Origin of the sequence: Pseudomonas chlororaphis subsp. piscium (genome assembly GCF_003850345.1) — a bacterium.
Lineage (GTDB): Bacteria > Pseudomonadota > Gammaproteobacteria > Pseudomonadales > Pseudomonadaceae > Aquipseudomonas > Aquipseudomonas piscium.
Genome location: NZ_CP027707.1, coordinates 6,340,250 through 6,455,311, shown reverse-complemented (window position 1 = coordinate 6,455,311; position 115,062 = coordinate 6,340,250). Strand labels below are relative to the sequence as shown.

Annotated in this window: 96 protein-coding genes, 7 tRNA genes and 3 rRNA genes (2 of these 106 only partly in view); 56 read left to right on the top strand and 50 right to left on the bottom strand. The window is 61.0% G+C overall.

Annotated features, from left to right (window positions below; genetic code table 11):
- From C4K38_RS29395 to C4K38_RS29380, 4 genes are all read right to left on the bottom strand, one after another.
- Positions 1–866, bottom strand: the 5' portion of a protein-coding gene (locus C4K38_RS29395; RefSeq protein WP_053281188.1) for a FecR domain-containing protein. The gene continues 121 nt to the left of window position 1, outside the view; the window shows 866 of its 987 coding nt (coding positions 1–866); its start codon is at positions 864–866; its stop codon lies beyond the left edge, outside the window.
- Positions 863–1,381 (bottom strand): RNA polymerase sigma factor, encoded by a 519-nt coding sequence (locus C4K38_RS29390; RefSeq protein WP_053281187.1) that lies wholly within the window; start codon positions 1,379–1,381, stop codon positions 863–865. The genes C4K38_RS29395 and C4K38_RS29390 overlap by 4 nt, the downstream gene beginning before the upstream one ends.
- Positions 1,382–1,636: 255 nt before the next feature.
- Entirely contained in the window at positions 1,637–2,344 is a 708-nt protein-coding gene (locus tag C4K38_RS29385) for a 3'-5' exonuclease (RefSeq protein ID WP_053281186.1), read from the bottom strand.
- Positions 2,341–4,281 carry a putative nucleotidyltransferase substrate binding domain-containing protein gene (locus C4K38_RS29380; protein WP_025807306.1) on the bottom strand — a complete coding sequence of 647 codons (1,941 nt, stop codon included), beginning with the start codon at positions 4,279–4,281 and terminating at the stop codon, positions 2,341–2,343. The genes C4K38_RS29385 and C4K38_RS29380 overlap by 4 nt, the downstream gene beginning before the upstream one ends.
- 253 nt (positions 4,282–4,534) lie before the next feature.
- Here C4K38_RS29380 and C4K38_RS29375 point away from each other — a divergent pair, with 253 nt between their 5' ends.
- Positions 4,535–4,981 carry a response regulator gene (locus C4K38_RS29375; RefSeq protein WP_053281185.1) on the top strand — a complete coding sequence of 149 codons (447 nt, stop codon included), beginning with the start codon at positions 4,535–4,537 and terminating at the stop codon, positions 4,979–4,981.
- An 83-nt stretch (positions 4,982–5,064) separates the two neighbouring features.
- Here C4K38_RS29375 and C4K38_RS29370 read toward each other — a convergent pair whose 3' ends face one another.
- Positions 5,065–7,242, bottom strand: a complete 2,178-nt coding sequence (locus C4K38_RS29370; protein ID WP_053281184.1) for a malate synthase G — start codon at positions 7,240–7,242, stop codon at positions 5,065–5,067.
- A gap of 495 nt (positions 7,243–7,737) precedes the next feature.
- Here C4K38_RS29370 and C4K38_RS29365 point away from each other — a divergent pair, with 495 nt between their 5' ends.
- Entirely contained in the window at positions 7,738–8,256 is a 519-nt protein-coding gene (locus C4K38_RS29365; RefSeq protein WP_007926052.1) for a glycine cleavage system transcriptional repressor, read from the top strand.
- A 225-nt stretch (positions 8,257–8,481) separates the two neighbouring features.
- On the opposite strand, the gene rarD is transcribed toward C4K38_RS29365, so the two are convergent.
- From rarD to C4K38_RS29340, 5 genes are all read right to left on the bottom strand, one after another.
- Positions 8,482–9,369, bottom strand: coding sequence for an EamA family transporter RarD (gene rarD / locus C4K38_RS29360; RefSeq protein WP_053281183.1), 888 nt, complete (start codon positions 9,367–9,369; stop codon positions 8,482–8,484).
- A gap of 223 nt (positions 9,370–9,592) precedes the next feature.
- Positions 9,593–10,567, bottom strand: coding sequence for a serine/threonine protein kinase (locus C4K38_RS29355; protein WP_053281182.1), 975 nt, complete (start codon positions 10,565–10,567; stop codon positions 9,593–9,595).
- A 149-nt stretch (positions 10,568–10,716) separates the two neighbouring features.
- A complete protein-coding gene (locus tag C4K38_RS29350) occupies positions 10,717–12,618 on the bottom strand; it encodes a PhoX family protein (protein WP_053281181.1) in 1,902 nt (633 codons plus the stop codon).
- A gap of 150 nt (positions 12,619–12,768) precedes the next feature.
- Complete coding sequence (locus tag C4K38_RS29345) at positions 12,769–13,533, bottom strand: TOBE domain-containing protein (protein WP_053281180.1); 765 nt, start codon at positions 13,531–13,533, stop codon at positions 12,769–12,771.
- A gap of 64 nt (positions 13,534–13,597) precedes the next feature.
- A complete protein-coding gene (locus tag C4K38_RS29340; RefSeq protein WP_053281179.1) occupies positions 13,598–14,338 on the bottom strand; it encodes a ComFC family protein in 741 nt (246 codons plus the stop codon).
- A gap of 91 nt (positions 14,339–14,429) precedes the next feature.
- Here C4K38_RS29340 and bioB point away from each other — a divergent pair, with 91 nt between their 5' ends.
- The 10 genes from bioB to C4K38_RS29290 all read left to right on the top strand — a co-directional run bounded on the left by bioB (position 14,430) and on the right by C4K38_RS29290 (position 26,895).
- Complete coding sequence (bioB, locus tag C4K38_RS29335) at positions 14,430–15,485, top strand: biotin synthase BioB (protein ID WP_007926062.1); 1,056 nt, start codon at positions 14,430–14,432, stop codon at positions 15,483–15,485.
- A gap of 134 nt (positions 15,486–15,619) precedes the next feature.
- On the top strand, positions 15,620–16,798 hold the full coding sequence (gene bioF, locus C4K38_RS29330; RefSeq protein ID WP_053281178.1) for an 8-amino-7-oxononanoate synthase: 1,179 nt from the start codon (positions 15,620–15,622) through the stop codon (positions 16,796–16,798).
- On the top strand, positions 16,791–17,522 hold the full coding sequence (locus tag C4K38_RS29325; RefSeq protein ID WP_053281177.1) for an alpha/beta fold hydrolase: 732 nt from the start codon (positions 16,791–16,793) through the stop codon (positions 17,520–17,522). Before bioF ends, C4K38_RS29325 begins: the two co-directional genes overlap by 8 nt.
- A complete protein-coding gene (gene bioC, locus C4K38_RS29320; protein ID WP_053281176.1) occupies positions 17,515–18,327 on the top strand; it encodes a malonyl-ACP O-methyltransferase BioC in 813 nt (270 codons plus the stop codon). Before C4K38_RS29325 ends, bioC begins: the two co-directional genes overlap by 8 nt.
- The gene (bioD, locus tag C4K38_RS29315) at positions 18,324–19,004 is read left to right on the top strand and encodes a dethiobiotin synthase (RefSeq protein ID WP_053281175.1); all 681 of its coding nucleotides are present in this window, start codon (positions 18,324–18,326) and stop codon (positions 19,002–19,004) included. Before bioC ends, bioD begins: the two co-directional genes overlap by 4 nt.
- Before the next feature lie 107 nt (positions 19,005–19,111).
- On the top strand, positions 19,112–19,408 hold the full coding sequence (locus C4K38_RS29310) for a hypothetical protein (protein WP_009051193.1): 297 nt from the start codon (positions 19,112–19,114) through the stop codon (positions 19,406–19,408).
- Between the two features lie 302 nt (positions 19,409–19,710).
- Positions 19,711–21,516, top strand: coding sequence for a phenylacyl-CoA dehydrogenase (locus C4K38_RS29305; RefSeq protein ID WP_025807319.1), 1,806 nt, complete (start codon positions 19,711–19,713; stop codon positions 21,514–21,516).
- A gap of 219 nt (positions 21,517–21,735) precedes the next feature.
- Positions 21,736–23,028 (top strand): GGDEF domain-containing protein, encoded by a 1,293-nt coding sequence (locus C4K38_RS29300; protein ID WP_053281174.1) that lies wholly within the window; start codon positions 21,736–21,738, stop codon positions 23,026–23,028.
- 90 nt (positions 23,029–23,118) lie between these two features.
- Positions 23,119–24,915 (top strand): acyl-CoA dehydrogenase C-terminal domain-containing protein, encoded by a 1,797-nt coding sequence (locus C4K38_RS29295; protein ID WP_053281173.1) that lies wholly within the window; start codon positions 23,119–23,121, stop codon positions 24,913–24,915.
- Positions 24,916–25,116: 201 nt separating this feature from the next.
- Entirely contained in the window at positions 25,117–26,895 is a 1,779-nt protein-coding gene (locus tag C4K38_RS29290; protein ID WP_053281172.1) for an acyl-CoA dehydrogenase C-terminal domain-containing protein, read from the top strand.
- A 236-nt stretch (positions 26,896–27,131) separates the two neighbouring features.
- Here C4K38_RS29290 and C4K38_RS29285 read toward each other — a convergent pair whose 3' ends face one another.
- Positions 27,132–28,061, bottom strand: a complete 930-nt coding sequence (locus tag C4K38_RS29285; protein ID WP_053281171.1) for a LysR family transcriptional regulator — start codon at positions 28,059–28,061, stop codon at positions 27,132–27,134.
- 102 nt (positions 28,062–28,163) lie between these two features.
- On the opposite strand from C4K38_RS29285, the gene C4K38_RS29280 reads away from it, so the two are divergent.
- The 5 genes from C4K38_RS29280 to C4K38_RS29260 all read left to right on the top strand — a co-directional run bounded on the left by C4K38_RS29280 (position 28,164) and on the right by C4K38_RS29260 (position 31,379).
- Positions 28,164–28,862 (top strand): MOSC domain-containing protein, encoded by a 699-nt coding sequence (locus tag C4K38_RS29280; protein WP_053281170.1) that lies wholly within the window; start codon positions 28,164–28,166, stop codon positions 28,860–28,862.
- Positions 28,859–30,142: an aspartate aminotransferase family protein gene (locus tag C4K38_RS29275; RefSeq protein WP_053281169.1), complete on the top strand. Its 1,284-nt coding sequence runs from the start codon at positions 28,859–28,861 to the stop codon at positions 30,140–30,142. Before C4K38_RS29280 ends, C4K38_RS29275 begins: the two co-directional genes overlap by 4 nt.
- Before the next feature lie 276 nt (positions 30,143–30,418).
- Positions 30,419–30,790: a type II toxin-antitoxin system RelE/ParE family toxin gene (locus C4K38_RS29270; protein WP_053281168.1), complete on the top strand. Its 372-nt coding sequence runs from the start codon at positions 30,419–30,421 to the stop codon at positions 30,788–30,790.
- Complete coding sequence (locus tag C4K38_RS29265; RefSeq protein ID WP_007926083.1) at positions 30,768–31,088, top strand: helix-turn-helix domain-containing protein; 321 nt, start codon at positions 30,768–30,770, stop codon at positions 31,086–31,088. Before C4K38_RS29270 ends, C4K38_RS29265 begins: the two co-directional genes overlap by 23 nt.
- A gap of 132 nt (positions 31,089–31,220) precedes the next feature.
- Positions 31,221–31,379, top strand: a complete 159-nt coding sequence (locus tag C4K38_RS29260; protein WP_003228885.1) for a YqaE/Pmp3 family membrane protein — start codon at positions 31,221–31,223, stop codon at positions 31,377–31,379.
- Between the two features lie 51 nt (positions 31,380–31,430).
- On the opposite strand, the gene C4K38_RS29255 is transcribed toward C4K38_RS29260, so the two are convergent.
- The 10 genes from C4K38_RS29255 to C4K38_RS29210 form a co-directional block, all read right to left on the bottom strand.
- The gene (locus C4K38_RS29255) at positions 31,431–33,272 is read right to left on the bottom strand and encodes a S9 family peptidase (RefSeq protein ID WP_053281167.1); all 1,842 of its coding nucleotides are present in this window, start codon (positions 33,270–33,272) and stop codon (positions 31,431–31,433) included.
- Positions 33,238–34,410, bottom strand: a complete 1,173-nt coding sequence (gene pqqE / locus C4K38_RS29250; RefSeq protein WP_023969150.1) for a pyrroloquinoline quinone biosynthesis protein PqqE — start codon at positions 34,408–34,410, stop codon at positions 33,238–33,240. The genes C4K38_RS29255 and pqqE overlap by 35 nt, the downstream gene beginning before the upstream one ends.
- Positions 34,382–34,657, bottom strand: coding sequence for a pyrroloquinoline quinone biosynthesis peptide chaperone PqqD (gene pqqD / locus C4K38_RS29245; protein ID WP_025807331.1), 276 nt, complete (start codon positions 34,655–34,657; stop codon positions 34,382–34,384). The genes pqqE and pqqD overlap by 29 nt, the downstream gene beginning before the upstream one ends.
- Positions 34,654–35,406, bottom strand: a complete 753-nt coding sequence (gene pqqC / locus C4K38_RS29240) for a pyrroloquinoline-quinone synthase PqqC (RefSeq protein WP_053281166.1) — start codon at positions 35,404–35,406, stop codon at positions 34,654–34,656. Before pqqC ends, pqqD begins: the two co-directional genes overlap by 4 nt.
- A gap of 122 nt (positions 35,407–35,528) precedes the next feature.
- Positions 35,529–36,440: a pyrroloquinoline quinone biosynthesis protein PqqB gene (pqqB, locus tag C4K38_RS29235; protein WP_053281165.1), complete on the bottom strand. Its 912-nt coding sequence runs from the start codon at positions 36,438–36,440 to the stop codon at positions 35,529–35,531.
- Between the two features lie 71 nt (positions 36,441–36,511).
- On the bottom strand, positions 36,512–36,586 hold the full coding sequence (pqqA, locus tag C4K38_RS29230; protein ID WP_009045898.1) for a pyrroloquinoline quinone precursor peptide PqqA: 75 nt from the start codon (positions 36,584–36,586) through the stop codon (positions 36,512–36,514).
- A 156-nt stretch (positions 36,587–36,742) separates the two neighbouring features.
- Positions 36,743–39,208, bottom strand: a complete 2,466-nt coding sequence (pqqF, locus tag C4K38_RS29225; protein ID WP_053281164.1) for a pyrroloquinoline quinone biosynthesis protein PqqF — start codon at positions 39,206–39,208, stop codon at positions 36,743–36,745.
- 48 nt (positions 39,209–39,256) lie between these two features.
- Positions 39,257–40,051, bottom strand: coding sequence for a carbon-nitrogen hydrolase family protein (locus tag C4K38_RS29220; protein ID WP_053281163.1), 795 nt, complete (start codon positions 40,049–40,051; stop codon positions 39,257–39,259).
- Positions 40,052–40,158: 107 nt separating this feature from the next.
- Positions 40,159–41,856 carry a flavin monoamine oxidase family protein gene (locus tag C4K38_RS29215; RefSeq protein ID WP_053281162.1) on the bottom strand — a complete coding sequence of 566 codons (1,698 nt, stop codon included), beginning with the start codon at positions 41,854–41,856 and terminating at the stop codon, positions 40,159–40,161.
- A gap of 182 nt (positions 41,857–42,038) precedes the next feature.
- Entirely contained in the window at positions 42,039–42,500 is a 462-nt protein-coding gene (locus tag C4K38_RS29210) for an Lrp/AsnC family transcriptional regulator (protein WP_053281161.1), read from the bottom strand.
- A gap of 214 nt (positions 42,501–42,714) precedes the next feature.
- On the opposite strand from C4K38_RS29210, the gene C4K38_RS29205 reads away from it, so the two are divergent.
- Complete coding sequence (locus C4K38_RS29205; RefSeq protein ID WP_053281160.1) at positions 42,715–45,069, top strand: glucose/quinate/shikimate family membrane-bound PQQ-dependent dehydrogenase; 2,355 nt, start codon at positions 42,715–42,717, stop codon at positions 45,067–45,069.
- Between the two features lie 87 nt (positions 45,070–45,156).
- Here the strand turns inward: C4K38_RS29205 and C4K38_RS29200 are convergent, their stop codons facing one another.
- The 6 genes from C4K38_RS29200 to rpsU form a co-directional block, all read right to left on the bottom strand.
- Positions 45,157–45,960 (bottom strand): WaaZ-like lipopolysaccharide core biosynthesis protein, encoded by an 804-nt coding sequence (locus C4K38_RS29200; protein WP_053281159.1) that lies wholly within the window; start codon positions 45,958–45,960, stop codon positions 45,157–45,159.
- A 271-nt stretch (positions 45,961–46,231) separates the two neighbouring features.
- A tRNA-Ile gene (locus tag C4K38_RS29195) sits at positions 46,232–46,308 on the bottom strand.
- A gap of 15 nt (positions 46,309–46,323) precedes the next feature.
- Positions 46,324–50,067 carry a bifunctional diguanylate cyclase/phosphodiesterase gene (locus C4K38_RS29190; RefSeq protein WP_053281158.1) on the bottom strand — a complete coding sequence of 1,248 codons (3,744 nt, stop codon included), beginning with the start codon at positions 50,065–50,067 and terminating at the stop codon, positions 46,324–46,326.
- Positions 50,068–50,191: 124 nt separating this feature from the next.
- The gene (rpoD, locus tag C4K38_RS29185) at positions 50,192–52,039 is read right to left on the bottom strand and encodes an RNA polymerase sigma factor RpoD (protein WP_007926106.1); all 1,848 of its coding nucleotides are present in this window, start codon (positions 52,037–52,039) and stop codon (positions 50,192–50,194) included.
- Between the two features lie 67 nt (positions 52,040–52,106).
- Entirely contained in the window at positions 52,107–54,071 is a 1,965-nt protein-coding gene (gene dnaG / locus C4K38_RS29180) for a DNA primase (protein ID WP_053281157.1), read from the bottom strand.
- 469 nt (positions 54,072–54,540) lie between these two features.
- Positions 54,541–54,756 carry a 30S ribosomal protein S21 gene (gene rpsU, locus C4K38_RS29175; protein ID WP_002551877.1) on the bottom strand — a complete coding sequence of 72 codons (216 nt, stop codon included), beginning with the start codon at positions 54,754–54,756 and terminating at the stop codon, positions 54,541–54,543.
- Positions 54,757–54,956: 200 nt separating this feature from the next.
- Here rpsU and tsaD point away from each other — a divergent pair, with 200 nt between their 5' ends.
- The gene (gene tsaD, locus C4K38_RS29170; RefSeq protein ID WP_009045890.1) at positions 54,957–55,982 is read left to right on the top strand and encodes a tRNA (adenosine(37)-N6)-threonylcarbamoyltransferase complex transferase subunit TsaD; all 1,026 of its coding nucleotides are present in this window, start codon (positions 54,957–54,959) and stop codon (positions 55,980–55,982) included.
- 41 nt (positions 55,983–56,023) lie between these two features.
- Here the strand turns inward: tsaD and plsY are convergent, their stop codons facing one another.
- A complete protein-coding gene (gene plsY / locus C4K38_RS29165; protein WP_009051169.1) occupies positions 56,024–56,593 on the bottom strand; it encodes a glycerol-3-phosphate 1-O-acyltransferase PlsY in 570 nt (189 codons plus the stop codon).
- 74 nt (positions 56,594–56,667) lie between these two features.
- Between plsY and folB the strand changes: the two genes are divergently transcribed.
- Together folB and folK are read left to right on the top strand one after the other, a co-directional pair.
- Positions 56,668–57,021, top strand: a complete 354-nt coding sequence (folB, locus tag C4K38_RS29160) for a dihydroneopterin aldolase (protein ID WP_007926118.1) — start codon at positions 56,668–56,670, stop codon at positions 57,019–57,021.
- A complete protein-coding gene (folK, locus tag C4K38_RS29155) occupies positions 57,012–57,530 on the top strand; it encodes a 2-amino-4-hydroxy-6-hydroxymethyldihydropteridine diphosphokinase (protein ID WP_053281156.1) in 519 nt (172 codons plus the stop codon). Before folB ends, folK begins: the two co-directional genes overlap by 10 nt.
- Before the next feature lie 82 nt (positions 57,531–57,612).
- Here folK and C4K38_RS29150 read toward each other — a convergent pair whose 3' ends face one another.
- The 11 genes from C4K38_RS29150 to C4K38_RS29100 form a co-directional block, all read right to left on the bottom strand.
- The gene (locus C4K38_RS29150) at positions 57,613–58,842 is read right to left on the bottom strand and encodes a multifunctional CCA addition/repair protein (protein ID WP_053281155.1); all 1,230 of its coding nucleotides are present in this window, start codon (positions 58,840–58,842) and stop codon (positions 57,613–57,615) included.
- A 64-nt stretch (positions 58,843–58,906) separates the two neighbouring features.
- Positions 58,907–60,469, bottom strand: a complete 1,563-nt coding sequence (locus C4K38_RS29145; RefSeq protein ID WP_053281154.1) for a SpoVR family protein — start codon at positions 60,467–60,469, stop codon at positions 58,907–58,909.
- Positions 60,466–61,737, bottom strand: a complete 1,272-nt coding sequence (locus tag C4K38_RS29140; RefSeq protein WP_025807356.1) for a YeaH/YhbH family protein — start codon at positions 61,735–61,737, stop codon at positions 60,466–60,468. Before C4K38_RS29140 ends, C4K38_RS29145 begins: the two co-directional genes overlap by 4 nt.
- Before the next feature lie 188 nt (positions 61,738–61,925).
- Complete coding sequence (locus C4K38_RS29135) at positions 61,926–63,848, bottom strand: PrkA family serine protein kinase (RefSeq protein ID WP_025807357.1); 1,923 nt, start codon at positions 63,846–63,848, stop codon at positions 61,926–61,928.
- Between the two features lie 294 nt (positions 63,849–64,142).
- Complete coding sequence (glpE, locus tag C4K38_RS29130) at positions 64,143–64,472, bottom strand: thiosulfate sulfurtransferase GlpE (protein ID WP_009045885.1); 330 nt, start codon at positions 64,470–64,472, stop codon at positions 64,143–64,145.
- Between the two features lie 32 nt (positions 64,473–64,504).
- Complete coding sequence (locus C4K38_RS29125; RefSeq protein WP_053281153.1) at positions 64,505–65,386, bottom strand: symmetrical bis(5'-nucleosyl)-tetraphosphatase; 882 nt, start codon at positions 65,384–65,386, stop codon at positions 64,505–64,507.
- The gene (gene apaG / locus C4K38_RS29120; protein WP_025807359.1) at positions 65,386–65,766 is read right to left on the bottom strand and encodes a Co2+/Mg2+ efflux facilitator ApaG/CorD; all 381 of its coding nucleotides are present in this window, start codon (positions 65,764–65,766) and stop codon (positions 65,386–65,388) included. The genes C4K38_RS29125 and apaG overlap by 1 nt, the downstream gene beginning before the upstream one ends.
- A gap of 122 nt (positions 65,767–65,888) precedes the next feature.
- Positions 65,889–66,707: a 16S rRNA (adenine(1518)-N(6)/adenine(1519)-N(6))-dimethyltransferase RsmA gene (gene rsmA, locus C4K38_RS29115; protein ID WP_053281152.1), complete on the bottom strand. Its 819-nt coding sequence runs from the start codon at positions 66,705–66,707 to the stop codon at positions 65,889–65,891.
- Positions 66,704–67,693 (bottom strand): 4-hydroxythreonine-4-phosphate dehydrogenase PdxA, encoded by a 990-nt coding sequence (gene pdxA / locus C4K38_RS29110; protein ID WP_053281151.1) that lies wholly within the window; start codon positions 67,691–67,693, stop codon positions 66,704–66,706. The genes rsmA and pdxA overlap by 4 nt, the downstream gene beginning before the upstream one ends.
- Positions 67,690–69,006 (bottom strand): peptidylprolyl isomerase SurA, encoded by a 1,317-nt coding sequence (gene surA, locus C4K38_RS29105; RefSeq protein WP_155772905.1) that lies wholly within the window; start codon positions 69,004–69,006, stop codon positions 67,690–67,692. Before surA ends, pdxA begins: the two co-directional genes overlap by 4 nt.
- Complete coding sequence (locus tag C4K38_RS29100) at positions 68,987–71,788, bottom strand: LPS-assembly protein LptD (protein WP_053281149.1); 2,802 nt, start codon at positions 71,786–71,788, stop codon at positions 68,987–68,989. The genes surA and C4K38_RS29100 overlap by 20 nt, the downstream gene beginning before the upstream one ends.
- A gap of 130 nt (positions 71,789–71,918) precedes the next feature.
- Here C4K38_RS29100 and C4K38_RS29095 point away from each other — a divergent pair, with 130 nt between their 5' ends.
- From C4K38_RS29095 to C4K38_RS29085, 3 genes are read left to right on the top strand one after another with little or no spacing between them, the layout of a single operon-like run.
- A complete protein-coding gene (locus tag C4K38_RS29095; RefSeq protein WP_053281148.1) occupies positions 71,919–72,944 on the top strand; it encodes an aminoglycoside phosphotransferase family protein in 1,026 nt (341 codons plus the stop codon).
- Entirely contained in the window at positions 72,941–73,615 is a 675-nt protein-coding gene (murU, locus tag C4K38_RS29090; RefSeq protein ID WP_053281147.1) for an N-acetylmuramate alpha-1-phosphate uridylyltransferase MurU, read from the top strand. The genes C4K38_RS29095 and murU overlap by 4 nt, the downstream gene beginning before the upstream one ends.
- Before the next feature lie 2 nt (positions 73,616–73,617).
- Positions 73,618–74,385: a TerB family tellurite resistance protein gene (locus tag C4K38_RS29085; protein ID WP_053281146.1), complete on the top strand. Its 768-nt coding sequence runs from the start codon at positions 73,618–73,620 to the stop codon at positions 74,383–74,385.
- A gap of 68 nt (positions 74,386–74,453) precedes the next feature.
- Here C4K38_RS29085 and C4K38_RS29080 read toward each other — a convergent pair whose 3' ends face one another.
- A complete protein-coding gene (locus C4K38_RS29080; protein ID WP_053281145.1) occupies positions 74,454–75,452 on the bottom strand; it encodes an alpha/beta hydrolase family protein in 999 nt (332 codons plus the stop codon).
- 74 nt (positions 75,453–75,526) lie between these two features.
- Between C4K38_RS29080 and C4K38_RS29075 the strand changes: the two genes are divergently transcribed.
- The 10 genes from C4K38_RS29075 (at position 75,527) to trpE (ending at position 87,727) form a co-directional block, all read left to right on the top strand.
- Positions 75,527–77,920, top strand: coding sequence for a PAS domain-containing sensor histidine kinase (locus tag C4K38_RS29075; RefSeq protein ID WP_053281144.1), 2,394 nt, complete (start codon positions 75,527–75,529; stop codon positions 77,918–77,920).
- A gap of 58 nt (positions 77,921–77,978) precedes the next feature.
- Positions 77,979–78,608 carry a response regulator gene (locus tag C4K38_RS29070; protein ID WP_025807370.1) on the top strand — a complete coding sequence of 210 codons (630 nt, stop codon included), beginning with the start codon at positions 77,979–77,981 and terminating at the stop codon, positions 78,606–78,608.
- A gap of 349 nt (positions 78,609–78,957) precedes the next feature.
- Positions 78,958–80,082 (top strand): ABC transporter ATP-binding protein, encoded by a 1,125-nt coding sequence (locus C4K38_RS29065; protein ID WP_009051151.1) that lies wholly within the window; start codon positions 78,958–78,960, stop codon positions 80,080–80,082.
- 44 nt (positions 80,083–80,126) lie between these two features.
- Positions 80,127–81,170, top strand: a complete 1,044-nt coding sequence (locus C4K38_RS29060; protein ID WP_053281143.1) for an ABC transporter substrate-binding protein — start codon at positions 80,127–80,129, stop codon at positions 81,168–81,170.
- Between the two features lie 68 nt (positions 81,171–81,238).
- Positions 81,239–82,486, top strand: a complete 1,248-nt coding sequence (locus tag C4K38_RS29055; protein ID WP_053281142.1) for an ABC transporter permease — start codon at positions 81,239–81,241, stop codon at positions 82,484–82,486.
- Between the two features lie 13 nt (positions 82,487–82,499).
- On the top strand, positions 82,500–83,324 hold the full coding sequence (locus C4K38_RS29050) for an ABC transporter permease (RefSeq protein ID WP_053281141.1): 825 nt from the start codon (positions 82,500–82,502) through the stop codon (positions 83,322–83,324).
- 132 nt (positions 83,325–83,456) lie between these two features.
- Positions 83,457–84,605: an iron-containing alcohol dehydrogenase gene (locus tag C4K38_RS29045; protein ID WP_053281140.1), complete on the top strand. Its 1,149-nt coding sequence runs from the start codon at positions 83,457–83,459 to the stop codon at positions 84,603–84,605.
- 80 nt (positions 84,606–84,685) lie between these two features.
- A complete protein-coding gene (gene rpe / locus C4K38_RS29040) occupies positions 84,686–85,360 on the top strand; it encodes a ribulose-phosphate 3-epimerase (RefSeq protein WP_025807374.1) in 675 nt (224 codons plus the stop codon).
- A complete protein-coding gene (locus tag C4K38_RS29035) occupies positions 85,357–86,175 on the top strand; it encodes a phosphoglycolate phosphatase (protein ID WP_053281139.1) in 819 nt (272 codons plus the stop codon). Before rpe ends, C4K38_RS29035 begins: the two co-directional genes overlap by 4 nt.
- 70 nt (positions 86,176–86,245) lie before the next feature.
- Entirely contained in the window at positions 86,246–87,727 is a 1,482-nt protein-coding gene (trpE, locus tag C4K38_RS29030; protein WP_053281138.1) for an anthranilate synthase component I, read from the top strand.
- A 65-nt stretch (positions 87,728–87,792) separates the two neighbouring features.
- On the opposite strand, the gene estP is transcribed toward trpE, so the two are convergent.
- Positions 87,793–89,703: an esterase EstP gene (estP, locus tag C4K38_RS29025; protein ID WP_053279596.1), complete on the bottom strand. Its 1,911-nt coding sequence runs from the start codon at positions 89,701–89,703 to the stop codon at positions 87,793–87,795.
- Positions 89,704–90,111: 408 nt separating this feature from the next.
- Between estP and C4K38_RS29020 the strand changes: the two genes are divergently transcribed.
- The 4 genes from C4K38_RS29020 to C4K38_RS29005 all read left to right on the top strand — a co-directional run bounded on the left by C4K38_RS29020 (position 90,112) and on the right by C4K38_RS29005 (position 93,366).
- Positions 90,112–90,705 (top strand): aminodeoxychorismate/anthranilate synthase component II, encoded by a 594-nt coding sequence (locus C4K38_RS29020; RefSeq protein WP_053279597.1) that lies wholly within the window; start codon positions 90,112–90,114, stop codon positions 90,703–90,705.
- Positions 90,706–90,714: 9 nt separating this feature from the next.
- Positions 90,715–91,764 carry an anthranilate phosphoribosyltransferase gene (gene trpD, locus C4K38_RS29015; protein ID WP_009051142.1) on the top strand — a complete coding sequence of 350 codons (1,050 nt, stop codon included), beginning with the start codon at positions 90,715–90,717 and terminating at the stop codon, positions 91,762–91,764.
- A complete protein-coding gene (gene trpC / locus C4K38_RS29010) occupies positions 91,761–92,597 on the top strand; it encodes an indole-3-glycerol phosphate synthase TrpC (protein ID WP_053279598.1) in 837 nt (278 codons plus the stop codon). Before trpD ends, trpC begins: the two co-directional genes overlap by 4 nt.
- A gap of 67 nt (positions 92,598–92,664) precedes the next feature.
- Positions 92,665–93,366 (top strand): lipoate--protein ligase family protein, encoded by a 702-nt coding sequence (locus C4K38_RS29005; protein WP_053279599.1) that lies wholly within the window; start codon positions 92,665–92,667, stop codon positions 93,364–93,366.
- Here C4K38_RS29005 and crp read toward each other — a convergent pair.
- Entirely contained in the window at positions 93,363–94,007 is a 645-nt protein-coding gene (gene crp / locus C4K38_RS29000; protein ID WP_009051139.1) for a cAMP-activated global transcriptional regulator CRP, read from the bottom strand. The genes C4K38_RS29005 and crp overlap by 4 nt on opposite strands.
- Before the next feature lie 235 nt (positions 94,008–94,242).
- Between crp and C4K38_RS28995 the strand changes: the two genes are divergently transcribed.
- Complete coding sequence (locus C4K38_RS28995; RefSeq protein ID WP_053279600.1) at positions 94,243–94,665, top strand: OsmC family protein; 423 nt, start codon at positions 94,243–94,245, stop codon at positions 94,663–94,665.
- Positions 94,666–94,747: 82 nt separating this feature from the next.
- On the opposite strand, the gene coq7 is transcribed toward C4K38_RS28995, so the two are convergent.
- From coq7 to hemJ, 6 genes are all read right to left on the bottom strand, one after another.
- A complete protein-coding gene (coq7, locus tag C4K38_RS28990; protein WP_053279601.1) occupies positions 94,748–95,395 on the bottom strand; it encodes a 2-polyprenyl-3-methyl-6-methoxy-1,4-benzoquinone monooxygenase in 648 nt (215 codons plus the stop codon).
- Between the two features lie 125 nt (positions 95,396–95,520).
- Positions 95,521–95,859, bottom strand: coding sequence for a histidine triad nucleotide-binding protein (locus C4K38_RS28985; RefSeq protein ID WP_007930180.1), 339 nt, complete (start codon positions 95,857–95,859; stop codon positions 95,521–95,523).
- A gap of 79 nt (positions 95,860–95,938) precedes the next feature.
- The gene (locus tag C4K38_RS28980) at positions 95,939–96,727 is read right to left on the bottom strand and encodes an SDR family NAD(P)-dependent oxidoreductase (protein WP_025804011.1); all 789 of its coding nucleotides are present in this window, start codon (positions 96,725–96,727) and stop codon (positions 95,939–95,941) included.
- A gap of 130 nt (positions 96,728–96,857) precedes the next feature.
- Positions 96,858–97,682: a DUF805 domain-containing protein gene (locus C4K38_RS28975; RefSeq protein ID WP_053279602.1), complete on the bottom strand. Its 825-nt coding sequence runs from the start codon at positions 97,680–97,682 to the stop codon at positions 96,858–96,860.
- Positions 97,683–97,774: 92 nt separating this feature from the next.
- Positions 97,775–98,743, bottom strand: a complete 969-nt coding sequence (locus C4K38_RS28970; protein WP_053279603.1) for an NAD(P)H-dependent flavin oxidoreductase — start codon at positions 98,741–98,743, stop codon at positions 97,775–97,777.
- 34 nt (positions 98,744–98,777) lie between these two features.
- Positions 98,778–99,209: a protoporphyrinogen oxidase HemJ gene (gene hemJ, locus C4K38_RS28965; RefSeq protein WP_007930191.1), complete on the bottom strand. Its 432-nt coding sequence runs from the start codon at positions 99,207–99,209 to the stop codon at positions 98,778–98,780.
- A 133-nt stretch (positions 99,210–99,342) separates the two neighbouring features.
- Between hemJ and argC the strand changes: the two genes are divergently transcribed.
- Positions 99,343–100,377, top strand: coding sequence for an N-acetyl-gamma-glutamyl-phosphate reductase (gene argC, locus C4K38_RS28960; RefSeq protein ID WP_053279604.1), 1,035 nt, complete (start codon positions 99,343–99,345; stop codon positions 100,375–100,377).
- Positions 100,378–100,544: 167 nt separating this feature from the next.
- Positions 100,545–100,895, top strand: a complete 351-nt coding sequence (erpA, locus tag C4K38_RS28955) for an iron-sulfur cluster insertion protein ErpA (RefSeq protein ID WP_007906865.1) — start codon at positions 100,545–100,547, stop codon at positions 100,893–100,895.
- 67 nt (positions 100,896–100,962) lie between these two features.
- Here the strand turns inward: erpA and C4K38_RS28950 are convergent, their stop codons facing one another.
- Together C4K38_RS28950 and C4K38_RS28945 are read right to left on the bottom strand one after the other, a co-directional pair.
- Positions 100,963–102,054: an anhydro-N-acetylmuramic acid kinase gene (locus C4K38_RS28950; RefSeq protein ID WP_053279605.1), complete on the bottom strand. Its 1,092-nt coding sequence runs from the start codon at positions 102,052–102,054 to the stop codon at positions 100,963–100,965.
- A gap of 2 nt (positions 102,055–102,056) precedes the next feature.
- Complete coding sequence (locus tag C4K38_RS28945; RefSeq protein WP_053279606.1) at positions 102,057–103,487, bottom strand: peptidoglycan DD-metalloendopeptidase family protein; 1,431 nt, start codon at positions 103,485–103,487, stop codon at positions 102,057–102,059.
- A 210-nt stretch (positions 103,488–103,697) separates the two neighbouring features.
- Between C4K38_RS28945 and tyrS the strand changes: the two genes are divergently transcribed.
- From tyrS to secE, 15 genes are all read left to right on the top strand, one after another.
- Complete coding sequence (tyrS, locus tag C4K38_RS28940; protein ID WP_053279607.1) at positions 103,698–104,897, top strand: tyrosine--tRNA ligase; 1,200 nt, start codon at positions 103,698–103,700, stop codon at positions 104,895–104,897.
- A 551-nt stretch (positions 104,898–105,448) separates the two neighbouring features.
- Positions 105,449–106,985: ribosomal RNA gene (locus C4K38_RS28930) — 16S ribosomal RNA — on the top strand.
- A 65-nt stretch (positions 106,986–107,050) separates the two neighbouring features.
- A tRNA-Ile gene (locus tag C4K38_RS28925) sits at positions 107,051–107,127 on the top strand.
- Positions 107,128–107,153: 26 nt separating this feature from the next.
- Positions 107,154–107,229 (top strand) — tRNA-Ala (locus tag C4K38_RS28920).
- A 240-nt stretch (positions 107,230–107,469) separates the two neighbouring features.
- Positions 107,470–110,361 (top strand): 23S ribosomal RNA (locus tag C4K38_RS28915).
- Between the two features lie 136 nt (positions 110,362–110,497).
- Positions 110,498–110,613: ribosomal RNA gene (gene rrf / locus C4K38_RS28910) — 5S ribosomal RNA — on the top strand.
- The 16S, 23S and 5S rRNA genes sit together here with 2 tRNA genes alongside, the layout of an rRNA operon.
- Before the next feature lie 165 nt (positions 110,614–110,778).
- Positions 110,779–111,738 (top strand): bifunctional biotin--[acetyl-CoA-carboxylase] ligase/biotin operon repressor BirA, encoded by a 960-nt coding sequence (birA, locus tag C4K38_RS28905; protein ID WP_053281136.1) that lies wholly within the window; start codon positions 110,779–110,781, stop codon positions 111,736–111,738.
- Complete coding sequence (locus C4K38_RS28900; RefSeq protein ID WP_053281135.1) at positions 111,728–112,477, top strand: pantothenate kinase; 750 nt, start codon at positions 111,728–111,730, stop codon at positions 112,475–112,477. The genes birA and C4K38_RS28900 overlap by 11 nt, the downstream gene beginning before the upstream one ends.
- A gap of 7 nt (positions 112,478–112,484) precedes the next feature.
- Positions 112,485–112,925 (top strand): hypothetical protein, encoded by a 441-nt coding sequence (locus tag C4K38_RS28895; protein ID WP_053281134.1) that lies wholly within the window; start codon positions 112,485–112,487, stop codon positions 112,923–112,925.
- A 142-nt stretch (positions 112,926–113,067) separates the two neighbouring features.
- A tRNA-Tyr gene (locus C4K38_RS28890) sits at positions 113,068–113,152 on the top strand.
- A gap of 25 nt (positions 113,153–113,177) precedes the next feature.
- Positions 113,178–113,251 (top strand) — tRNA-Gly (locus C4K38_RS28885).
- Between the two features lie 26 nt (positions 113,252–113,277).
- Positions 113,278–113,353: transfer RNA gene (locus C4K38_RS28880), tRNA-Thr, on the top strand.
- Between the two features lie 84 nt (positions 113,354–113,437).
- Positions 113,438–114,631, top strand: coding sequence for an elongation factor Tu (gene tuf / locus C4K38_RS28875; RefSeq protein ID WP_007924207.1), 1,194 nt, complete (start codon positions 113,438–113,440; stop codon positions 114,629–114,631).
- A 54-nt stretch (positions 114,632–114,685) separates the two neighbouring features.
- Positions 114,686–114,761: transfer RNA gene (locus C4K38_RS28870), tRNA-Trp, on the top strand.
- A 45-nt stretch (positions 114,762–114,806) separates the two neighbouring features.
- Positions 114,807–115,062 carry the 5' portion of a preprotein translocase subunit SecE gene (gene secE, locus C4K38_RS28865; protein ID WP_009045851.1) on the top strand. It continues 113 nt past the right edge of the window, so the window shows 256 of its 369 coding nt (coding positions 1–256); it begins with the start codon at positions 114,807–114,809; the stop codon falls past the right edge of the window.

Below are 115,062 nucleotides of genomic sequence, written 5' to 3'. Positions count from 1 at the left end.
GGGAAGCTGCCGGTGATACGCAGGTCGGCTACGTCGTCGGCCACCCCCAGATGGCCACGGCGATAGCGCCCCAGCTCGCTGACCAGGTCCGCCAGGCGCGCGTTGTCCACCACCAGCATGCCGCGGGTCCAGGCGTCGGCGCCGGGGTTCAGGGCCAGTAGCGGGCCGAGGCCGTCGCGGCGCATCAGCACCTGTTGGCCCTCCTTGAGGATCTGTTCGTCCTGGCCGGACTCCGGCCGCGCGGCCACGGCCGATTGCAGCACGCTCAAGCGCGTGCCCTGTTCCTCGCGCTTGACCAGGAAGCGCGTGCCCAGCGCGCGCATATGGCCTTCGCGGGTCTCGACGATAAAGGGCCGGGCGTCGTTGTGGCCGGTCTCGACCAGGATCTCGCCTTCCCGCAACACGATGCGCCGCTGTTTTTCGTCGAAGCGCACATCCACGGCGCTGTGGGTATTGAGGTTGATCAGCGTGCCGTCGGCCAGGCGCAGGGTGCGCTGTTCGCCGGTGGCGGTGCGCTGGTCGGCGAGCCAGTAATCCAGTTGGCCGTAACGTTCGCCGGCGAACAGGGCCAGGCCGAGCAGCAGGACGACGCTGGCCAGCCCGCTGCCGAGCTTGCGCACGCGGCGGCGGAGGCTGTCCCGCGATTGCAGCAGGGCGCTGCGGGCCGGGCCGCTGGCGACACTGAAACGCTGGTCGAGCATGCCCAACTGGCGCCAGGCGCGGGCGTGTTCTTCATCGGCGGCGTGCCATTTGGCGAATTCTTCGCGCGCCATCGGGTTGCCCTCGCCGGAGTCCAGCGACAGCTGCCAGGCAATTGCCGCGTCCAGTACCCGGGCGGACACCGGTTTGGCGTTGAGCGGGCTCATACCGGCTCACCGTACAGGGCGACGTAGCACTGGCGAATACCCTGGGCCAGGTACTGCCTGACCCGCGGCACGGACACGCCGAGGCGTTCGGCGATTTCCGCGTGGCCGAGGCCGTCGAGGCGGTTATAGAGGAAGGCGGCGCGGGCCTTGCTCGACAGCTTGCCCAGCAGGCGGTCGATGGCCTTGAGGTCTTCAAGGATCAACTGCTGTTCTTCCGGGGAGGGTTGTTCTTCCTCCGGGACCAGCATCAGCTCGGTGAGGTAGGCCTGTTCCAGCGCGGCGCGGCGGAAGTAGTCGAACAGCAGGCCCTTGGCGATGGCCACCAGGAACGCCCGCGGCTCGCGCGGGGCTTTCAGTTCGTCGCGGCCCAGCAGGCGGACGAAGGTGTCCTGGCTCAGGTCCTCGGCCCGTTGCGGGCAGGCCACGTTGCGTCGCAGCCAGGCCAGCAGCCAGCCGCGATGGTCGCGATACAACGCGCCAACGAGGTCACTGTGAGGGCTTTGGGCTGACGACACCTGGGTATCCCAATCGAGAAGTTGAAACTAACGAGAATTATTCGCGATTGTGGCAGGGCGCAAAGAGCCGCGCAATGGGCGCTGGTCGGCCGGGTGTAGCCAATGTTTGCGGGGGAATACGGGAAACCCGGGCTGTAGCCGCTGCCGCAGATCCGGCAACGCGGTCGGTCAGGCAAGTCGCGTTATGCGGATTACGACTGCTGCGCAGTCGATCGCAGGCTGCGCCAGCGGCTACAAGGGGGTTCGTTTTCCGGGTCAGAAGGAGTGCGTCTGTTGCCGGCGCTTCCATTGGCTGAGCCGCTGTTGCAGGTTCAGCGGGCTGTGGATCTGCTGCTGGCGGGCGCGGCTGAACAGGATCAGCGCCAGTTCGGCGGTGGCCAAGGCGTCGGCGGCGGCATGGTGGCGTTCGCCGGCCTGCAGCTTGAAGTAACCCATCCAGTCATCCAGCCCGGCTTCGCGGATATGCGCCTGGGGGCAGAGCAGCGGGGCCATCTCGGCAACGTCGAGGAAGGGATGCTGCAGGCGATAACCCAGGCTGTCCTTCAGGGCCCGGCCGAGCATGTGCTGGTCGAACGGCGCATGGAAGGCCAGCAGAGGGCTGTCGCCGACGAACTCCATGAAATCCAGCAAGGCCTCCACCGGGTCGCTGCCCGCGGCGATCGCACTCGGGCCGAGGCCGTGAATCAGCACGCTGGGGCTGAGCTTGTGGTCGGTACGCTGCAAGGTGCGTTCGAACTGCTGGCCGAAGTCGATGGCGCCGTCTTCGATCATCACCGCGCCAATGGACAACACCTGATCTCGGTTGAGGTTGAGCCCGGTGGTTTCCAGGTCCAGCACCACCCAGCGCTGTTCGCGCAGGCTGCATTCGCCCAACGGCGGGGCGACAGGCAGGCGCTCGCGGCGTTGTTGCTGCTCGGCGTTGAGCGCCGCGTTGGCCGGGCGCAACCAGGCGAACAGGCTCATAGCTGGTACCTCAGCGCCAGGCTGCTTTGCAGGCGCTGGGCCTGGCGCAGCGACTCGCGCAGGATCCGTCGGTCCAGGTGGTTGAGGCTGTCCGGGTCGACGCGGTTGGAGTAGGGCAGGTTCTGCCGGGTCTGCAATTGGTGCTGTTGCATGCGGGTCTGCTGGATGAAGTGATAGGCCTCTTCATACGCGGCGCCGTCGAGGGTTTCGATGACTTCCTTGGCCACTAGCTGACGCAGGCGCTCCAGGGTGTTGTTGGCGTCGATACCATTGGCCAGGGCCAGCAGGCGGGCACCGTCGACGAAGGGGGTGAGGCCCTGGACCTTGAGGTCGAGGGTGGCTTTTTCGCCATTTTTCCTGGCCAGGACGAACTCGCGGAAACGCCCCACCGGCGGGCGCTGGCGCAGCGCGTTTTCGGCCATCATGCGCTGGAACAGGCGGTTGTCGCCGACTTGGTCGAGGATGCCACGGCGCAGTTGGGCACAGCCTTGCTCGTCGCCCCAGACCACCCGCAGATCGAAATAGATGCTCGAACCCAGCAGGTTCTCAGGCGTTGCCTCCCGGATGAAGGCAGCGAAGCGCCGTGCCCATTCGGCGCGGGACAGGCACAGCTCGGGGTTGCCGGCCATGATGTTGCCCTTGCACAGGGTGAAGCCGCACAGCGCCAGGCTCTGGTTGATCTGTTGCGCCAGGGGCAGCAGCTTGCCGCGGATCTGTGCCGCATGGGCCGCGTCGCGCGCTTCGAACAGGATGCCGTTGTCCTGGTCGGTGTGCAGGGTCTGTTCGCGCCGGCCTTCGCTGCCGAAACACAGCCAGCTGAACGGCACGCCCGGGTCGCCCTTGTCGGCCAGGGTCAGTTCGATGACCCGGCACACAGTGTGGTCGTTGAGCAGGGTGATGATGTGGGTGATCTGGGTCGAGGACGCTCCATGGGCCAGCATGCGCTCCACCAGTTGGCCGATCTCGCCACGGATCGCCACCAGGTTGTCGATGCGTGGTGCGTTGCGGATGGTCCGCGCCAGGTGCACCAGGTCGACCCGTTGCAGGGAAAACAGGTCGCGCTCGGAAACCACGCCGCACAGGCGCTGCTCCTTTACCAGGCAGACGTGGGCGATGTGCCGCTCGGTCATGGCGATGGCGGCATCGAATGCGCTGTGGTCCGGCGACAGGGCGAACGGCGCCTGGGTCATGTGCCGTTCGATACCCTGGTTGAAGTCGCTGGTGCCGTCGGCCACCACTTGGCGCAGGTCGCGCAGGGTGAAGATGCCGAGCGGTGCCTTGTGTTCATCCACCACCACTATGCTGCCGACCTGCTGCTCGTGCATCAGGCTCACGGCTTCGCGCAGCGGGGTGGACGGGCTGCAGGTTACCGGATGGCGCATCGCCAGTTCGCCCAGCCGGGTGTTGAGAGAGTATTGGGTGCCGAGGGTTTCCACGGCTTTTTGCTGGACCTGCTGGTTGACCTGGTCCAGCAGGCTGCTGACGCCGCGCAGGGCGAAATCGCGAAACACCGCGCAGAGAGCGAACAGCTTGATGAAGGCCGGCTTGTTCAGTTGCAGGCAGAAGGTGTCCTCGGCCGCCAGGTGTTCGGTGCGGGTGGCGCGCTCACCCAGCAGCGCGGCGAGGGGGAAACACTCGCCGGCGGTGATCTCGAAAGTGGTTTCGGTGCCGCCCTTGAGGGCGTGCTGGCGCTCGCCGACCACCCGGCCCTGCTTGACGATATAGAAGTGTTCGACGGGGCCGTCGGCGGGTTTGATGATGCTCTCGCCGGGGCCGTAGAAACGCAGTTGGCATTGCTCGACCAGGTACGCCAGGTGAGCGTTTTCCATCTGATTGAAAGGGGGGAACCGCTGGAGAAACTGCATCGTGCCGTGGATGTTCTGCAACACCGCGGTTTTCCCTGCCTGGGTGAAGGCATCCGCTTTACTCATAACCATTACCGCAGTCTTTTTGGATTTGTTGTGGTCGGGTCTTGGGTCATGGTCGGTCCCACGCTGCCAGGTGCCCATTGGACGTAAGTCTAGGTAGCGGGTCTGCACCTGTTAATTCGCTTCAAGCAGGTGTCAAAACCGTGAAAAAAGTACTTATCCGACCTCTTGGAAAAAAATCCGACGAAGTGCACATTGGAGGCCTGCTTAGCGATGTCTGACCACTGTGCTAGGGGATCGATTTGAATATGTAGAGAACGCCATGTCCGACCACGATATTTTGAGTGATGCCGAGCGCGAGGCGCTGAACGCCGTGATGCTCGAGCCCGATCTGCCGCCCCAGCGCGTGTTGATCGCCGATGATGACAAGGATGCCCGTGAGTTGCTGTCGGAGATTCTCGGACTCGATGGTATTCGCTGCATGACCGCAGCCAGTGGCAAGGCCGCACTTGAATTGTTGAACTCGAACAAATCGATCGGACTGCTGATCACCGATCTGCGCATGGCCCCCTGCAACGGCCTGGACCTGATACGCCGGGTGCGCGAATCGGAGCGGGCGGCGCTGCCGATCATTATCATTTCCGGGGATGCCGATGTGCGTGACGCCATCGCGGCCATGCACCTGAGCGTGGTGGACTTCCTGCTCAAGCCGATCGACACCGGCAAGCTGCTGGCGCTGGTCAAGCATGAGCTGGGCGTGGTGCGCTAGCGTGAGCCATGAGGTTTCCGGCCCCCACAAAAAAGCCCTGATCTTGCGACCAGGGCTTTTTCTTTTACTGCGTTAACGCAGGATCACAGGCCGTTGCGGGCCTTGAACTCGCGACGACGACGGTGCAGTACCGGCTCGGTGTAGCCATTTGGCTGCTTGGTGCCTTCGATCACCAGTTCGACCGCCGCCTGGAAGGCGATGTTGCTGTCGAAGTTCGGTGCCAGCGGACGGTACAGGGTGTCGCCGGCGTTCTGCCGGTCCACCACGGGCGCCATGCGCTTGAGGCTTTCCATGACCTGGGCTTCGGTGACGACGCCATGGCGCAGCCAGTTGGCGATGTGCTGGCTGGAAATGCGCAGGGTGGCGCGGTCTTCCATCAGGCCGACATCGTTGATGTCCGGCACCTTGGAACAGCCGACGCCCTGGTCGATCCAGCGCACCACGTAACCGAGAATGCCCTGGGCGTTGTTGTCCAGTTCGTTCTTGATCTCTTCGGCCGACCAGTTGGTGTTGCTGGCCAATGGGATGGTCAGGATGTCGTCCACCGAGGCGCGGGCACGCTTGGCCAGCTCGGCCTGGCGGGCGAACACATCGACCTTGTGGTAGTGCAGGGCATGCAGTGCCGCGGCGGTAGGCGAGGGTACCCAAGCGGTGTTGGCGCCGGCCAGCGGATGGGCGATTTTCTGTTCGAGCATGGCGGCCATCAGGTCCGGCATGGCCCACATGCCTTTACCTATCTGCGCGCGGCCTTGCAGGCCGGTGCTCAGGCCGATATCGACGTTCCAGTTCTCGTAGGCGCCGATCCACTTGGCGGCCTTCATCTCGGCCTTGCGCACCACGGCGCCGGCTTCCATGGAGGTGTGGATCTCGTCGCCGGTACGGTCGAGGAAGCCGGTGTTGATGAACACCACGCGCTCGCTGGCGGCCTTGATGCAGGCCTTGAGGTTGACCGTGGTGCGGCGTTCCTCGTCCATGATCCCGACTTTCAGGGTGTTGCGTGGCAGTTCCAGCACGTCTTCGATGCGCCCGAACAGCTCGTTGGTGAACGCGGCTTCTTCCGGACCGTGCATCTTCGGTTTCACGATGTACACCGAGCCGGTACGGCTGTTGGTGCGCGAGGTGTTGCCGTTGAGGTTGTGGATCGCCGCCAGGCTGGTGACCAGGCCGTCGAGGATGCCTTCCGGCACTTCGTTGCCTTGACTGTCGAGGATCGCGTCGATGGTCATCAGGTGGCCGACGTTGCGCACGAACAGCAGCGAGCGACCGTGCAGCTTCACGCTGCCGCCGTTGGGCGCGGTGTATTCGCGGTCGGCGTTCATGGTGCGGGTGAAGCTCTGGCCGCCCTTGGCCACTTCTTCGGCCAGGTCGCCCTTCATCAGGCCGAGCCAGTTGCGGTAGATCACCACCTTGTCGTCGGCGTCGACGGCGGCGACCGAGTCTTCGCAGTCCATGATGGTGGTCAGGGCCGCTTCCATCAGCACGTCTTTGACGCCGGCGGCGTCGGTCTGGCCGACCGGGCTGCTGGCGTCGATCTGGATCTCGAAATGCAGGCCGTTGTGTTTCAGCAGGACCGTGGTCGGGGCCGTGGCATCGCCGTGGTAGCCGATCAGTTGGGCGTCGTCGCGCAGGCCGCTGTTGCTGCCACCCTTGAGGGCGACCACCAGCTTGCCGTCGACGATCTTGTAGCCGGTGGAGTCGACATGGGAGCCGGCGGCCAATGGCGCGGCTTCGTCGAGGAAGGCGCGGGCGAAGGCGATGACCTTGTCGCCGCGCACCTTGTTGTAGCCTTTGCCTTTTTCCGCGCCGTCGGCTTCGCTGATGGCGTCGGTGCCATACAGCGCGTCGTACAGCGAGCCCCAGCGGGCGTTGGAGGCGTTGAGGGCGAAGCGGGCATTCATCACCGGGACCACCAGCTGCGGGCCGGCCGTGCGGGCGATCTCGTCATCGACGTTTTGCGTCGTGGCCTGGAAGTCCGCCGCTTCTGGCAGCAGATAACCGATGTCTTGCAGGAAGGCTTTGTAGGCCACGGCGTCGTGGGCTTGTCCGGCACGGGCTTGGTGCCAGGCATCGATACGCGCCTGGAAATCGTCGCGTTTGGCGAGTAGGGCTTTGTTCTTCGGTGCCAGGTCGTGGATGACCTTGTCGGCGCCGGCCCAGAACTTGTCGGCGGTGAGGCCGGTACCGGGAATGGCTTCGTTGTTCACGAAGTCGAACAGGACTTTGGCGACCTGCAGGCCACCGACTTGAACGTGTTCAGTCATTGCTTGCCTCACTCTGCTCAGCTATTTCGCTTTTCAGCTCTTCAAATTAACAATGAAGCCTCTGGCCATTTAAACCACAAACCCCTCTACCAGTACATGCCATCGCTGGCGGCTGGGATGGTTCCAATCAACGGCTTGAAGCCTTGCTGACAGGGCTTTCAGGGTTGCGACTGCGCCTTGGCAGACATCGATCCAACGTTATGTAGTGCGCGCTGCGGCATACTACATGATGAATTGCGGTTGTGAAAATTAGACTAAATACGTCGTTCCGCGACCCAAGTTCGCTGAACGGTCACGCTGGGGAACAGGATGTTCTCAAAAAACTATTGAATTGTTCCATATAAATCTAAGGAGTTGTACACGATTTATATTCCGACAGCCGGAGCGCGGCGTTTTCCTGCTTTGCGCTTTGCCTGTGGGCGCAAGGGAAGCGGCAGGATGAGCCTTGCCTATACTTGATTTTCTATAACAAAAGTCCTGACAGAGGGTTGCGCCATGGACCACCTCGTACTCACCGTATTCGCCCCGGACAAACCCGGACAGGTCGAGCGCATCGCCCAATGCATCGCCGCGCACGGCGGTAACTGGCTGGAGAGCCGCATGTCGCGCATGGCGGGCCAGTTCGCCGGCATCCTACGGGTCGGCGTGCCGGCGGAAGCCTACGACGAGCTGGTGGACGCCCTGCAAGGCTTGGCGGCCCAGGGCATTCGAGTGCTGATCGCCGAAAGCGGTATCGAACAATCCTGCACCTGGAAGCCGATCGCCATGGAGCTGGTGGGCAATGACCGGCCGGGCATCGTGCGCGACATCACCCGCCTGTTGAGCGAGCAGGGGGTGAACCTGGAGCGACTGGTGACCGAAGTGCGCCCGGCGCCTATGAGCAGCGAGCCGCTGTTCCACGCCGAAGCGATCCTGGCGGTGCCGCTGACCTTGTCCCTCGATGTCTTGCAGTCGCGCCTGGAAACCCTGGCGGATGATTTGATGGTGGAGTTGGTGCTGCGCAGCGAGGTGTGAACCTGAAAGGGCGGGTTATCCAGTTTTAGCGTGCATGCGCCTGTGGATAACCTGTAGAGACCCGCCGCCAGCCCAGGCCAGCCAAGGCTTTGCGGAATCTGATCAAAAAACCAGCAGTTTCAAGGGCTTGTGCACAAACGGCGGGGATCACGCTGTGGATAACCTTGGGAAGGATAGATGCAGGCCACGCCAACCGTGGCCTGTAGAGGTTTGTACGTTTATTGATCAGCTGCGTTTGCGCAGGCTCAACCAGGCATCCACGCTGTACACCGCCAGGCCGGCCCAGATAAACATGAACGCCACCAATGTGCTCGACGACAGGTGCTCGCCGAACAGCAGTACCGCCTGCAGCAGCACCAGGGTTGGCGCCAGGTACTGCAAGAAGCCCAGGGTGGTGTAGGGCAGGTGACGGGCGGCGGCGTTGAAGCACACCAGGGGGATCAATGTGACGGGGCCGGCCGCCACCAGCCACCAGGCCTCGGAACTGGTCCAGAAGGCCGCCTGGGCACTGGTGGCGGTAGGGTTGAACAAGAGCCAGGCGAGGGCAATCGGCACCAGCATCCAGGTTTCCACCACCAGTCCCGGCAGCGCCTTGACTGGCGCTTGCTTGCGGATCAGCCCATAGAAACCGAAGGTCAGTGCCAGCACCAGCGAGACCCAGGGCAGGCTGCCGACCTGCCACACCTGCTGCGCCACGCCGACCGCCGCTAGGCCCACTGCCAGCCACTGCATGCGTCGCAGCCGCTCACCGAGGATCAGCATGCCCAGCAGCACGTTCACCAGCGGGTTGATGTAGTAACCCAGGCTGGCTTCGAGCATGCGTCCGTTGTTCACCGACCAGACATAGGTCAGCCAGTTGGCCGCGATCAGGGTGCCGCTCAGGGCCAGGATCGCCAGGCGCCTGGGGTTGTCCCGCAGCTCGCGCCACCAGCCGGGATGCTTCCAGACCATCAGCAGCAGCGCGCCGAACAGCGCGGACCAGAGCACCCGGTGGATGATGATTTCCACGGCGGGCACATTGGCGATGGCTTTGAAGTAGAGCGGGAACAGGCCCCAGATGATGTAGGCGCTCAGGCCCAGGATGTACCCGCGACGCGGGTTGGCGGCTTGCATGCAGAATCCTTGCTTAGGCAGCTAACTAAAGGCAGTGATTGTAAGGAGGTTTATCAGGCTGTGTCTTTGTCGGTGTAATCCCGGTAACCCGCTGTTGTGATCGATCCGGCTTCTGTAGGAGCGAGGCTTGCCCGCGATCAAGACACCGCGGTGCATCAGACTCATCGCGGCGAGGCTATCGTGGGCAAGCCTCGCTCCTACAGACCCGATGAAGGCTGGGGGGTCAGAACAGCTTCAAGGGTTCTTCGTTGAGCGCCGCAAGTTGCTCGCGCAACGCCAGCACCTGGTCGCCCCAATAACGCTCGCTGCCGAACCAGGGGAAGCTGCGCGGGAAGGCCGGGTCGTCCCAGCGCCGGGCCAGCCAGGCGCTGTAGTGCATCAGGCGCAGGGCGCGCAGCGGTTCGATCAGCGCCAGTTCGCGCGGGTCGAAGTCGTGGAACTCGCTGTAGCCATCCATCAGCTCCGACAGCTGCCCCAGGCATTCCTGGCGATTGCCGGCGAGCATCATCCACAGATCCTGTACCGCCGGGCCCATGCGGCAGTCGTCGAGGTCGACGATATGGAACACCTCGTCGCGGCACATCATATTGCCGGGATGGCAGTCGCCATGCATGCGGATGTTCTGGTGCGGAGTGGCCTGGTAGACCTCTTCCACCCGCTTGAGCAGGTCGCGGGCCACCGACTCATAGGCCGGCAGCAGGCTCTTGGGCACGAAGTCGCCTTCCAGCAGGGTGGCCAGCGAATCGTGGCCGAAGTTCTTCACCCCCAGCGCTTCGCGATGCTCGAACGGGCGGGTGGCGCCGACCGCATGCAGGCGGCCGAGCAATTGCCCCAGGCGATACAGCTGGTCGAGGTTGCCGGGTTCCGGCGCCCGGCCGCCACGGCGCGGGAACAGGGTGAAGCGGAAGCCTTGATGCTCGAACAGGCTTTCGCCCTGGTGAATCAGCGGCGCCACCACCGGCACTTCGCATTCGGCCAGTTCGAAGGTGAAGCGGTGCTCCTCGAGAATCGCCTCGTTGGTCCAGCGCTGCGGGCGGTAGAACTTGGCGATCAGCGGCTCGCCGTCTTCGATGCCGACCTGGTAGACACGGTTTTCGTAACTGTTGAGTGCCAGAACGCGGGCGTCGCTGAGAAAACCGATGCTTTCGACGGCATCGAGGACTAGATCAGGGGTAAGGGTTTCGAACGGGTGAGACATGCTGACTCCTGCGCGCAGCAGGCTGCTGCGTCCGGCCAAGCATGGTAGCGCACGAAGGATGACAGGTGGTGACTGTGAGGTCGCTATCGCGGGCAAGCCTCGCTCCTACAAATCCGTGTAGGGGCGAGGCCTGCTTGCGAAGCAGTGGATCAGGCGCCGACGATGCCGCCATCTTCCCGGGTGATCACCATCACCGAGGAACGCGGCTTACCGTTGGGCAGGTGCTCGGGGAAGGTCGAACCGCCGTTCTCGCCCGGATGCTGGATGCCCACGAACAGGCTTCGCTGATCCGGCGAGAAGCTAATGCCGGTGACCTCGCAGCCTACCGGCCCGACCATGAAGCGGCGGATTTCACCGGTATCCGGGTCGGCGCAGAGCATCTGGTTGTTGCCCATGCCGGCAAAGTCGCCAGCGTTGCTGGAGTCGCCGTCGGTGAGGATCCACAACCGGCCAGACTTGTCGAAGCCCAGGCCGTCGGGGCTGTTGAACATGTTCTGCGGGGTGATGTTCGACGAGCCGCCTTTCGGCTGGCCGGCATGCACGGCCGGGTTGCCGGCGACCACGAACAGGTCCCAGGTGAAGTCCATCGAGCCGTGGTCGCCACGAGCGGTCTGCCAGCGCAGGATCTGCCCGTAGACGTTTTTCTCCCGCGGGTTCGGGCCGCCCACTGGCTGGCCGTCTTCACCGCGTTTGGAGTTGTTGGTCAGGGTGCAGTAGACCTGGCCGTCTTTCGGGCTGACCACGATCCATTCCGGACGGTCCATGCGCGTGGCCTTGACCACGCTGGCCGCCAGGCGGGCGTGGATCAGCACTTCGGCCTGGTCGGCGAAACCGCTGCTGGCGTCGATGCCGTTCTTGCCATGGCTCAGCTCGACCCATTTGCCCTTGCCTTTCGGGTGGTCCGGGTTGCCGTCGCCATTGTCGAAGATCGCCACGTACAGGGTGCCGTGGTCCAGCAGGTCACGGTTGGCCTTGGGGTTGCGGTGGTTGATGCGGTCGCGGCTGACGAACTTGTAGATGAACTCGCCACGCTCGTCGTCGCCCATGTAGACCACGGCGCGTCCGTCGCGGGCTTCGGCCAGGGCGGCGTTCTCATGCTTGAAGCGGCCCAGGGCGGTGCGCTTGATCGGTTTGGATTGCGGGTCGAACGGGTCGATCTCCACGACCCAGCCGTGCCGGTTGAGCTCGTTGGGGTTTTTCGCCAGGTCGAAGCGTGGGTCGAACTGATGCCAGTTGATGTCGCGGCTGCTCGCCGAAGCGCCATAGCGTTTCTGCGCGGCATCGAAGGTCTGCTGGGCGTTGCTGCTGCCGAAGCAGTCGGTGAAGTTCTCTTCACAGGTCAGGTAGGTGCCCCATGGCGTCTTGCCGTTGGCGCAGTTCTGGAAGGTGCCGAGGACTTTCCTGCCGCTCTTGTCGGCGCTGGTTTTCATCAGCGCGTGGCCGGCGGCCGGGCCGCTCAGGCGAATCGGCGCGTTGCCGTGGATGCGTCGGTTGTAGCGCGAGCCCTGGACGAACTGCCATTGGCCGCTGCGGCGCTGCACTTCGATCACCGACACGCCTTCGCTGGCCAGGGCCTTGCGCACGTCTTCCGCCGACTGCGGCATGCCGCCGTGGGGGTAGAGGTAGCGGTAGTTGGTGTATTCGTTGTTGATCGCCATCAGCGCGCGATTCTTGTCGTCCGGGAAGGCGAACAGGCTCATGCCATCGTTGTTGTCACCGAACTGGACTTCCTGGGCCGCGGCGGTGCCATTGCCGCTCGGGTCGAAGGCCGGACCGTTTTTCTGCAGGGGCTGGCCCCAGCTGATCAGGACCGAGGACTTGTAGCCCGGTGGCAGGGTGATGGTGTCGCTGGTGGCGGCGGCAATGCCTTCAAAGCCCAGCAGCTTGCTGGAACCGGCGCTGACGCTGGCGGCCAGCACGCTGCGGCTCAGCAGGTTGCCACCGAGGAACATGGCCGCGCCGCACAGGGCACCGGCGCTGATGAAACCACGGCGGCTGAGGCCGACCATCTTTTCGAGGTCGGTAGGTTGGTCTTCTTCTAGTAGGCTCATCACAGGCTTCCTGCAGGGTTTTGCAGCCACCTTAGTCAGCGTCGATGACGAACGTATTGCAGTGCCGAGAAGCTTTAAACCGTGCGATCTGGTCGCAGCCTCGCGTTGCTCGGCAGCGGCTACAGGGCGCTCCGGATCATTCAGGTCTGTTTACAGCGGCGTACCGAGCAGCACATTGGATGGCGAGAACTGCACCCGCACCGGCTTGCCGGCGCTCAAGCCAAGGTTTCGCAGTTGCAGCGGTTCGGCCAGGGCGCAGAGGGTCTGGCCGCTGGGCAGGACGATTCTGATTTCGCTGGGGCCGTCTTCGGCGTCGAGGATCGCTTCCAGGGTGCCTTGCAGGCAATTGTGTCCGGGTGTTGCGGGCTGACCGATAGCCAGCAGTTCCAGCCAACCGGCCTTGATCAAGGCCACCACTCCGGTGCCGGGTTCCAGTTCCAGATGCAGGGTGCTGTCATGGGTGATCTGCGCCTGGATCACCAGGTCTTCCGCGAGCGCCAGGCGCACCAGGTCGTTGCGCCCTTGGGCTTCGACGGCCTGCACCGTGCCGTGCAGCTGGTTGCGGGCGCTGGTCCGGAGCATCAGGCGTCCCAGCAGATCGAGATCGGCGGCGTCTTCGGCGGCTTCCAGCACCTGGGCCTGCAACGCCTGCAAGCGCTGGTAGAGACGCAGCACCCGCTCGCCTTCGGCGGAGAGCCTGGCGCCACCGCCGCCTTTGCCGCCGACACTGCGTTCGACCAGGGGTTTCTGCGCCAGGTTGTTCAGCTCGTCGATAGCGTCCCAGGCGGCCTTGTAGCTCAGGCCGGCGCTTTTCGCTGCGCGGGTGATCGAGCCCTGTTCGGCGATGTGCTGCAGCAGGGCAATGCGCTGCGGGCGACGGACGATGTGCTGGGTCAACAAGGTGGGCAAGGACATGGCTGAACGCTTTGAACGCTGGGAATGGAAAGGGAGTTTGCGGCTTGAGGGGCGAGAGTCAAGTTCAGTCGGGCTCGCCGGGTTTTGGCGTGCGTGCCAGGCAATAGACATCGACCCGCCGCGCCCCGGCCGTGAGCAACAGCCGCGCCAGGGCGTGGGCGGTCGCGCCGGTGGTGAGCACGTCGTCCACCAGCGCTAGGTGCCGGCCACGGACCGCCGCCCCGGGCATCAGGGCGAAGGCGTGGCGCAGGTTGCGTTGCCGCGCCCTGGCATCCAGGCCTTGTTGCGATGGTGTGTCCTGGGTGCGCTGCAACGAGGTTTCATCGCAGGGGATCTGCAGGATCTCGCCCAGCCAGCGCGCGAGCATCGCCGCCTGGTTATAGCCGCGCTGACGCAGGCGCTTGCGGGCCAGGGGCACCGGCAGCAAGGCGTCGGGTCGCATCAGGTCCTCGCTAAAGCGATGTTGCAGCGATTGCGCGAGAAGTTCGGCCAAAAGACGACCAAAGGGCCATTTGCCGTTGTGCTTGAAACGGCTGACCAGGCTGTCGACCGGAAAGCCATAACGCCAGGGCGCCACCACCTGGGCGAAGGCGGGTGGCTGCTTGAGGCACTGGCCGCAGGTCAAGCCGGCCGCGGGCAAGGGCAGGGCGCAGACCTGGCAGTGCTCGCCGAGCCACGGCAGTTCGGTTTCACAGGCGGTGCAAATGGCTTGGGGCGTGTCGGTTAGCTCGTCGCAGAGCAAACAGATCTGTTTGTTTTTTAACCAGATGTAAACCGGTCCTTGGTAATGTGGTTGACACTGCATGGCGCTTCCTTAAATATGCCCAACATCCGTGTCGCGGCTGTGGGTATTCCCTTCCCGCAGTCGCTTGCCAAGCATAATCAAGGAATCGCCCATGAGCGCCAGCACCACCGCCAATCTGCGTCATGACTGGACTTTGGCTGAAGTCAAAGCCCTCTTCGTCCAGCCGTTCAATGACTTGCTGTTCCAGGCGCAGACGGTGCACCGCGCGCATTTCGACGCCAACCGCGTCCAGGTTTCCACCCTGTTGTCGATCAAGACCGGCGCCTGCCCGGAAGATTGCAAATATTGTCCGCAGTCCGGTCACTACAACACCGGCCTGGAAAAAGAAAAACTGATGGAAGTGCAGAAGGTCCTCGAAGAGGCCGCGCGCGCCAAGGCCATAGGTTCGACCCGTTTCTGCATGGGCGCGGCCTGGAAACACCCGTCGGCCAAAGACATGCCGTACGTGCTGGAAATGGTCAAAGGCGTGAAGGCCATGGGCCTGGAAACCTGCATGACCCTCGGTCGCCTGGACCAGGACCAGACCGAAGCGCTGGCCAAGGCCGGCCTGGACTACTACAACCACAACCTCGATACCTCGCCGGAGTTCTACGGCAGCATCATCACCACCCGCACCTACAGCGAGCGCCTGCAGACCCTGGCCTACGTGCGCGATGCCGGGATGAAGATCTGCTCCGGCGGCATCCTCGGCATGGGCGAGTCCCTCGATGACCGCGCCGGCCTGCTGATTCAACTGGCCAATCTGCCGGAGCACCCGGAATCGGTGCCGATCAACATGCTGGTGAAAGTGGCCGGCACGCCGCTGGAAAACTCCGAGGATGTCGATCCGTTCGACTTCATCCGCATGCTCGCCGTGGCTCGTATCCTGATGCCGAAATCCCATGTGCGCCTGTCCGCCGGCCGCGAAGCGATGAACGAGCAGATGCAGGCCCTGGCGTTCTTCGCCGGCGCCAACTCGATCTTCTACGGCGAGAAGTTGCTGACCACCGCCAACCCGCAGGCTGACAAGGACATGCAACTGTTCGCGCGTCTGGGCATCCAGCCGGAAGCCCGCGAAGAGCACGCCGACGAGGTGCACCAGGCCGCCATCGAGCAGGCGCTGGTGGAGCAGAAGAGCAGCGAGCAGTTCTATAACGCCGCCGTCTGATCTGCTGCCTCTGTAGGAGCGAGGCTTGCCCGCGAATGGTTCACCGCGTGAGCCAGGGACACAGAGGTGTCTGGATCGCGGGCAAGCCTCGCTCCTACAAGGATGATGTTTCTTTTCTTGCCTGCGAGGCCTGCATGTCTTTCGATCTCCGCGCGCGTCTCGCTGCCCGTCGTGCCGAAAATCTCTATCGTCAGCGCCCACTGCTGGAAAGCCCGCAAGGGCCGCAAGTGGTGGTCGACGGCCAGCCGTTGCTGGCGTTCTGCAACAACGATTACCTGGGGTTGGCCAATCATCCGCAAGTGATCGAAGCGTGGCGCGCCGGCGCGTCCCGCTGGGGTGTGGGCGGTGGCGCTTCACACCTGGTGATTGGCCACAGCACGCCTCACCACCAGTTGGAAGAAGCCCTGGCTGAGTTCACCGGTCGCCCGCGGGCATTGCTGTTCACCACCGGTTACATGGCCAATCTCGGCGCGGTCACCGCGCTGGTGGGGCAGGGCGACACAGCGCTGGAAGACCGCCTCAACCACGCTTCGTTGCTGGATGCCGGCCTGCTCTCCGGCGCGCGCTTCAACCGTTACCTGCACAACGATGCCGAGAGCCTGGCCAAGCGCCTGGAGAAAGCCACCGGCAATACCCTGGTGGTCACCGATGGCGTGTTCAGCATGGACGGCGACCTGGCCGACCTGCCGGCGCTGGCTCGTGAAACCCGGGCCAAGGGTGCCTGGCTGATGGTCGACGACGCCCATGGGTTCGGGCCGCTGGGGGCCAACGGCGGAGGGATAGTCGAGCACTTCGGCTTGAGCCAGGAAGATGTGCCGGTCTTGGTGGGCACCCTCGGCAAGGCGTTCGGCACCGCCGGCGCCTTTGTCGCCGGCAGCGAGGAACTGATCGAAAGCCTGATCCAGTTCGCCCGTCCTTATATCTACACCACCAGCCAGCCGCCGGCCCTGGCCTGCGCCACCCTGAAAAGCCTGGAGTTGCTGCGCAGCGAGCACTGGCGGCGTGAGCACCTGAACACGCTGATCCGCCAGTTCCGCCTGGGCGCCGAGCAGATCGGGCTGACCCTGATGGACAGCTTCACGCCGATTCAGCCGATCCTGATCGGCGACAGCGCGCGGGCGATTCGCCTGTCACAGATGCTGCGCGAGCGCGGCCTGATGGTCACCGCGATTCGTCCGCCTACCGTGCCCGCGGGGAGCGCCCGCCTGCGGGTGACCCTGTCCGCCGCCCACAGTGAGGCTCAGGTCCAGCTATTGTTGAATGCACTGGCGGATTGTTTTAGCGAACTGGGACCGGAGCCAAGCCATGCGTGATCGACTGATTCTGCTGCCCGGTTGGGGTCTCGGTGTATCGCCGCTGGAACCCTTGGCGGCGGCACTGCAGGGGCTGGACGAACACCTGAGGGTCGAGATCGAGCCGTTGCCGGAGCTGGAGTCCAGCGACCTGAATGAGTGGCTCGACGAACTGGATGCCAGTGTGCCGGACAACGCCTGGCTCGGTGGCTGGTCACTGGGCGGCATGCTGGCTTCCGAGCTGGCGGCGCGTCGTGGCGAGCGCTGTTGCGGTCTGCTGACGTTGGCCAGCAATCCCAGTTTCGTGGCTCATGCCGAATGGGCGAGCGCGATGCCGGGGGAGACCTTCGACGGGTTTCTGGCCGGCTGTAACGCCGACCCGCGCACCACCCTCAAGCGCTTCAGCCTGTTGTGCGCCCAGGGCGCTGAAGATCCACGCGGTCTGTCGCGCCTGCTGTCTGGCGGCGCGCCGCATACCTCGGGCGCGGTGTTGATGGCCGGCCTGGAGCTGTTGGCGCAGTTGGACACTCGCCATGCTCTGCAGGCGTTTCGTGGGCCGCAGTTGCATCTGTTCGCCGGGCTCGACGGTCTAGTGCCGGCCGAAGCCGCGGGGGAGTTGCTGGCGTTGTTGCCCGATGTCGAAATTGGTCTGATTGAACAGGCCAGCCACGCGTTTCTTCTGGAGGATCCCCACGGTGTGGCGGGGGCGATCCAGGCTTTTTTGCATGAGTCCGGTGATGACTGATCTGTCCCTTCCCAAATTGCCCGGCAGCTTGCCCGACAAGCGCCAGGTAGCGGCTTCCTTTTCCCGCGCGGCATCCAGTTACGACAGCGTGGCGCAACTGCAGCGCGACGTTGGTAACGAGTTGCTGAGCCGCCTGCCGCAAGATCGCGAGCCTGGTCGCTGGCTGGACATGGGCTGCGGCACCGGTTATTTCAGCCGCCTGCTGGGTGAGCGCTTCCAGGCCAGCGAAGGGTTGGCGCTGGACATCGCCGAAGGCATGCTCGAGCACGCCCGGCCGCTGGGCGGGGCGCAGCATTTCATTGCTGGCGATGCCGAGCGTTTGCCGTTGCAGGGGCAGAGTTGCGAGCTGATCTTTTCCAGCCTGGCGGTGCAGTGGTGCGCGGACTTCCGTTCGGTCCTCAGCGAGGCGCATCGAGTGCTGAAGCCGGGCGGCGTGCTGGCCTTTGCCAGCCTGTGCGTCGGTACTCTGTACGAATTGCGCGACAGTTGGCGTCAGGTCGACGGCATGGTGCATGTCAACCGCTTCCGTGAGTTCAGCACTTATCAACAGCTGTGCGCGGCGAGCGGTTTGCATGTACTCAGCCTGGAGACCCGTCCTCATGTGCTGCACTACCCAGATGTGCGCAGCCTGACCCATGAGTTGAAAGCGCTGGGGGCACACAACCTCAACCCTGGACGGCCCGGCGGGTTGACAGGGCGGGCGCGGATCAAGGGCCTGATCGACGCTTATGAACAGTTTCGTCAAGCGCAGGGACTGCCCGCGACGTACCAGGTGGTCTACGCCGTATTGGAGAAGCCGCTATGAGCCAAGCCTATTTCGTTACCGGAACAGACACTGATGTTGGCAAGACCACCATTGCCGCTGGCTTGCTGCATGCCGCGCGCCTTTCGGGGCTGAGCACGGCGGCCGGGAAACCGGTGGCTTCGGGCTGCGAGCTGACCCCCAAGGGGCTGCGTAACGCCGATGCCTTGGCCCTGTTGGCCGAATGCTCGTTGCCGCTGACCTACGACGAAGTCAATCCACTGGCCTTTGAACCGGCGATCGCTCCCCATCTGGCGGCCCGCGAGGCTGGCGTGGCGTTGACCGTGCAAACCTTGCTGGCGCCCATGCGCCAGGTGCTGGCCAAGGGCGCGGATTTCACCCTGATCGAAGGGGCCGGCGGCTGGCGTGTGCCGCTGGCCGACCAGGACAACCTGTCCGACCTGGCCATGGCCCTGGATCTGCCGGTGATCCTGGTGGTGGGCGTGCGTCTGGGCTGTATCAACCATGCCCTGCTGACAGCCGAGGCGATTGCCCAGGACGGTTTGCAACTGGCGGGCTGGGTGGCGAATATCATCGAGCCGAAGACCTCGCGGCTCGAGGAGAACCTCGCCACGCTGGCGGAGCGTTTGCCCGCACCTTGTCTGGGGCGGGTCCCGAGATTGAAGACGGTCAGCGCCGAAGCGGTGGCCGAGCATCTGCAACTGGACCTACTTGACTAGATTTTGCCTATGATAAGGCACTGTGCCATTGGTGTTTTTGACGGGTCTTTTTCTGGCGCGTCTGGTTCAATAGCCACTGTTCATTCCTTGCAGGGTCGAGTTCTCCCATGGAAATTTCCGGGAATACCGCTTTCTACGCCGGCCTGAGTACCGTGCAGACCGGGCAGAACCGTGTCGATCAGGCTGCCAGCCAGATCGCCAGCACGACCATCGAACGTTCTGTCACCAGCCAGTCCTCCGAAGTCCAGGTCGAGCGCTTGCGATCCGTCGACCGTAGCCAGCAATCGGACCTGGCCAGCAACATGGTCGAGATGTCCATGGGCAAGATCCAGGCGGAGCTGGGTGTGAAAGTCGCCAAGGCCGCCGATGAAGTGCTCGGTACGCTGATCGACACCTACGCTTGACCCTCCTTCGGTAGCCCTGCCCGTTTTTGCGGGCAGGGTGACCCGCGCAAAAATCTCCTGTACAGCCTCATCTTCCGTCTTGCTGGCCTGCCAGCTCCTACACTCAATTTAGCTTCTGAATATTTCACGGCATTCGCTGTGGGCCTTTGCGTGCAAGGCTTGCAGAGGAGCGATGACGAACGGTGTTTGCGTGGTGCTTGACAAGGTTTGGGCGTAAACGTATGTTTCAAACAACTGTTTGACCGCCACAATAAATCAACGCGGTCGTTCATTCCCGGTTACATCAGCAGAGGTTTATCGCTATGCCTGACTACAAGGCCCCCTTGCGTGATATTCGCTTCGTTCGTGACGAGCTGCTCGGCTATGAAGCGCACTATCAGAGCCTGCCGGCTTGCCAGGACGCTACTCCAGACATGGTTGACGCCATCCTCGAGGAAGGCGCGAAGTTTTGTGAGCAGGTACTGGCCCCTCTGAACCGTGTGGGTGACCTGGAAGGCTGCACCTGGAGCGAGTCCGGCGTTAAGACCCCGACTGGCTTCAAAGAGGCTTACAAGCAATTCGTCGAAGGCGGCTGGCCAAGCCTGGCTCACGATGTCGAGCATGGCGGTCAAGGCCTGCCGGAGTCCCTGGGCCTGGCTGTCAGCGAAATGGTCGGCGAAGCCAACTGGTCGTGGGGCATGTACCCAGGCCTGTCCCACGGCGCGATGAACACCATCTCCGAACACGGCACGCCTGAGCAGCAAGAGGCTTACCTGACCAAGCTGGTATCCGGCGAGTGGACCGGCACCATGTGCCTGACCGAACCGCACTGCGGCACCGACCTGGGCATGCTGCGCACCAAGGCCGAACCTCAGGCCGACGGTTCCTACAAAGTCACCGGCACCAAGATCTTCATCTCGGCCGGTGAGCACGACATGGCCGACAACATCGTCCATATCGTTCTGGCCCGCCTGCCGGATGCACCGGCTGGCACCAAAGGCATCTCGCTGTTCATCGTGCCGAAGTTCCTGCCGAACGCCGATGGTACTGTCGGCCAGCGCAACGCCGTGAGCTGTGGTTCCCTGGAACACAAGATGGGTATCCACGGCAACGCCACCTGCGTGATGAACTTCGACGCGGCCACCGGTTTCCTGATCGGCCCGGCGAACAAAGGCCTGAACTGCATGTTCACCTTCATGAACACCGCTCGCCTGGGTACCGCGCTGCAAGGCCTGGCCCATGCCGAGATCGGTTTCCAGGGCGGCCTGAAATACGCTCGCGATCGCCTGCAAATGCGTTCCCTGACTGGCCCGAAAGCGCCGGACAAGGCCGCCGACCCGATCATCGTGCACCCTGACGTACGCCGCATGCTGTTGACCATGAAGGCTTTCGCCGAAGGCAACCGTGCCATGGTCTACTTCACCGCCAAGCAGGTCGACATCGTCAAATACGGCGTGGACGAAGAAGAGAAGAAGAAAGCCGACGCACTGCTGGCCTTCATGACTCCGATCGCCAAGGCCTTCATGACCGAAGTCGGCTTCGAAGCCGCCAACCACGGCGTGCAGATCTACGGTGGCCACGGCTTCATCGCCGAGTGGGGCATGGAGCAGAACGTTCGCGACAGCCGCATTTCCATGCTGTACGAAGGCACCACCGGCATCCAGGCGCTGGACCTGCTGGGCCGTAAAGTGCTGATGACCCAAGGCGAAGCTCTGAAAGGCTTCACCAAGATCGTCCACAAGTTCTGCCAGAGCAACGAAGGCAACGAGTCGGTCAAAGAGTTCGTCGCACCGCTGGCTGCACTGAACAAGGAATGGGGCGAGCTGACCATGAAGGTCGGTATGGCTGCCATGAAAGACCGTGAAGAAGTCGGTGCCGCGTCCGTGGACTACCTGATGTACTCCGGTTATGCCTGCCTGGCTTACTTCTGGGCCGACATGGCGCGCCTGGCTGCCGAGAAGCTGGCTGCCGGTACCACCGAAGAGGCATTCTACACCGCCAAGCTGCAGACCGCGCGCTTCTACTTCCAGCGCATCCTGCCGCGTACCCGCACTCACGTTGCGGCCATGCTGTCGGGTGCCAACAACCTGATGGACATGAAAGAAGAAGATTTCGGCCTGGCTTACTAAGCCTTACCGGTATCTCTTCAGAAGCCGCTTCTCCTTCGGGAGAAGCGGCTTTTTTGTGCGCGGGATGAATCTGAAAATAATCCGACTAAAACGCTAAGAAGAAGCAACTCCCTGCCGTTACAGAGGTGGCAATGTGACACGTGTCACATTTGTCGTGTTTTACTACGCCCTGTGAAGGCATAGTGCCATCTACTGTTTAGCCGCGTCGGAGCTTTACCCTTGCCGCGTTCTTCAGCTGTACGTTTCAGCCACTTTCTACCGTCATTGTTACTCTTGCTTGCGGGGCTCGCGGCTGCCTACGTCAAGGATCTCAACGTCTTCTTCACCTCGCTGTTCAACGTCTTGCCGACCCTGGTGCTGTTGCTTGGCGGTGCCTACTGCGCGGTGTATCGGCGCCAGCGTGAACTGTTCCTGATGGTCACCGTGTACATCGCCTATTTCCTGCTCGATACACAGACCGACTATTACCGCGACAACGGCAAGGTACGCGAGGATGCGGCCGTGGTGTTCCACTTGGTCTGCCTGCTGCTGCCGCTGCTGTTCGGCCTGTTCGCGGCCTGGCAGGAGCGTACCCACCTGTTCCAGGACATGGTGGCGCGCTTTGCCGTACTGCTCGCCTTTGGCAGCGTGGCGCTGGGGTTGGAGCAGAGTTATCCCCAGGCGCTGCTGACCTGGCTGGCGGAAATCCGTTGGCCGGCCCTGCATGGCGCCTGGATGAGCCTGATCCAGTTGTCGTACCCGGTGTTTCTTGCGGCCTTCCTGTTGCTGGCGATCCAGTACTGGCGCAACCCACGCCCGCTGCATGCGGCGCAGTTGGTGGGGTTGCTGGGCTTGTTCTGGATGCTGCCCAAGACCTTCATCCTGCCCTTTACCCTGAACATCATGTGCAGCCAGGTGATGTTGATGATCGCCGCGGCCGTTGCCCATGAGGCGTATCAGATGGCCTTCCGCGACGAGCTGACCGGCTTGCCGGGCCGTCGGGCCTTGAATGAGCGCATGCAGCGTCTGGGGCGCAACTATGTGCTGGCGATGAGTGATGTCGATCACTTCAAGAAATTCAACGACACCCACGGTCACGATGTGGGTGATCAGGTGCTGCGCCTGGTGGCCAGCAAACTGTCGAAGGTCAGCGGCGGCGGTCGCGCCTACCGTTATGGCGGCGAGGAGTTTGCAGTGGTGTTCGCCGGCAAGACCCTCGATGAATGCATGCCGCACCTGGAGGTCATTCGCGAGACCATCGCCAACTACAGCATCCAGTTGCGCAATCAGGAGAACCGCCCCCAGGACGACCAGCAGGGGCGTCAGCGCCGGGGGGCGGCCGCGGCGTCCAGCGTGTCGGTGACCGTCAGCATCGGTGTCGCCGAGCGGCAGATGGAGCACCGTTCGCCCGAAGAGGTGCTCAAGTCTGCCGACCAGGCGCTGTACAGCGCCAAGGGCGCGGGGCGTAATTGTGTCATGGCCTTTGGTCAGAACCGCCGTGGCGCGGTGCGCATGGACACCGCTGCGGGTTGAGTGATAGCGGCGCATTCAGCGTCTGGACTGTGATTGGCAGGTCGGATGAGCGGCAGTAGGTTGGATCGATCTGCTGCCGGAGAAACCACCATGCCCGAGTACAAAGCTCCCCTGCGCGACATGCGCTTTCTGATCGACCACGTCTTCGACTTTCACTCCAGTTACGCCGCTCTGGGGGCCAGCGATGCCAGCCCGGACATGGTGGCCGCGATCCTCGAAGAAGGGGCGAAGTTCTGTGAAAACGTACTGGCGCCGCTGAACCGCTCCGGCGACGAAGAAGGCTGCCATTTCGACAATGGCGTGGTCACCACGCCAAAGGGCTTCAAGCAGGCTTTCGCCCAGTATGTGGAAGGCGGCTGGCACGGCCTGGCAGCGGACCCGAACTACGGTGGCCAGGGCCTGCCGCATTCACTGGGGCTGGTGATCAGCGAGATGGTCGGCTCCAGCAACACCTCCTGGGGCATGTACCCGGGGCTGACCCACGGTGCCATGTCGGCGATTCACGCCCACGGCAGCGAAGAACAGAAGCAGACCTACCTGAGCAAACTCACCGCCGGCCAATGGACCGGCACCATGTGCCTGACCGAAGCCCATTGCGGCACCGACCTGGGCATCATCAAGACCCGTGCCGTGCCCCAGGCCGATGGCAGCTATGCGGTCTCCGGCAGCAAGATTTTCATCTCGGCCGGCGAGCACGACATGAGTGAAAACATCATCCACCTGGTGCTGGCCAAACTGCCGGATGCACCGGCGGGCACCAAGGGCATTTCCCTGTTCATCGTGCCCAAGTTCCTGCCCAACGCCGACGGCGAGGCGGGCGAGCGCAACGGTGTGAGCTGCGGCTCCATCGAGCACAAGATGGGCATCAAGGCTTCGGCCACCTGCGTGCTGAACTTCGATGGCGCCAAGGGATTCCTGATCGGTGAGGCCAACAAAGGCCTGAACTGCATGTTCACCATGATGAACCATGCGCGGCTCGGTACCGGAATGCAGGGGCTGTGCCTGGGCGAGGCAAGCTTCCAGGGCGCGATCAAATACGCCAACGACCGTCTGCAGATGCGCTCCCTGACCGGGCCGAAGGCGCCGGACAAGGCCGCCGACCCGATTATTGTCCACCCCGATGTGCGGCGCATGCTGCTGACTATGAAGGCCTTCAACGAAGGCAATCGCGCCCTGGCCTATTTCACCGCGCAGTTGCTGGATGTGGCGCACTTGGCCGCTGATGAAACCCAGCGTCAGGATGCCGAGAACCTGTTGGCCTTCCTGACACCGATCTGCAAGGCTTTCATGACCGAAACCGGGCTGGAAGTGACCAACCACGGCATGCAGGTGTTTGGTGGGCATGGTTTCATCCGCGAATGGGGCATGGAGCAACTGGTGCGCGACTGCCGCATCGCCCCAATCTATGAAGGCACCAACGGCATCCAGGCCCTGGATCTGTTGGGGCGCAAGGTGCTTGGCAGCCAGGGCAAGCTGCTGATGGGTTTCACCAAGATCGTCCACAAGTTCTGTGCGGCCAATGCCGAGCATTCACAGCTCAAGGGGCACGTGACGCAGCTCAATGGGCTCAACCAGCAGTGGGGCGCGTTGACCACCAAGGTCGGGATGGCGGCGATGAAGAACCCCGACGAAGTCGGCGCCGCGGCGCTGGATTACCTGATGTACAGCGGTTACATCATTCTCGCCTACCTGTGGCTGCGCATGGCGCTGGTGGCCCAGGCCCGGCTGGATGCCGGTGAAGAGGATGCCGATTATTGCCAGGCCAAGCTGGCGACCTGCGAGTTCTACTTCAAGCGCCTGCTACCGCGCACGGCGGCCCACCAGGCAGCAATCGAGGCGGGCAGTGACTGCCTGATGAAGTTGCCGGCGGAGTTGTTTGCACTCTAGGTTTTCATGTAATCGTCCATTGCGAGCAAACCCATTCCTGCAGGCTTTTGCGGGGGTGGGTTTGTCTGCGATTTGTCGTGACTAAAAATTACATAAAAGTCACGAGTTGACCCTATGTGTCGCAAAAGTTGTTCGGGTACACTCGAGCTTTCGTAAATGGGGCCGTTCGGGTCCACTTGTTTAGATCTTGCGAGGTTTGCCATGGCTGACTACAAAGCGCCCCTGCGCGATATGCGCTTCGTCCTCAATGAAGTTTTCGAGGTCGCCAAACTCTGGGCCGAACTGCCTGCTCTGGCCGACACTGTCGACGCTGAAACCGTCGAAGCGATTCTTGAGGAAGCCGGCAAAGTCACCGGCAAAAGTGTCGCCCCGCTGAGCCGCGGCGCGGATGAAGAGGGCTGTCACTGGAGCGACGGTGCGGTCACCACGCCCGCAGGTTTTCCACAGGCCTATCAGACTTATGCCGAAGGCGGCTGGGTCGGCGTCGGTGGCGATCCGACCTACGGCGGCATGGGCATGCCCAAGGCGGTATCGGCCCAGGTCGAGGAAATGGTCAACTCGGCCAGCCTGTCGTTCGGCCTCTATCCGATGCTGACCGCGGGCGCCTGCCTGTCGATCAACGCCCACGCCAGCGAAGAATTGAAGGCGGCCTACCTGCCGAACATGTATGCGGGCGTCTGGGCCGGCTCCATGTGCCTCACCGAGCCCCATGCCGGCACCGACCTGGGGATCATCCGCACCAAGGCCGAACCGCAGGCCGATGGCTCCTACAAGGTCAGCGGCACCAAGATCTTCATCACCGGCGGTGAGCATGACCTGACCGAGAACATCATCCACCTGGTGCTGGCCAAGCTGCCGGACGCACCGGCGGGACCGAAGGGCATTTCGCTGTTCCTGGTGCCGAAGTTCCTGGTCAACGCCGACGGCAGCCTGGGGGCGCGCAACCCGGCGAATTGCGGTTCGATCGAACACAAGATGGGCATCCAGGCCTCGGCCACCTGCGTGATGAACTTCGACGAAGCCGTCGGTTATATCGTCGGCGAGCCGAACAAAGGCCTGGCGGCAATGTTCACCATGATGAACTACGAGCGTCTGGGCGTCGGCATCCAAGGCCTGGCCTCGGGCGAGCGTTCCTACCAGAACGCCGTGGAATACGCCCGCGATCGCCTGCAAAGCCGCTCACCAACTGGCCCGCAAGCCAAGGACAAGGTCGCCGACCCGATCATCGTGCACCCCGACGTGCGGCGCATGCTGCTGACCATGAAAGCCGCGAACGAAGGTGGTCGCGCGTTCTCCACCTATGTGGCCATGCAGTTGGATACCGCCAAGTTCAGCGAAGACGCGGTGGTACGTAAGCGCGCGGAAGATCTGGTGGCCCTGCTGACGCCGGTGGCCAAGGCCTTCCTCACCGATCTGGGGTTGGAAACCACGGTTCACGGTCAGCAGATCTTCGGTGGCCACGGCTACATCCGCGAGTGGGGCCAGGAGCAGCTGGTGCGCGATGTGCGCATTACGCAGATCTATGAAGGCACCAACGGCATCCAGGCGCTGGACCTGGTCGGGCGCAAGATCGTCGGCAGCGGCGGGGCGTTCTACAAGCTGTTCATGGACGAGATTCGCCATTTCACCACGACCGCCAGCGCCGATCTGGCCGAGTTCACCAAGCCATTGAACGACGCACTGGATAACCTCGACGAACTGACTGCCTGGCTGCTGGATCGGGCCAAGACCAATCCGAACGAAATCGGCGCGGCCTCGGTCGAATACCTGCAAGCGTTCGGATACACGGCTTACGCCTACATGTGGGCGTTGATGGCGAAAGCCGCGCTGGGCAAGGAGTCGCAAGACGATTTCTACGCCAGCAAGCTGGGTACCGCGCGCTTCTACTTCGCCCGTCTGCTGCCGCGTATTCACTCGCTGAGCGCATCGGTGAAGGCCGGTAGCGAATCACTGTTCCTGCTGGATGCGGCGCAGTTCTGAGTACATGGGCATCATGTAAGCATTCTCTTACATGACGTGCTGCTAATCACCCATATCGGCAGATTGGATCCAGAGCTAATCTACTTCACATGGACGTCGCGCAGGAAGCGCAAAGCAATAACACGGACACGTAGGATTCCGCCAGGATGGTGGAGTGAAAAGGATGTCAGGGAAACAGTCTGCAAAGCCCCGCTTCGGCGGGGTTTTCTTTTGCCCGCGTTTTTTATCTGCGCTGCTCAGCCTAGCCCTTCCAGCGTCGTCGGGCCTGTCATCCGCCCGTCCGGGCCGCTCATCTCTTCTTCCAGCAAGGTTCGCAGCAACTCCAGGGTTGCCTGCTGACGCTGCACATCACGACATACCAACCCCACTTTCAAGGGCACCCTCGGTTCGCTCAGCGGTTTCCATAGCAGGTCCGTATGGCTGTGGGTCTGACGCGAGCGCCCCGGCAGGACCGTCGCCAGGCGGGTGTTGGGCAGGCTGTCGAGAATCCCCGCCATATTGTTCAGTTCTGCCTGCACCTGTGGCCGGCGTCCGAGATTGGCCAGTTGCGCCTGCCAGATCTGGCGTATCTGGAACTCCTCGCCCAGCAACAGCATAGGCAGCTCCGCAGCCTGGCTCATGGAGACTTTCTTGAATTCGCGCAGGGGATGTTCGGCGGGAATCACCAGGGTCAACTCATCCTCGTAGAGCTGCACACCGTGCAACCCTGGCTGGCGCGGCGGCAGATAACTGATACCGATATCCAACGAGCCATTGAGCAGGCGCCGCTCGATTTCCAGGCCGGTCAGTTCATAGATCTGCACCACCAGATGTGGCTGGGCCTTGCGCACCCGCTCGAGCATTTGCGGCACCAGGCTGCTGTGCACGGTTTGCAGCACACCGATCGCCAGCGTGCGCAGGGCCTGGCCCTTGAAGTTACCCAAGGCTTCGCGAGCCCGCTGCATACCGTCGAGCAAGGGCAGGGCATGGTTGTACAGGGTATGGGCCGCCAGGGTCGGCAACAGGCGCTTGCTGCTGCGCTCGAACAGGCTGACGTCGAGGTTCTGTTCCATCTGACGGATCTGTTGCGAGAGCGCGGGCTGGGAGATCGACAGGCGCTCGGCGGCGCGTCCCACGTGACCTTCTTCATACACCGCGACGAAATAACGCAGTTGTTTAAAATCCATAAGTTCTGCTTATCGAAAAAGCTGGAAAATCGAAATGGCCCGATATGTCACAGAAGCCTAGTCTAACCCCTATTCACAGGGCTTATAGGGCCAGAAGGTGCGATGAATACCGTTTACGTGGATGGTGTTTACATAGGCAAGGCAAAAAACCTCGGACAGGGTTTGATCAGTGATACGGACAAACGTCCGGTTGCAAACCGACTCTGGTTATGGCCGCAGGGTCTGGGCAGCGACGAACACGGCGACCCGCGCTTTCATACCGGCCCGGAGCGGGCACTGCACCATTACCCCGCCGAGCACTACCGCTACTGGCGCAAGCGTTATCCACAGATCGACTGGTGCGCCCCGGCCTTTGGCGAAAACCTGTCTACCCACGGCCTGACCGAAGAGCAGGTCTGCCTGGGCGATATGTTCCGCTGGGGTGGCGCGCTGCTGCAGGTCAGTCAGCCGCGTTCGCCCTGTTATCGCCTGAGCCACCGCTGGGGCATCCCCGAGCTGCCACAACAGGCACAAAACAATGGTCGCTGCGGTTGGTTCTACCGGGTGCTCAAACCCGGCTTCGTCAGTGCCGATCAGCCCTTCGAGCTGATCCAGCGCAGCTATCCGGGCCTGACCGTGGCCTGGGCCCTGCGCTGTTTTTATCGAGAACCTCTGGAGCATGCGGGCTTGAAGAAACTGGTGGACTGTCCGGCACTGGCGTCGCGTTGGCGCGACATCGCGATCAAGCGCATGCGCACCGGCCTGGTCGAGGATTGGTCGTCGCGCCTGCTGGGCCTGCCGCTGGAGGGGTTGAGCGCATGAACCTGTTCAGCCTGCGTCGCCCTCAGCCGAGCCTTGATGATCTTGCGGCCGAGCCCAGCCTGTCGCCGACGAGCGACAACCTTTCCAGTGAGTGCCTGATGCCCAGCGTCCAGCGACCCCATCCAGTATTTGTACGCGGCCAGGGCTCATGGCTGTGGGACAGCGATGACCGCGCCTACCTCGACTTCGTCCAGGGCAACGCCGCCAACAGCCTTGGCCATAGCCCCTCGGCGCTGGTCAAGGCGCTGACGGCCCAAGCCCAGTCGCTGATCAACCCCGGCTCGGGCTTTTACAACCGTGGCATGCTCAACCTCAGCGAGCGCTTGTGCCGCAGCACCGGCAGCGACCAGGCCTATCTGCTGAGCAGTGGCAGCGAAGCCTGCGAGGCGGCGATCAAGCTGGCCCGTAAATGGGGCCAGCTGCATCGCGGCGGCGCCTCGAAGATCATCACCGCCAGCGGTAGCTGTCACGGTCGCAGCTTCGCGGCAATGTCGGCGTCGGCAAGCACGAACATCGCCAATCGCTTCGAGCCACAGTTGGCGGGTTTCAGCCATGTCCCTTTCAACGACCTGCCGGCTTTGCATGCTGCGGTGGACGCGCAGACCGTGGCGATCATGCTCGAGCCGATCCAGGGCGAGGCCGGGGTGATTCCGGCGACCGAGCATTACCTCAAGGGGGTCGAACGCCTGTGTCGCGAGCTGGGCATCCTGCTGATCCTGGATGAAGTACAGACCGGCATCGGCCGCTGCGGCACCTTGCTGGCTGAACAGGTCTACGGCGTGCGCGCCGACATTGTTGCCCTGGGCAAAGGCCTTGGCGGTGGCGTGCCTTTGGCGGCCTTGCTGGCCCGGGGCAAGGCCTGTTGCTTCGAGGTGGGAGAGCTGAACGGTACCCATCATGGCAATGCCCTGATGACCGCCGCGGGCCTGGCGGTGCTCGATAGTGTGCTGGACAACAGCTTTCTCGAGCATGTGCGGGACAACGGCCAGTACTTGCGCGAAGGGCTGGCCCGCCTGGCTAACCGTTATGCCCAGGGAGAATTGCGCGGGCATGGCTTGTTCTGGGGCCTGAGGCTGGCCGACGACTCGGCCGAGGCCGTGGTCAAGGCAGCCCGCTACGAGGGGCTGGTGCTGGCCGCGACACAACCGGACAGCCTGCGATTCACCCCGGCGCTGACGGTGAGCAAGGCCAATATCGACGAAATGCTGCTGCGTCTGGCGCGGGCCTTTTCGCGAGTACGCACCGCGCAGCTGCAATGCCGCAAGGGGCTGGTGGTTTGAAGCCGGCCCTGATCCCGCCATGTCCGATCTTGCCCTGACAGAATTTCCGAACCGTCTCGCGGTATAACGCATCGCCCCGTGTCCGATTTTTCGCACGGGGCGTTTTTTTGTCTCGGGCTTTTGCAAAACCGCCATCAGGTCTTGAAGGCCATCATCCTGGGAGGGCTCCTTAGGCTCATCCGCCAGGACGGTGGGGCTGCATGGATGTAAGACCACCGGGCAGCTTGGGTTGAATATATATACCACTGAGTGGTATGTTTTTTTGGAAAGGAAGCCATGACCATCAGGTTGTTCAAAACCAAAGGTTTTGCTGTCGCGGCGAAAAAAGCCTTGATCCATGACGACGAGTTGCTGGCCGCATTTAGCGAGTTATGCCGTGGCCAGGCTGATGATCTGGGGGGTGGGGTCTGGAAAAAACGCCTGAACGCCAACCGCCATCGTTCGATCGTCCTGGCCAGAGGCCGGCGTTACTGGGTGTTCCAGTTTCTGTTCGCCAAGCAGGACCAGAGCAATATCAGCCATCAGGAGCTGCAGGCGTTCCGCGCGCTGGCCAAGGCTTACGAAGGGCTGGATGGCTGGCAGATCCAGCAGCTACTCGAGATGAAAGCGTTTGTGGAGATCAGACATGAGCAAGCCATTCAAGACTGAAGCCCTCGAATCGATACACGAGTCGGCCAGTGCCCTGCACGCCATCGGCGCCATTGGCAAAACCACCATGCGCCAGTTCGATGAGGCCTGTATCGCGCCCGTCCCGGCGAATATTCCCGCGGAGCAGATCAAGCTGCTGCGCGAGCGTAGCAACGTCAGCCAACCGGTCTTTGCCCGCTATCTGAACACCAGTGCGTCCACGGTGAAGCAGTGGGAGTCCGGTGAGAAACACCCGAGCGGCATGGCGCTCAAGCTGCTGAGCATCGTGCAAAAACATGGCCTGGAAATACTGGCGTGAGCCAGTACTGAGACGCCGGCTAGCCTGGCGATAAAAACCGGCCCTTGGCCAGAATCGACTGAACCCCGCCGAACGCCATGGGTCGACTAGCTGTGAGGCTCGTACGAGTCGATTTCTATCAGGAGTTGCCCCATGGATTTTATCCGCATCATCATTGCCATTCTGTTGCCGCCATTGGGAGTGTTTCTGCAAGTGGGGTTCGGCGGTGCGTTCTGGCTGAATATCCTGCTGACCCTGTGCGGCTACATCCCGGGCATCGTGCATGCGGTGTACATCATCGCCAAGCGCTGAGCCTGACGCCTGCTCCTGCACAGGAGCAGGCTTGTCTCCCCAGGGCGCAGACTATTGCGGTGTGCCCGTCTGTTCCATTACCCGTCGATAAAACAGCCATTCCTGTTCCAGGGCGTGGGCCTGATTGGCGGCCTTGCGAAAGCCATGGCGTTCATCCGGGTAATAGTGTGCTTCGGCCGCAATGCCGTTGTCCTGCAGGGCCTCGAGCATGTCCCGGGTCTGCTGGGGCACCACCACGGCGTCGAGTTCGCCCTGGAAGAAAATCACCGGTACGCGGATATTGCCGGCATGCAACAGCGGGGTGCGGGCCTTGTAGCGTTCGGCATCCTGTTCGGGGTCGCCGATCAGCCAGTCCAGGTAGTCGCCTTCGAACTTGTGGGTGGCTCGCCCCAGGGCGATCGGGTCGCTGACGCCATACAGGCTGGCACCGGCACGGAACACATCGGCAAAGGCCAGCGTGCAAAGGGTGGTGTAGCCGCCGGCACTGCCACCGCGAATGAAAGCCTGGTCGCCATCGATCAGGCCTTGTCGGGCCAGATACGCAACCACCGCGCAGGCGTCCTGTACATCCACCTCGCCCCAGCTCAGGTACAGGGCCTGTCGGTACTCGCGACCATAGCCGGTGCTGCCGCGATAGTTCAGGTCGGCCACGGCGAACCCCCGCTGCGCCCAGTACTGGATGCGCGGGTCGAGTATCGGATAGCAGGCTGAAGTCGGGCCGCCGTGGATGAACACCACCAGTGGCGGTCGGGCGTCATCGCTCATGGCTGGGTAGAAAAAGCCGTGGGCTTCGCCCTGGCCGCTGGGGTAGCGCAGGGTTTGCGGACGGCTGATCTGTTCGGGCGGCAGGGGCGCCACACCGCCTGCCAGGACCGTGACCTGCTGCAACTGGCGATCAATAGCGATTACCGCGGACGGACTGACAGGTGACGCCGCGATGCAGTAGATAAACCGTTCATCCAGCGCCAGGTTGCGGAAGCGGCTGTAGTCGCCGCTGAAGTCCTGTTGTGAACCTTTGGCCAAATGCAGCCCCAGACGGCCAAAACCACCTTGCGTCCAGGTGCCGAGCCAGCTGTCGCCACCCAGTGGCAGCCAGGTGCAGCCACCCAACTGCCAGGGTGCCGGGGCGTGATCGGCAGCGGCGCAAGGCAGCGCTTGCAGGCCGTTGGGCGTTTCACCCCAGGGTTGCCAGAACCCGGCGCGGTCGGTCAGGCAATACAGGCGGCCGGTTTCATCGAAGCGTGGTTGTTGCAGCGACTCTTCTGCACTGTCGCCAGCCAGGCTCTGTGGGTCATCCCAACGGCCATTGGCCAGGCGCTCGGCGATCATCAGGCGGGTCGAGGTCCAGGGCTGATGCGGTCGATCCCATTCGATCCAGGCCAGGTGTTGGCCGTCCGGACTCAAGGTGGGAGCGGCGTAGAAGTCCGCCCCTTCGGCCAGCAGTTGGCGTTTGCCGTTACCCAGGTCGATGCTCACCAGACGATGCTGGTTGTTGTGTTCTTCCACCGCCAGCACCTGGCCGGCGGCGAACTGCAGGTCGCCATAACGGCACTCGCCAGAGGTCAGGGCTACCGGTGTTTCGCCTTGCAGCGACTGTCGGTAGAGCTGCTGATCCGCTTCGTTGACGAACGCCAGCCCGTCATCGCTCAGGCAAAAGGCGCCGCCGCCATATTCGTAGACCCGGCTGCGCACGCTGAAACCTTGCGGTGTCAGGCAGCGGGCCTGGTTGTCGCGCCAGTGCCAGATCCGGCAGGCGGCATCTTCGGGGCGGTATTCGTTCCAGAACAGGCCGTTGGCGCCGAGCCGCAGCTCGGCGAAATCGATGCCGGCGGCGACGGCTTGGGCGGCGCTGAAAGATTCAGCCTTTGGCGATGAGGCGCGAATTTCGTTCATTACGGAAGGCCAGTTGCTCGATGGTCTGGGTGGCGTGCTCGGCTTCTTCGCGGGCCTTGAGGATCACGCCGTGATGGTGCGACTTGCTGCACACCGGGTCGGCATTGCTGGCGTCGCCCGTGAGCATGAAGGCCTGGCAGCGGCAGCCGCCGAAGTCCTTTTCCTTTTCATCGCAGGAGCGGCACGGCTCGGGCATCCAGTCGTAGCCACGGAAGCGGTTGAAGCCGAAGGAGTCGTACCAGATGTGTTGCATGCTGTGGTCGCGCACATTGGGGAACTGCACGGGCATCTGCCGGGCGCCGTGGCAGGGCAGGGCGGTGCCGTCCGGCGTGACGGTGAGGAAGATGCTGCCCCAGCCATTCATGCAGGCTTTCGGGCGTTCCTCGTAGTAATCCGGGGTGACGAAAATCAGTTTGCACGGATGCCCTTCGGCTTCCAGCCTGGCGCGGTATTCGTTGGTGATGCGTTCGGCGCGTACCAGTTGTTCCTTGGTTGGCAACAGGCCGACGCGGTTGAGCTGGGCCCAGCCGTAGAACTGGCAGGTGGCGAGCTCGACGAAGTCGGCTTCCAGGGCGATGCACAGTTCGATGATGCGGTCGATCCGGTCGATGTTGTGCCGATGGGTGACGAAGTTCAGCACCATCGGGTAGCCGTGGGCTTTCACCGCCCGGGCCATTTCCAGCTTCTGGGCGAAGGCTTTTTTCGAGCCGGCCAGCAGGTTGTTCACCTGCTCGTCGCTGGCCTGGAAGCTGATCTGGATGTGATCGAGCCCGGCCTTCTTGAAGTCGCTGATTTTCTGCTCGGTCAGGCCAATGCCCGAGGTAATCAGGTTGGTGTAGAACCCCAGCTTGCGCGCCTCGCCGATCAGCTCGGCGAGGTCCTGGCGCACCAGTGGCTCGCCACCGGAAAAGCCCAGCTGCGCGGCGCCCATTTCCCGGGCTTCGCGAAACACCTTGAGCCACTGCTCGGTGCTCAGCTCCTTGCCCTGCTCGGCGAAATCCAGCGGGTTGGAGCAGTACGGGCATTGCAGCGGGCAGCGGTACGTCAGCTCGGCCAGCAGCCACAGCGGCAGGCCGACTTCCGGCTTGGGCGGTATCGGCGCTGGCGAATCAGCCAAGTTCGATCCAGTGCTGTGCACGGGCGACCTCCATGAATTGCTCGATGTCGTCACCGAGTTCGGGCACGCCGGGGAACTGGATCTCCAGCTCCTTGATGATCGCCGCGACATCCCGCTCGCCATCGATCAATCCGCCGATCAGTGCAGCGCTCTCGTTGAGCTTGATCATGCCTTCAGGGTAGAGCAGTACATGGCCTTTCTGCGCCGGTTCGTACTGGAAGCGGTAGCCGGGGCGCCAGGTCGGGGTCTTGCTGCGATCGAAGCTCATAGGGTGATTCCTTTATGCCAGACCCGTTGTGCGGTGACGCTGTGGTACGGCGGGCGATTGAGTTCGTAGGCCATGCTCATGGCGTCGAGCATGCTCCAAAGGATGTCCAGTTTGAACTGGAGAATTTCCAGCATGCGCTCCTGCCCGGCGCGGGTGGTGTAGTGCTGCAGGGTGATCGCCAGACCGTGCTCGACATCGCGCCGCGCCTGGCCCAGGCGGGTGCGGAAGTATTCATAGCCGGTCGGGTCGATCCACGGGTAATGCTGGGGCCAGCTGTCGAGACGCGACTGGTGGATCTGCGGCGCGAACAGCTCGGTCAGCGAGCTGCTGGCGGCTTCTTGCCAGCTGGCGCGGCGGGCGAAGTTGACGTAGGCGTCGACGGCGAAACGCACGCCCGGCAGCACCAGCTCTTGCGAGCGCAGTTGGTCCGGGTCGAGACCGACCGCTTGCCCCAGGCGCAACCAGGCCTCGATGCCACCGTCTTCGCCGGGGGCGCCGTCGTGGTCCAGCAGGCGCTGAATCCACTCGCGACGAATTTCCCGATCCGGGCAGTTGGCGAGGATCGCGGCATCCTTGAGCGGGATGTTCACCTGGTAGTAGAAGCGGTTGGCGACCCAGCCCTGGATCTGCTCGCGGGTCGCCCGGCCTTCGTACATCGCCACGTGGTACGGATGGTGGATGTGGTAATAGGCGCCCTTGGCCCGCAGGGCCTGCTCGAATTCGGCGGGGGACATTGCTGTGTCAGTCATTGCGGTTCTCCGGGGAACAACCGTGGATAGTGTTGCCTGATCGGGCCTCATCGCGGGCAAGCCTCGCTCCTACAGGTAGCGCTGTCTGTAGGAGCGAGGCTTGCCCGCGATAGCTCCTGTGGTTACAGCTCGATACTCATGCCGTCGTAAGCCACTTCAACGTTACGCCGCGCCAGCTCCGCGCGTTCGGCGGAATCCTCGTCGAGGATCGGGTTAGTGTTGTTGATGTGGATAAGAATCTTGCGCTGCTCTGGCAACTGCTCCAGCACTTCCAGCATGCCGCCGGGGCCGTTCTGCGCCAGGTGGCCCATTTCCCGCCCGGTCCGGGTACCGACGCCGCGGCGCTGCATTTCGTCGTCTTCCCACAGGGTGCCGTCCACCAGCAGGCAGTCGCTACCGCTCATGATTTCCAGCAGCGCTGCGTCGACCTTGCCCAGCCCCGGGGCGTAGAACAGCTTGCCGCCGGTGCGCAGGTCTTCGACGATCAGGCCGATGTTATCGCCCGGGTGCGGGTCGAAGCGATGGGGCGAATAGGGCGGTGCGGCGCTGCGCAACGGCAGCGGACTGAAACGCAAGTTCGGGCAGGCCGGGATGGTGAAGCTCTGGTCGAGTTCGATGCGGTTCCAGTTCAGCCCGCCGTTCCAGTGGGTGAGCATGGTGAACAGCGGGAAGCCGCTGCTGAGGTCTTCATGGACCATGTCGGTGCACCAGACCTGATGCGGGCAGCCTTCGCGCAGGCTGAGCAGGCCGGTGGTGTGGTCGATCTGACTGTCCATCAGGATGATCGCGCTGATCCCGGTGTCGCGCAGGGCGCGGCCCGGTTGCATCGGGGCGAAGCTCTGGAGCTGGGCGCGGATGTCCGGCGAGGCGTTGCACAGGACCCAGTTCACGCCGTCATCGGAAATGGCGATGGACGATTGGGTGCGAGCCTTTGCCCGCAGGCTGCCGTCGCGAAAGCCCGCGCAGTTCGCGCAGTTGCAGTTCCACTGCGGAAAACCGCCACCGGCGGCGGAACCTAGAATCTGGACAAACATGGCCGCTCCATCAGGTTAAAGCTGAAAATAAAAACGCCCCGGCGAGCCGAGGCGTTGCACTGCGCGAGCAATCAACGGCTGGCGAAGTACATGGTGACTTCAAAGCCGATACGCAGGTCGGTGTAAGCAGGTTTGGACCAGGACATAGAGGTGCTCCTTCAGGTGGGTGGGGCGGTTGAGATCTATACATATAGTCCACCTCCAACCGGAGATGTTCAGATGCTTAGGGGGCTATCTTACTAAATTCCCCCTGGGGAATGACCGCATTTGTTGAAGAAAGCTCGTTGCAGCCAGGGTAATGATCATTTTGCCGCTCGCCAGGGTTCGCCCAGGCAGGCACCGTTGGCCAGACAGTGCCAGCCGCCTTGCGCCTGCTGCAATTGTTCGGCCGCGAGCAACAGCTGTGGCTGGGTGGCCGCCATAATCTCCTGTTGCAATTGCTCCAGGTAATCCGACGGATGGCCAGCCAGTCGCCCCTGCCAGAGCAGTTCGGCCAGTTGCGCCACGGGCAACGCACGGGCATCGAACTGGGCGGCCAGGTTAGCTTTCAAGTCGTCCAGGGAGGCGTCATCCAGTGCCTCGATCAACTCGGGCAACTGCGTCAGGAACGCCCGGATATGCTCGAGGATCTCGCTCAGCGAAGCGCTGGGCGACTGCACGCCGAACAGCAGGCCGGTCTGGCCGTTGATCTGCCGTACGCCGCTGAACACCGCATAGCCCAGTTGTAACTCGACCCGCAGGCGCTGATAGAACGGCATCTGGCCAAGTTGCCCCAGCAGCCGCCAGCTGGCTTCCTGCTGAAGGGTGGTGTCCGGTGCCGGGCAAAACAGCAGCAGGGCCTGCTCGCCGGAGCCGGTTGCGATCTCATGCCAGTGCTGCTGCGCGGCTATCGAGGGCGGCGCTGAAAGCTGGCTGTCGGCGGTCCCCGGGGCTTTGCTCAATGCCATGCCGATCGCGCTTTGGGCATGGGCCAGGCCGATGGCCAGGCCATCCCAGTGGGCGTCATCCCACAGTGCTTGCCAGTTTTGCTCATCCAGAGGACGCAACTCCTCGGAGGTGGGTATGTCCAGGCAGCGCTCGGGCAGTTCCTGGAGCAATTGGCGGATCGGCAGCAGCGGTAGGGGAGCAGCTGGGGGTATCTGCCAGAACTCCACGCCAGGTTGGCTCAGTTCCAGCAGAGCCTGCTGGAGCATGGCCGGCATCGGTTCGGGAAGCCCTTTCAGCGTCAACAGACACTGGTTGCCCGAGACACCGAAGGATAATTCGACACCCGCCTGAAGTCCGTCGTCCCGCAGGTTGCGCAGGTGGCTTTGCAAGCGGCTGCGCAGCTCCTGTGGCAATACGCTTTGCAGGCGCCAGCGCAAGTACAGGGCGGCCTCGCCGGAGTCATCGGCGAGGGGCTGGCTGAAAGTCATGGCCGATGATTCGCGACGTTGGCGCAAGCGGTCCTGGGCAAAGGTCCGCAAGCCGCGGTGGGCGCTGGTCTGCCCGCGAATCAGGCCGGCCTGGGCGGTTGGCGCCGAGCTGCGCAGGAAAGGATTGGGCGCAGGCAGTTGCCAGCTGATATCGCTGCTGGCTGCCTGCGGGGGTTGAAGTTGCGACAGCAGGGCCTTGAGGGCTGTGACGCCGCAGTCGGATAACTGCGGTTCAAACTGCTCGTTGTTCAGTCTTGCCAATGCCAGTGCGCTGGCCACCTGGCGCTTGCGCTGTTGCAGCAGGGCGTACTCGTCACGCAAGGCCGGCCAGTCGTCCTGGCTGCTGAAAAAGGCCAGCCAATCGAAGAGCCACTCACTCACCTGTTCCGGTTGTTGGGCGCCTTGCTCGGTCAAGTCGAACTGGACATGCAGCAACGCCTGACCGGCAAACTGATACAGCGGCGCGGCCTTCAGCCCTTCGACCAGCTTGCGCTCCTTGAGCGTGGCCAGCAGTCCGCCGGGTTTGCCGGAGGCCAGCCAGGTGCAGAGAAAGTCCAGCGCTTCGCGGGCGGCCGTGGGCAGTTGCTCGCAGGCGAACAGCAGGTTCAGGTGGTTCCCTTCGAACTGCTGATAATGCGGCTGCGCAGATGTCAGCAAGGGCACGGGGGCGTCTTGCGGATGCGCTTTACCGGTGGCGAGGGCGGCGCCAAAACCTTGTGCCAAGGCCTTCAGCTCCTCCAAGGATTGTGGGCCAGCCAGGCTCAGGGTCATTTGCCCGCTGTGGTAGTGAGCCTGATAGAAGGCCTGCAACGCCTGTTGAAACGCCGGGCGCGGCACCTTGAGACTGTAGCGATTGCCAGCGTGGAATGCCCGCAGCGGGTGCTCCGCGGACAGCCCGTCGAGCAAGGCGAACTGCTGTTGCGCCGCGGCATCCCGCGACCAGGCGATGAACTCTGCGTGCAGCACCTCGCGCTCGCGCAGCTGGTCTTCCTGGCTCATGCGCGGGTGGGCGAGCATGTCGGCCAGGCGCTCCAGCCCGGCGGCGAAATCCGCAGGGGGCAGTTCGAAGAAAAAGTCGGTGTGGCGTTCGCCGGTGCTGGCGTTCACTTGGCCGCCGTGGCGTTGCACATAGGCCATCAGGCCCTGTTCCGCGGGAAAGCGCTCGGTGCCGAGAAACAGCAGGTGTTCGAGAAAGTGCGCCAGCCCGGGCCAGGCCAGTGGTACGTCGTGACTGCCGGCCGAGACCCGCAGGGCCGCCGCGCAGCGCTTCAATCGAGGGACGTGGTGCAGTGAAACCCGCAGGCCGTTGGCCAGGGTTTCTTGATGAGGCAGAGGGTGGTTCAGCGCGGGCATGAGCACTTCCAGAACAGTGAAGCGCCCATGCTAGCGGATAACCCCGGATCAGCGCTTGTTCAGGTCGTCGTAAAGCTCCGGGCGACGGTCATGGAAGTAGCGGTTGGCGGCGCGGGAGTCGAGCATCAACTGACGGTCCAGGGTGCCGGCTATCAGGGCCTCATCCAGCCCAGCGAGGGCAATCCGCTGGCCGTCGGGGGCGGCAATGCTGCTCTGGCCACAGTAGTGGATCTCGTCTTCGTGGCCGCAGTAGTTGGCGTAGGCCACATAACATTGGTTTTCGAAGGCGCGCGAACGCACGGTGACATCGGCGATGAAGTCGTAAGGCAGCATGTTGGCGGTGGGCACCAGAATCAGCTCGGCCCCGGCCAGTGCCAGGCGCCTGGCGTTCTCCGGAAACTCGATGTCGTAGCAGATCAGGAAACCGAGCTTCCAGCCATTGAGCTCCACCAGGGGGAAATCGTCCGGGCCGGCGCTGAACATCGAGCGGTCGAGATCGCCGAACAGGTGGGTCTTGCGGTAGTTGCACAGGCGTTGGCCGTTGCTGTCGATCAGTTGCACGGCGTTATAGATCTGGCCGTCGTCGGCCCGTTCCGGGTAGCCATATAGGATCGCGATACCCGCCGACTGGGCGACGTTGGCGATGTATTGCGCCGACGCGCCATCCTGGGCCTCGGCCAGGGCGCCCACGGCCTCTACGCCGATGTTGTAGCCGCTGAGGAACATCTCCGGCAGCACCAGCAGGTCGGCGCCGGAAGCTTCCACGGCGACTTTCTGCAGGCGTTGCAGGTTGCCGGCGACATCCAACGGTTGTGGGGCACATTGATAAAGCGCTACACGCATGGTGATGACTCCTCTGTGCGCTGGACTGTCACTGTAGCCGTTGCCACGGGCTGCTCAAAGGCCACGAGCGTTGTGCTCGATCGCAGCCCGTGGCAGCGGCTACAGGTTCAGTCGGCCAGGGCGATCGGGCCGATTTCGTGGAACACGTCGCCCGGTCCCGGGTTCTCGGTGTGGGTCTGCCCGCCGAAGTGCTTCATGATGCCCCAGACCGCATTGAGCGAGGTCTGTACCGCGCCTTCCACCCAGGCCGGAGTCCAGGACACGTCGTCGCCGGCGATGAAAATGCCGCGCTGTTCGGCGGGCAGGTCGTCCTGCATGAAGTGCGCGTACATGCGCTGGTTGTAGCGGTAGTGGCCCGGTAGCGCACCCTTGAAGGCTCCGAGGAAGTGCGGATCGGCTTCCCAGGACACGGTGATCGGGTCGCCGATGATGCGCCCGGCAATATCGACTTTCGGGTAGATCTTCTTCAGGGCGTCGAGGGCCAGCTTGACCCGTTTTTCCACCGGGTGCGGCAGCATCTTCAGGGCGTCGCTCATCCACGAATAGGACAGGCAGATGACCCCCGGCTTGTCGTCGCCGTTGTCGAACTTGCCGTTATCAAAAAGGTACGTGCCGCGGGTCAGGCGGTCGGTGAGGGTCATGCTCATCAGGTCGCGACCGGTTTCCGGATCCTTGTCCTTCCAGAACGGCCGGTCGACCATGACGAAGGTCTTCGACGACTGCATGTAGCGGGTGCGGTCCAGGGCCATCCACATCTTCTGCGAGAACAGCGACTCTTCGCATTCGATCTGGGTGGTCAGCAGCCAGCTCTGGCAGGTGGTCAGCACCGCCGCGTATTCACGGGTGTCGCCCCAGTTGTCGGTGACGCTGAAGCGGCCATCGGCGGCCCGGGCGATACGTTTCACCCCGGGGCGCGGCGCGCCATGGTGCAGCGAGCTGAGGCTGGTGCCTTGCGGCCAGTGGGCGCAGCGCTCCGGCACATGGCGCCAGATGCCCAGCGGCACCTGCTCGACACCGCCGACCACCAGGTGCTGGTGATCGTCGCAGTTGGTCATTACCACGCGGAAGATTTCCAGCATCGAGTTGGGGAAGTCCGAATCCCAGCCGCCGGTGCCGAAGCCGACCTGGCCGAATACTTCGCGGTGATGGAACGACAGCTTGGCGAAGGCTTTCGAGGTGGCGACGAAGTCATAGAAGGTGCGGTCGTCCCACAGCGGCACCAGGGTGTTCCACAGTTCCTTGAGGCGCGGCACGTCGCGGTCGCGAATGGCCTGCTGGATTTCGCCGAAGCGCGAACCGTCTTCCAGGGCATCGGCCCAGGCGTCGGCCACTTCCTGGAACAGCGCTGGCAGGTCGGCAAGCTTCTGCGCGTAGTGAGTCTGGCCTTCGAGGTCGATCACGGTGCTGCCGGAAGCCGGCGTCAGCGGGTTGGGAAAGGGCTTGGTCTCCAGACCCAGCTTGTCGACGTAGTGATAGAAGGCCGTGGAGGACACTGGAAAGCGCATGCCGCCCAGCTCGGCGATGATCCCTTCGGCGCCTTCGAACGCCTGGGAGCGCAGTCGACCGCCCATTTTCGAGGCTTCGTACACTACGGGTTTGAGGCCCAGTTTCATCAGCTCGTAGGCCGCCACCAGCCCGGCAATACCGGCCCCGACAATCGCCACTTCGGCGCCATGGTTGGCCTCGGGGATGCTGCCCAGGCCGGCCGGGTGCTCGATCCAGTCGTCGAAGGCGAACGGGAAGTCCGGGCCGAAAATGGTGATGGGTTTCTTACCGTCTGCAGGATGGCGATTGTTCTTGTTCATGGCTGACCTTGCTGGCAACTCGAGCAGAGCGCTGAGTATAGGAAAAGATGGCAGCCATTCTAGGGAGCGTTGCGCACGTTAATAAGACGCAAAGTGTCGTCGTTTTGAATGATCGATGAACAATATGACGGTTTTGTTGTGCGAAGTGACGAGCTGTGCGTTTCGGGGCAGGGAAAGGCTCTTCAGACGGGATGCCCGCGGTCGATCTTGCTACTGAGGATGATCGAGGTGGTGGTCTTTTCCACGCCGTCGACACTGCCGATCTGGTCGAGCAACTGGTCCAGCTGCTCCGGCGAATCGGTGCGCAGCCAGGCGACATAGTCGAATTCCCCACTCACCGCGCAGAGTTGCTGGACCTGGGCCATGGCGCTCAGGCGCCGCAGTACCTCCTTGCCGGAGCGCGGCTGCACCTTGATCCCTACGTAGGCCTGCAAGCCGCCATCGATGACCCGCTGACCCAGGCGCACGCCATAACCGGTAATCACCCGTGCCTTTTCCAGCCGCGCCAGGCGCGAGGTCACGGTGGTACGGGCGATCCCCAGCTGCCTGGCGAGCATGGCCACGCTTTCGCGGGCATTGATCTGCAAGGCCGCGATCAGTTGGCGGTCGATTTCGTCGAGGACGAGAGGGCGGCTGTCAGACAAGGTGAACTCCGGCGCGGGCAACGGTGGCCGAGCATGTTACAGGCTCGCTGGGGGCGATGCTCGTGGCATGGCGTATTGGCTGCGGGCTGTGCTGTGACGGCTAGGCTCAGTGGCACCCATGAGATTTTTTGTCACGAATTGCCTGCGACAAGTTGTCATAAGTAACTGGTTAGTACATTCTTGCGCCACGCAAAGAATGGGAGAAATTTCCGACATGAATAATTCTGGGGCTGCCACCGGCAGCAAATGGCTGCTGTGGGCGCTGGGTGTGCTGATCGCATTGATCGGCCTGGGACTGGCCGGCGGGGGCGGGTACCTGGTCAGTCTGGGTGGCAGTTGGTTCTTCCTGCTGATGGGCTTGGCGATGATCGTTTCCGGGCTGCTGATTGCCCGGCGTAACCCGCGTGGCGCCTGGCTGTACGGGGTGGCACTGGTGCTGACGGCGATCTGGGCGGTCTGGGATGCCGGGCTGGAGTACTGGCCACTGGTTTCGCGAGTGCTGACCTTCGCCGTTATCGGCCTGGTGGTGGCGCTGATCTATCCAACCCTGGTGCGTGCGTCGGGCGCGACCGCCGGCCGTGGTGCTTATGGCCTGGCGGGTGTGCTGGGCATTGGCGTCGTGGCGACCCTGGCCTACATGTTCGTGCCGACCCATGTGGTCAAGGCCAGCAGCGAGCCGGCGATCAAGCCTGTGGCTCCAGGTACCGAGCAGAAGGACTGGGCCCATTGGGGCAATACCACTGCCGGCAATCGTTTTGCCGCGCTGGACCAGATCAACAAGGACAACATCGACCAGTTGCAGGTGGCCTGGACTTTCCGCACCGGCGATATTCCGCAAAGCACCGGCGCGGGCGCCGAAGACCAGAACACACTGCTGCAGATCGGTGACAGGGTCTATACCTGCACCGCCTACGGCAAGGTGTTCGCCCTGGACGCCGACACCGGCGCCGAACGCTGGAGGTTCGACCCGCAAGGTTCGGCGCCTAACTGGCAGCGTTGCCGCGGCCTGGGTTATTTCGATGCCTCCACCGAGCCTGCTGCCGCTCCGGCCGCCTGCGCCAAGCGTTTGTTCCTGCCGACTGGCGATGCGCGTCTGATCGCGATCAACGCAGAAACCGGCAAGCCGTGCGAAGACTTCGGCGACAAAGGCACGGTCGACCTGAAAACCGACATGGGCGAAGTGAAGCCTGGCTACTACCAGCAGACCTCGACGCCGCTGGTGGCCGGCAATGTGGTCATAGTTGGCGGCCGGGTGGCGGATAACTATTCCATCGGCGAGCCACCGGGCGTGGTTCGCGCCTACGACGTGCGCAGCGGCGAACTGGTCTGGGCCTGGGATCCGGGCAACCCGAACACCACCAAGCGTCCGCCGGCGGGCGAGACCTATACCCGCGGTACGCCAAACGTCTGGTCGGCCATGTCCTATGACGCCAAGCTCGGTCTGGTCTACCTGCCGACCGGCAACGCCACGCCAGACTTCTTCGCCGGCCAGCGCACGGAACTCGACGACAAATGGAGTTCGTCCATTGTCGCCCTGGATGTGAAAACCGGTCAGGTGCGCTGGCACTTCCAGACCACTCACCACGATTTGTGGGACTTCGACCTGCCGGCGCAGCCGCTGCTGTACGACGTGCCGGACGACAAGGGCGGAGTCCAGCCGGCGCTGGCGCAGGTCACCAAGCAGGGTGAGATCTTCCTGCTCAACCGCGAAACCGGAGTGCCTATCGCCCGGGTGGAAGAGCGTCCGGTGCCGCAGGGCAATATGCCGGGCGAACGCTACTCGCCAACCCAGCCGTTCTCGGTGGAGATGCCGTCGATCGGCAACCAGACCCTCACCGAGTCGGATATGTGGGGCGCCACACCGTTCGACCAGTTGATGTGCCGCATCCAGTTCAAGGGCATGCGCCATGAAGGCGTCTACACCCCGCCAGGCATGGATCACGCCTTGCAGTTCCCGGGCTCCCTGGGTGGCATGAACTGGGGCAGCGTGTCGGTGGACCCGAACAGCAACTATATGTTCGTCAACGATATGCGCCTGGGCCTGGCCAACTACATGATCCCGCGCGCGAAGATCGCGGCCGGGGCCAGCGGCATCGAAATGGGCGTAGTGCCTCAGGACGGCACGCCGTTTGGGGCGATGCGCCAGCGTTTCCTCTCGCCTGCCGGTATTCCGTGCCAGAAGCCACCGTTCGGCACCATGTCGGCCATCGACCTGAAAACCAAGAAGCTGGTGTGGCAGGTACCGGTCGGTACCGTGCAGGACACCGGTCCCCTGGGCATTCGCATGCACATGCCAATCCCGATCGGCATGCCGACCCTGGGGGCGTCCCTGGCGACCCAGTCCGGCCTGTTGTTCTTCGCCGGCACCCAGGACTTCTACTTGCGCGCCTTCGATACAGGCAATGGCAACGAAATCTGGAAAGCCCGCCTGCCGGTGGGCAGCCAGTCGGGGCCGATGACCTACGTATCGCCGAAGACCGGCCGGCAGTACATCCTGCTGACCGCTGGCGGCGCGCGTCAGTCGCCGGACCGTGGGGACTATGTGATCGCTTATGCATTGCCCGAATAACGGCTGATCCCGGCCTTACAGAAAAACCGCGCCCTGCGCTTTTTTTTTGTGGGCGGATACAGGCTGTCCGTTCGCTTGCGAAAAAACTCAGCGATCAACCAGTTTGCCGAGCTCGTCGAGGCTGATGTTGGGAATGATCGAGCTGGGAATGCGCGACGTGGGGGACAGGTTGTACACCGCGAAGTCCTTGCCCATGACCTTGTCCGACATCAGCTTCAAGGACGGCAGGATCCGCGATTGCAGGTGCTGGTCCAGGCCGCAGGGCGACTTGAAGCTGTCTGGCGTTTCATAAAAGCGCCCCTGGGCAGGACTCAGGTCGACGCCCACCAGGATCGCCGTATCGAAGCCGGCATGATAGGCGAGTTGCAGCGCCAGATAAGCCACCGTGCGGGCGTCGAAGAACCCCAGCTCGAGATTCTTGCTGAAGCCGATGGTCCGGCTCCTGTTGCCCCAGAGCAGAGGAGGGCGAACCAGATCGCGGTTGCTCCTGAGCAATCGCTCCTTCCAGGTCTGTCGTGGTGCTTTCTTCAGTAGAAACAGCTCGCCGCGAGGCTGGATCGGAATCGTCCGGGCATGTTCTTCCCAGAGCGCCACACGCTGGCTGAGATCCATCGCCTGGGCGAAGAGCTCGGGTTGCTGGAGGGAGAAACTGGTATCGGAGCAGGCATAAAAAAAGGGCCGTATGCCGGTCCCGCGGAACATCGAGATGGCTCCGTTCATGGTGATCATCGGGATGTTCGCAAAGGCTTCGATGGGAAAATCCTTTGCCGAACTACCGGATGCAATGATGAAAACCGGGCCTTGCTGAATATTCCGGCAACGTGCGAACCCCGCTACCGGGCCAGGCGAAGGCGCCGTAGATACTACTTCCATGTGTTGTGTCCGAATCATCAGGCCACTCTGATTATTATGGGTGGCTTAGGTGGTGCATCACGTCGGGGAAAGGACAGGCTCTTCCCCATTGATAGAAGTGCTGTCCAAGACCAAGCGGAGGCCATACGCGACTTCCATGCGTTTATGACCGTCGTGGTTTTTAATAGTTGTGCGCTAGGGCTGATTTCTTGGAAGAAATGATCGGCTGCTTTGCCGGCCTGATGGCCGAATCGAGGGGTTTACAGCGCTTTAAATACGCAAAAGCCGCGCAATGCGCGGCTTTCAAAGATGGTGGGCCCACACGGACTCGAACCGTGGACCAAAGGATTATGAGTCCTCTGCTCTAACCGACTGAGCTATAGGCCCTCAGTAGGCCGCGGATTATAGCGACGGTTTCTCGGCTGTGCTATCCGAAAAATCCGAAACGGGAAGGCGCAGAAAGGTCGCGGCGAATTCGTCGGCGCTCAGCGGCAGGCTGATGATGTAGCCCTGGATCTGTTCGCAGCCTTCGTTCCCGAGGAATACCTGCTGTTCGTGGGTTTCCACGCCTTCGGCGATCACGGTGAATTGCATGCTGCGGCCCAGGGCGATGATGGCCCGTACGATCGCCACATCGTGGGGGTCATCGGGCAGGCCGCGGACGAAAGATTGATCGATTTTCAGGAAATCCAGCGGCAGGCGCTTGAGGTAGCTCAGGGACGAGTAGCCGGTTCCAAAATCGTCGATGGCCAACTGAACGCCCAGGCGCTTGAGCTGGTGCAGGACCGCCAGGGCTTCCTCGGCCTGGCTCATGATGAAGTTCTCGGTGATTTCCAGCTGCAGGAAGCCGGGTTTGAGGCGGTTGTCTTTCAGCAGTTGTTCAATCCGCCCCAGCAGGTTCGGCTGGCGCAACTGGGCGCCGGCGAGGTTGACCGAGAGCGGGCCGAAACTCTCGTAACACTCGTTCCACTCACGCAGCTGCTGACAGGCGTGTTCCAGTACCCAGTCGCCGATCTGCAGGATCATGCCGTTCTCTTCGGCCAAGGGGATGAAGTGCTCGGGCGGGACATCGCCAAAGGTCGGGTGATGCCAGCGAATCAGCGCTTCGGCGCCCACCAGCTCTTGGTCGCCCAGCCTGATCTTGGGCTGGTAGTAGAGGTACAGCTCGTTGCGTTCGATGGCTCGCCGCAGTTCATGTTCCAGGGCCACGCGCTCGCTGGCCTGGGCGGTCAGGTCGCGGGTGTAGCTTTCGACCCGGTTGCGACCCTTGGCCTTGGAGCGGTACATGGCAGCGTCGGCATTCTTGACCAGCGTGGCCACGTCGCAACCGTCCTTGGGGTAGAGGCTGGTGCCGATGCTGGCACTGATGAAGAACTCATGCTCGCCCGCCTGGAACGGCGCGGTGAAGCAGTTCAGCAGCTTGTTGGCGATATGGTCGGCATCGCTGGGCTGCTGCAGCCCGGGAAGCAGGATGATGAACTCGTCGCCACCCAGGCGGGCGACGGTGTCGATATCTCGCAGTTGCTCTTTCAGGCGCACGGCAATGCCCTTGAGCAGCAGGTCGCCGACCGGGTGGCCGAGGCTGTCATTGATGTGCTTGAAGCGGTCCAGATCAAGAAACAGCACAGCGCCCTGGCCGCCGTTCTCCTGCTGGCTGTTGAGCGCGGTCAGCAGGCGGCTTTCGAACAGGGTGCGGTTCGGCAGGCCGGTCAGCGGATCATGGTGTGCCTGGTAATCGAGCTTGGCCTGGGCGTGCTTGAGGCTGGAGATATCGGCGAATACCGCGACGAAGTGGGTGATGAAGCGGTCTTTGTTGCGCACTGCGCTGATGGTCAACCAACTGGGGTACAGCTCGCCATTTTTGCGTCGATTGCAGATTTCCCCCTGCCAATGGCCTTCGGCGGTCAGTTGATGCCACATGGCAGCGTAGAAGGCGCTGTCATGCAGGCCGGAAGCCAGCAGGCGCGGAGTGTGGCCCAGGGACTCGGTTTCGCTGTAGCCGGTGATTTCGGTGAACGCCCGGTTGACCGCGCTGATGTGCTGCTGGGTATCGGTGATCAGTACGCCTTCAGCGGTGCTCTCGAACACGGTGGCGGCCTGTTGCAGCTTCTCCTGCATCAGGTGGCGCTCGGTAATGTCGCGGGCGATGGTCAGCATGCAGTCTTCGTCACCGATCGGCAGCGGCCGGCTGGAGAGCTCACAGAGGCGGATCTGACCGTCATTGCGGCGAATATGGCAGCTGAAATCCCGCACAAAGCCATCCCGTTGCATCAGGTCGAGCATCTGCCGGCGTTCGTTGAGGTTGACCCAGATGCCCAGGTCCAGCGTGGAACGGTCGACAGACATGGCGCTGTTGAAGCCGGTGATGCGGCTGAAACCTTCGTTGACTTCAATCAGCAAGCCATCGCGCTGGCGGCTTAGCAACAGGCCGTCGGGCGAGGCGTGGAAAGCCTTGGCGAACTTCTCTTCGGAGGTTTGCAGCTGCTGCTGGGTTTCCTTCAGTTGGCTGATGTCGCGAACCACCACGACCAGGGCGGGCGTGGTGTCTAGGTCGAAGGGTTCGGCGGAGATCAGTCCGGTGAACAGCTGGCCGTTGCTGCGCCGAAAGGGCATTTCCAGGTTGCGGATACTGCCGGCCTGCAAGCGTTGCAGCAGCCCCGGGCCGACGCCCTGAATACCCCAGATATTCAGCTCGGTGGCCGTCTGGCCCACGACTTGCCCGGCACTCAGGCCGATCTGCTCTTCGAACGCCTCGTTGACCTCCAATAGGCAGCCATCCGACAGGCGGGCAATGACCAGGATGTCCGGGCACTGCTGGAAGACCGAGGCGAACTTCTGTTCCGAGAGCTGCAGGGCCTCTTCGGTGCGTTTTGTTTCGCTGATATCGATCATCAGGCCGCGCATGATCGGTTCATGCCCGTGCTCGATCAGGCTGACGATGTCGCGAACCCACAGGCAGCGGCCATCGGCGGTGATTACTCGGTAATCCAGGCTGTGATCGCGCCCGGCCAGGACTTCGTGGTCGCAGAAGTGCTGGGCGCGCGTCAGGTCGGCGGGATGGATGATGTTTCTCCAGAACCCGGGAATCAGCCAGTGCGAAAGGGGATAGCCCAGCAGTTGCTCGGCATGGGGCGACACGTAGCTGTAGGTGAAGTCGCTGATGCGCGCCTCCCAGGCAATCGCTGAAAGGCTTTCGACCAGGCCGCGATAATGGTATTCGCTGCTGCGCAGTTCCTGTTCCAGGGCCACGCGGCGGGCGATCTCGGAGCTCAGCCGGCGATTGATGCGGATCACCGCTGCCAGCACGGCAAACAGCAGGAGCAGCCCCGGCAGGCCATAGAACAGCAGGTCCGACCAGAACGAACGGTGGTCGAGCACATTGCCAACCCAGCGCTGCTGGATTTCGTTGACCTCCGCCGGGCTTATGTCAGCCAGCACCTTGTCGAGAATGCTTACCAGTATCTTGCTGTCGCGAGGGACGCCCATGGCCAGCTGATAGCGGTAGGGTGTTTCGCCACTGACATAGAGTCCATCCAGCTTCTGCTGCCGTAGGCTCCAGACACTGGAGGCCAGATCGCCGACCACGGCATCGACCTGATTGAGGGCCAGTGCCTGCAAGGCCGAACTCACATTGGGCAGGGCGACCAGGTTCAGGTCGGGATGATGAGTGCGCAGCAGTTCGTGGGGGGCGTAATTTTCCACGACGGCGATCTTCAGGCCATACAGGTCCGTGAGCTTGCGAGGTTGCGCACCGCCTTTATGGGCCAGGATCACGATAGGGAAGTCGAGGTACGGGCGGGTGAAGGCCAGGTAATTTTGCCGTTCCGGGGTCGACATGATGCCCGGTAGCAGGTCCAGATTGCCCTTTTTCGCGGCTTCGAGCACTTCGCTCCAGCTGGCGGGTTCTATCGGCTTGAGCGTGATCGCCAGGCGATCCTGGATCAGATGGATATAGTCCGCCGCAAGGCCCTGGTAGCGCCCCTCCTCATCGCGATATTCGAAGGGCGGCCATGATGCATCGACGCCCAGGCGCAACTCCGCGTGAGCGGAAAGCCAGCCTCGTTCTTCATCGGTGAGCGTCAGCGCGCCGGCCGTTGCGGTCCAGGCGAGCAGCGACAGCACCAGCACGGTCGGCAGTCTGGGCATAACGGTCTCGTTATGGCACGGGGGGAATGTTTCGAGTGTAGACGGGCAATCCGCAGGGAGTGAGGCGCAGGGGCGTTTTAAACTGCACAAAACAAAACCCCCAGCAGGGCTGGGGGTCTTGGTATTACTCGTCGAGGAAGGAGCGCAGATGCTCGCTTCTCGTCGGGTGGCGCAGCTTGCGCAGCGCCTTGGCTTCGATCTGACGAATCCGCTCACGGGTAACGTCGAACTGCTTACCGACTTCCTCAAGGGTGTGGTCGGTATTCATGTCGATGCCGAAGCGCATGCGCAGTACCTTGGCTTCACGGGCAGTGAGGCCGGAGAGTACTTCACGAGTCGCTTCTTTAAGGCTCTCAACGGTGGCGACATCGATTGGCGACTGCATGGTCGAGTCTTCGATGAAGTCACCCAGATGGGAGTCTTCGTCATCACCGATCGGGGTTTCCATGGAGATCGGCTCTTTAGCGATCTTCAATACCTTGCGGATCTTGTCCTCAGGCATTTCCATGCGTTCGCCCAGCTCTTCCGGAGTCGGTTCGCGACCCATTTCCTGCAACATCTGCCGGGAAATACGGTTGAGCTTGTTGATCGTCTCGATCATGTGCACCGGAATACGGATGGTGCGCGCCTGGTCGGCGATCGAGCGAGTGATCGCCTGACGGATCCACCAGGTGGCATAAGTCGAGAACTTGTAGCCGCGACGGTATTCGAACTTGTCTACCGCTTTCATCAAACCGATATTGCCTTCCTGGATCAGGTCGAGGAACTGCAGGCCACGGTTGGTGTACTTCTTGGCGATGGAGATCACCAGACGCAAGTTGGCTTCAACCATCTCTTTCTTCGCGCGACGGGCCTTGGCCTCGCCGATCGACATGCGACGGTTGATGTCCTTGATCTCGGCGATCGTCAGGCCGGTCTCGGTCTCGAGCGCGGTCAGCTTCTGCTGGCAACGGATGATGTCCGGCTGCAGGCGGCCGATGGCTTCGGCGTACTTGGCCTTGCCTTTGGCCAGCGCGTCGGACCAGCTTTCGTCCACTTCATTGCCAGGGAACTGGCGCAGGAAGTCGGCGCGTGGCATGCGAGCATCACGAACACAGAGCTGCATGATCGCGCGCTCTTGCTGACGCAGGCGATCCAGGGCGCTACGAACACGCTCAACCAGGCCTTCGAATTGCTTCGGAACCAGTTTGATCGGCATGAACAGTTCAGCCAGCGCCAGCATTTCAGCCAGGGCTTGCTTGTGTTCACGACCGTGCTTTTTCAGCGCCTTGCGGGTGATTTCCATCTGGTCGGCAACGGCGCCAAAGCGCTGGGCTGCGATGACCGGGTCCGGACCGCTTTCGGCTTCTTCTTCGTCGTCACTGGCTTCGGCGTCATCGTCGTCGGTGTCGTCGTCCGCTTTCGCGGCCTTGGCATCGACAGGCGGTGGTACTTCGGCGGCAGGCGGTGCAATGCCGTCGTCCGGGTCGATGTAACCGCTCAGGACGTCGGACAGGCGGCCACCTTCGGTGGTGACGCGAGTGTATTCGGAGAGGATGTGCTCAACCGTGCCAGGGAAGTGCGCGATCGCGCCCATCACTTCACGGATACCCTCTTCGATACGCTTGGCGATTTCGATTTCGCCTTCACGTGTGAGCAGCTCTACCGTACCCATTTCGCGCATGTACATACGCACTGGGTCGGTAGTGCGACCAATGTCGGTTTCCACAGCCGCCAACGCTGCGGCGGCTTCTTCAGCTGCTGCTTCGTCGGTATCGGCTTCGGCCAACAAAAGGGCATCCGCATCCGGAGCACTCTCGAATACGTTGATCCCCATGTCGTTGATCATGCGGATGATGTCTTCCACCTGTTCCGGATCTGAAATATCCTCCGGCAGGTGGTCGTTGACCTCCGCGTAAGTCAGGTAACCCTGCTCACGACCACGGCTGATCAACTCTTTGAGGCGAGACTGCTGTTGCGCTTTTCCGGACATAACACCCTATCCACTGAAGGTCTTGGCGGGCAAAAAACAAGCCGAGGATTATACCCGAGCTATGACCTCACGCGCCAGTTGAGGTCGGGTTTGATGCGGGAACATTGCGTTTTAAAAGCTCGAGTAGCTGAATTTTTTCTTCGCCACTCAATTCGCTTTGACGCGATTTCCTGAGAAGTTGTTCCAAAGCACGCTCACTTTGACGAGCGGACAAGCTTTTAATGGTGTCGAAAAACTGTTGTTCAAGGTTGTCGCCCTCAATCAACCACTCCTTTTCCGCCAGCGCCTTGATCAGGCGGCCCTGTTCGGTGCCGTGCCAGCGCGCCATCAGTTGATGAATAGAGCGTAGCTTAGGATTTTTCTGCACGGCTTCGATCAGGGCGACCAGCAACTGGGTATTGGTGTTGTCGTCGGCGGCGAAATGCCCGGCGTCTTCAACTTTCTCGGCCAGTTGCGGGTGATGCAGCAATGTTCGAAGGGCTGACAGTGTTGGGGGTTCGACGGCGGCCGGGACGCGCGGGGCACGTGGCTGATCACGATCGCCATTACGCTTGCCCTTTTTGTCCCAGGGCTTGTTCTCCCACTTCTTGCCGCCCGCGCCACTTTTCTTCGGCGTCCACTCCTGCTGCGGCACGTAGGCTTCTTGCTGCTCGTGGTAGTCGGCGTAGTCCGGTATTCCGTCGTAATCGATGCCGGCGTCGTACACTGGAGGCGCTTCTGGTGGGGCGCTGTGCACCAACTGGTTGACGGTCTCGTTGTTGAGCCCGGTAATTTCACTGAGGCGCTGGCGCATCAGGGTCCGCAGGTTGGCTCCGGGGACCTTGTCGATCAACGGTGCCGCCAGGGTGGCCAGGTGGGCCTTGCCCTCGAGCGAGCGTGGATCCGCTTCGTCGGTCAGTTGCTGGAAGAAGTAATCGGCCAGCGGTTGAGCATGTTGATTGATGCGTGCGCGAAAGGCATCGGTGCCCTCGGAGCGGACCAGGGTATCCGGGTCTTCCCCTTCGGGAAGGAACAGAAAGCGCGCCCGGCGGCCGTCTTGCAGGCTGGACAGGGTTGCTTCCAGCGCGCGCCAGGCGGCCTTGCGCCCGGCCTGGTCTCCGTCGAAGCAGAACAGGACGCTGGGCACGATGCGGAACAGACGCTTGAGGTGTTCTTCGCTGGTGGCCGTGCCCAGGGTCGCGACGGCGTTACGCAGGCCCTGTTGGGCGAGGGCAATCACGTCCATGTAGCCTTCGACGACGATGATTTCGTCGAGGTTGCGGTTGTTCTTGCGGGCTTCGAACAGGCCGTAAAGCTCCTGCCCCTTGTGAAACACCGGGGTTTCCGGTGAGTTCAGGTATTTCGGCTTGTCGTCGCCCAGTACCCGGCCGCCAAAGGCGATGATCCGGCCGCGGCTGTCGCGGATTGGAAACATCACCCGATCGCGGAAGCGATCGTAGCGTTTGCCGGTTTCGGCATTTTCGATCAACAGGCCGGCGTCGATCATGGCTTTCTGCTGCAGGGTATCGCTGCTCAGGTGCTTGAACAGATTGTCCCAGCCGGGCGGAGCGAAGCCGAGTCCGAAATCGCGGGCGATCTCGCCGGTCAGGCCGCGGCCCTTGAGGTAATCGACCGCTGCCTTGCGGGCTGGATGGCTTTTCAGGGCCTGTCGATAGTAGTCGGCGGCGGCGGTCAGCAGCGGGTAGAGCGGCGAGTCGGTCGGCTGTCGGGGCTTGTGCGAGCGACCGCTTTCCTCCCGCGGGATTTCCATGCCAGCGGCTTTGGCCAGTTCCTCGACTGCCTGGGGGAAGTCCAGGTTGTCGTGGTCCATGATGAAGCCGAGGGCGTTCCCGCCTGCGCCACAGCCGAAGCAGTAGTAGAACTGCTTGTCGGGGCTGACGCTGAAGGAGGGGGTCTTTTCCTTGTGGAACGGGCAGCAGGCGGTGTAGTTCTTGCCGGCCTTTTTCATCTGCAGGCGCGAGCTGACAACATCGACGATGTCGGTGCGGTTCAGAAGGTCGTCAATAAAGCTCTGGGGAATTAGCCCGGCCATGGCGTTCTCGTCATCACTGCGCGAAAGAATTGGACCAATGCGAAGGCTTCGAAAGAGGGCTGTTCGAGGCGCAACGGCTGCGCGTTCGACCATCTGTCGTCGGCTTGATCGCTATCGGGAAGTGTATCTGCCGAAAGTCCACTGACGTTAGTTTCAATCAGTCTTCGACTATTTGAAGATATTGCTCTGAGTCCGACAGGTCTCGGATGGCTCATAAGCGGGCGCTGGAGAAGGGCGCCTTGGGTTGAGTCTGTTGAGGAATCAGAATAAAAGTGTGCTCGTCAGTAGCCTTGGAAGGCTCGTCAGAAGAGACGTGCACCGCTGGCAGGAAGCCAGGTCTGACGTGGTGAAGCGGATTGTCTCGGTCGCATGGGCGGCGTTGACGGTGAAGCATCAAGCGTTGTCCGCAAATGCCATTAGCCCGGCTGAGGGCCGGGCTTGGCAGAAGCTTGCAGCGAACGTCTGTGTATTAGTACAGACGTACGGCGCGGCGCTGTTCGCGCTGAACTTTCTTGGCGTGACGCTTAACAGCAGCAGCTGCTTTGCGCTTACGCTCGGAAGTCGGCTTCTCGTAAAATTCGCGGCTACGAACTTCAGCCAGAACACCGGCTTTTTCGCAGGAGCGCTTGAAACGACGCAGAGCTACGTCGAAGGGTTCGTTCTCTTTAACTTTGACGGCTGGCATCCAGAGCTACCTTCATTCATTACCGGGGTCAACGTTCTCGTCGCAAAAATCGCGGCTGAGGTCGTCGGTTTTTAAGGGTTGCGGATGTTAACCCCTCATCGCTCGGAATGCAAAGCCTCTGATCGAAAACCGCTGGTCGGCTGAGGGAGTGGCGACTATTATGCGCGCCTTCGAATTTAGCCTCTACAAGGCGCAAACCCATGCTAGTACTGGGATTAGAAACTTCCTGCGACGAAACCGGCGTCGCGCTTTACGACAGCGAGCGGGGCCTGCTGGCCGACGCGCTGTTCAGTCAGATCGACCTGCATCGGGCCTACGGTGGCGTGGTGCCTGAGCTGGCCTCTCGCGATCACGTCAAGCGCATGCTGCCCCTGATCCGTCAGGTCCTGGCGGAGGCGGACTGTGTGCCGACCGAAATCGATGCCATTGCCTATACCGCGGGCCCAGGCCTGGTCGGAGCCCTTCTGGTGGGCGCTTCCTGTGCCCAGGCGCTGGCCTTCGCCTGGGGTATCCCGGCGCTGGGTGTGCACCATATGGAAGGCCACTTGCTGGCCCCGATGCTGGAAGAACAACCGCCGGAGTTTCCGTTCGTCGCTTTGTTGGTTTCCGGCGGCCATACGCAGCTGGTGCGAGTCGATGGCATCGGCCAATACGAGCTGATGGGTGAAACCCTGGATGATGCTGCCGGTGAAGCCTTCGACAAGACGGCGAAGATGATCGGCCTGAATTATCCGGGCGGTCCGGAAATCGCGCGCCTGGCCGCGCAGGGCGTGGCTGGGCGCTTTGTTTTCCCGCGGCCGATGACCGATCGTCCGGGGCTGGATTTCAGTTTCAGCGGCTTGAAAACCTTCGCCCTGAACACCTGGCAGCAATGCGTCAGCGCTGGGGACGACGGCGAACAAACCCGTTGCGACATCTCGCTCGCCTTCCAGCAGGCGGTGGTGGAAACTCTGACCATCAAATGCAAACGAGCCTTGAAGCAGGCAGGACTCAAACGTCTAGTAATCGCTGGCGGTGTGAGCGCCAACAAGGCTCTGCGCGCGTCGTTGGAGAAAATGCTCGGCGAGATGAAAGGGAATGTGTTTTACGCCCGTCCTGAGTTCTGCACCGATAACGGCGCGATGATCGCGTTTGCCGGTTGCCAGCGCTTGCAGGCCGGTCAGCAGGAGAGCCTGGCGATCAGTGTGCAGGCGCGTTGGCCGATGGAGCAGCTGTCGCCGTTGTGAGTTGGTATCTACCCGATCTGAGCCCGGTTCATCTTCAGGATTCAGAAATGCCGTTCGCGCCCGGCAAACAGGTCGCGTAGATTGCCGCGATGGCGCCAGACGATGAGCAGTGTCAGTACGCTCATCGGCAGCAGCGCCGCTGGCGCCTGCCAAGCCAGCAATGGCAAGGTCAAGGGTGTGGCGATCAAGGCCGCCAGCGAGCTGGTGCGGGTCAGGTAGAAGGTCAGGAGCCAGGCGGCAATGGCCAGGAGCGCCGCTGGCGGGTAAAGCCCCAGCAGCATCCCGGCGGCGGTGGCGACACCCTTGCCGCCGCGAAAGCGAAAGTACACCGGGAACAGGTGGCCCAGTACGGCGTAGAGCCCGATCCAGGCCTGTTGTTGGAGCGAAAGGCCTGCGAGACTGGCGATCAGCACGGGTAACAGCCCTTTGAGCAGATCGCCGAGCAAGGTCAGTACCGCAAGTTTCTTGCCGGCCAGGCGCAGCATGTTGGTGGCGCCGGCATTGCCCGAGCCACTCATTCGCGGGTCGGGTGTACCGGTCAGGCGGCTGAGCAAGATGGCGAAGGACAGCGAGCCGAGCAGGTAGGCGAAGATCGCCAGTAACCAAAACATGCTAACTATTCCGGGCGAGGACGCCCTGATTCTAACGGCGCATTGCGCCCTTGTCGTGCTGCGGAGAAGAGTGCTTGGACAGAGTGTTTATCGAGGGCCTGGAAGTCGACACGGTGATCGGTGCCTACGACTGGGAGCGAGGCATCCGGCAGTGCCTGCGCCTTGACCTGAGCTTCGCCTGGGACAACCGCCCGGCCGCGGCCGGTGACGACCTGACCCTGGCGCTCGACTATGCCAGCGTGTCTTCGCGGATCCAGGCGTTTGCCGAACAGGCGCAATTCCAGTTGGTGGAAACCTTTGCCGAGCGTCTGGCGGAAGTCCTGATGAGCGAGTTCCATATTCCCTGGTTGCACCTCAAGCTGACCAAACCCGGTGCTGTCGCGGCCGCCAAAGGTGTTGGCGTGGAGATCGAGCGCGGATGTCGCTAACTCAGATATTTCTTGGGCTCGGTAGCAATATCGAGCGCGAAACCCATCTGTTGGCCGGGCTCGATGCCCTGGCGGGCTTCCTGCTGGATATGCGCTGCTCGGCGGTATTCGAAAGCCAGCCGGTGGGGATCAAAAGCGGACCTTTTTTCAATCTGGTGGTTTCGGCCTTTACCGATCTGCCGCTGATGGAGCTGGACCGTCGGTTGAAGTTCATCGAGGCGGACAACGGTCGTTATGCCCCGGACCGCAAAGGCTTGCCGCTGGATATCGATGTGCTGCTGTACGGCGATCTGGTGGGTAATTTTGACGGTTTGATCCTGCCGCGCGCCGAGATTCTGAAGAACGCCTTTGTGCTTTGGCCCTTGTCGCTGATGGCGCCGGAAAGGGTTCATCCGCTGGCCGGGCAGGACTTCGCCACCCTCTGGCGCGAGGCCCGGATCGACCAGGTGCTGGCCCCCGTGGCCTTTGAGTGGCGGGGCAGGCAGCTGACGCCGCCGGAGCTGGGATAGCTCTGGCTGGCGTAGTTCTGGCCGACGGCGATCGGCTTGCGAGCAAGCTGGTTCCTACGGAGGCGCTTGCTCGTGATGTTCCTTACTGTGAGTGCTGTTCCTTGTAGACCTTCAGTGCCTTCAGCCGCTCCCGTTTCAGCGCTTCTCCCAGCTCCGGCCCCTTGAACCCCTGCTCCAGCAGCGGCTGTACTGCTACCGTTCGCACCGCAATGGCCGCACCGCGCAGATAGTCAGCCTGGGGATAGGCGCGCTCCTCCAGTCCAAGACGGCCGCGGGCATCCATTTCACAGGCGGTGATAAACTCCTCGAAACGCTGCGGTCGACGGTACACGTCAAAGCTTTGCAGCAGCTCCGCCAATGTCGAAGGTTTCAGTTCAAGGGCGCGGTGGCCGTGGGTGTGGTACTGGCCCACCAGCAGCGCCAGCTCCTGGCAGTCGCGTGGCGCCTTGAAGCGCTCATTGACCTGTTTGATCAGCTTCAGGCCCTTGTGCTCGTGCGCGATGTGTTGAGGCCATTCACTTTGCGGTGTCAGGCCTTTGCCCAGGTCGTGCAACAGGCACGCCCAACGCACGCTCAATGGCTGTTTGTGCAGTGCTGCCTGCTCGAGAACGCTCAGTGTATGCACGCCACTGTCGATCTCCGGGTGATGGGCGGCGGGTTGCGGAACGCCAAACAGCGCGTCCACCTCAGGCAGCAGGACTTTGAGCGCCCCACAGTCGCGCAGCACCTGGATGAATACTTGGGGGTGATCCTCCATCAGTGCGCGGGAGATTTCCTTCCAGCTGCGTTCCGGCGTCAGGTCTTCCAGTTCGCCTGATTCGCTGAGCTGGCGCATCAGTTCGAGGGTGTCAGGCGCCACCTGAAAGCCGAGCCCAGCATAGCGAGCCGCAAAGCGGGCAATACGCAGGACACGCAAGGGATCTTCGGCGAATGCCGGGGAAACATGGCGAAGCAGGCGGTTTTCCAGATCCTGCTGGCCGTGATACGGATCCGTCAGCACGCCGTGGTCGTCTTCAGCCATGGCGTTGATGGTCAGGTCGCGGCGGATCAGGTCTTCTTCGAGGGTGACCTCGGGGCTGGCGTGAAAGGTGAAGCCGCCATAACCCCGACCGCTCTTGCGTTCAGTACGGGCCAGGGCGTATTCCTCGCCGCTCTTGGGGTGAAGAAAGACCGGAAAGTCCGAGCCCACCGGGCGAAAGCCCTTGGCGAGCATTTCTTCGGCCGTGGCGCCGACTACCACCCAGTCGATGTCGGTTACCGGTTTGCCCAGCAGGCGATCGCGTACTGCACCACCGACCTTGTAAATCTGCATAAAAAACCTCCGTTAGCTCGACAGAATAACCCTTACGCCGAGCTTTCGGAGGTTTGTCATGCGCTCAGAGATGGATGACGGCCAGGTCCAGGCGGCCGTAGTCCCCTTCGTTGTGATCGCTTTTTGGCGGTACGTGATGGGTTTTCATCACCTGATCGCCCTGCAGGGTTTCCAGGTGGATGTCGAACCCCCACAGCCGATGCAGGTGCTTGAGGACCTCGTCGGTGGAGTCGCCCAATGGTTTGCGGTCATGCTGTTGGTGGCGCAGGGTCAGCGAGCGGTCGCCCCGTCTGTCGATGCTCCAGATCTGCACGTTAGGCTCGCGGTTGCCCAGGTTGTACTGGGCGGCGAGGGTTTCGCGGATGATCCGATAGCCGCTTTCGTCATGAATGGCCGGTACCAGCAAGTCGTCTTTCTGGTCGTCGTCCAGGATGCTGAACAGCTTGAGGTCGCGGATGACCTTGGGCGACAGGTACTGCAGGATGAAACTCTCGTCCTTGAAGCTGCTCATGGCGAACTTGATGCTGGAAAGCCAGTCGGTCCCGGCCAGTTCCGGGAACCAGCGACGGTCCTCCTCGGTCGGTTCTTCGCAGATGCGCCGGATATCGCGGTACATGGCGAACCCCAGGGTGTAGGGGTTGATGCCGTTGTAGTAGGGGCTGTCGAAGCCGGGCTGGAAGACCACGCTGGTGTGGGAGGCGAGGAATTCCATCATGAAGCCATCGGTCACCAGGCCTTCGTCATACAGGTCGTTCATCAGGGTGTAGTGCCAGAACGTTGCCCAGCCTTCGTTCATCACCTGGGTCTGGCGTTGCGGGTAGAAATACTGGGCGATCTTGCGCACGATCCGCACGATTTCCCGCTGCCACGGCTCCAGCAGCGGTGCGTGTTTCTCGATGAAATACAGGATGTTTTCCTGAGGTTCGGCGGGGAAGCGCGCGTTGTCCTTGTCGCTGAACTTGTCGGTGCCTTTGGGAATGGTGCGCCACAGGTCGTTGATCTGTTTCTGCAGGTGTTCTTCCCGGTCCTTTTGCCGGCGCCGTTCTTCTTCCGCGGAAATCGGATAAGGACGTTTGTAGCGGTCCACCCCGTAGTTCATCAGGGCATGGCAGGAGTCCAGCAGGTCTTCCACGGCATCGATGCCGTGGCGCTCTTCGCACTGCATGATGTACTGCTTGGCGAACACCAGGTAATCGATGATCGAACTGGCATCCGTCCAGGTGCGGAACAGATAGTTGCCCTTGAAAAAGCTGTTATGGCCATAGCAGGCGTGGGCCACCACCAGCGCCTGCATGCAGATGGTGTTTTCTTCCATCAGGTAGGCGATGCAAGGGTCCGAGTTGATCACGATCTCGTAGGCCAGTCCCATCTGGCCGCGACTGTAGGACTTTTCGGTGCTGAGGAAGTGCTTGCCGTAGGACCAGTGGTGATAACCCAGGGGCATGCCGACAGAGGCATAGGCATCCATCATCTGTTCGGCAGTGATCACTTCGATCTGGTTGGGATAGGTATCCAGGGCGTAACGCGCCGCGATACGGCTGATTTCGCGGTCGTAGGCCTGGATCAGCTCGAACGTCCATTCCGAACCGGTGGAGATAGGCTGGCGTTTCTGCTCTCTGGCGGTCATGTCACTAACCTGCGCTGGAAGAGTTCACGGAAGACCGGATAGATATCTCCGGCCGAGACCAGTTGCTGCTGGGCGAAAGTATCGGAAAAGGCTTCGGCGATGCGCTCGTATTCGAACCACAGGGCCTGATGTTCGCGCGGGGTAATCTCCACGTAAGTGTAGTACTGCACGAAGGGCATGATCTGGTTGATCAGGATGTCGCGGCAGATCGGCGAATCGTCGTTCCAGTTGTCGCCGTCGGAAGCCTGGGCGGCGTAGATGTTCCACTCGTTGCTCGGATAGCGTTCGGCCATGATCTCCTGCATCAGCTTCAACGCACTGGAGACAATAGTGCCGCCGGTTTCCCGGGAGTAGAAGAATTCCTCCTCGTCCACTTCGCGCGCGCTGGTGTGGTGGCGAATGAACACCACGTCGATCTTGTCGTAGTTGCGCTTGAGAAACAGGTACAGAAGGATGAAGAAGCGCTTGGCGATGTCCTTGGTTGCCTGGGTCATCGAGCCGGAAACGTCCATCAGGCAGAACATCACGGCCTTGGAACTGGGGTTGGGCTGTTTGATCAGCAGGTTGTACTTGAGGTCAAAGGTGTCGAGGAACGGCACCCGATGAATACGGGCACTGAGGCGCTCGATTTCCGCTTCCATTTCCTGAATATCGCCGAAGTTGTCCGGTTCTTCGCGTTTCAGGCGTTCAAGTTCTTCTTTGACTTCGCGCAGTTTTGCCCGGCTGCTGCCGGACAGGGCGATGCGGCGGGCGTGGGCCGAGCGCAGCGTCCGGATGATATTGATGCGAGAAGGATTGCCTTCGTTGCTGATCCCGGCCCGGACGGTCTTGAAGGTGTCGGTCCCGGTCAGGTTGCGCTTGACCAGGTTCGGCAGTTCCAGGTCCTCGAACATGAACTCGAGGAATTCTTCCTGGGTAATCTGGAAAACGAACTCGTCCATGCCTTCGCCGGAGTTGCCGGCCTTGCCCCGACCGCCTCCGCCACCCCCGCCTTGAGGGCGTGCGATGTGCTCGCCGGCCGTGAACTCCTTGTTTCCCGGGTGCACCACGGTCTGTTTGCCGCCGCGCCCATGATGGAGCACCGGTTCGTCAATATCCCGGCCTGGGATGCTGATTTGTTCGCCATGCTCCATGTCAGTGATGGAACGGCGGCTGACCGCCTCTTCGACGGCCTTCTTGATGTGGTCACGATAGCGCCGCAGAAACCGCTGACGGTTTACCGTGCTCTTGTTCTTGCCATTGAGACGTCGGTCGATCACATAACTCATGACTGCTCCTTAGAAGCGGTCTTGAAGCTCGCAAGCGGCCCGGACGGGGAGAGGGGGCGGTAAAGTGTCTTGCCGCCGGTACTCTGCCCGAGCCTCGCTGCGAACGTTCAAACGCGCTTCCTGAAGCCTGTGTAGCAGAAATCGCTGAGACAGGCTCCTGGCTAACGACAACCGGTGCAACCGGCGGGTTACTGCGATTTTCTGACCCGCAGATACCACTCGGACAGCAGTCGTACCTGTTTGTCGGTGTAGCCGCGCTCGACCATTCGGGTAACGAAGTCGTTGTGTTTCTGTTGATCCTCTTTGCTGGCCTTGGCATTGAAGCTGATGACCGGGAGCAGGTCCTCGGTGTTGGAGAACATTTTCTTCTCGATGACCACCCGCAGTTTTTCGTAACTGAGCCAGGTCGGGTTCTTGCCGTTGTTGTTGGCTCGGGCCCGCAGTACGAAATTGACGATCTCGTTGCGGAAGTCCTTCGGATTGCTGATGCCGGCCGGTTTCTCGATTTTCTCCAGTTCTTCGTTGAGCGCGACCCGATTGAGGATCTCGCCGGTTTCCGGATCGCGGTATTCCTGATCCTGAATCCAGAAGTCCGCATAGAGCACATAGCGGTCGAAGATGTTCTGGCCGTACTCGCTGTAGGACTCCAGGTACGCGGTCTGGATTTCCTTGCCGATGAACTCGATGTAACGCGGAGCCAGGTATTCCTTCAGGAAGCGCAGGTAACGCTCGCGGGTTTCCGCCTGGAATTGCTCCTGTTCGATCTGTTGTTCGAGCACGTAGAGCAGGTGCACCGGGTTGGCTGCGATCTCGTGGGGATCGAAGTTGAAGACTTTCGACAGGATCTTGAAGGCGAAGCGGGTCGACAGGCCATTCATGCCTTCATCCACGCCGGCGGCGTCGCGGTACTCCTGGATCGACTTGGCTTTCGGATCGGTGTCCTTGAGGTTCTCGCCGTCGTAGACGCGCATTTTCGAGTAGATGTTCGAGTTCTCCGGCTCTTTGAGGCGCGAGAGCACGGTGAACTGCGCGAGCATTTTCAGGGTGTCGGGAGCGCAATGCGCCCTGGACAGGGAGCTGTTGAACAGCAGTTTGTCGTAGATTTTGACTTCGTCGCTGACCCGCAGGCAGTACGGGACCTTGACGATATAGATTCGGTCGATGAAGGCTTCGTTGTTCTTGTTGTTACGGAAGGTGTGCCATTCCGATTCGTTGGAGTGGGCCAGCAGGATGCCGGTGAAGGGGATAGCGCCCAGACCCTCGGTACTGTTGTAGTTGCCTTCCTGGGTGGCTGTCAGCAATGGGTGCAGCACCTTGATCGGTGCCTTGAACATTTCGACGAACTCCATCAGGCCCTGGTTGGCCCGGCACAACGCGCCCGAGTAGCTGTAGGCATCGGCGTCGTTCTGCGGGAATTCTTCCAGCTTGCGAATATCGACCTTGCCCACCAGTGCGGAAATGTCCTGGTTGTTCTCGTCCCCCGGTTCGGTCTTGGCGACGGCGATCTGGTTGAGGATCGAGGGATAGAGCTTGACCACCCGGAACTGGCTGATGTCGCCGCCGAACTCGGACAGGCGCTTGGTAGCCCAGGGCGACATGATGGTGTTCAGGTAGCGCCGTGGGATACCGAAGTCTTCTTCGAGGATTGCGCCATCTTCCGTGGCGTTGAACAACCCAAGAGGCGACTCGAATACCGGGGAGCCCTTGATGGCGTAGAAGGGCACCTTCTCGATCAGTTGTTTGAGTTTCTCGGCCAGGGATGATTTACCACCACCGACAGGGCCGAGGAGGTAGAGGATCTGTTTCTTCTCTTCCAGGCCCTGAGCGGCATGGCGGAAATAGGAGACGATCTGGTCGATGCATTCTTCCATTCCATGGAAGTCTTCAAAGGCCGGATAGCGACGGATCACTTTGTTGGAGAAGATCCGTGACAGTCTCGAATTGGTCGATGTGTCCAGCAGCTCCGGTTCGCCGATAGCCAGAAGCAGGCGCTCAGCGGCCGACGCGTAGGCGCTACGATCCTTTTTGCAGAGCTCCAGGTACTCCTGTAGCGAGAACTCTTCCTGGCGTGTGGATTCGAAGCGTTGTTGGAAGTGGCTAAAAATACTCATGACGTCACCTCGCTCGATACGTGGAGCCGACGCCGGATCAGTCAGTCAAGTGCTGGCATGCAGCCGGGAGTCCGGCCGATGTTTACCCCCCAGAACACTTTCAAAGCTATCGACCTTGAAAGCTAGTACCGATGACCCGCACGCCGGTGTACCGGCTCTCCCCTGATTGGATGGCCTGAGGCTAAGGATAGTTCGGAATCGGGGAGGTAAAGGTGGAATACGCAATTTGTTCAAGTGACCGTTCGTCGGTCGTGGCGCCAGCCCACGAATGACGCGGGCTGGAGCACAGAAAAATTATTCGGCGCTGCCCTGGGCAATTTCCGCAGGGTAGGTGGTTCGCCACAGTTCGAAACCACCGTCCAGGCTGTATACGTCGGAGAAACCCTGGCTGATCAGGTAGGCCGCCGCGCTTTGGCTGGAGTTGCCGTGATAGCAAACGACCACCAGCGGGGCGTCGAGATCGGCATTGCGGATGAAGTCGGAGATGGAGTGGTTGTCCAGGTGCAGTGAACCGCTGATGTGGTTCAAGGCAAAGGTCTGCGGATCGCGGATGTCGACCACCACGGCGCCTTGCTCGCGCAGTGCCTGGGCCTGTTCTGGGGGGATGCGTTTGAATTCGCTCATGGCGGGCTCCTGGGCCTGGTGGCAAGCGCCGTCTAGCGCTTGGCGGTGATTGGCATGGGTTCAGGGGAAGGTTGATTGGCCTGGGGTTTGATGTGGCCGTGGGCGTCGCATTCACACTCGAGGCGTTGGCCGGTGTCGATGTTCAGCAAGGTCAGGGCGCCGCCCCAGACGCAGCCGGTGTCGAGGGCGAATACGCCGGGCTCGTTGCAGTTGCCTTCGAGGGCGGCCCAGTGACCGAAGATGATTTTAACGTCCTGGGTCTTGCGTTCCTTATGCTCGAACCAGGGGGCATAACCTGGTGGAGCAGCGTCCGGCCCTTCCTTGCCCTTGAGGTCGAGCTTGCCATCGCTGGTGCAGAAACGCATGCGGGTGAAATAGTTGGTGATTACCCGCAGACGGGTCACGCCTTTGAGCTCGCCGTCCCATTTTGTTGGGTCGTTGCCGTACATACCGTCCAGATAGGGCTCGAAGCGGTTGTCGTCACGCAGCGCCTCTTCGACTTCGGTGGCGCACTTGATGGCCTTTTTCAGCGACCACTGTGGTGGTATTCCTGCGTGCACCAGGGCGATATTGCGCTGTTCGTCATAGTGCATCAGCTTTTGCTGGCGCAGCCACTGGAGCAACTCCTCGCAATCCGGCGCATTGAGGATCTCACTCAGGGTATCGGCTTTCTTCAGGCGTTCGATGTTGCGCCAGGCGGCCAACAGGTGCAGGTCATGATTGCCCAGCACGCACACCAGGGAATCGCGCATGGCATAAAGAAAGCGCAGGGTTTCCAGTGACTGCGGGCCACGGTTGACCAGGTCGCCGACCAGCCACAGGCGATCCTTCGCCGGGTCGAAAGAGACCTTCTCAAGCAGGCACTGCAAAGGCCCCAGGCAGCCTTGCAGGTCACCGACGGCGTAAGTCGTCATCAGTGCAGGGCTCCGGGCACGGCCAGGCGGAAAGGGGCGATGATGGCGTCGAAGTGTTTGCCGTCTTCGGCGAGCATCTGATAGCTGCCCTGCATATTGCCGACGCGTGTGGTCATCACCGTGCCGCTGCTGTAGGTGTGGCTTTTGCCCACGGCGATCAGCGGCTGCTGACCGACGACGCCGGCACCGCGAACTTCCTCGACGTGCCCGTCGCCATCGGTGATCACCCAGTGCCGAGAGAGCAGTTTGGCGGGTAGCAGGCCATTGTTCTGTACGGTGATGGTGTAGGCGAAGGCAAAGCGGTTCTGCTCGGGTTGCGACTGTTCCGGGAGAAAGCGGGTGACGACGCTGACGTCGATCTGATAGCGAGGATCGGACATGCAAGGGGCCTTAAAACGAAGCGGGACGCGGGACAAAGCTGATGGAGGTCAGTCTAGGCCAAGTATCGGGTAGTAAACCAGACATGGAGCCTGGCGTCTTACCCGATAACGCTGGTGGCGTGTCAGCTGGCGCTGGCAGTATCCGCGGCTTGTTCGCTGAGCTTGTCGGCCAGGCGAACGAAGGCTGCCAGGTCCAGTTGCTCCGGACGCAGGCTGCCATCGACGCCGGTGGCTTCGATTTCGGCGCTGGAGAGCAGGGCCTTGAGGGTATTGCGCAGGGTCTTGCGGCGCTGGTTGAAGGCTTCGCGGACGATGCGTTCCAGCAGGCGATGATCCTTGGCCGGATGCGGCAGTACCGCATGTGGCACCAGGCGGACGATCGCCGAGTCGACTTTTGGTGGCGGATTGAAGGCGCCCGGGCCGACGTTGAACAGATGTTCCACGCGGCAGTGGTACTGGACCATGATCGACAGACGGCCCCAGTCACCACCGCCCGGGCCCGCGGCGAGGCGCTCGACCACTTCTTTCTGCAGCATGAAGTGCATATCGCGGATCAGTCCGGCGTTCTGCAGCAGATGAAAGATCAGCGGGGTGGAGATGTTGTAGGGCAGGTTGCCGACCACGCGCAGGCTGCCGGGTTCGGCATTCAGGCTGTTGAAGTCGAACTTCAGGGCGTCGCCCTGGTGCAGGCTGAAATTGTCCCGGCCAGCAAACTGCTGGTTGAGGATCGGCACCAGGTCCTTGTCCAGTTCGACCACATCCAGTTGGGCGCCGCTGTTGAGCAGGCCCTCGGTCAAGGCGCCTTGGCCCGGGCCGATTTCCAGCATGCGGTCGCCGGACTTGGCATTGATGGAGCGCAGGATGCGGTCGATCACGCCGGCGTCATGCAGGAAGTTCTGGCCGAAGCGCTTGCGCGCCCGGTGTTGGTATTGCTCGGTCATAAACGGGTCTCGGCCATCTGGTAGGCGGTTTCCAGGGCGACTTTCAGGCTGCCGGTATCGATCTTGCCGCTGCCGGCCAGATCCAGGGCGGTGCCATGGTCGACCGAGGTGCGGATGATTGGCAGGCCCAGCGTCACGTTGACCGCGGCGCCGAAGCCTTTGTATTTCAGCACGGGCAGCCCTTGGTCATGGTACATCGCCAGCACTGCGTCGCAGTGCTCCAGATATTTGGGGGTAAACAGAGTGTCGGCGGGCAGGGGGCCGCGCAGGTCCATGCCTTCGTTGCGCAGACGCTCCAGGGTGGGTTCGATGATATCGATTTCTTCATGGCCCAGATGTCCGCCTTCGCCGGCGTGCGGGTTGAGCCCGCAGACCAGGATGCGTGGCTGGGCGATGCCGAATTTGTTGCGCAGGTCTGCATGCAGAATGCGTGTGACCCGCTCCAGGCGCTCCGGGGTAATGGCATCGGCGATGTCCCGCAGGGGCAGGTGAGTGGTCACCAGTGCCACGCGCAGGCCATGGGTGGCCAGCATCATTACTACCTGTTCGGTGTGCGTCAGGTCGGCGAGAAACTCGGTATGGCCGGAAAAGGCGATGCCGGATTCGTTGATCACACCCTTGTGCACCGGGGCGGTAATCATGCCGTCGAAATGCCCGTCCAGGCAGCCTTGGCCGGCCCGGGTCAGGGTTTCCAGAACGAACGCGGCATTGGCCTTGTCGAGTTGGCCAGCGACGACCTTGGCCGACAGTGGGGTATCCCAGACATAGAGGCTACCGGCGGCGGCCGGCTGGTTCGGCCAATTGTCGGGGTCGACCGCAATCAGGCTGACGGCCACACCCAGCTGTGCGGCCCGCTCGGTAAGCAGGTCGCGGCTGGTGATGGCGATCAGGGGGTGTGGCTGTTGTTGCGAGGCGAGCAACAGGCACAGGTCGGGACCTATGCCGGCTGGCTCGCCGGGGGTGAGCGCGAAACGCTTGGGTTTCACTGTGCCGCCTGGTCAGCGCCAGGAAGTTTGATCTCGACGTAGGCTTCGTCGCGAATCTGGCGCAGCCAGGTTTGCAGCTCTTCGTCGTATTTGCGGTTGCGCAGTACGGTCATCGCCTGCTGTTCACGGGCCTGGGTGGTGCTGTCAGTGGCGCGGCGGCCAAGGACTTCCAGTACGTGCCAGCCATATGGGCTTTGGAACGGCTTGGACAGTTGGCCTTGTGGGGTTTTGGCCATTACGTCGCGGAACTCGGGCACCAGGGCGTTCGGGTCGATCCAGCTGAGGTCGCCACCGTTGAGGGCGGAACCCGGATCTTCCGAGTAGCTTTTTGCCAGTTCGGCAAAGTCTTCGCCGGCTTCGATGCGCTCGTAGAGCTTCTGGGCCAGGCGTTTGGTTTCTTCTTCGCTGCGAATTTCACTTGGTTTGATCAGGATGTGACGGACATGCACTTCGTCACGCACCTGATTGCCGCCGCCGCGTTTTTCCAACAGTTTCAGGATGATGAAACCGCCTGGAGTACGGGCTGGCTGGGTGATATCACCCACCGCCATGGCGCTCAGTTCACGGTCGAACGGAGGGGGCAGTTGAGCGGCTTTACGCCAGCCCATGTCGCCGCCTTCCAGGGCGTTGTCGCTGCCCGAACGGGCGATGGCCAGCTGAGCGAAGTCGGCGCCTTGCTTGAGTTGCTGATAGATGTCCATGGCCTGGCGCGCGGCGCTCTGAATCGCTTCGGAGTTGGCGCTTTCCGGGGTTGGAATCAGGATATTGGCCAGGTGCAGTTCTTCGGACAGTTGCATCTTGCCCAGATCGGAGGCAAGGAAGTTCTTCACTTCCTGCTCGGACACTTGAATGCGCTCGGCAACACGACGCTGACGCACACGGCTGATGATCATCTCGCGGCGAATCTGCTCACGGGCGTCCTGATAGGACAGGCCATCACGAGCCAGGGCGGCGCGAAATTGATCGGGCGTCATGTTGTTGCGTTGAGCGATGGTGCCGACGGCCTGGTTCAGCTCTTCATCGGTAATGCGGATGCCAGAGCGTTCGCCGATCTGCAGTTGCAGGTTTTCGACGATCAGGCGTTCCAGTACCTGCTGGTTCAGGACCTCGGCGGGTGGCATACCGCCGCCGCGCTTGGCGATGGTTTGCTGAACTTCGTGAACCCGTTGGTCCAGCTGGCTCTGCATGACCACGTCGTTATCGACGATGGCCACCACTTTGTCGATGGGTTGTACCGCGGCGCTCGCCGCGGTACCCAGGAACAACGCGCCCAGCATCAGCGGGCGCAGACAATCAGAAAGCTTGGTCTTCACGTTCACGGTAACCTTGAATGCCTTTGTCGAGGAAGCTCTCTACCTTGGCGCCGGTAAGGCCGCCGAGTCCTTTCAGGACGATTTGCAGGAAGATGCCATGGTCGCCTTTCTCGTTCGAAGGGGCGTCTTGACTGGTTTCGTCATACTTGACCCAGTAACGGTTGATCAGGCGCAGTTTCCAGCAGCAGTTGTCGTATTCGAAACCACCGAAGGCATCGAGGGTACGGTTGCGGTTGTAGTCATACTGCCAGCGGCTGATCAGGTTCCATTGCGGCACGATCGGCCAGATCACCGAGAAGTCGTGCTGCTTGATCTTGTAATAGTCCTTCACGTAGCCAGGAGTGCCTGGGGTGCCGTAGTCACCGCCACCCACCGACCATTTACCCGTGGACTGATCGTAGCGAACCAGGTCGTTGCGATAGCGATAACCGGCGTTGATGACCTTGTTCGGGTTGTCTTCCGGCTGGTAGTGGAACATCGCACTGCCGGAGCGTGGGCTACGGGTATCCGGATCCCAGTTGTAGTCGGCAGTGGTGCGCCAGTCGCGGTTCCAGCGGTACTCGTACTCCAGCGCATAAGGCGAGACGTTGGAGTGCGCGTCGTCACGGGTTTTCGCATCGATACCTGGCAGCTGGACTTCACGGTCCTTGAAGTACAAGGCCTGGCCAACACTGATGCGCTGACGCTCAAAGCCGTTTTCTTCGATCCAGCGGTTGGTGATGCCGAGAGACAGTTTGTTCTCATCACCTACACGGTCGGAGCCGGAGAAGCGGTTATCACGGAACAGCGACGAGTAGTTGAAAGTGCTTTCGCCGGTGTCGAATACCGGAATGTCGCTCTGGTCTTTCTCTGGTACATAGAGATAGTAGAGGCGTGGTTCCAGGGTCTGGCGATAGTTCTTGCCGAACCATTGGGTGCTGCGGTCGAAGTACAGGCCGCTATCGACGCTGACGATTGGTACGCCACGGTTCTGATTGCTGCTGTAAGTGCCGTTCAGACGATCGCCTTCTGGGCCCTGTCCTGCGATATCACGTTTACCTTGGCCATCAAGGTCCAGGTCGTACTGAGTGTACTGGTACTTGAGAGAAGGTTTCAGGAAACCATATGTCCAGTTCAGAGGGAGGCTCACGGACGGTGCAAGATTGAGACGGTTACCGTTGGCACGAGCTAGACCGAAAATGTTGGTGTCGAGGCGCTTGGCTTCCCCACCGTTCTCGTCAGTGTAGGTGCCTGTTTTAAGGTCACGTTCAAATCGAACAATCTCGGTTTCATATTTAAAGTCCAAACCGCCCGGATGCTGCGGCAAGAAGCCATTCAGGGTGATTTGCGGCAAACGATTGTATGGCGTGACGTTGGAAACCGTGGCCAGCTCATAAGCCTGGGCATTGAGCCGCGCGGCATAGGTGTCGCCGCGGTAGGTCACAGCACCTTGCTGGTTGATGTAATCACGGCTTTCCACACCGATCTGATCAGTCTGCAGATCCTGGAAGTAGTACGGATCGCTGATCTTGGTGTAGTCGACCTCGGTCATTACCCGCGAATCGAGCCCGCCCTTGTGCTGCCAGTTGTACATGTAGCGGGTTTTTTCGTAGTCCGACTGCAGCTTGCGGTCATCATTGTCGTCGTTGAGGTACGCCGCGCCGAACTGACCTTCGCTGGACTTGGTCAGGTAGCGGAATTCGCCTTCCATCAACATACCGCGCTTGCTCATGTAGCGCGGGTACAACGTGGCGTCGTAGTTCGGCGCCAGGTTGAAATAGTACGGAGTGACCAGCATGAAGCCGGTGTCGCTGCCGCTGCCGATGGTCGGCGGCAGGAAGCCGGATTGGCGACGGTCGTCGATCGGGAAGTAGATGTACGGCGTGTACAGGACCGGAATGTCCTTGACACGCAACGTCACGTTGGTCGCGGTGCCGAAGCCGGTCGCCGGGTTCAGGGTGATGTTGTTACCCTTGAGCTGCCAGGCGTTGCTGCTCGGTTCGCACGTGGTGTACGTACCGTCCTTGAGACGGATGATCGCGTTCTCGGCACGCTTGGCGTACAGCGCGTTACCGCGGATGCGCGATTTGTGCATCACGTATTCGGCGTTGTCGACCTTGGCCTCACCGGTGTCCAGTTGCACGTCAGCGTGATCGCCGACCAGCAGGGCGCCGTTGTCGCGCAGGCGGACGTTGCCGCTCAGCTCGCCACGGTTCTCGGCCTGGTACAGGTTGGCCTCGTCGGCCTCGACCTGCATGCTGCCCTGGCGCATGACCACGTCACCGGCCAGGGTAGCGATCTGCTGCTCCTGCTGGTAACGCGAAGCCTTGGCGCCGATAAAGGTCGGGGCGTCACTTTTATTCGTCTTGTCATTCATGCCAGGACGAATCGGTTCGATATAAGCACCAGCACAGTAAGGACCGGTCTCGGCCAATTGGGCGGCGGTGAGCTTCTCGCGCGGAACCCAGTCGAGGTGACTGTAGTCTTCGCTGCGGGACTTCAGGCCGCGGCCCTTGGACTCGGTAACCAGCATCGACTTGGCGCCGGTGTCTTCGCTGGTTTCGCCGCCTTCGGCCGACGTAGCGGTGCTCGAACTGACCGCGCTTGCATCATGCACGGGGCGCGGAGGCAGTTGAGCGGCGCTGGTTTTCGGCGCGCAGTCCCAGCCGCCCGAAGCAGAGACTGAGCAGTCATACTGTTCTGCGGCGACCACGAACGAAGTGGCTAGGGGTTGCAGGGCCAGCAGACTGCCAGTAACCAACAACGGAAATTTTTTACGAAACGCGGGGGATTTCAATGCCATCTTATTAGTCCGGGCTTCCTGCGTGCCATCTGCCCGCGGTGTGGGCCGCACGCCTCTCGATGGTCTGAAAAAGATGCTGGATAATAAAGCATGACCCGCTTGACGGCTAGCGCCGTCGGAGACCCTTGCAATGCCTGACCAAGATGTACGCTTGCAACACCTGAAAGTTTGGCTCGATGAGCAGTTGTCGATTGTTTATGCCTCCAACGGTTGGGGCCCCGTGCCCCCGGCCACATTGACCGCGGCCAGCAGCGACGCGAGTTTTCGGCGGTATTTCCGCTGGGAAGGCGAAGGCCGCAGCTTTGTCGTGATGGATGCTCCACCGCCCCAGGAAAACTGCAAACCCTTCGTGGATATCGCCCATCTGTTGGCAAAATCCGCAACCAATGTGCCGAAAATTTATGCAGAAGATTTGCCACGCGGCTTTCTTTTGCTCAATGACCTGGGCAACAAGACCTATCTGGACGTGATCGACGGCGAAAATGCCGATGCCCTGTTCAAGGATGCGCTGCAAACCTTGCTGGCTTTCCAGCAGTTGCCGATGGATGCGCCGTTGCCCAGTTATGACGTCGCTTTGCTGCGTCGAGAGCTGGAACTGTTCCCCGAGTGGTACGTGGGGCGCGAGCTGGGCGTCGAGCTGAATGAGCGCCAGCGTGGCCAATGGCAGCGGGTCAGCGAACTGTTGATCGAAAGCGCCCTGGCCCAACCCAAGGTGCTGGTGCATCGTGACTATATGCCGCGCAACCTGATGCTCAGCGAGCCCAATCCGGGCGTGCTGGATTTCCAGGACGCGGTCTACGGCCCGGTGACCTATGACGTCACCTGCCTGTTCAAGGATGCCTTTCTCAGCTGGCCGGAAGCGCGGGTGCGTGGCTGGCTGGAAGACTACTGGCAGCAAGCGTCCCGGCTCGGGATCGCGGTACAGCCCGATTTCGAGGATTTCCTGCGCGCCAGCGACCTGATGGGCGTGCAGCGCCATCTCAAGGTGATCGGGATCTTCGCGCGGATCTGCCACCGCGACGGCAAGCCCCGCTACCTGGGCGATGTGCCGCGTTTCTTCGCTTATATAGAAGCCGTCCTGACTCGTCGGCCGGAGCTGGCGGAGCTGGGCGAACTCTTGGCCAGCCTGCGTCAACCGGTCGGAGCCTGTGTATGAAGGCAATGATTCTGGCCGCGGGCAAGGGCGAACGAATGCGTCCCTTGACCCTGACCACGCCCAAGCCATTGATCCGCGCCGCCGGTGTGCCGCTGATCGAGTACCACCTACGGGCACTGGCCCGGGCGGGCTTTACCGAGATTGTCATCAACCACGCCTGGCTGGGGCAGCAGATCGAAGATCACCTGGGCGATGGCTCGCGCTTCGGCTTGAGCATCCGCTATTCGCCGGAGGGCGAGCCGCTGGAAACCGGTGGCGGTATTTTCCGCGCCTTGCCATTGCTGGGTGACGAGGCCTTCCTGGTGGTCAACGGCGATGTCTGGACCGATTACGATTTCCGCCTGCTGAACCTCCCGCTGGACACGATGGCGCACTTGGTGCTGGTGGATAACCCGGCTCACCACACCGCCGGGGACTTCATCCTCAACGATGATGCCCGGGTGCGGGACGCCGAACCTGGGGCTCAGACCCTGACCTACAGTGGTATTGCGGTGCTGCATCCGGACCTGTTCCAGGGCTGCACACCGGGCGCGTTCAAACTGGCGCCCCTGCTGCGCAAGGCCATGGCCGATGGACAGGTCAGCGGCGAGCGTTTGCAGGGACACTGGGTCGATGTCGGGACCCATGAGCGCCTGGCGGAAGTCGAAACCTTGTTAGAAGCGAGTCACTAATTATGTTGTGGCCAGGGACTCTGATCGGAGCCGGGGCTGGCTTTGCCATAGCCAGTATCCCGGGGGCCATGCTGGGAGCGTTGCTGGGACAGGCGCTGGACCGGCGCCTGCAACTGCATAGCTGGGCCCAGTTGCGTGAGCGGCTGGGCGGTCGACCGGCGCTGCGCAACGATGAGCTGCTGTTCGTACTCTTGGGGCGGTTGGCGAAAAGCGATGGCCGGGTGGTCGACGGGCATATCCAGCAGGCGCGCCTGGAAATGCGCTCGCTGGATATGAGCGAAGCCGCGCAGCGCCGCGCCATTGCTGCGTTCAATCGGGGCAAGTCGGGTAACGATCGGCTGCGGGGCTACCTGCGACGCCTGGCGGAGCAGCCTTATGCCGCCGAGGGTGTATTGCGTGCGTGCTGGCGGATGGTCTGGGCTGATGGCCGGGCCAGCGCCGCCGAGCGCGAGCTGATCCAGCTCTGGGGCAAGTGGCTGGGCTGGACCGTGCAGCAGGTGCAGGCGTTGGCGGCGGACTATGAGCCGAGCAAAAAACCGTTGGCCAATAGCAGTGGCACCTATCAGGAAGCATTGCGCCTGCTGGGTGTCTCCGCAACCAGCGAACCTTCGCAGATCAAGCGTGCCTATCGGCGCCTGCTCAGCCGCCATCACCCGGACAAGGTTGCCGGCAGCGGCGCAAGCCCGTTGCAGGTGCGTGACGCCACGGAGAAAACCCGCGAACTGCACAGTGCTTACGCGCTGATCCGCGAGCGCCGGGATTTTCGATAGAGGGAAATGCCCTGCACCCGGCCTCGCTCCCTGTCAAAAAACAGGAGCGGGGCCGGGTGTGGTGGGGTTCAGTCTTGCGCGGGTTGCGGGCTCAGCCAGCCGCGTACGCGCCTGAACAGCTGCTCGTTTTCAGCCGTGCTGTTGCCCGGCAGAGCGTTAAGCGAGACCTGGGTGAAGTTGGCGTTCTTCAGGCGTTTGCTGGCCTGTAGGCGTTCCAGGGCGCTCTTGCGCGCCTGCGCGTTGTCCTTGTAGAAAAAATCGGCGGTCGCCAGCTTCAGGGTCGGCGTCAGTTCCGCCAGTCCGGGTTTGCCGATGGACGGGGTCTGGGCGGCCACCAGTACCAGCTTTTGAATCTCCGGCGGTTGTTTTTCGCTCAGGTAGCGCGTGGCCCAGTAGGCGCCGCTGCCGTGACCTAGCAACACAATGCTGCGGGCGTTCTGCTGTTGGGCGTAGGTCACCGCGGCGTCGATGCGGGCAAAGATTCGCTCGGCGTCGGCCTTGGCCTGTTCTTCGCTGCTCTCCACCACCGCGCGATCGGCAATCTCGGCTTCACCGCCGGCAGCCTGTTCTATCGGTTTGGGCGCTGCCGTGGCGGCATCTTTGCTGCTAGTGTCGGCGGTCGCGGGCGCAGGTTCGGCCTCGACGATGCGCGGTTGCGCCGCATCGCTCTGCAGGTCGGGCAAGGTCAGGCTCAGGCTGCTCCAGTCGGCATCCGGCAATCTGTTGCGTAAAGGGCCGATTGCCTGAGGCCAGTCGGCGGTTTCGCCTGCGCCGGGGATGATAATCACCGCGCCCTTGGGGTCGCTGGTGTTGGCCGGTTTCCACAGGGCCAGAAAGCTCTCGCTGCCGGCTTGCAGTGACTGTTGTTCGCCGGCTGGCACGACGCGTTCGAGGGCCGCGGCATCTTCCTGGCTACGCTCAAGGAGCGGCTGGCGTTCGGCCGGTTTTTCCGCGGCAGCCTGTTCTGCTGGGGCGGGTTGCGGATCGGCCGCCTCGACCGAAAAGGCACAAGGCAAGATCAGCGACAGGCACAATGCGGGCAGTGCCGAGCGGTGGACAAGGGGCATCGGTTATTCCAGGCCAGAAGTAATCCCGGCAGCCTAATGGGTTGGTCAGTATTTGTCAGTGTGTGAGACTTCAGATGATGCGTTTTCGCTGCCTGCTGGTTATCGGCTGTATCTGCCTTCCCTTGATGGCCTGGGCGGTGCCTGCGCCGCATATCGCCCAGGCGCAGTGGAACCCTGTGCAGCAGCAGTGGCTGGAGCAGCACCGGGAACTGCGGGTCGGCGTGGTGCTCCAGGCTCCCTACGCCCAGTACGACCGGCGGCTGCAACGCTTGTCCGGCGCCAATATCGAATTGATGCAGTGGCTGGCCCAGGCGATGAAGGTCGAGTTGAGCTGGCGCAACTTTGCCGATCAGGCACAGCTGGAAGCGGCGGTACGCGCCGGTGAAGTCGATATGGCCCCGGGCCTGAGCCAGACCCCGGCCGGACTGCGGCTCTGGCAGTTTTCCGATCCCTATATGCGCGTGCCGCAACTGGTGGTCGGCGAGCAGAAGGGCGCCGGCGCGGTGGAGCTGGAAAAGCTCGACAGCCAGACCCGCGTAGCAGTGCGCATGCCCAGTGCGGTGGCGGACTACCTGCGCGCGACCTATTCCAACCTCAATCTGCAGGGCGTGCCCCTGGAACGCCAGGCCCTGCAATTGTTGCTCAGCCAGCAGGCGCGTTATGCGGTGATCGATGAGGCGCAGCTCAGTCGTTTGTCTGCGGAGCCGGAGTTCGCCGACCTGGCGGTGGTGGGCGATATCGGCCTGCCGCAACTGCTGCGGGTGGCTACCCGACGCGACTGGCCCGAGCTTGCGGATATCGTGCAGCGCGCCTTGCACGGTATTGCCGCCAAGGACCTGGAGCAGTTGCACAATCGCTGGCTACAACCCAAGTATCCGCGGCTGAGCGAGTCCCGTGGCTTCTGGCAGAACCTCAGCCTGCTGCTGGCCGTGCTGCTGTTGGCGAGTATCGCCATCGTTGTCTGGCAGCGTCGTCAGCAACAGGCGCTCGAGCAGCGGCTGTTGACCACCCGCGAGGACCTGGCCCGGCGCGAGGCCAGTGAAGAAGCCTTGCGCCTGACCCAGTTTTCCATCGACCAGAGCACGGTGGGCATTCTCTGGGTCAACTGGGACAGCCATGTGCGCTACGCCAACCGTGCGGCCGAAAGCATGCTGGGCTATACGTCGGGGGCGGTGGTCGACCGGCCGTTGATCGACTTCGAACCCAACCTGAACATGGATCGCTGGCTTGGCCTGTGGAAGCGGGCGCGGGCCAGCGAGGAAGCGCTGCCTAGCTTCGAGACCCAGTGTGTCCGCGCCGACGGCAGCATCCTGCCGGCCGATGTGTCGCTGAGCTTTCTGCGCTTTCGCGATGGCGAGTACCTGGTGGTTTACCTCAATGACGTTACCGAGCGCCGTCGCGCCCTGGCCGCCCTGCAGGAAAGCGAAGCACGGTTGCAAGGGATAGCCGCCAATGTGCCGGGGCTGGTGTTCCGCCTGGAACGGGCACCGGTGACCGGGCAGATCGATTTCGCCTACATCAGCGAAGGCAGCGAGAGCCTGGTGGGTTACTCCCCGGCGACCCTCAGCCACCGCGACATAGGGCTGCGCAGCCTGGTGCACCCGGAGGACCGGGCCAGTTATCACCAGACCCAGGACCATGCCCTGGACACCGACAGCGACTGGTCCTGGCAGGGGCGGATCCTGACCCGGCAGGGCGAACAGCGCTGGGCGGAAATCAAGGCCATCACCCGCCAGCTCGAGGACGGTGCCTATGTCTGGGATGGCATCGTATGGGACATCAGCGAAAGCAAACGCATCGAACTGGAGCTGGCCAGTTCCCGGGAGCAACTGCGCGAGCTGTCGGCGCATCTGGAAAGCGTGCGCGAAGAGGAAAAGGCCCGCATCGCTCGGGAAGTGCACGATGAGTTGGGGCAGATGCTCACGGTGCTCAAGCTGGAGACCTCGATGTGCGAGCTGGCCTACGCGCAACTCGATCCGGGGTTGCACGAGCGCCTGAACAGTATGAAGCGCCTGATCGCCCAACTGTTCCAGCTGGTGCGGGATGTGGCCACGGCCTTGCGCCCGCCGATTCTCGATGCCGGGATCGCGTCGGCCATCGAGTGGCAGGCGCGGCGTTTCGAGGCGCGCACGCAGATTCCTTGCTTGGTGCAGGTACCGGACAATCTGCCGGTGCTCAGCGACGCCAAGGCCATCGGCCTGTTCCGCATCCTCCAGGAGGCGCTGACCAACGTGATGCGCCATGCGCAGGCGCATACTGTCGAACTGACCCTGAGCCTCGAGCGCAACCAGCTATGCATGACCATCAGCGATGATGGCCAGGGTTTTGTGGTCGAGGCCGGGCGGCCGACGTCCTTCGGGCTGGTGGGCATGCGCGAGCGGGTGCTGATCATGGGCGGTAGCCTGACCCTGGACAGTCAGCTGGGCGAGGGCACCACCCTGAGCGTTACTGTGCCGCTGGATCTGTAGGCGCGAGCAGCAGACTCGCCGTTGCAGAGATCATCACTAATAAGAAGAGGTATGAGCTGTGATCCGTGTACTGGTAGCCGAAGACCACACCATCGTTCGTGAAGGCATCAAGCAGTTGATTGGCCTGGCCAAGGACCTGACGGTGGCGGGGGAGGCGAGCAATGGCGAGCAGTTGCTGGAAACCCTGCGCCACGTGCCTTGCGAGGTGGTGCTGCTGGATATTTCCATGCCTGGCGTCAACGGCCTGGAGGCGATCCCACGGATCCGCGCGTTGAACAATCCGCCGGCGATCCTGGTGCTGTCGATGCATGACGAAGCACAGATGGCGGCCCGGGCGCTGAAGGTGGGGGCGGCCGGTTATGCCACCAAGGACAGCGACCCGGCGCTGCTGCTGACGGCGATCCGCAAGGTGGCGGCGGGCGGGCGTTATATCGATCCGGAACTGGCCGACCGGATGGTCTTCGAAGTCGGTCTGACGGATACCCGGCCCCTGCATTCCCTGCTTTCGGAGCGTGAGTTTTCCGTGTTCGAGCGGCTGGCCCAGGGCGCCAACGTCAACGATATCGCCCAGCAGCTGGCCTTGAGCAGCAAGACCATCAGCACCCACAAGGCGCGGCTGATGCAGAAACTCAACATCACTTCCCTGGCCGAGCTGGTGAAGTACGCGATGGAACACAAGCTGCTTTGAGTGCACCTGTAGCCGCTGCCGCAGGCTGCGATCGGCAGCGCAGCTGTCGCAAAACCTGGCACTGCGGATTCTCAGTTCAATCGCGTTGCCTGAATCACGAGTGCTTCGCCCTCGATCGCAGCCTGCGGCAGCGGCTACACGTACCCATTTGCGACATGGAAACAGGCTTATGGCCATGATCCCCGCCAGGCCTCTGCCGGGACTTGTCCAATCGCGCCATCCTTGTAGGGCAATCCCTACAAGGAACCTTCCATCCGACTGAGGCCAATCTCTCATACCCCCCGATTTGCGCGGCTTGCGGCCTCCACTAGGCTTAGTCCACAGCCGTCAAAAAACAAAAGGTGTGGGTATGAGCGAGGTCGATTCAAGCGCTGGGGCGAGTGATGTACTGGTCAGTTTCCGTGGTGTGCAAAAGAGCTACGACGGCGAAAACCTGATCGTCAAAGACCTCAACCTGGAAATTCGCAAAGGCGAGTTCCTTACCCTGCTCGGGCCATCCGGCTCCGGCAAGACCACCAGCCTGATGATGCTGGCCGGCTTCGAAACCCCGACCGCCGGGGAAATCCAGCTGGCCGGGCGGGCGATCAACAACGTGCCGCCGCACAAACGCGATATCGGCATGGTGTTCCAGAACTATGCGTTGTTCCCGCACATGACCGTGGCCGAGAACCTGGCGTTCCCGCTGTCGGTGCGTGGCCTGAGCAAGACCGACATCAGCGAGCGGGTCAAACGCGTGCTGAGCATGGTCCAGCTCGAGTCCTTCGCCCAGCGTTATCCGGCGCAACTGTCCGGTGGTCAGCAGCAGCGGGTGGCCCTGGCCCGGGCGCTGGTGTTCGAGCCGCAGCTGGTGCTGATGGACGAACCCCTCGGCGCACTGGACAAACAGCTGCGCGAACACATGCAGATGGAAATCAAGCACCTGCACCAGCGCCTCGGCGTCACCGTGGTCTATGTGACCCACGACCAGGGCGAAGCCCTGACCATGTCCGACCGGGTGGCGGTGTTCCACCAGGGCGAAATCCAGCAGATTGCCCCGCCACGGACCCTTTACGAAGAGCCGAAGAACACCTTCGTCGCCAACTTCATCGGCGAGAACAACCGTCTCAACGGCCGCCTGCACAGCCACAGCGGCGACCGCTGCGTGGTCGAGCTGGGGCGTGGCGAGAAGGTCGAGGCGCTGGCGGTCAACGTCGGCAAGACCGGCGAGCCGGTGACCCTGTCGATTCGTCCGGAACGCGTGAGCCTCAATGGCTCCAGCGAAAGCTGTGTCAACCGCTTCTCAGGGAGGGTGGCGGAATTCATCTATCTGGGCGACCACGTCCGGGTTCGCCTGGAAGTCTGTGGCAAGACCGACTTCTTCGTGAAACAGCCGATTGCCGAGCTCGATCCTGCGCTGGCGGTGGGCGATGTGGTTCCGCTTGGCTGGCAGGTCGAGCACGTTCGCGCGCTCGATCCACTTCTAGAGGCGCATTGATCGCCCCCTTGCTTCACCAACCCTGCACGTGGAGAGAACAATAAATGTTGAGATCCCTGAAATTCACCGCTTTGACATTGGGCCTGATGGGCGCGGCGCACGCGATGGCGGCGGGCCCGGACCTGACCGTGGTGTCCTTTGGCGGGGCGAACAAGGCGGCTCAGGTCAAAGCCTTCTATGCCCCCTGGGAGGCGGCAGGCAACGGCAAGATAGTCGCTGGCGAATACAACGGTGAGATGGCCAAGGTCAAAGCCATGGTCGACACCAAGAGCGTGTCCTGGGACCTGGTGGAGGTTGAGTCGCCGGAGCTGTCCCGCGGTTGCGACGAAGACATGTTCGAGCAGCTCGATCCCGAGCTGTTCGGCAAGACCGAAGATTACGTCAAGGGGGCGATCCAGCCTTGCGGCGTGGGTTTCTTCGTCTGGTCGACCGTCCTGGCCTATAACGCCGACAAGCTGAAGACCGCGCCGACCAGCTGGGCGGATTTCTGGGATACCAAGAAATTCCCGGGCAAGCGCGGCCTGCGCAAGGGGGCCAAGTACACCTTGGAATTTGCCCTGATGGCCGACGGCGTGGCGCCCAAGGATGTGTACAAGGTACTGGCCGGCAAGGACGGTCAGGATCGTGCCTTCAAGAAGCTCGATGAGCTCAAGCCAAGCATTCAGTGGTGGGAAGCCGGCGCCCAGCCGCCGCAGTACCTGGCTTCCGGTGACGTGGTCATGAGCTCGGCCTACAACGGCCGGATCGCCGCGGTACAGAAGGAAAGCAACCTGAAGGTTGTGTGGAACGGCGGTATCTACGACTTCGACGCCTGGGCTATTCCGAAGGGCCTGGACAAGACCCGCGCCGAAGCGGCGAAGAAATTCATCGCGTTCTCGGTGCAGCCGCAGCAGCAGAAGACCTACTCGGAAAACATCGCCTACGGTCCGGCCAACACCCAGGCAGTCCCGCTGCTGGCCAAGGACATCCTGAAAGATATGCCGACCACCCCGGAAAACATCGCCAACCAGGTGCAGATCGACGTCAGCTTCTGGGCTGACAACGGCGAGCAGCTGGAGCAGCGTTTCAATTCGTGGGCGGCCAAGTAAGGCGTCATGCATGGGCGGCGTCACCCGTGGGTGACGCCGTTACCGTTTAAAGATTTGCGGAGTTCGTCATGGCCATTAGCGTTCCCCTGAACGAGGTCACCAGCCCCAGCCTCAAGCAGCGCCTGGCGCGTGCCGAGCGGGTCAACCGCTGGAAGGCACAAGCCTTGATCGCGCCTCTGGTGCTGTTCCTGCTGCTGGTGTTTCTCGTGCCTATCGCAGCGCTGCTGTACAAGAGCGTCGGCAACCCGGAAGTGGTCGAAGGCATGCCGCGCACCGTGGTCGCCGTGGCCGGTTGGGACGGACGCGGCCTGCCGGCCGAGCCGGTGTACAAGGCACTGAGCGAAGACCTGGCCGAAGCGCGCAAGCATCAAACCCTGGGCGACCTGTCCAAGCGACTGAATATGGAGTTGGCCGGCTATCGCAGCCTGCTGACCAAAACCGCTCGTGCCCTGCCGTTCAAGGAGGAGCCGGCTTCCTATAAGGAAGCGCTGGAAGCCATCGACGAGCGCTGGGGCGATCCGGCCTACTGGCAGGCGGTACGCCGCAACACCAGCAGCCTGACCCCGTTCTACCTGCTGGCCGCCGTCGACCATCGGATCGACGACCTGGGGGAGATCGCCCCGGCGACCCCTGACCAGGCCATCTACCTGGATATCTTCGCCCGGACCTTCTGGATGGGCCTGGTGATTACCGGTATCTGCCTGGTGCTGGCTTACCCGCTGGCGTACCTGCTGGCCAACCTGCCGGCGCGCCAGAGCAACCTGCTGATGATTCTGGTGCTGCTGCCGTTCTGGACGTCGATCCTGGTACGTGTGGCGGCGTGGATCGTGCTGCTGCAATCGGGCGGCCTGATCAACAGCGCGCTGATGGCCATGGGGGTGATCGACAAGCCGCTGGAGCTGGTGTTCAACCGCACCGGGGTCTACATCTCCATGGTGCACATCCTGCTGCCGTTCATGATCCTGCCGATCTACAGCGTGATGAAGGGCATCTCGCCGACCTATATGCGCGCGGCGATTTCCCTCGGCTGCCACCCGTTCGCCAGTTTCTGGCGGGTGTATTTCCCGCAGACCTACGCCGGCGTCGGCGCCGGTTGCCTGCTGGTGTTCATCCTGGCCATCGGCTACTACATCACCCCGGCGCTGCTGGGCAGCCCGAACGATCAGATGGTCAGCTACTTCGTCGCCTTCTACACCAACACCAGCATCAACTGGGGCATGGCGACCGCGCTGGGCGGCCTGCTGCTGTTGGCGACCATCGTGCTGTATCTGATTTACAGCTGGCTGGTGGGCGCCAGTCGCCTGCGCCTGAGCTAAGGAGAGAATCGAAATGCTGAGCCCTTACATGTCGCCCGTCGAGCGGGTCTGGTTCTACAGCTTGCGGATTCTCTGCGGCTTGATCCTGTTGTTCCTGATCCTGCCGGTGCTGGTGATCATTCCGCTGTCGTTCAACTCGGGCAGCTTCCTGGTGTACCCGCTGCAAGGCTTCTCGCTGCAGTGGTATCACGACTTCTTCGGCTCGGCGGAATGGATGCGCGCCCTGAAGAACAGCATCATCGTCGCCCCAGCGGCCACGGTGCTGGCGATGGTCTTCGGCACGCTGGCGGCCATCGGCCTGACCCGCGGCGACTTCCCCGGCAAGGCGCTGGTGATGGCGCTGGTGATTTCGCCGATGGTGGTGCCAGTGGTGATCATCGGCGTGGCCAGCTACCTGTTCTTCGCGCCCTTGGGCATGGGTAACAGCTTCGTCTCGCTGATCATCGTTCACTCCGTATTGGGCGTGCCTTTCGTGATCATCACGGTCTCGGCCACCTTGCAGGGCTTCAACCAGAACCTGGTGCGGGCCGCGGCCAGCCTCGGCGCTTCGCCGCTGACGGCGTTTCGCCGGGTGACCCTGCCGTTGATCGCGCCGGGGGTGATCAGCGGCGCGCTGTTCGCCTTCGCCACCTCGTTCGATGAAGTGGTGGTCACGCTGTTCCTTGCCGGCCCCGAGCAGGCCACCTTGCCTCGGCAGATGTTCAGCGGCATCCGCGAAAACCTCAGCCCGACCATCGCCGCCGCGGCGACGCTGCTGATCGTCTTCTCGGTGATTCTGCTGCTGACCCTGGAATGGCTACGCGGCCGCAGCGAAAAACTGCGGACTGCCCCGGTCTGATCGGCGCTGACAGATCGCTCCCTCGCTGGCCGAGGGAGCGATCGGTTCCGGTATTCATCACGGAAATAGCAGACAACCCTGAATCCCCAGCTACTCTTGTGCCAGCTCCCACCTTTATAAGAGGCCGCGCACATGAGTCTTTCCTCTTTCAAAATCGCCCATAAACTGCTCACCGGTTCTGCCGCCATCGAGCAACTGTCCACCGAGCTGAGCCGCCTGGATGTCGATAACCCGCTGATCGTCACCGATGCCGCGCTGGTCAAGTCCGGCACCGTGGAGCTGGCGCTGGCGCAACTGGGCGGGCGTGACTACGAGATTTTCGATCGGGTGCTGCCCGACCCGGAAATCGCCATCGTCGAAGACTGCATGCAGGTTTACCGCGAAGGCGGGCACGACGGGCTGATCGGCTTGGGCGGCGGCAGTGCCATCGATATCGCCAAAAGTGTCGCGGCCTACGCCGGTTACCACGGCGCGCTGGAAGACCTGTTCGGTATCGACCAGGTGCCACGCAAGGGTCCACCGCTGATCGCCATCCCCACCACGGCCGGCACCGGCTCCGAGGTCACCAATGTGGCGATTCTCTCGGACAAGGTCGCGCAGCTGAAAAAGGGCATTGTCAGCGACTATCTGTTGCCGGATGTGGCGCTGGTCAGCCCGCAGATGACCTTGACCTGCCCGCGCAGTGTCACCGCCGCCAGCGGTGTCGATGCCCTGGTGCACGCCATCGAGTCCTATCTGTCGCTCAACGCCTCGCCCATCACTGACTCCCTGGCCATTGGCGCCATCAAGCTGATCGCCCAGGCGCTGCCCAAGGCCTACGCCAATCCTGCCCATCTGCAGGCCCGCGAAGACATGGCCACCGCCAGCCTGATGGCCGGCATGGCCTTCGGCAACGCCGGGGTTGGCGCGGTGCATGCCCTGGCCTATCCGCTGGGCGGGCGTTTCAACATCGGCCATGGCGTCAGCAATGCCTTGCTGCTGCCGTACGTCATGACCTGGAACAAGATGGCCTGTGTCGAGCGCATGCAGGATATCGCCGAGGCTATGGGGGTGAATACCGCTCATTTGAGCGCGGCCGAGGCTGCCGACAAGGCCGTCGAGGCCATGACCCAGCTCTGCGCCGCGGTGGAGATTCCATCGGGGCTGCGCAGCTTCGGGGTGCCGGAGGAGGCCATTCCGTCCATGGCGGTGGAGGCCGCGGGGATCGAGCGCCTGATGCGCAATAACCCGCGCAGGTTGAGCCCAGGCGATATAGAGAAGATCTATCGCGCGGCTTACTGATCATCGCAGTCACGGTGCGCGCGCCAAAGCATGAGGTATACAATGCGCGCCACCGTGATTTCTGCTCAAAAAGGTGCGTCATGCAGCCCTTCGCAATTGCTCCGTCGATCCTCTCCGCCGATTTCGCCCGCCTGGGCGAGGAAGTGGACAATGTTCTCGCCGCTGGCGCCGATATCGTGCATTTCGATGTCATGGACAACCACTACGTACCCAACCTGACCATTGGCCCGATGGTCTGCGCCGCCCTGCGTAAGTACGGTATCACCGCGCCGATCGACGCCCACCTGATGGTGAGCCCGGTGGATCGCATCATCGGCGACTTCATCGAAGCCGGCGCCACCTATATCACCTTCCACCCGGAAGCCACGCTGCACGTCGACCGCTCCCTGCAAATGATCCGCGAAGGCGGCTGCAAGGCCGGCCTGGTGTTCAACCCGGCCACCCCGCTGGACGTGCTCAAGTACGTCATGGACAAGGTCGACATGATCCTGCTGATGAGCGTCAACCCGGGTTTCGGTGGCCAGAAGTTCATCCCGGGTACCCTCGACAAGCTGCGTGAGGCCCGTGCCCTGATCGACGCTTCCGGTCGCGACATCCGCCTGGAAATCGACGGCGGGGTGAATGTGAACAACATCCGCGAAATCGCTGCCGCGGGCGCCGATACCTTCGTGGCGGGCTCGGCGATCTTCAATGCGCCGAACTACCAGGAAGTGATCGAGAAGATGCGCGCCGAACTGGCGCTGGCTCGTCCATGAGTGGTTTCGAGCAGCTGTTCCCGGGGCGTCTGCCGCGGCTGGTGATGTTCGACCTGGATGGCACCCTGGTCGATTCGGTTCCCGACCTCGCGGCGGCCGTGGACGAGATGCTGCTCAAACTGGGACGCCCGCCCGCCGGTATCGAATCGGTGCGCGAATGGGTTGGCAACGGTGTGCAGATGCTGGTGCGCCGGGCCCTGGCCAACGACATCGCGGCGCAAAGCGTCGACGATGTCGAGGCGGAGCGCGGACTGGAGCTGTTCAACAGCGCCTATGAGGATGGCCACGAACTGACCGTGGTCTACCCCGGCGTGCGCGACACCCTCAAATGGCTGCACAAGCAGGGCGTCGAAATGGCGCTGATCACCAACAAACCGGAGCGTTTCGTCGCCCCGCTGCTGGATCAGATGAAGATCGGCCGTTATTTCCGCTGGATCATCGGTGGCGACACCCTGCCGCAGAAGAAGCCCGACCCGGCCGCCCTGTTCTTCGTCATGAAAATGGCCAGTATCCCGGCCTCGCAATCGCTGTTCGTCGGTGACTCGCGCAGCGATGTGCAGGCGGCGAAAGCCGCGGGCGTGAAGTGCGTGGCATTGAGCTATGGCTACAACCACGGACGGCCGATTGCCGAGGAAATGCCGGCCCTGGTGATCGACGATCTGCGCCAGCTAATTCCCGGTTGCCTGGATCCGGCCGCTGAGATAACGTTGCCCGACGCTGTTCAATCCCCTCCTGGAAACGCCATCGTGGTGGTCACTCGCAAACTCTGGATGAAAGTCATCAAGGCCCTGGCCCGCTGGCGTTGGCGCGCCTGACTTGTTCCTGGCCGGTCTTCCGGCGCGTTTGCATACCTGACTGTCAGAACCTCAAGCCACGAGGCACCCCATGATCCGCGAAGAATTCCTGCGTTTGGCCGCTGCCGGCTACAACCGCATCCCGCTTGCCTGCGAAACCCTGGCCGACTTCGACACGCCGTTGTCGATCTACCTGAAACTGGCCGACCAGCCCAACTCCTACCTGTTGGAGTCGGTGCAGGGCGGCGAGAAGTGGGGCCGTTACTCGATTATCGGCTTGCCCTGCCGCACCGTGCTGCGGGTGCATGACCACCATGTCAGCGTGACTGTCGATGGCATCGAAACTGAAAGCCATGACGTGGCCGATCCGCTGGCGTTCGTTGAAGAATTCAAGGCGCGCTACCAGGTGCCGACCATTGCGGGCCTGCCGCGTTTCAACGGTGGCCTGGTCGGTTACTTCGGCTACGACTGTGTGCGTTACGTGGAGAAGCGCCTGGGTAAATGCCCGAACCCGGATCCGATCGGCGTACCGGACATTCTGCTGATGGTCTCCGACGCCGTGGTGGTGTTCGATAACCTTGCCGGCAAGATGCACGCCATCGTCCTTGCCGATCCGTCCCAGGACGATGCCTTCGAGCAAGGCCAGGCGCGCCTGCAGGCGTTGCTGGAGACGCTGCGCCAGCCCATCACTCCGCGTCCTGGCCTGGACTTCAGCAAGCAGCAGGCAGCTGACCCGGTGTTTCGCTCCAGCTTCACCCAGGGCGACTACGAGCGTGCCGTCGATACCATCAAGGAGTACATCCTGGCGGGCGACTGCATGCAGGTGGTGCCTTCGCAGCGCATGTCCATCGACTTCAAGGCGGCGCCGATCGACCTGTATCGCGCCCTGCGTTGTTTCAACCCGACGCCTTACATGTACTTCTTCAACTTCGGCGACTTCCATGTCGTCGGCAGTTCGCCGGAAGTGCTGGTGCGGGTCGAAGACAACCTGATCACTGTTCGCCCGATCGCCGGCACCCGTCCACGGGGCGCCAACGAAGAGGCGGACCTGGCGCTGGAGAAGGATCTGCTCTCCGACGACAAGGAAATCGCCGAGCACCTGATGTTGATCGACCTGGGGCGCAACGACACCGGGCGGGTTTCAGAGATCGGTTCGGTGAAGCTCACCGAGAAGATGGTGATCGAGCGCTATTCCAACGTGATGCATATCGTCTCCAACGTCACTGGCCAGTTGAAGACCGGGCTGACGGCGATGGACGCGCTGCGGGCGATTCTGCCGGCGGGCACCTTGTCCGGCGCGCCGAAGATCCGCGCGATGGAAATCATCGACGAACTGGAGCCGGTCAAGCGTGGCGTGTATGGCGGGGCCGTGGGTTATTTCGCTTGGAATGGCAACATGGACACGGCCATCGCCATTCGTACGGCGGTGATCAAGGACGGCGAACTGCATGTGCAGGCCGGTGGCGGAATAGTCGCCGACTCGGTGCCGGCGCTGGAATGGGAAGAAACCCTGAACAAGCGTCGCGCCATGTTCCGCGCTGTGGCCTTGGCCGAGCAGACGCCCGATAGCTGAGCCGGACAACGAGCCATAAAAAACGCTGCCTCCTCACGGGGGCAGCGTTTTTTATTACCTGCGGTTCAGAAGTCGAGGCTGACCCCGACATTGATGCCTTGCTGGGTGAAGTCATCGTCCTTGCGGATGTTGTAGCTGGCGCGCAGGGCCAGGTCCTGGGTGAGCTTGTGGCTGACCCCGAGGTTCAGGCGGTTCAGGTTGGTCTGCGGGGTATAGCCTTCCAGGGTGTAGCGGTTATCCGGCAGGCTGTTGAGGGCCATGGTCAGCTTCTGGGTATCGTCCTCATATTCCTTTTCGTGGGCGATTTCGCCGAACACCTGGGTTTGCTGGGTGATCTGATACTTGCCCTGCAGGCCGATGCCCAGGCGCCGCGAGGTGCGTTTCTGGTCGTCGAAGGTCAGGGCGGTGGAGTCGTTGCCGTCCTCGGAATAACCGTCGACCTTGGCCCGCGCGTAGTCGGCGCTGATGAACGGCGACAGGTGCCACGGGCTGCTGGCCTGCTGCGCGATGTCGTAGCCCAGGCGAGCGCTGAAAGCCAGGATATCGCCGCTGGTATCGCCTTTTTCCCCGCGCTCATTGGCGCCCAGGTCGAATTTGCGCTTGAGGTTGTCGTAGTCCAGATGCCCGGCGGTAGCCGCCGCGTCAGCCCACCAGCGGTTTTGCTGGTACTGGACGAAGGCGGTGCCCAGGTAGGTGTTGAGTTTGTAGTCCGAGTCGTTGCCGCCCGCTTCGAGCTTCTGCCGATAGGCGCCGGCCAGCACGCCCACTCGCCAGGCCTCGTTGAGCCGGTAGCTGCCACCGATGTTCAGGTTGAAGCCGTTGCCGTCGGCACTGGCGCCGCTGCGCTGGCTGTCGAAGTCCTGGTGCTGGCCGCCCGCGGCGACAATCGCCCGCCATTGACCAACGCCCTGCCAATTTTCCCAATCGGCCTGCCATTGGTTGCGCAGCTCGTCCTGATGGGCGCGCAGGGTGCCCTGGGCCATTTCCGGGAGCAGGGTTATTTCCCAGGGTGCCGCCAGCAGGGAGTAAGCGTAATCGGCGATCAGCCGCTGGCCGGCTTCGGTGGGGTGGACCGAGTCGTTGTAGATCAGCTTGCTCGGGTCAGGTGTGGCGCTGTGAATGCCATAGCGGGCGTTTTCCGTACAGCCATTGCCACTGAAGCAGGTGGCGGTGAGGTTCTGGTCGGTGGCCAGGCCGAACTGCGCCGGGTTGGCGAAGCTTTCCTTCAATAGCGCGGGAATGTTGAGGGGGATGACTTCGGCATCGACCGTCTGCAGTTGCCGGACCAGCTCGGTGTTGAACTGGGCACTGAGCTGGGAAGTGAACCCTTGCAACGGGCTGCCGTTGATTGCCGGGGTCAGGCCGATGTCCGGCAGCAGCCAGACCATGATGTAGCGGGCGCCGGCTTGTTGCAGGGTCTGCACGCTGTCGACCAGGCGGCCGGCCGCGGCGTTGGCCTGGTCGAGGCTGGTGACGCGGCCCTGGAGGAAGTCGTTGCCGCCGCCCGACAGGTAGTACAGGGCATTCGGGTCGGCGCGCAAACTGTTGGCCACCAGATAACCCGGGCGGCTACGGCTGTCGGCGGTCGAGGTGGTGGTAATCGAATCGAGAATCTGGTCGGTGCGATAACCGCCGACCGCCCAGTTGTTGCCGTCAGGCAGGCCTGCGCTGGCGCGGGTGGCCGAGGTCGAGGCGGCGAGCTGGTCGTCCGAGAACCCCAGCTTGGCGCCGAGCAATTGGGTCGAGTTGGCGGAACGGAGTTCTCCGCTGCCATCCAGGTAGACCGGCCCGGTGCGGTTGGTAAAGCGCTGGGTCGCTCCCGCGGGACCGCCGGGATCGGCGAATTGCCCGGCATCGCTGAGGCTGTCGCCGAACACGATAAAGCTGGAATAGGGGGACGGCGCGGCTATTGCCTGGGCGCAGGCCAAGGACAAAAGACTGCTGGCAAGCGGGACAAACAACTTCTGTCTGATCATAGGTAAGTCCGTTTTATTTATTTTTGTATTGAACGAGACGACAGTACCAAAAACTTTTGTACATGAGCTATGGCCAAAGGCCGCATCGCTTGTTTGTCCGGGCGCGGGTCCCGCCATATTGCACCCTCTGCTCAGCTAAGTTACTGTGCCTGAACGTATGAATGAGACCTTCCCCGTGTTGATCGTCAGCAAACTCTTGATGCGAGTTGTTAAGGCACACGCCCGTTGGCGTTGGCGCGCCTAACTTTTCTCTGCCGGCCCGGCCGGACCTGTGCCGCTTTGCCTTCTTTACCCCTGTTCGACTCCGCTTGTGCTGGTTGAGTGATTGCAACCTCCGGCGGGCCTGTCAGCGGGCAATCCACTGAAGGCTGTATTAAAAGTCAGTGAATTCAAGAGGTTGTAATCCCCATGTTGCTGATGATCGATAACTACGACTCCTTTACCTATAACGTTGTGCAATACCTTGGCGAGTTGGGTGCCGAGGTCAAGGTAGTGCGCAACGACGAACTGACCGTGGCTGAAATCGAAGCGCTCAACCCTGAGCGGATCGTCGTGTCGCCCGGTCCTTGCACGCCGACCGAAGCCGGCGTGTCCATCGAAGCGATCAAGCATTTCTCCGGCAAGTTGCCGATCCTGGGCGTCTGCCTGGGTCACCAGTCCATTGGCCAGGCCTTTGGCGGCGACGTGGTGCGCGCGCGGCAAGTGATGCATGGTAAGACTAGCCCGGTATTTCACCAGGACAAGGGCGTATTCGCCGGTCTGAACCATCCTCTGACCGTGACCCGTTACCATTCCCTGGTGGTCAAGCACGACACCTTGCCGGACTGCCTCGAGCTGACCGCCTGGACCCAGCTGGAAGACGGCTCCGTCGACGAGATCATGGGGCTGCGGCACAAGACGCTGAACATCGAGGGTGTGCAGTTTCACCCCGAGTCTATTCTCACCGAGCAGGGCCACGAGCTGTTCGCCAACTTCCTCAAACAGAGCGGCGGCACGCGCTAAGGACTTTCCATGGATATCAAGACTGCCCTGAGCCGTATCGTCGGCCACCTCGACCTGAGCACTGATGAAATGCGTCAGGTCATGCGTGAAATCATGACCGGCCAGTGCACCGATGCACAGATCGGCGCCTTCATGATGGCCATGCGCATGAAAAGCGAAAGCATCGACGAAATCGTCGGCGCTGTTTCGGTCATGCGCGAGCTGGCGGACAAGGTCGAGCTGAAAACCCTCGACGGCGTGGTCGATGTGGTCGGCACCGGCGGTGACGGTGCGAACATCTTCAACGTGTCCACGGCTTCTTCCTTTGTGGTCGCAGCAGCCGGTTGCACGGTGGCCAAGCACGGCAACCGTGCGGTGTCCGGAAAAAGCGGCAGTGCCGATCTGCTCGAGTCCGCCGGCATCTACCTGAACCTGACGCCGGTACAGGTCGCCCGCTGCATCGACAACGTCGGCATCGGTTTCATGTTCGCCCAGTCCCATCACGGTGCCATGAAGTACGCCGCCGGCCCGCGCCGCGACCTCGGCCTGCGCACCCTGTTCAACATGCTCGGCCCGCTTACGAATCCGGCCGGCGTGAAACATCAGGTGGTGGGGGTGTTCACTCAGGCGTTGTGCCGGCCATTGGCCGAGGTTTTGCAACGTTTGGGCAGCAAGCACGTGCTGGTGGTGCACTCTCAGGATGGCCTGGATGAATTCAGTATCGCCGCGCCGACCTTTGTCGCCGAACTGAAGGATGACCAGATCACTGAGTATTGGGTACAGCCCGAAGACCTCGGCATGAAGAGCCAGAGCCTATTCGGCCTGGTGGTCGAAAGCCCGGCGGCATCGCTCGAGCTGATTCGCGATGCCCTGGGGCGGCGCAAGACCGAGCATGGGCAGAAGGCGGCAGAGATGATCGTGCTCAATGCCGGTGCCGCGCTCTATGCGGCGGACCATGCCAGCAGCCTGAAAGAAGGTGTGGCCCTGGCCCATGATGCTTTGCACACCGGGCTGGCCCGCGAGAAGCTTGAGGAATTGGGCGCCTTTACCGCGGTATTCAAGCAGGAGAATGAAGGATGAGTGTGCCGACGGTTCTGGAAAAGATCCTTGCCCGTAAGGTCGAGGAAGTGGCTGAGCGTAGGGCGCGGGTAAGCCTGGCCGAGCTCGAAGGCCTGGCCCGCGCCGCGGATGCGCCGCGCGGTTTTGCCAAGGCGCTGCTCGACCAGGCCAAGCTCAAGCAGCCGGCGGTGATCGCCGAAATCAAGAAAGCCTCGCCGAGCAAAGGCGTGATCCGCGAGCATTTCGTGCCGGCGGAAATCGCCAAGAGCTACGAGAAGGGTGGCGCGACCTGCCTGTCGGTACTCACCGACGTCGATTACTTCCAGGGCGCCGACGCCTACCTGCAACAGGCGCGTGCCGCCTGTTCGCTACCGGTGATCCGCAAGGACTTCATGATCGATCCGTACCAGATCGTCGAAGCCCGTGCCTTGGGCGCCGACTGCGTGCTGTTGATCGTGGCCGCGCTGGATGATGCCAAGATGGCTGAGCTGGCGGCCGTGGCCAAAGGCGTGGGCCTCGATGTGCTGGTCGAAGTGCATGATGGCGACGAACTGCAACGCGCCCTGAAAACCCTCGACACGCCGCTGGTGGGCATCAACAACCGCAACCTGCACACCTTCGAGGTCAATCTGGAAACCACCCTCGATCTGTTGCCGCAGATTCCACGCGATCGTCTGGTGATCACCGAGAGCGGTATCCTCAACCGGGCCGATGTCGAGCTGATGGAAATCAGCGACGTCTACTCCTTCCTGGTGGGCGAGGCCTTCATGCGGGCCGAGAGCCCTGGCCTGGAACTGCAGCGCCTGTTCTTCCCGGAGCGTGGCGTTCCGGTGAGCGGTTCGACCCTGGACTGAACCTGGGTTGATGAAGAAGCCGGCGCCGCCGGCTTTTTTATACCTATCGCAAAGGACCTTTACTGCCATGACCCAGCCTCTTTCCCTGACCGTCGAAGCCGGCCTGCAGGCCGAACAGGATCTGCTCGCCCAGGTATGCAGCGGTGACCAGGAGTACGGCCTGTTGTTCTGGCAGCCGAGCGACAGGGCCTTGGTGATGCCGCGGCGCTTGAGCCGTTTACCGGGGTTCGAGCAGGCTTGCGAGGCGCTGGCCGCCAGTGGCTGGCCGGTGTTGCTGCGGGAAACCGGCGGGGAACCGGTGCCGCAATCGGCGGCGACGATCAATATCGCGCTGGTCTATGCGCCGCCTCGCAGTGAGGGTGACCAGAACCGGATCGAAACCGGCTATCGCCGTTTGTGCCAGCCGATCTGCGACCTGCTTTCCGAGCTGGGGGGCGAACCCTCCCTGGGTGAAGTCGAGGGCGCTTTCTGCGATGGCCGGTTCAACGTCAATCTCAATGGGCGCAAGATGGTTGGCACCGCCCAGCGTTGGCGTCAGAGCAAGGGCGGGACGCGTCCGGTTGGATTGGTGCATGGCGCGCTGTTGCTGGATGACGAGCGGGAAACCATGGTCGCGGCAGTCAATCGTTTCAACCAGGCTTGTGGCCTGGAACAGCGTTGCCGTGCCGAGAGTCATATCGCCTTGCATGAGGCGTTCGCCGCGCCGAATGCCGTCGAGCGCCTGGATGCCCTGTATCGGCAGATGCTGGTGCAGTTCCTGCCGCTCTAACGGGTGCCGAACACCACCATGGTCTTGCCTTTGACGTGGACCAGGTTGCGCTCTTCGAGGTCCTTGAGCACCCGGCCGACCATTTCCCGTGAGCAGCCGACGATCCGCCCGATTTCCTGACGGGTCACTTTGATCTGCATGCCGTCCGGGTGGGTCATGGCATCCGGCTGCTTGCACAGTTCGAGCAGGCAGCGGGCCACTCGCCCGGTGACATCGAAGAACGCCAGGTCGCCGACCTTGCGGGTGGTGTTGCGCAGGCGCTGGGCAATCTGGCCACTGAGCACGTACAGAATGTCCGGGTCCTGTTGGGACAGCTCACGGAATTTCGCATAGCTGATTTCCGCGACTTCGCATTCGACCTTGGCCCGTACCCAGGCGCTGCGTTGCTGCTCGTGTCCGGCCTGTTCGAACAGGCCCAGCTCGCCGAAAAAATCCCCGGCATTGAGATAGGCAATGATCATTTCCCGACCGTCATCGTCTTCGATCAGGATGGTGACCGAGCCTTTGATGATGAAGAACAGCGTGTCCGACTGGTCGCCGGCACAGATGATGTTGCTCTTGGCCTGATAACGGCGGCGCTGGCAGTGCATCAACAGCTTGTCGAGGTTCTTGATCTTGGGTGTAGGGGCAAGAGCAACCATGGTTGTATCCCGAAAAGACAGCACGGTGTGATTTGGTTTTTTTATGGGGCGGTCAAGCAGGATCGCCGATAGCTGGCAATGCGCCAGTGATTTGGCGCCAGCTTAACAGACACATCCTTTGGGTAATTAAGAATTTTCCTATCAGAACTGAGTGTGGCACCGGAACAGGCAAAGCGCTGCCATCCAAGGCCCTGTGCTAAGCTGGCGACCCTTTTTTAGCAGTGGAGTCTTGGCGATGAAGGCACGCATCCAATGGGCTGGCGAAGCCATGTTCCTCGGGGAATCGGGCAGCGGTCATGTGGTGGTAATGGATGGTCCGCCGGAAGCCGGTGGTCGCAACCTGGGCGTGCGCCCGATGGAAATGCTCCTGCTTGGCGTAGGCGGTTGCAGCAACTTCGACGTGGTCAGCATCCTGAAAAAATCCCGCCAGGCTGTCGAAAGTTGCGAAGCCTTCCTCGACGCCGAGCGTGCGACCGAGGATCCCAAGGTCTTCACCAAGATCCACATGCACTTCGTGGTCAAGGGCCGCGGGTTGAAAGAAGCCCAGGTCAAGCGCGCCATCGACTTGTCGGCGGAAAAATACTGCTCGGCATCGATCATGCTCGGCGCGGCCGGGGTTGCCATCACTCACGATTACGAAATAGTCGAGCTCGGTTGAGTCGCCATCCGACCATCCTGAATTTGCGGCAAAAGAAAGGGCGCTGAAAAAGCACCCTTTTTTTGCCTGCGATTTGTATCGATCAGATCCGGTAAGTGCTTTTGGTCATGACCTTGGCCAGCAGGCTCATACCGAATTTCACCGGCGCCGGGAAGCGGAATCCCCCTGCATCCAGGGCACTTTCGGCGTGTTGTTCTTCGTCGATGCGCATCTGCTCGAGAATCGCCCGGGACTTTTCATCCTCGGCCGGCAATTGCTCGAGGTGTTCGTTGAGGTGTTTGCACACTTGATCTTCAGTGGCAGCCACGAAACCCAGGCTGACCTTGTCGCTGATCAGCCCGGCTACCGCGCCGATGCCGAACGACATGCCGTAAAACAACGGGTTGAGCACGCTGGTGTGGCTACCCAGTTGGTGAATGCGCTGCTCGCACCAGACCAGGTGGTCGATTTCTTCTTCCGCGGCATGTTCCATGGCGGCGCGCACTTGCGGCAGCTTGGCGGTCAGGGCCTGGCCCTGATACAGCGCCTGGGCGCAGACTTCGCCGGTATGGTTGATGCGCATCAGGCCGGCGACATGCTTGGTGTCCACTTCGCTCATCTGCACGTCCGGCTGCACGATGGCAGGGGAGGGGCGATAAGGCTGGCCGCTGAAGGGCAGCAAGGTACGCATTGCCGCATCTGCCTGCAGCAGTAGACGGTCAATCGGCGAGTAGTGACGTTGGGTAGTCATGCTTACCTCCGGGAAGAATCACGGCGGCCAGTTTACCCCAATCGATGGGCAGAGGCCTGCGCTGGATCAGCACACTCTCGGCAAAACCGGGCGAGAAGTGTGCTGCCGTGCACTTTGGGCAGGGATCAGCCCGGAGGCCAGTGCATCTGACGCTGACCCAGAACGTGCATGTGAATGTGATACACGGTCTGGCCGCCGAGTTCATTGCAGTTCATGACGACGCGGAAGCCTTCCTCGCAACCCAGTTCCCTGGCCAGGCGCTGGGCAGTGAACAGGATATGCCCGGCCAGCAGCTTGTCGTCTTCGGTCAGGTCATTGAGGGTGCGCACCGGCTTTTTCGGAACTACCAGGAAATGCACGGGGGCCTGTGGGGCGATATCGTGGAAGGCCAGAACCTGGTCGTCCTCGTAGATGATCTTCGCCGGTATTTCCCGGTTGATGATCTTGGTGAACAGAGTATCCACAGCTGTTTCTCCGTTGTGTTGGTCCGGGGTGAGTGTACTCAGGCAAGCCGAGTGCGCCCAGCCTTAGATGGTTGCCAGGTCAGCGCGGGCAATAGGCTTTGTTGACGGCGCCGGAAATCTTGCGGGTCAGCCAGCGCGAACCCAGGCGCGGGCTGAACGCGAACCAGCGATTGCGGCGGCCGGGGATGATAATGGCGCGGTTCTTTTCCAGGGCGCGCACGGTGTACAGCGCGACTTCTTCCGGGCTCATCAGCAGTTTGCTGCCGTTAAGTTTCTCGGTATTCAACTGGGCGGTATCAAAGAAACCGGTACGGGTCGGGCCGGGGCAGAGCACGGAAACCTTCACTGCATTGTTTTTCAGTTCCTCGCGCAGGCCTTCGGAGAAGTGCAGCACATAGGCCTTGCTGGCGTAGTAGGTGCTCATCCAGGGGCCGGGATAGAAGCCGGCGATCGAAGCGACGTTGAGAATCTGCCCGCCGCCCTGCAAGGCCATGCTGTTGCCCAGGGCATGGCACAGCCGGGTGAGGGCGAGAATGTTCACTTCGATCAGGTCCTGCTCGGTCATCCAGTCCTGAGCGAGGAAGGGGCCACAGGTGCCGATACCGGCGCAGTTCACCAGCAGATCGATCTGCCGATCGCCTTCCTCCAGCTCCAGCAGAAAACCCGAAAGCCGCAAAGGCTCGGACAGGTCGCAGGCGCGGAACAGCACCTCGACGCCAAAGCGCTGGGTCAACTCGATGGCGATGCTTTCCAGCTGATCACGCTGACGGGCCACCAGGATCAGGCTACGGCCACGCCGGGCCAGCGCTTCGGCCAGGGCCAGGCCTATGCCGCTGGAGGCGCCGGTGATCAGAGCGTAACGGGTCATGCGGTTCTCCATTGCAACGGCCGGTTGCCTGTGGGGAAAAGTCCCAGGCAGCGGCGCGTCAATTCAATCCGATAGTCTACAGGTGGCCGGGGCGGGCTTGCTGCTTTCACTGCGCCTGCCCATGGGCGCTCTAGACCGAGCTGAGCCCACCAATGAGGGACAGCGGCAGAACGATTATCCACAGCGCGGCAAGCCCCTTGACCGCTCCACTGTTTGGCGGAGGCGGCGCGCCATAACGGTTGGCGCCGGTGTTGCCCGGCAGGACCGCCAGCAGCAGTGGAAACACTGCGTACACAAAAGGCAGCAAGTTCAACAGCCAGAGCCAGCCCGACCAGCCCAGGTCATGCAGGCGCTGAACGGAAATGGTGATGTTCAGATAGGCGAAGGCCAGCGCCACGACGCCGAGGAAGATCATTCCAGTAACATGCAAGCCGTTGCCGACCAGGGCTGCGGTCAGGAAACCGCCGACGAGGGTGGCCAGCAGGATCAGCGCCAGGGTCCAGGCGAGATAGCGCAGGCGTCCGATACGGCCATCGACGGTGTAGAACTTCAGCTCGCCAAACTCGGGAAGGGGATCGCCCACTGTGGCTTGAGGTGGGGTGTAGGGCGAAGTGCCCGCACCGGCCATGGGTTCTGCCTGGGGCGAGGCTACCGAAGGCGAAGGGGTTGGCGTTGGCACTGCGGGAGCGGGCTGAGGTGCCGGTTGGCTGGCGCCTGGGGCAAGGTCCGGTTCGACGCGTGGGGCGATCCCGGCCTGGTTCAGCGCAGCGAGATAAATATCCGCGTCCTGCTGGGAGAGGTCACGCTTGAGGGTGATGTTTTGCCCCTTGAACAGAGGCTCGATCGCGGCGATATCGCTTTTGAACAGCTTGGCGATTTTCTGCTTGGCATGTTCGAGGTCGACACCTGGAAGCAGAGCCCCGTCAAATACGATCTTGAAACGGTCTTGGCTCATGCAGGGCTTCCTTGTCGGCTATATAGAGAGGGCTTTCGCAGGGCGATAGTTTAAAGCCAGCCGTCCGTTGCTGGCTAAAAAACATCAGCGATTCAGAGCGGCCAGCGTTTTGGTAGCTGGGCGGCCAGCTCCTGGGCTGCACGGTATTCGGCGTCCAGGCGGGCGACCAGTTGATCGACGCTCGGCAAGTCATCGATTTCACCGACACCTTGTCCGGCGGACCACACGGTTTTCCAGGCTTTGGCTTCGTCGCTGAGCGGCTTGAGTTTCGAGCCAAAGTTGACTTCGCCTTTACCCTGCAGGGCGGCAAGGTCGAAGCCGGCGTTTTCCAGGCTTTGGCGCATGAAGCTTGCCGGAACCCCGGAGACTGCCGCGGTGTGCACGATGTCGGCGGCCTTGGCGCTCAGCAGCATCTCTTTATAGGCCTCCGGCGCATGGCTTTCCGTTGTGCCGATAAAGCGCGTGCCAAAGTAGGCAAGGTCAGCTCCAAGCAGCTGTGCGGCGAGGATCTCGTGGCCGTGGTTCAGGCAGCCAGCCAGCAGCAGCGTCTTGTCGAAGAACTGGCGGATTTCGGCGATCAGGGAGAAGGGGCTCCAGGTCCCGGCGTGACCACCGGCGCCGGCGGCTACGGCGATCAGTCCGTCGACCCCAGCCTCGGCAGCCTTTTCCGCGTGACGCCGGGTGGTGACGTCATGGAAGACCAGGCCTCCATAAGCATGCACCGCATCGACCAGCTCCTTCACCGCGCCCAGGCTGGTGATGACGATAGGCACCTTGTGTTCGATGCAGATCGCCAGGTCGGCGTTCAGGCGTGGGTTGCTGTGATGCACGATCAGGTTGACGGCATAGGGCGCGGGGTTTTCCAGGGTCGCAAGGCCAGCTTCGATTTCTTCCAGCCAGGCCTTGAAGCCACTGCTTTCACGCTGGTTGAGGGCAGGGAAACTGCCGACCACACCGTTGCGGCAGCACGCCAGGACCAGTTGTGGGTTGGAAATCAGGAACATCGGCGCTGCCACGACAGGCAAGCGCAAGCGTTGTTCGAGCAGAGCGGGCAGCGACATTGGAAGTACCCCGAATAATAACGGCTAGTAGGAATTAGAACGGCCGGACGACGACCAGAATTACGATAGCCAGCAATACCAGAACTGGCACTTCATTGAACCAGCGGTAAAAGACATGGCTGCGGGTGTTTTCGCCACGGGCAAAACGTTTCACCTGGGCGCCGCACATATGGTGGTAGCCAATCAGGATGACCACCAGGGTCAGCTTGGCATGCATCCAGCCGCCCTGGCCGAAGTAGGCGCTGGGGTTCAGGCTCAGCAGCCAGATGCCGAAAATCAGCGTGGCGATCATCGCCGGCCCCATGATCCCGCGGTACAGCTTGCGCTCCATGATGCTGAAGCGTTCCTTGCTGATCGTGTCTTCGCTTTGGGCGTGATAAACGAACAGGCGCGGCAGGTAGAACAGCCCGGCAAACCAGCAGACCAGACTGACGATGTGAAAGGCTTTGAGCCACAGATAGAGCATTTCGGTTATTCCCAGGTTCACGGAGCGAAGATAGTAGAGGCAGGAGTGTCCGCACGTCACCTTGACGGTTGTCGCAGGGTCTTTCGGCCCCTATCATCGACGGCTTTCCAGTGGGTTCGTTGAGGGCAGGTTTATGGTCAAGGTCGGTATCGTCGGCGGCACGGGTTACACCGGTGTCGAACTGCTGCGTCTGTTGGCACAGCATCCGCAGGCTGAAGTGGTAGTCATCACTTCCCGATCCGAGGCAGGCCTTGCCGTCGCCGATATGTACCCAAACCTGCGAGGCCACTATGACGGCCTGGCATTCAGCGTTCCGGACATCAAGACCCTCGGTGCCTGCGATGTGGTGTTCTTCGCGACGCCGCACGGCGTTGCCCACGCCCTGGCGGGTGAGTTGCTGGCTGCGGGTACCAAGGTCATCGACCTGTCGGCAGATTTCCGTCTGCAGGACGCCGATGAGTGGGCCAAGTGGTACGGCCAGCCCCATGGCGCCCCTGAATTGCTCGACGAAGCCGTCTATGGCCTGCCGGAGGTCAATCGCGAGCAGATCAAGAAGGCCCGTCTGATCGCTGTTCCGGGTTGCTACCCGACCGCTACCCAGCTCGGCTTCCTGCCATTGCTGGAGGCGGGGCTGGCCGACACTTCACGCTTGATCGCCGACTGCAAGTCGGGTGTCAGCGGTGCCGGTCGGGGTGCCAGCGTCGGTTCCCTGTACTCCGAGACCTCGGAAAGCATGAAGGCCTATGCGGTCAAAGGTCATCGTCACCTGCCGGAGATTCGCCAGGGCCTGCGCCGTGCGGCGGGCAAGGATGTCGGCCTGACGTTCGTGCCGCACCTGACGCCGATGATCCGTGGTATTCACTCGACGCTTTATTCCACTGTCGTGGATAAGTCGGTGGACCTGCAGGCGCTGTTCGAGAAACGTTATGCCAACGAGCCGTTCGTGGATGTGATGCCGACGGGCAGCCATCCAGAAACCCGCAGCGTGCGGGGCGCCAACGTATGTCGGATTGCCGTGCACCGTCCGCAGGATGGCGATCTGGTGGTTGTGTTGTCGGTGATCGACAACCTGGTGAAAGGCGCGTCGGGCCAGGCCGTACAGAACCTGAACATCCTGTTCGGTCTGGATGAGCGCCTGGGCCTGTCCCACGCCGGCATGTTGCCTTAAGGCGTCTGCCTGCTTCAGCAAAAGGCCCGTTTACGGGCCTTTTTGCATTCTGCGGTGAGCCCCGGGCCTATTGATATACCGTAACAATAGTTGACCGCTTTTCTGGGAGAAGCGGATAATGCGCGTCATCACGCATTATGGCGGCGTAACGCCGGGAGATAGTCAGCATGAGCGTCGAATCCTTCACCCCCACGGCTTTGCAATTCACCCACGGTGCCGCGCACAAGGTGAAGAGCCTGGTCGATGAAGAGGGTAATGATCGCTTGAAGCTGCGCGTATTCGTTACGGGCGGCGGTTGTTCAGGGTTTCAGTACGGCTTCACTTTCGATGAAGAAGTCGCGGATGACGACACCATCGTCGAGCGCGAAGGCGTCAGCCTGGTGGTCGATCCGATGAGTTTCCAGTACCTGGCGGGTGCCGAGGTGGATTATCAGGAAGGTCTGGAAGGTTCGCGCTTCGTGATCAAGAACCCGAACGCCACGACCACCTGCGGTTGCGGTTCTTCGTTCTCGATCTGATCGCTGGTCAAGGTTTTATCAGGCGCCGCAGGGCTTTCGGGCTCTGCGGCGTTTTGCTGTCTGGCAATCAGGCAGGGTAGATCGCGCCCAGTACACGCAGGCCGCGGGCGCCCGTGACGCTTGGGCGGTTGGCGGCGATGCCTTCGAGGCAGCAGTGGGCCAGCCAGGCGAACGCCATGGCTTCAACCCAGTCCGGATCGACGCCGTGGGTGGCGGTACTGCTGACCTTGGTGTTGGGTAGCAGGCTGGACAGGCGACTCATCAAGGTCGCGTTGTGAGCTCCGCCGCCACAGACCAGCAGCTCCTGGGTATCGCTCTGTGCGACTTGCAGCGAGTTGACTATGGTCAGTGCTGTCAGCTCGAGGAGCGTTGCCTGTACGTTTTCGGGGGCAAAGGCTGGCAAGCGAGCCAGATGTCCCTGTAGCCATTCCAGGTTGAACACCTCGCGGCCAGTACTCTTTGGGCCTTGAGTGGCAAAGAACGGGTCGCTGAGCAGTGCATTCAGCAACTTAGGCTCGATCTGGCCGCTGGCGGCCCATTGGCCGTCGCGATCGAAGTTCTCTCCACGCTGGGCATTGATCCAGGCGTCCAGCAGAACATTGCCCGGGCCGCAGTCGAAGCCGGCAACCGGCTTGTCGCTCTCGATCAGGCTCAGGTTACTGAAACCGCCGACGTTCAAGACTGCGCGCTTGCCGGCACTTCGATCAAAGAGTGCTTCATGAAAGGCCGGCACCAGTGGCGCGCCCTGGCCGCCGGCTGCGACGTCGCGGCTGCGGAAGTCGCTGACTACCGTGATTCCGGTGAGCTCTGTCAGCAGGGCCGGGTTGCCGATCTGGACCGTGAAACCTCGGGCTGGCTCATGGCGGATGGTCTGGCCATGGCTGCCAATGGCGCGGATGTCCACGGGTTTCAGTTTCTGTTGGGCAAGGAGGCTATGAATGCCCTGGGCGGCCAGCCTTACCCAGTTCTGTTGGGCGATGGCGGAGCGGGCGATTTCATCGGGGCCGCTGGCGCACAAGCCAAGCAGCTCGGCGCGCAGGGATTCGGGCATGGGGATGTAGTGCGTGGCGATCAGCCTGATCGCCGGTGTTTGCTCGATGAGTGCGATATCCAGGCCATCAAGACTGGTCCCGGACATCACACCTATATAGAGCGCCATGCTTAACGCTTGTTCGAAGCGAGCAGGGTGGCCTTTTCCTGATCCATCCGCGCCATCAGCGGCTGGCTTTGTTGCAGGAAGCGCGCGCGTTCTGCTTTGGCGATCGGGTCGGCCATTGGCAGCTTCTGGCCCAGTGGGTCGACGTGGACGCCGTTGACCTGGAACTCGTAGTGCAAATGCGGGCCTGTGGAAAGCCCGGTGGTGCCGATGTAGCCGATCACCTGGCCCTGCTTGACAGAACCACCGGTCTTGACGCCTTTGGCGAAGCCTTGCATATGGCCGTACAGCGTGCGGTAGGCATTGCCGTGCTGGATGATCACGGTGTTGCCGTATCCGCCGCGGCGACCGGCCAGGAGCACCTTACCATCGCCGGCGGCCTTGATTGGCGTGCCGCGAGGGGCTGCGTAGTCGACGCCTTTGTGAGCGCGGATCTTGTTCAGGATCGGGTGCTTGCGGCCCATGGAGAAGCGCGAGCTGATACGCGCGAAGTCTACCGGCGTACGGATAAAGGCCTTGCGCATGCTGTTGCCGTCAGCGGTGTAATAACTGCTCATGCCTTGTTTGTTGGTGTAACGCACCGCGGTGTAGGTCTTGCCACGGTTGGTGAAGCGCGCAGAGAGAATGTTGCGGGAACCCACGGCTTTGCCATTGACGACGGTCTGCTCGTAGATCACGTCGAACTCGTCACCCGGACGAATATCCTGGGCGAAGTCGATGTCGTAGCCAAAGACGCTGGCCATGTCCATCGTCAGGCTGTGAGAGAGGCCTGCGCGGGCTGCGGATTGCGACAGCGAGCTGTTGATCACGCCATGAACGTAGGCCGTGCGGACCATGGGCTTGGCGGTGATGCGGCTGAAGGCGAAGCCTTTTGGCCCTTTGGTCAGGGTGATGCTTTCCAGGTCGTTGACCTTGCTGTGCAGGTTGTTCAACTGGCCGTCCGGGCCCAGTTCGAACTCAAGCTTCTGGCCGCGTTTCAGCTGAGTGAACTGCTTGGCTTGCTTGTCGCTGGCCAACACGTCGTGCACCGAGGTGGCTGGCAGGCCGACCTTCTCGAATAGCGTGGAAAGAGTGTCGCCCTTGGCGACAATGACTTCCCTGTGATTAGCCGCCTTCTTTTCTTCCGCCACGGCCGGAGCAGGCTGTTCTTGAGCGGCTTCAGCGGTCTTTGCGGTGTCTTCGGGGCTGTTTTCGATTTGCGCGAATGGGGACGCTACGGCTTCATTTGTGGCTTGTACGGCGTCTGCAGCGTCTTGATCTTGTGTCAGTTGCTCGACCGGGCTTTCCAGGTCAAGGCTCAGAGTTGTTCTTTTGGCTTCTACATCACTGGAAGGGAATACCAGGAGCGCCAGGCTGAGGAGGGCGGCGATACCACTTGCGGCGAGCAGGTGGGTCTTCGGATAAAGCGGCGGGGCTTTAGGCGGTTCTGTGGTCATAGGTGATTTTGACTTTGAAAAGATGAATTGGAAAAGATGAATGACATGATGAAGATGAAATAACTGTATAAAATATAACCAAATCATCTGTTAAGCAAGCCTGCGGACGTCCTGTTCGTGGAAAGCCATCCGTACGCCGGGCAAAACTTGTAATTGGGCGCTGATCTTGTATGGTTGGTTCCCTTTGAATCTGAGCCTTGCGGGTCTGTTATGAAGTCGGTTGAAGAGCAGCTAGCGCTGATCAAACGTGGTGCAGAAGAGTTGTTGGTCGAGTCCGAGCTGATCGAAAAGCTCAAGCGCGGCCAGCCGCTGCGTATTAAGGCTGGCTTCGACCCAACGGCGCCGGATTTGCACCTGGGTCATACCGTGCTTATTAATAAGCTGCGCCAGTTCCAGGATCTGGGGCACCAGGTAATCTTCCTGATCGGCGACTTCACCGGGATGATCGGTGATCCGAGCGGCAAGAGCGCAACCCGTCCGCCGCTGACTCGCGAGCAGGTGCTCGAGAATGCCGAGACTTACAAGAGTCAGGTGTTCAAGATTCTCGACCCGGCGAAAACCGAGGTGGCCTTCAATTCCACCTGGATGGACAAGATGGGGCCTGCAGACTTCATTCGTCTGACTTCCCAGTACACCGTTGCCCGCATGCTCGAGCGTGACGACTTCAACAAGCGCTACTCTACCAACCAGCCAATTGCCATTCACGAGTTCCTCTATCCGCTGGTTCAGGGTTATGACTCGGTGGCGCTGCGCGCCGATGTGGAGCTGGGCGGTACTGATCAGAAGTTCAACCTGTTGATGGGGCGCGAGCTGCAGCGCGGTTATGGTCAGGAAGCTCAGTGCATTCTGACAATGCCGTTGCTCGAGGGGTTGGATGGCGTCAAGAAGATGTCCAAGTCGTTGGGTAACTACGTAGGTATCCAGGAAGCACCAGGTGTCATGTACGGCAAGCTGGTTTCCATTCCGGATGTCTTGATGTGGCGTTACTTCGAGCTGCTGAGCTTCCGTTCCATGGATGAGATCCTTTCCTTTAAGGCGGATGTCGAGGCGGGTGCTAATCCACGGGATATCAAGATCAAGCTGGCGGAAGAGATTGTTGCGCGCTTCCATGGTGAAGAGGCGGCGGCGAATGCTCATCGTGCTGCGGGTAACCGCATGAAGGATGGTGAGCTGCCGGATGATCTGCCTGAGATCGAGCTGGCTGCTGCTGAAGATATGCCAATCGCGGCTGTCCTTAATAAGGCAGGCTTGGTAAAGAACTCGGCAATGGCGCGCGACCTGCTCGGCTCGGGTGGTGTGCGTGTAGATGGTGAAGTGGTTGAGCGTACCTTTATATGGGCAATCGGCTCGACTCATGTTTGCCAGGCCGGAAAGAAGGCTTTTGCACGTATTACGCTTAAATCCGAATAAAACTGAAAATAGGTGTTGACGGCGAATTATATCTCTCTATAATTCGCCCCACTTCCGGCGCAGTCGAAACGGAAAACTCCTTGAGATTCAATGAGTTACGCAGTTTTCGACAGCGGTTACGCTTCAGTTCATCGAAGTCCGAAGGAGTTGGTAAGGTGTCTTGTTTTCGCCTTATTAACGATTCGATCTTCTCGGTCGAAAGCGGAGAAAAAGAGGTGTTGACAGCAGCGTGTAACGCTGTAGAATTCGCCTCCCGCTGACGAGAGATCGGAAGCGCAAGTGGTTGAAGTTGCAAAGGAAACTTTGAAAACTTCTTAAAATAACCGCTTGACAGATGCAGAGGCTGCTGTAGAATGCGCGCCTCGGTTGAGACGAAAGGCTTAACCAACCGCTCTTTAACAACTGAATCAAGCAATTCGTGTGGGTGCTTGTGGAGTCAGACTGATAGTCAGAAAGATTATCAGCATCACAAGTTACTCCGCGAGAAATCAAAGATGTAACCAACGATTGCTGAGCCAAGTTTAGGGTTTTCTCAAAACCCAAAGATGTTTGAACTGAAGAGTTTGATCATGGCTCAGATTGAACGCTGGCGGCAGGCCTAACACATGCAAGTCGAGCGGTAGAGAGGAGCTTGCTTCTCTTGAGAGCGGCGGACGGGTGAGTAATGCCTAGGAATCTGCCTGGTAGTGGGGGATAACGTTCGGAAACGGACGCTAATACCGCATACGTCCTACGGGAGAAAGCAGGGGACCTTCGGGCCTTGCGCTATCAGATGAGCCTAGGTCGGATTAGCTAGTTGGTGAGGTAATGGCTCACCAAGGCGACGATCCGTAACTGGTCTGAGAGGATGATCAGTCACACTGGAACTGAGACACGGTCCAGACTCCTACGGGAGGCAGCAGTGGGGAATATTGGACAATGGGCGAAAGCCTGATCCAGCCATGCCGCGTGTGTGAAGAAGGTCTTCGGATTGTAAAGCACTTTAAGTTGGGAGGAAGGGTACTTACCTAATACGTGAGTATTTTGACGTTACCGACAGAATAAGCACCGGCTAACTCTGTGCCAGCAGCCGCGGTAATACAGAGGGTGCAAGCGTTAATCGGAATTACTGGGCGTAAAGCGCGCGTAGGTGGTTCGTTAAGTTGAATGTGAAATCCCCGGGCTCAACCTGGGAACTGCATCCAAAACTGGCGAGCTAGAGTATGGTAGAGGGTGGTGGAATTTCCTGTGTAGCGGTGAAATGCGTAGATATAGGAAGGAACACCAGTGGCGAAGGCGACCACCTGGACTGATACTGACACTGAGGTGCGAAAGCGTGGGGAGCAAACAGGATTAGATACCCTGGTAGTCCACGCCGTAAACGATGTCAACTAGCCGTTGGGAGCCTTGAGCTCTTAGTGGCGCAGCTAACGCATTAAGTTGACCGCCTGGGGAGTACGGCCGCAAGGTTAAAACTCAAATGAATTGACGGGGGCCCGCACAAGCGGTGGAGCATGTGGTTTAATTCGAAGCAACGCGAAGAACCTTACCAGGCCTTGACATCCAATGAACTTTCCAGAGATGGATTGGTGCCTTCGGGAACATTGAGACAGGTGCTGCATGGCTGTCGTCAGCTCGTGTCGTGAGATGTTGGGTTAAGTCCCGTAACGAGCGCAACCCTTGTCCTTAGTTACCAGCACGTAATGGTGGGCACTCTAAGGAGACTGCCGGTGACAAACCGGAGGAAGGTGGGGATGACGTCAAGTCATCATGGCCCTTACGGCCTGGGCTACACACGTGCTACAATGGTCGGTACAGAGGGTTGCCAAGCCGCGAGGTGGAGCTAATCCCATAAAACCGATCGTAGTCCGGATCGCAGTCTGCAACTCGACTGCGTGAAGTCGGAATCGCTAGTAATCGCGAATCAGAATGTCGCGGTGAATACGTTCCCGGGCCTTGTACACACCGCCCGTCACACCATGGGAGTGGGTTGCACCAGAAGTAGCTAGTCTAACCTTCGGGAGGACGGTTACCACGGTGTGATTCATGACTGGGGTGAAGTCGTAACAAGGTAGCCGTAGGGGAACCTGCGGCTGGATCACCTCCTTAATCGACGACATCAGCTGCTTCATAAGCTCCCACACGAATTGCTTGATTCATTGAAGAAGACGATTGGGTCTGTAGCTCAGTTGGTTAGAGCGCACCCCTGATAAGGGTGAGGTCGGCAGTTCGAATCTGCCCAGACCCACCAATTACTGGTGCACCCTGTAGCGATACGGGGCCATAGCTCAGCTGGGAGAGCGCCTGCCTTGCACGCAGGAGGTCAGCGGTTCGATCCCGCTTGGCTCCACCATTACAGATTGGTCTCCATCGTTTAAAGCTTAGAAATGAGCATTCCGCCAAAACGGCGATGAATGTTGATTTCTGATCTTTATCAGAATCGTTCTTTAAAAATTTGGGTATGTGATAGAAAGATAGACTGGATAGCACTTTCACTGGTGTTTATTCAGGCTAAGGTAAAATTTGTGAGTTTAATCGCGAATTTTCGGCGAATGTCGTCTTCATAGTATAACCAGATTGCTTGGGGTTATATGGTCAAGTGAAGAAGCGCATACGGTGGATGCCTTGGCAGTCAGAGGCGATGAAAGACGTGGTAGCCTGCGAAAAGCTTCGGGGAGTCGGCAAACAGACTTTGATCCGGAGATGTCTGAATGGGGGAACCCAGCCATCATAAGATGGTTATCTTGTACTGAATACATAGGTGCAAGAGGCGAACCAGGGGAACTGAAACATCTAAGTACCCTGAGGAAAAGAAATCAACCGAGATTCCCTTAGTAGTGGCGAGCGAACGGGGACTAGCCCTTAAGTGGCTTTGAGATTAGCGGAACGCTCTGGAAAGTGCGGCCATAGTGGGTGATAGCCCTGTACGCGAAAATCTCTTAGTCATGAAATCGAGTAGGACGGAGCACGAGAAACTTTGTCTGAATATGGGGGGACCATCCTCCAAGGCTAAATACTACTGACTGACCGATAGTGAACTAGTACCGTGAGGGAAAGGCGAAAAGAACCCCGGAGAGGGGAGTGAAATAGATCCTGAAACCGTATGCGTACAAGCAGTGGGAGCAGACTTTGTTCTGTGACTGCGTACCTTTTGTATAATGGGTCAGCGACTTATATTCAGTGGCGAGCTTAACCGAATAGGGGAGGCGTAGCGAAAGCGAGTCTTAATAGGGCGTTTAGTCGCTGGGTATAGACCCGAAACCGGGCGATCTATCCATGGGCAGGTTGAAGGTTAGGTAACACTGACTGGAGGACCGAACCGACTACCGTTGAAAAGTTAGCGGATGACCTGTGGATCGGAGTGAAAGGCTAATCAAGCTCGGAGATAGCTGGTTCTCCTCGAAAGCTATTTAGGTAGCGCCTCATGTATCACTGTAGGGGGTAGAGCACTGTTTCGGCTAGGGGGTCATCCCGACTTACCAAACCGATGCAAACTCCGAATACCTACAAGTGCCGAGCATGGGAGACACACGGCGGGTGCTAACGTCCGTCGTGAAAAGGGAAACAACCCAGACCGTCAGCTAAGGTCCCAAAGTTATGGTTAAGTGGGAAACGATGTGGGAAGGCTTAGACAGCTAGGAGGTTGGCTTAGAAGCAGCCACCCTTTAAAGAAAGCGTAATAGCTCACTAGTCGAGTCGGCCTGCGCGGAAGATGTAACGGGGCTCAAACCATACACCGAAGCTACGGGTATCACGTAAGTGATGCGGTAGAGGAGCGTTCTGTAAGCCTGTGAAGGTGAGTTGAGAAGCTTGCTGGAGGTATCAGAAGTGCGAATGCTGACATGAGTAACGACAATGGGTGTGAAAAACACCCACGCCGAAAGACCAAGGTTTCCTGCGCAACGTTAATCGACGCAGGGTTAGTCGGTCCCTAAGGCGAGGCTGAAAAGCGTAGTCGATGGAAAACAGGTTAATATTCCTGTACTTCTAGTTATTGCGATGGAGGGACGGAGAAGGCTAGGCCAGCTTGGCGTTGGTTGTCCAAGTTTAAGGTGGTAGGCTGGAATCTTAGGTAAATCCGGGATTCTAAGGCCGAGAGCTGATGACGAGTTACCTTTTAGGTGACGAAGTGGTTGATGCCATGCTTCCAAGAAAAGCTTCTAAGCTTCAGATAACTAGGAACCGTACCCCAAACCGACACAGGTGGTTGGGTAGAGAATACCAAGGCGCTTGAGAGAACTCGGGTGAAGGAACTAGGCAAAATGGCACCGTAACTTCGGGAGAAGGTGCGCCGGTGAGGGTGAAGGACTTGCTCCGTAAGCCCATGCCGGTCGAAGATACCAGGCCGCTGCGACTGTTTATTAAAAACACAGCACTCTGCAAACACGAAAGTGGACGTATAGGGTGTGACGCCTGCCCGGTGCCGGAAGGTTAATTGATGGGGTTAGCTAACGCGAAGCTCTTGATCGAAGCCCCGGTAAACGGCGGCCGTAACTATAACGGTCCTAAGGTAGCGAAATTCCTTGTCGGGTAAGTTCCGACCTGCACGAATGGCGTAACGATGGCGGCGCTGTCTCCACCCGAGACTCAGTGAAATTGAAATCGCTGTGAAGATGCAGTGTATCCGCGGCTAGACGGAAAGACCCCGTGAACCTTTACTATAGCTTTGCACTGGACTTTGAATTTGCTTGTGTAGGATAGGTGGGAGGCTTTGAAGCGTGGACGCCAGTTCGCGTGGAGCCATCCTTGAAATACCACCCTGGCAACTTTGAGGTTCTAACTCAGGTCCGTTATCCGGATCGAGGACAGTGTATGGTGGGTAGTTTGACTGGGGCGGTCTCCTCCTAAAGAGTAACGGAGGAGTACGAAGGTGCGCTCAGACCGGTCGGAAATCGGTCGTAGAGTATAAAGGCAAAAGCGCGCTTGACTGCGAGACAGACACGTCGAGCAGGTACGAAAGTAGGTCTTAGTGATCCGGTGGTTCTGTATGGAAGGGCCATCGCTCAACGGATAAAAGGTACTCCGGGGATAACAGGCTGATACCGCCCAAGAGTTCATATCGACGGCGGTGTTTGGCACCTCGATGTCGGCTCATCACATCCTGGGGCTGAAGCCGGTCCCAAGGGTATGGCTGTTCGCCATTTAAAGTGGTACGCGAGCTGGGTTTAGAACGTCGTGAGACAGTTCGGTCCCTATCTGCCGTGGACGTTTGAGATTTGAGAGGGGCTGCTCCTAGTACGAGAGGACCGGAGTGGACGAACCTCTGGTGTTCCGGTTGTCACGCCAGTGGCATTGCCGGGTAGCTATGTTCGGAAAAGATAACCGCTGAAAGCATCTAAGCGGGAAACTTGCCTCAAGATGAGATCTCACTGGAACCTTGAGTTCCCTGAAGGGCCGTCGAAGACTACGACGTTGATAGGTTGGGTGTGTAAGCGCTGTGAGGCGTTGAGCTAACCAATACTAATTGCCCGTGAGGCTTGACCATATAACACCCAAGCAATTTGCTTAGAAGCAAGTTGCGGTGTGTGAAGACGAAACGAACCGAAAGTTCGAGAAAACACACAAACTATCGCATACCCAATTTGCTGAAGCGTCGAAAGACGAATCGGCACACCGAATTTCTTGACGACCATAGAGCATTGGAACCACCTGATCCCATCCCGAACTCAGTAGTGAAACGATGCATCGCCGATGGTAGTGTGGGGTTTCCCCATGTGAGAGTAGGTCATCGTCAAGATTAAATTCCGAAACCCCAATTGCGAAAGCAATTGGGGTTTTTTTTGCGCGCAGAAAAACCATTCCGAATTGCAACCGCTAGCTGCTTGATTGTGTCTGTCACGCTTTCTATGCAACAGCCTTAGGCATGGCTATCATGCCTGCCTCATTGTGAGGCGAGATCTGCATGCTGACATTGTTGGAGCTTCTGAAGGATGGGCGGTTTCACTCGGGCCAGGCCCTTGGTGCCGCCTTGGGTATTAGCCGCAGTGCCGTGTGGAAGCAGTTGCAGCAATTGGAGGCTGATCTGGGGCTCTCTATCCATAAAGTTCGCGGCCGCGGTTATCAACTGGCGGCTCCGCTGACGCTCTTGAGCTCCGCCGATATTTACGAGCAGTCAAAGGATTGCCCTTGGACTGTGCTGGCTTTCGATTCTGTTGACTCTACAAATGCTGAAGCTCTAAGGGTTGTCGGGCGTGGCGTGCCCGCGCCGTTCCTGGTGCTCTCAGAGCGTCAGACGGCGGGGCGTGGTCGGAGAGGGCGCAAATGGGCGAGCCCTTTTGCAGAAAATGTTTATTACAGCCTCGTACTGCGTATTGATGGTGGAATGCGCCAGCTTGAAGGGCTCAGCTTGGTGGTCGGGCTGGCGGTCATGCAAACCTTACGCGAGTTTGGGATTGCTGATGCGGGCCTGAAGTGGCCAAACGATGTTTTGGTAGGGCGCAAAAAAATTGCCGGCATCCTGTTGGAGTTGGTTGGGGATCCTGCTGATGTCTGTCATGTGGTTCTGGGTGTAGGCATCAACGTCAACATGCAGAAAACCGACGAGGTTGATCAGCAGTGGACTTCTGTGCGGCTTGAGTCCGGCAAGCAGGTTGATCGCAACCAGTTGGTCGCTCGGCTGAGTATGATGCTGAAGGCTTACCTGGAGCGCCACCAGGCCCAGGGCTTTTCCTCTATTCAAGAGGAGTGGGAGCAGAATCACTTGTGGCAAGGTAGTGCGGTGTCTCTGATTGCTGGGGTCAATAAAATAGACGGTGTTGTTATGGGCATCGATCAGCAGGGTGCGTTGCGATTGAAGGTAGATGGGGTTGAGAAGGTCTACAGCGGTGGTGAGCTCAGCTTGAGGTTGCGTGATGATTCTTGAGCTCGACTGTGGAAACAGCTTCATTAAATGGCGTGTTCTGGATAATGCCGCGCTTGGGGTATTTGCTGAGGGTGTGGTTGATTCCGATGACGCTTTGGTGGGGCATCTGCATGCGCTAAGCAGTTTGGTCTTGACCCGCTGCCGCTTGGTCAGCGTGCGCACGGCCGAAGAAACGAACAAGCTTACTTCCATGTTGGTACAGGCTTTTGGCGTGGCGGTGGTCTGTGCTGCGCCTGCGAAAGAAATGGCCGGCGTACGAAATGGCTATGAGGAGTTTGAGCGACTTGGCCTGGATCGCTGGCTTGCCATGCTGGGAGGATTTCGCCTCGCGGCTGGTGCCTGTCTGGTGCTCGATTTTGGAACGGCCGTTACTGCGGACTTCATTGCGGCGGATGGTGAGCACCTGGGTGGTTTTATCTGTCCAGGGATGCCGTTGATGCGTAATCAGCTGAGGACCCACACTCGTCGAATTCGTTATGACGATTTGTCTGCCGAGCGCGCGCTGGTCAATCTGTTGCCGGGGCGTACAACAGTTGAGGCGGTAGAGCGTGGCTGCTCATTGATGCTGAGAGGGTTTGTGCTGACTCAGCTGGAGCTGGCGCGCGACTATTGGGGGGATGATTTCGTGGTGTTCCTCACGGGTGGTGATGCTGACCTGGTTTCTGGTGTCGTGCCGCAGGGGCGGGTGGTCCCGGATCTGGTTTTTGTTGGATTGGCTATGGCGTGCCCATTGTCCTGAGGTTTTTATGCGCTGGTTGTTCCTGCTGCTTCTGGTTCTCAATGTGTTCTATTACGTCTGGCATCAGCAGGAGGCGCCTTTGCGTGCCAAGGAAGTAACACCTCTGACGCTTTATAAAGGGTCCCAGCAGGATATTCGCTTGTTGAGTGAGTCGTCTGACGCAGTCACCAGGCGTGACAAGGAGGGTGATGCTCACGGTGATTGCCTATATATAGGTGGTCTTGCTCGTCGTGATCAGGCTCAAATGCTCGAGCAGCGCCTGTCGGCATTGGGTGTGGAGGCTCAGCTGAAATCTTTGAGTCGGCCCGATGCTTCAGGTTATTGGTTGCGTGTGGCGCCTGAAAGCAAGCATTTGCTGGATGATTCACTGTTGCAGAATCTTGCTAAAGAATTCAATGAGTTAAAACATAAAATAATGTCATGCGAAGGCATTGCAACTGTCGAATAGTTTGCATAGAATGGCGCCCGCTCCGCAGTGAAGACCTCTAGAGGTAGACGCAGCGAGGCGAGGTCAACGCAGCTAACCTCAGGTTTTTAATGAGAAAATGCTTGACAGAAGGGTGGCATAGTATAGAATGCTGCCTCGCTTAGGAGGGGTTCCCGAGCGGCCAAAGGGATCAGACTGTAAATCTGACGTCTACGACTTCGAAGGTTCGAATCCTTCCCCCTCCACCAGATTTTAGCGTGAGCTGCAAGCTCCGCGGGTATAGTTTAGTGGTAGAACCTCAGCCTTCCAAGCTGATGATGCGGGTTCGATTCCCGCTACCCGCTCCAAGTTTGCAGGTTGTGCAAAGTGTTTCGCTCTTGTAGCTCAGTTGGTAGAGCACACCCTTGGTAAGGGTGAGGTCAGCGGTTCAAATCCGCTCAAGAGCTCCATATAGCAAGGCAGATATGAAAATATCTGCCTTTGTTTTAATGGCTTGTGTGACTTGCTCAATTCTTCTCCTAGGGGTGATTTCGATGGCTAAGGAAAAGTTCGAACGTAATAAGCCGCACGTCAACGTTGGTACCATTGGTCACGTTGATCACGGTAAAACCACTCTGACTGCTGCTCTGACTCGCGTCTGCTCCGAGGTTTTCGGTTCGGCTCGTGTTGACTTCGACAAGATCGACAGCGCCCCAGAAGAAAAAGCTCGTGGTATCACCATCAACACCGCGCACGTAGAGTACGACTCGAACATTCGTCACTACGCGCACGTTGACTGCCCAGGTCACGCTGACTACGTCAAAAACATGATCACTGGTGCTGCTCAGATGGACGGCGCGATCCTGGTTTGCTCGGCTGCCGATGGTCCGATGCCGCAAACTCGCGAGCACATCCTGCTGTCCCGTCAGGTAGGCGTTCCGTACATCGTTGTCTTCCTGAACAAGGCTGACATGGTTGACGACGCTGAGCTGCTGGAGCTGGTTGAGATGGAAGTGCGCGATCTGCTGAGCACTTACGACTTCCCAGGTGATGACACTCCAATCATCATCGGTTCGGCTCTGATGGCTCTGAACGGCCAAGACGACAACGAAATGGGCACTACCGCTGTTAAGAAGCTGGTAGAAACTCTGGATACCTACATCCCAGAGCCAGAGCGTGCTATCGACAAGCCGTTCCTGATGCCTATCGAAGACGTATTCTCGATCTCTGGTCGTGGCACCGTGGTAACTGGCCGTGTTGAGCGTGGTATCGTTCGCATCCAGGAAGAAGTTGAGATCGTTGGTCTGCGCGATACTCAGAAAACTACCTGCACCGGCGTTGAAATGTTCCGCAAACTGCTCGACGAAGGTCGTGCTGGCGAGAACTGCGGCGTTCTGCTGCGTGGCACCAAGCGTGACGACGTTGAGCGTGGCCAGGTTCTGGTTAAGCCGGGTACTGTTAAGCCGCACACCAAGTTCACCGCTGAAGTGTACGTTCTGAGCAAAGAAGAAGGCGGTCGTCATACTCCGTTCTTCAAAGGCTACCGTCCTCAGTTCTACTTCCGTACTACTGACGTGACTGGTAACTGCGAGCTGCCAGAAGGCGTTGAAATGGTAATGCCAGGTGACAACATCCAGATGACTGTCACTCTGATCAAAACCATCGCGATGGAAGATGGTCTGCGTTTCGCTATTCGTGAAGGCGGTCGTACCGTCGGCGCTGGCGTCGTAGCCAAAGTCATCGAGTAAGTTCTTGATATATCTCCATCGGGCCGGCATAATGGTCGGCCTGATTTTGTTTTTAGGTCAGTAGCTCAATTGGCAGAGCGACGGTCTCCAAAACCGTAGGTTGGGGGTTCGATTCCCTCCTGACCTGCCAGATTCACTCAGTGTGTCTGGCTTTCTTTTCACAGGATCTTCATAGATGACTCCTAAAGCTGAAGCTCAAGGCTCTCGCTTCGATCTGCTCAAGTGGCTTGTAGTAGTTGCTTTGGTGGTCGTTGGCGTTGTCGGTAATCAGTATTACTCTGCTTCGCCGATCCTGTACCGTGTACTCGCTTTGCTTGCTATTGCTGCTGTAGCTGCCTTTGTAGGCCTGCAGACTGCCAAGGGCAAGTCTTTCTTTGTACTGGTTAAGGAAGCTCGCACCGAGATTCGTAAAGTCGTATGGCCAACTCGCC

Bases quoted from the DNA above. Each gene is read 5' to 3' on its own strand.
- C4K38_RS29385 (WP_053281186.1), bottom strand. From the start codon at position 2,344: ATGAGCCTGTTCGCCTGGTTGCGCCCGGCCAACGCGGCGCTCAACGCC.
- C4K38_RS29380 (WP_025807306.1), bottom strand. From the start codon at position 4,281: ATGGTTATGAGTAAAGCGGATGCCTTCACCCAGGCAGGGAAAACCGCG.
- C4K38_RS29375 (WP_053281185.1), top strand. From the start codon at position 4,535: ATGTCCGACCACGATATTTTGAGTGATGCCGAGCGCGAGGCGCTGAAC.
- C4K38_RS29370 (WP_053281184.1), bottom strand. From the start codon at position 7,242: ATGACTGAACACGTTCAAGTCGGTGGCCTGCAGGTCGCCAAAGTCCTG.
- C4K38_RS29365 (WP_007926052.1), top strand. From the start codon at position 7,738: ATGGACCACCTCGTACTCACCGTATTCGCCCCGGACAAACCCGGACAG.
- rarD (WP_053281183.1), bottom strand. From the start codon at position 9,369: ATGCAAGCCGCCAACCCGCGTCGCGGGTACATCCTGGGCCTGAGCGCC.
- C4K38_RS29355 (WP_053281182.1), bottom strand. From the start codon at position 10,567: ATGTCTCACCCGTTCGAAACCCTTACCCCTGATCTAGTCCTCGATGCC.
- C4K38_RS29350 (WP_053281181.1), bottom strand. From the start codon at position 12,618: ATGAGCCTACTAGAAGAAGACCAACCTACCGACCTCGAAAAGATGGTC.
- C4K38_RS29345 (WP_053281180.1), bottom strand. From the start codon at position 13,533: ATGTCCTTGCCCACCTTGTTGACCCAGCACATCGTCCGTCGCCCGCAG.
- C4K38_RS29340 (WP_053281179.1), bottom strand. From the start codon at position 14,338: ATGCAGTGTCAACCACATTACCAAGGACCGGTTTACATCTGGTTAAAA.
- bioB (WP_007926062.1), top strand. From the start codon at position 14,430: ATGAGCGCCAGCACCACCGCCAATCTGCGTCATGACTGGACTTTGGCT.
- bioF (WP_053281178.1), top strand. From the start codon at position 15,620: ATGTCTTTCGATCTCCGCGCGCGTCTCGCTGCCCGTCGTGCCGAAAAT.
- C4K38_RS29325 (WP_053281177.1), top strand. From the start codon at position 16,791: ATGCGTGATCGACTGATTCTGCTGCCCGGTTGGGGTCTCGGTGTATCG.
- bioC (WP_053281176.1), top strand. From the start codon at position 17,515: ATGACTGATCTGTCCCTTCCCAAATTGCCCGGCAGCTTGCCCGACAAG.
- bioD (WP_053281175.1), top strand. From the start codon at position 18,324: ATGAGCCAAGCCTATTTCGTTACCGGAACAGACACTGATGTTGGCAAG.
- C4K38_RS29310 (WP_009051193.1), top strand. From the start codon at position 19,112: ATGGAAATTTCCGGGAATACCGCTTTCTACGCCGGCCTGAGTACCGTG.
- C4K38_RS29305 (WP_025807319.1), top strand. From the start codon at position 19,711: ATGCCTGACTACAAGGCCCCCTTGCGTGATATTCGCTTCGTTCGTGAC.
- C4K38_RS29295 (WP_053281173.1), top strand. From the start codon at position 23,119: ATGCCCGAGTACAAAGCTCCCCTGCGCGACATGCGCTTTCTGATCGAC.
- C4K38_RS29290 (WP_053281172.1), top strand. From the start codon at position 25,117: ATGGCTGACTACAAAGCGCCCCTGCGCGATATGCGCTTCGTCCTCAAT.
- C4K38_RS29285 (WP_053281171.1), bottom strand. From the start codon at position 28,061: ATGGATTTTAAACAACTGCGTTATTTCGTCGCGGTGTATGAAGAAGGT.
- C4K38_RS29280 (WP_053281170.1), top strand. From the start codon at position 28,164: ATGAATACCGTTTACGTGGATGGTGTTTACATAGGCAAGGCAAAAAAC.
- C4K38_RS29275 (WP_053281169.1), top strand. From the start codon at position 28,859: ATGAACCTGTTCAGCCTGCGTCGCCCTCAGCCGAGCCTTGATGATCTT.
- C4K38_RS29270 (WP_053281168.1), top strand. From the start codon at position 30,419: ATGACCATCAGGTTGTTCAAAACCAAAGGTTTTGCTGTCGCGGCGAAA.
- C4K38_RS29265 (WP_007926083.1), top strand. From the start codon at position 30,768: ATGAGCAAGCCATTCAAGACTGAAGCCCTCGAATCGATACACGAGTCG.
- C4K38_RS29260 (WP_003228885.1), top strand. From the start codon at position 31,221: ATGGATTTTATCCGCATCATCATTGCCATTCTGTTGCCGCCATTGGGA.
- C4K38_RS29255 (WP_053281167.1), bottom strand. From the start codon at position 33,272: ATGAACGAAATTCGCGCCTCATCGCCAAAGGCTGAATCTTTCAGCGCC.
- pqqD (WP_025807331.1), bottom strand. From the start codon at position 34,657: ATGAGCTTCGATCGCAGCAAGACCCCGACCTGGCGCCCCGGCTACCGC.
- pqqC (WP_053281166.1), bottom strand. From the start codon at position 35,406: ATGACTGACACAGCAATGTCCCCCGCCGAATTCGAGCAGGCCCTGCGG.
- pqqB (WP_053281165.1), bottom strand. From the start codon at position 36,440: ATGTTTGTCCAGATTCTAGGTTCCGCCGCCGGTGGCGGTTTTCCGCAG.
- pqqF (WP_053281164.1), bottom strand. From the start codon at position 39,208: ATGCCCGCGCTGAACCACCCTCTGCCTCATCAAGAAACCCTGGCCAAC.
- C4K38_RS29220 (WP_053281163.1), bottom strand. From the start codon at position 40,051: ATGCGTGTAGCGCTTTATCAATGTGCCCCACAACCGTTGGATGTCGCC.
- C4K38_RS29215 (WP_053281162.1), bottom strand. From the start codon at position 41,856: ATGAACAAGAACAATCGCCATCCTGCAGACGGTAAGAAACCCATCACC.
- C4K38_RS29205 (WP_053281160.1), top strand. From the start codon at position 42,715: ATGAATAATTCTGGGGCTGCCACCGGCAGCAAATGGCTGCTGTGGGCG.
- C4K38_RS29200 (WP_053281159.1), bottom strand. From the start codon at position 45,960: ATGATTCGGACACAACACATGGAAGTAGTATCTACGGCGCCTTCGCCT.
- C4K38_RS29190 (WP_053281158.1), bottom strand. From the start codon at position 50,067: ATGCCCAGACTGCCGACCGTGCTGGTGCTGTCGCTGCTCGCCTGGACC.
- rpoD (WP_007926106.1), bottom strand. From the start codon at position 52,039: ATGTCCGGAAAAGCGCAACAGCAGTCTCGCCTCAAAGAGTTGATCAGC.
- dnaG (WP_053281157.1), bottom strand. From the start codon at position 54,071: ATGGCCGGGCTAATTCCCCAGAGCTTTATTGACGACCTTCTGAACCGC.
- rpsU (WP_002551877.1), bottom strand. From the start codon at position 54,756: ATGCCAGCCGTCAAAGTTAAAGAGAACGAACCCTTCGACGTAGCTCTG.
- tsaD (WP_009045890.1), top strand. From the start codon at position 54,957: ATGCTAGTACTGGGATTAGAAACTTCCTGCGACGAAACCGGCGTCGCG.
- plsY (WP_009051169.1), bottom strand. From the start codon at position 56,593: ATGTTTTGGTTACTGGCGATCTTCGCCTACCTGCTCGGCTCGCTGTCC.
- folK (WP_053281156.1), top strand. From the start codon at position 57,012: ATGTCGCTAACTCAGATATTTCTTGGGCTCGGTAGCAATATCGAGCGC.
- C4K38_RS29150 (WP_053281155.1), bottom strand. From the start codon at position 58,842: ATGCAGATTTACAAGGTCGGTGGTGCAGTACGCGATCGCCTGCTGGGC.
- C4K38_RS29145 (WP_053281154.1), bottom strand. From the start codon at position 60,469: ATGACCGCCAGAGAGCAGAAACGCCAGCCTATCTCCACCGGTTCGGAA.
- C4K38_RS29140 (WP_025807356.1), bottom strand. From the start codon at position 61,737: ATGAGTTATGTGATCGACCGACGTCTCAATGGCAAGAACAAGAGCACG.
- C4K38_RS29135 (WP_025807357.1), bottom strand. From the start codon at position 63,848: ATGAGTATTTTTAGCCACTTCCAACAACGCTTCGAATCCACACGCCAG.
- glpE (WP_009045885.1), bottom strand. From the start codon at position 64,472: ATGAGCGAATTCAAACGCATCCCCCCAGAACAGGCCCAGGCACTGCGC.
- C4K38_RS29125 (WP_053281153.1), bottom strand. From the start codon at position 65,386: ATGACGACTTACGCCGTCGGTGACCTGCAAGGCTGCCTGGGGCCTTTG.
- apaG (WP_025807359.1), bottom strand. From the start codon at position 65,766: ATGTCCGATCCTCGCTATCAGATCGACGTCAGCGTCGTCACCCGCTTT.
- rsmA (WP_053281152.1), bottom strand. From the start codon at position 66,707: ATGACCGAGCAATACCAACACCGGGCGCGCAAGCGCTTCGGCCAGAAC.
- C4K38_RS29100 (WP_053281149.1), bottom strand. From the start codon at position 71,788: ATGGCATTGAAATCCCCCGCGTTTCGTAAAAAATTTCCGTTGTTGGTT.
- C4K38_RS29095 (WP_053281148.1), top strand. From the start codon at position 71,919: ATGCCTGACCAAGATGTACGCTTGCAACACCTGAAAGTTTGGCTCGAT.
- murU (WP_053281147.1), top strand. From the start codon at position 72,941: ATGAAGGCAATGATTCTGGCCGCGGGCAAGGGCGAACGAATGCGTCCC.
- C4K38_RS29085 (WP_053281146.1), top strand. From the start codon at position 73,618: ATGTTGTGGCCAGGGACTCTGATCGGAGCCGGGGCTGGCTTTGCCATA.
- C4K38_RS29080 (WP_053281145.1), bottom strand. From the start codon at position 75,452: ATGCCCCTTGTCCACCGCTCGGCACTGCCCGCATTGTGCCTGTCGCTG.
- C4K38_RS29075 (WP_053281144.1), top strand. From the start codon at position 75,527: ATGATGCGTTTTCGCTGCCTGCTGGTTATCGGCTGTATCTGCCTTCCC.
- C4K38_RS29065 (WP_009051151.1), top strand. From the start codon at position 78,958: ATGAGCGAGGTCGATTCAAGCGCTGGGGCGAGTGATGTACTGGTCAGT.
- C4K38_RS29060 (WP_053281143.1), top strand. From the start codon at position 80,127: ATGTTGAGATCCCTGAAATTCACCGCTTTGACATTGGGCCTGATGGGC.
- C4K38_RS29055 (WP_053281142.1), top strand. From the start codon at position 81,239: ATGGCCATTAGCGTTCCCCTGAACGAGGTCACCAGCCCCAGCCTCAAG.
- C4K38_RS29050 (WP_053281141.1), top strand. From the start codon at position 82,500: ATGCTGAGCCCTTACATGTCGCCCGTCGAGCGGGTCTGGTTCTACAGC.
- C4K38_RS29045 (WP_053281140.1), top strand. From the start codon at position 83,457: ATGAGTCTTTCCTCTTTCAAAATCGCCCATAAACTGCTCACCGGTTCT.
- rpe (WP_025807374.1), top strand. From the start codon at position 84,686: ATGCAGCCCTTCGCAATTGCTCCGTCGATCCTCTCCGCCGATTTCGCC.
- C4K38_RS29035 (WP_053281139.1), top strand. From the start codon at position 85,357: ATGAGTGGTTTCGAGCAGCTGTTCCCGGGGCGTCTGCCGCGGCTGGTG.
- trpE (WP_053281138.1), top strand. From the start codon at position 86,246: ATGATCCGCGAAGAATTCCTGCGTTTGGCCGCTGCCGGCTACAACCGC.
- estP (WP_053279596.1), bottom strand. From the start codon at position 89,703: ATGATCAGACAGAAGTTGTTTGTCCCGCTTGCCAGCAGTCTTTTGTCC.
- C4K38_RS29020 (WP_053279597.1), top strand. From the start codon at position 90,112: ATGTTGCTGATGATCGATAACTACGACTCCTTTACCTATAACGTTGTG.
- trpD (WP_009051142.1), top strand. From the start codon at position 90,715: ATGGATATCAAGACTGCCCTGAGCCGTATCGTCGGCCACCTCGACCTG.
- trpC (WP_053279598.1), top strand. From the start codon at position 91,761: ATGAGTGTGCCGACGGTTCTGGAAAAGATCCTTGCCCGTAAGGTCGAG.
- C4K38_RS29005 (WP_053279599.1), top strand. From the start codon at position 92,665: ATGACCCAGCCTCTTTCCCTGACCGTCGAAGCCGGCCTGCAGGCCGAA.
- crp (WP_009051139.1), bottom strand. From the start codon at position 94,007: ATGGTTGCTCTTGCCCCTACACCCAAGATCAAGAACCTCGACAAGCTG.
- C4K38_RS28995 (WP_053279600.1), top strand. From the start codon at position 94,243: ATGAAGGCACGCATCCAATGGGCTGGCGAAGCCATGTTCCTCGGGGAA.
- coq7 (WP_053279601.1), bottom strand. From the start codon at position 95,395: ATGACTACCCAACGTCACTACTCGCCGATTGACCGTCTACTGCTGCAG.
- C4K38_RS28980 (WP_025804011.1), bottom strand. From the start codon at position 96,727: ATGACCCGTTACGCTCTGATCACCGGCGCCTCCAGCGGCATAGGCCTG.
- C4K38_RS28975 (WP_053279602.1), bottom strand. From the start codon at position 97,682: ATGAGCCAAGACCGTTTCAAGATCGTATTTGACGGGGCTCTGCTTCCA.
- C4K38_RS28970 (WP_053279603.1), bottom strand. From the start codon at position 98,743: ATGTCGCTGCCCGCTCTGCTCGAACAACGCTTGCGCTTGCCTGTCGTG.
- hemJ (WP_007930191.1), bottom strand. From the start codon at position 99,209: ATGCTCTATCTGTGGCTCAAAGCCTTTCACATCGTCAGTCTGGTCTGC.
- argC (WP_053279604.1), top strand. From the start codon at position 99,343: ATGGTCAAGGTCGGTATCGTCGGCGGCACGGGTTACACCGGTGTCGAA.
- erpA (WP_007906865.1), top strand. From the start codon at position 100,545: ATGAGCGTCGAATCCTTCACCCCCACGGCTTTGCAATTCACCCACGGT.
- C4K38_RS28950 (WP_053279605.1), bottom strand. From the start codon at position 102,054: ATGGCGCTCTATATAGGTGTGATGTCCGGGACCAGTCTTGATGGCCTG.
- C4K38_RS28945 (WP_053279606.1), bottom strand. From the start codon at position 103,487: ATGACCACAGAACCGCCTAAAGCCCCGCCGCTTTATCCGAAGACCCAC.
- tyrS (WP_053279607.1), top strand. From the start codon at position 103,698: ATGAAGTCGGTTGAAGAGCAGCTAGCGCTGATCAAACGTGGTGCAGAA.
- birA (WP_053281136.1), top strand. From the start codon at position 110,779: ATGCTGACATTGTTGGAGCTTCTGAAGGATGGGCGGTTTCACTCGGGC.
- C4K38_RS28900 (WP_053281135.1), top strand. From the start codon at position 111,728: ATGATTCTTGAGCTCGACTGTGGAAACAGCTTCATTAAATGGCGTGTT.
- C4K38_RS28895 (WP_053281134.1), top strand. From the start codon at position 112,485: ATGCGCTGGTTGTTCCTGCTGCTTCTGGTTCTCAATGTGTTCTATTAC.
- tuf (WP_007924207.1), top strand. From the start codon at position 113,438: ATGGCTAAGGAAAAGTTCGAACGTAATAAGCCGCACGTCAACGTTGGT.